Raw genomic sequence first — 113299 nt, 5'->3', positions numbered from 1 at the left:
CTGTCCAAGCGCACCCAGATCATGTACCGGATGCGTCAGCTGCTGATCGAGGCGACCGGCGAGATCGCCGAGGTGATCTCCCGCGAGCACGGCAAGACCGTGGCCGACGCCAAGGGCGAGATCGCCCGCGGCCAGGAGACCCTCGAGTTCGCCACCTCGATCACGCAGGACCTCAAGGGCGGCTTCTCCGAGAACGTCTCCACGGGCGTGGACGGCTACACGTTCCGCCAGCCGCTGGGTGTCGTCGCGGGCATCACGCCCTTCAACTTCCCCGCGATGGTCCCCTTCTGGATGCACCCGATCGCGATCGCGACCGGCAACGCCTTCATCCTCAAGCCCTCGGAGCGCGACCCCTCCGCCTCGAACATCGTCGCCCGCCTCTACCAGGAGGCCGGTCTGCCCGACGGGGTGTTCCAGGTCGTCCACGGCGGCAAGGACACGGTCGACGCGCTGTGCACCCACGAGGACATCGCCGCGGTCTCCTTCGTCGGCTCGACCCCGATCGCCCAGCACGTGCACGCGACCGCCTCGGCCGCCGGCAAGCGCGTGCAGGCCCTGGGCGGGGCGAACAACCACGCCGTCGTGATGCCGGACGCGAACGTCGAGTTCGCCGCCTCGCAGGTCGCCTCGGGAGCGTTCGGCTCCGCGGGCGAGCGCTGCATGGCGGTCCCGGTCGCGGTCACCGTGGGCGACATCCACGAGCAGTTCCTCGAGGCGATCGCCGCCGAGGCCGAGAAACTGACCGTCGGCCCCGGCTCCGATCCGGCCACCGACATGCCCCCGGTGATCACGAAGGACGCCCGCGAGCGCGTGATCCGCATGGCCGACGAGGCCGAGCAGGCCGGCGGACGGCTCGTGGTGGACGGCCGCGGACTGGTCGTCGACGGCTACGAGAACGGCAACTTCGTGGGCCCGACGGTGGTCACCGACCTGCCCGCCGACCACCCGACGTACACCGAGGAGGTCTTCGGACCGCTGCTGGTGGTCATGCACGTGAACAACTTCGACGAGGCCGTCGAGCTCGTGAACTCCTCGCGCTTCGGCAACGGCACCGCGATCTTCACCGGGTCGGGCCACTACGCCCGTCGCTACCAGGAGGAGATCGAGGTGGGGATGGTCGGCATCAACGTCCCGATCCCGACCCCCGTGGGCTACTACTCCTTCGGCGGCTGGAAGGACTCGCTGTTCGGCGAGCACCATGCGCACGGGCCCGAGGGCCTCGAGTTCTACACGAAGCAGAAGGCCGTGACCTCGCGCTGGCCCCACCAGGAGGAGCACCTCGAGGCCTCGATGAGCTTCCCGACGCACGACTGAGCGCCGACATCCATCCGTCACCCATCGAAGGAGATGCACCGTGACCGACCCTGCCGTGGGCGCCCCTGCCCGCACCGACCTCTCGCGCAATCCCGAGGCCCCGTTCGACAACCTCACCATCGGGGTGTGCCCCGATCAGTGGGGCGTGTGGTTCCCCGAGGACGAGAAGCAGATCCCCTGGCGCACGGCGCTGGCCGAGATGGCGCAGGCCGGGTTCTCGGTCACGGAGACCGGCCCCTGGGGCTACTTCCCGAAGGACGCCACGGATCTGCGTCATGTGATGGACGAGCACGGGTTCCGGGTGGTGGCGGGGACCGGCTGGGGCATCCTGCACAAGGAGGAGGCCTGGGCCGAGACCGAGCGGACCTTCCGCGCGATCGCCGAGACCCATGCCGCCGTCGGCGCCGAGTACATGGTGCATCTGCCGCCCCTGTACCGCGATGACAAGACGTGGGAGTTCACCGATGACCGTCAGCTGACGGGTGAGGCCTGGCGGCTGTACGTCGAGAACGCCAACCGACTGGGCCGGCTCCTGAAGGAGGACTACGGGCTGACGATGGTGCTGCACCCCCACGGGGACAGCCATATCGAGACCCCCGAGGAGATCGCCCGTGTGTTCGAGGCGACCGACCCGGAGCTCGTCTCCTTCTGCCTGGACACCGGGCACGTGGTCTACGGCGGCGGGGACCCGCTGACGATGATCGAGGAGTACCCCGAGCGCATCGGGTACGTGCACATCAAGGCCTTCGACGCCGACATCACCCGCGAGGCCCACGAGAAGGACTGGCCCTTCGGACAGGCCGTCGCGAAGGGCGCCTCGGTGCGACCGCCGGCCGGGCTGCCCGACATGAAGGACCTGGTCGCGAAGCTGGCGACGCTGGATCGGGAGCTCTACGTGATCTGCGAGCAGGACCTGTACCCGTGCGATCCCTCGCTGCCGCTGCCCAATGCCGTGAAGACCCGCGAGTTCCTGGCCGAGTGCGGCCTGGGCGTGAAGTGAGCGAACCCCTCCCCTGATCGAGCGAAGGAGCATCCGATGGTGAAGGTCCTGCTGGACCCGAGCATGTACCACCCGCAGCTGACGGTCGCGCAGGAGGTGCACAAGTCCGCCGAGCTCGGCTTCCGCTACATCGAGCTCTCCCCGCGCGCCGACTTCCACGAGTGGCACCACTACCCCAAGGTCGACCGCCACCAGATCGCCGAGGTGAAGCAGGCGATGCGCGAGACCGGGACGAGGATCTGGACGTTCAACCCGGTCTTCGACTGGTCCAGCCCCGACGAGGAGGAGCGTCAGGCGCAGGTGCGCAACTGGCGGCGTCTGCTCGAGATCGCCGACGCCCTCGAGGTGCCGATGATCGCGGCCGAGCTCTCGGGAGACCCGAACCGGTCGCGCCGCAGCGAGGCGCAGTTCTACCGCTCCATCGAGGAGCTGATCCCCGACTTCGAACGCTACGGGATCGAGTGCACCGTCGAGGCGCACCCCTACGACTTCGCCGAGACCAACGAGCGGGCCGTGCAGATCGTGCGCGGCGTCGACCGCGACTGGTTCAACTACGAGTTCTGCTTCCCCCACTCCTTCCACCTCGCCGGAGGATCCCCCGGCAGGCCCGGCGCGGACCTCCGTTCGATGCTCGACTACGCGGGCGACCGGCTGAAGCACCTGCACATGGCCGACGTCTTCGACCACACCGCGAACGTCGGCAACCGCTACATCGTGAACCCGCCCGGGATCGACGCCCGCGTGCACCAGCACAACGAGATCGGCAACGGCGAGATCGACTGGGACGACGCCTTCGCCGCGCTGCGCGAGCGCGAGTACGACGGCCCCGTCTCGGTGTGCGTCTTCGGATGGGAGGAGGACGCCGACGCGATCAACCGCAGGATGCGCGAACGGATCCTCTCCGAGCTCGGAGGCGAGTGAGCATGGCCGCCCTGCGCGAGGTGGGCGTCGGCGTGGTCGGCCTGGGCTGGATGGGTCGCCTGCACTGCTCGTCCTACCAGCGGATTCCCGCCCGGTTCCCCGAGCTCGGTCTGCGGCCGCGGCTCCGGGTGGTCGCGGACCCGAGCGCGGCGGCACAGGGGGCCGCGCTCGAGCAGTTCGAGGCCCAGCGCGCGGTCGACGACGCGGCCGCCGTCTTCTCCGACCCGTCGGTCGCGGCGGTCTCGATCTGCTCGCCGAACTTCCTGCACCGCGGCCTCGCCCTCGCCGCCGCCGAGGCCGGCAAACCCTTCTGGATCGAGAAGCCGATGGGGGTCGACGCCGCCCAGAGCCGGGAGATCCATGACGCGGCACGCGCGGCGGGCGTGGCCACGGCGGTCGGGTTCAACTATCGGCATGCGCCCGCGGTCGAGCACATCCGGGCGCTCGTCCGGGAGGGCCGGCTGGGACGGATCACGAACGTGCGGTGCCGGATGGACGCCGACTACGCCGCCTCTCCCGACGGACCGCTGACCTGGCGCTACGACCGCGAGCGGGCGGGCGCAGGCGTGATCGCCGACCTGCTCTCCCACGGCTCGGACCTGGTCCAGTACGTCACCGGGCAGGCGATCACCGAGGTCAGCGCCACCACCGACGTGCTCATCCGCGATCGGCCGATCCCCACCTCGACCGGCGTCGGCCACGGCAGCGTCGAGGTGGGTGACGAGCGCGGACCCGTCGGCAACGAGGACTGGGTGGCCGCCCTCGCGACGCTCGACGGCGGTGCCCACGCGACGCTCGAATCCTCCCGGGTCGCCCGCGGACACCGCAGCGACTATGTGCTCGAGGTGTTCGGCACCGAGGGATCCGCCCGCTGGACCTTCACCCGCATGAACGAGTTCGAGGTGATGATCGGCGACGGCGGCCTCGAGCACGGCTACACGACGGTCTTCGCAGGCGCAGGCCACGGCGACTACGGACGCTTCCAGCCGGGTCCCGGCATCCCGATGAGCTTCGACGACCTCAAGGCCATCGAGTGCGCGCAGTTCCTCGCGGGGGTCGTCGGTGACGCCGGCGACGGGGGTCTCGGTGACGGAGTCACGGGCGACGGGGCCGGCGGTCTCGGCGTCGGGGCCGGCGCGCTCGTGGCCCCGACGACGGCCGACGGTCTGGCGGCGGCCGAGATCACCGACGCGATCGTGCGATCGGCGGCCTCACGCTCCTGGGTCGAGGTCCCGCAGGTCGACGGGACGACACGGGCGATGTGAACGAGCCCGGCTCGGGCCGCGCCAGGCCGGCGCGGGCCGCGAGACTCCCGGGCAGTCAGGCCACCATCTGCGCGAGGTGGGCGAGGATCTCGTCCTCGTCCTCGAGCGCTCCCGCCGGAGGCCACGAGGCGACGGCGGCACGGTACATCGCCTCGCTCTCCGCGATCGTCGGCTCCGGCTCCGGCTCGAGGCCGTACCCGACTCGCTCCTCGCGCTCCGCTCCACCCGGCTCTGCTGACGACTCCCTCTGCAGCTCCTCGAGCCGCCGCAGGATCGTGGCGGGGTCGGCGGTCGGCACGGTGCACTGGAGCTCGTCGGGCAGCGAGGGGACTCCGTCATCGCGCTCCGACCTGGCTGCCGCCGAGGCGAGCACTGCCTCCTGCTCTTCCCTTTCCTGGTCCTGTCGCTGCGTGCGTGAACCGGTCAGGGGAAGCCCCGTGAGCGACCGGGGCGAGACCGTCGCGGTCCGGCCGAGCCGGGTCGTCCAGGTCACCGCGTGGCGGCCGTCGGCCGTGGGCGTGTGCTCGACCCGACCGAGCACCTCCTTGGTGAGGTTGCAGTGCGCACAGAGACCCTGTCCGTTCTCGGCGCTGGTCGCACCGCCCTCGGAGACGGGACGGATGTGGTCGAGATGCCGGATGGGCGCATCACAGTACGGCGCCGCGCATCGCTGGTCGCGCAGTCGGATGAGCCGCGCGAGCCCCGGCGGGAAGGCGCGCGAGCGCGATTCGACGGCCACGAGCTCGCCCGCCGTGGGATGCGTGTAGAGGCGTCGCAGGTGATGGATGGTCTCTGTGGCGACGGGATCCGGCAGATCCGGCGAGGCCGGCGGATCCGCCGGGGCCGGAGGGGTCGGCGGGGCCGTGGACGTCGGCGGTGGCAGCTGCGGGTCGCTCGTGGGATCGGCGCCCTGTGGAGGAGCGACCAGGCGCGGGCGCGGACGTTCCTGTTCGGAGTGGGCTGCGCCAGCACTGTGACCAGCGAGTTCGCGAGCGACCTGAGCGGCGAGCCGCAGTTCTCTCTGCTCGGCCGTCTCATCGACGGCGTCGGTGTCGACCTCGCCGTTCCCGGCGCGCCCGCGCGCTCCCAGAGGAGCTTCGGAACCCGTCGGCCGGCGCTCAGGTCGAGGGCTCTGCACCCGATCCCGGATCTGACTCGCCTCGATGACCCCGTAGCCCTCGAGGTGGGCGGGCTCGCCGTGCTCCGGGGCGAGCAGACTGCGCTCGGAGACCACGACGCCGATGTCGAGATGCACGGGGTCCATCGTCTCGTCGCGTCCCAGCAGGGTGTCGGCGAACAGGTCGGCCATGATCTGGGCGTGCGTGCGCCGGTCCCCCTGGGCGCGCAGGGACTCGGCCTGCAGGGACAGCTTGCGACGGATCGCGGCGGCATCGAGCCCGGAGAGATGCGCGCTCACGGTGCCCATGCCGTGAGCGCCCGGCGTCACGCTCACACTGCGCTCGCGGACGGCCTCCCGGTGGCGGTCCGGCGCTCCCTCGGGTTCGAGGCACTGCGCGATCGCGCTGATCTCCTGGCTCCATCGGCCGGTGCTGATGCCCTCGAGATCCGGGAGATGCGTCTCGATGACCTCGTCGACCGCCGGGCGCAGCTCCGGGGAGACCGGGCCGCTGCCGCGACCGATCGCGTAGGCGGCATCGACCGCAAGACGTCCGTCGGCCAGAGCACCGAAGACGCGAGGCATCTCGCGCACCAGTCGCTCCCCCGAGCGCAGGCGTCGTGATGCGGTGGCAGGTGAGATGCGGGAGGCCATCCGGATCTCCCCCGCCGTGCGCCGGCCCTGCTCCTTGAGGGGGACCCGGGCCTCGGCATCCTCCGCGCGAATCCGCTCGTCGAGCGCCGTCATGGTGCGCATCTCGAGGGCGGCGAGGGCGGAGGTGAGCCGGTCGATCCCGGAGAGCACCCGCGAGAGCTCCTGCGCGTCGAGTCCGTTCTCCGCGCCGGTGAAGGTCGCATCCTGCACGGTCGCGGTCTCGCCGATCACCCGCGCGGTCTCGACGAGGTCGATCGCCGTGGGCGCTTCCTCGATCCCCGCGACCGGTGGGGTGGCGAGGATCTGCCCACCGGGGACCACACGCATCGACACCGCGCCGACCGACGGCGCACCCGCGCGACGGGCCGTGCTGCTGCCCGTCGTCGGCTCGGCGCCGGGGCCGATGCGGTGTCCATCGTGATCCATGGAGCCATGCTCCTCGGGGGGTCCGACAAACGAAGCCGTCGGAGTGGACAGCACAGGTGTGAACTGCGTCACGCTTTCGGCGAGGCGGTCCCCGCAGCACGATCGACGGGGCCTCCCCGCCCGACAGCGGCGCGTCAGGCCTGCTCAGCCCGGTATCACGCCAGATCAGCCGGATCGACCAGGAACCCCTCGAGGTCGGTCACGTACCCGCCGACGGTCTCGGCGAGCACGCCGGCGATCCGTCCGATGCGCCGGTAGATCTCCGCCCACCGCTCTGCGGTCGCGGCGTCGGGCAGATCGGTCTCGTTCTCGGCCTCGTCGAGCGGGAGATGCACGATCGCGTAATCCACTGCGTCCTCGAGCCAGGGCAGCGCCCCGAGGGCGGTGGGCGCGCCCGTGGGGCCCACGCGCACGTGGATCTCCTCCTCGGGCTCGTCCTCGTCGGCGTCGATCAGCACGGACCCGGCCCCCGAGGTCCGGATCCCCGCCCCCGTCTCGGGCACACCGAGCGGGATGCGCACCACGAAGCTCGTGGTCTCCGCGCCGGCCGGCGGACGGACCAGCTGCGCGTCTGCCTCGACAGCGTGCAGCAGCTCGAGCAGATCCTCGGGGTCGAGCGCGTGCGGGCTGGTCACCGTGAGATCGCGGACGTGACAGGGATGCGGCTCGAGCCGATGGTGGGAGTCGGTGACCACGGCCCCCTCCAGGCGCCGCGCGAGCGACCAGATCAGGTCGAGCATCGCGTGCTCCTGGCCGTACGGCATGCCCTCGGCGAAGGCACGGCCGTACCCATGGGAATCGGGGCGCCCGGATGCCGGCTCGGTGTCACGGATCCGCGGCGTGCGAAGCGTCCAGCGAGCCGGCCGACGAGCGTCCTCCTCCAGCACGGCACCGTCACCGAGGTCGATGACGCCGTCGGCGATCTCGGCGCGGGGGATCACGTTGCGGACCATCATCAGCACCGACTCCGCGGGCGTGCCGTGGGGCAGCTGGAGTCGGTGCGAGGCGATCTCCTCGGAGGTCGCCTGCTCAGCGACCATCGGTCGCCTCACGCTCCACGGGGATCAGGGTGCGGTGGAAGTTCAGGTGGGAGCGGGAAGCGGTGGGCCCGCGCTGGCCGCTGTAGCGATTGAGGTTGCCCTCGCTGCCGTAGGGGCTCTGCGCCGCGGAGGACAGGCGGAAGAAGCACAGCTGGCCGATCTTCATGCCCGGCCACAGCGCGACGGGGAGGGTCGCCATGTTCGAGAGCTCGAGGGTGATGTGCCCGGTGAACCCGGGGTCGATGAAGCCCGCGGTGGAGTGGGTGAGCAGGCCCAGTCGCCCCAGCGAGCTCTTGCCCTCGAGGCGCGCGGCGACGTCCTCCGGCAGGGTGACCTGCTCGTACGTGGAGGCGAGCACGAACTCCCCCGGGTGCAGCATGTACGGCTCCTCGGGGTCGACCGCGACCTCGCGAGTGAGTCCCGACTGCTCGACCGCGGGGTCGATCATCGCGTACTTGTGATTGTCGAAGAGCCGGAAGAACCGGTCGATGCGCACGTCCACGGAGGCCGGCTGCACCATCTCGGGGTCGAACGGGTCCAGGCGGACGCGACCGCCGTCGATCTCGGCTCGGATGTCGTTGTCGCTCAGCAGCACGGGGCCAGCCTATCGGGAGCCCGGGCGCGGGCGGCACCGGTCCCACCGGCAGTCCCCCGGCGGATCCCACGCCGCCCGGCCACCGATTCCGCCGCGCACGCGTGACGTGCGCGGCAGCGGTCCGCGGGCGTTTTCGCATGGGCGCCCATCGCACGCTATGCTGGACCCCGTTCGCCTCGCCGATGGCATGTTCCAGCAGGTCGAGACGGATACGCGGGTGTAGTTCAATGGTAGAACTTCAGCTTCCCAAGCTGACAGCGCGGGTTCGATTCCCGTCACCCGCTCCGCGCGCCGAAGCGGCACGACAGAAGCTCCCCGGACGATCGTCCGGGGAGCTTCTTGCTGTCCGGCTTCCAGCTCCAGGATCCCGGGTCACCGGCTCCGGCTCCGGCTCCGGCCTCGACACCGACACCGACACCGACACCGACACCGACACCGACCATGGTCAGAGCCGAGCCCCGACACCCCCGACCGCCTGCCGCACGACCGTGTCGAGGAAACCCTCGTCCAGCGGCTCGCGCGAGAACCATCGGCGATAGAAGAGCGGCCCCAGGATCGAGGCGGCGACCACGGTCGACTCCGGCTCCGCGTCGAGCTCGCCACGTGCGATCGCACGCTCGAGCATGACCGTCACCGGCGCCGCGTGCCGGCGCTGGATCTCCGCGTGCAGCGCCGCGAACTCGCTGCTGCGCTCGGCCGCATCGACGATCGAGGGGAGCACCGAGGCCCACTCCGCCTCCTGGAGCATCCCGGCGATGTCCCCCGCGAAGGCCCGGAGGTCCTGCCCGAGGGTCCCGGTGTCCGGCACGTCGTACTCGGCGTCGAGACGCGCGCAGGCATCCAGGACGAGACTCTCCCGCGTGGGCCAGTGACGGTAGATCGTCGTCTTGGCGACGCCGGATCGGCGCGAGACCGCGTCGACGGTGAACCCACCCACTCCCCCGTCGACCAGGAGTTCCGCGGCCGCGTCGAGGATGACGGCTCGCGACCGGCGGGAGCGGGCCGACAGCCCGTCACCCTGCTCCCCCGCCCCGCTCGCCGTCTCGCTCGTTGCGTTGGCGTGACCCACCCTCGGCTCCTCGCTCATGCGTCGACGCCCCTTCCGGCATCTGCCCGACCCTTGACGTATCGCTACGCTACAGTAGCGTAGCGTTCTACCGCACCGGGCCGACGCAGATCACCTCGCCACGGATCGTCACCTCCTTGGTCGTCACGCCATTGGTCGTCACGCCACTGCTCGTCACGTCGCCCGGCCCCAGACCGTTCCGCTCCGAGGAGAAGCTCATGGAGTTCGCATCCGTCCGCCTCATCACCGACGACCTGGACCGCATGGTCACGTTCTACGAGCAGGTGACGGGCGTTCCCGCCTCCCGGCCCGCGCCGGTCTTCGCCGAGTTCGTGACGCCGCTGGCCACCCTCGCGATCGGGCACACGCAGACTCTCGCCCTGTTCGGGGAGGACGTCGCCCAGGCCGCCTCCAATCGCACGGCGATCCTCGAGCTGCGCGTCCAGGACGTCGACGCGGAGGTCGCGCGGCTACGCCCGCACGTCGGGTCCTGGGTCCAGGAGCCGACCGACATGCCGTGGGGGAACCGCTCCGCGCTGCTGCGCGATCCGGACGGCAATCTCGTGAACCTGTTCTCCCCCGTCACCGAGGATGCCCGGCAGCGGTTCGCCGCCCGGCCGACGTCCATCCCGTCGGACCAGGACGCGAACCCGTCCGGCCGGTGAACAGCCGCCGAGGCAGGAACCGATCGCGGCGAAGGGGACCGTTCTGGAGTGAGCACGGATCAGCCGTGACCGCGCGTCAGCTCCCCCCGTGGTGCGCACGCTCCTCGAGCTGCACCAGCAGCGCTCCCGCATAGGCGTCCTCGGCGCGGCCGGCGCGGATCTCCCGCGGCTCCTCGGGTCCGGCGAGGGAGACCACGTGGACCTCACGCCCGGACTCGGAGCGCTCACGACGCAGGCCGACGAAGGTCTCGCCGAGAGCATCGCGCAGCTGGTCCTCCCGGGGGATCCAGACCGCCTCGCCCTCCTCGATCGAGTCGAGCGCCCACTCGGTGGTGCCGTTGAACTTCAGGAGGGGCTCGCCCCGGCGGCCGCGCCCCGGCTCGACCACCATCGAGGAGAGCAGGAAGGTCTGCTCGCGCAGATCGGGCACGTCGATCGCGAAGCGGTCGCCCTCGGCAGGGTCCCATGACAGGCCGAAGTCCCGGAGGCGGCGGGCGATGTCCACGTCGATCACGCCGGTGAGTCTAGTCCGCCCGGAGCGAAGTTCACGCTCACGGGCGGAATCGAGCTGACACGGTGCAAGAATATGTCCATGCCCAAGATCATCGGAGGCTCCCTGGAGGAGCATCGCGAGCGGACGCGCGAGAAGATCTTCGCCGCTCTCGGCGAGCTCATGGCGACGGATCCCTTCGAGGACATCACCTTCTCCCGGATCGCCGAGGAGGCCCAGGTCGGGCGCACGGCGATGTACAACCACTTCCCCGACAAGGACACGCTCCTGGTCGAGTACACGATGCACGAGACCAGCGACTACCTCGATCAGCTGCAGGAGGGCATCCGCGGCGCCTCCACGCCGATCGAGGCGATCGAGCTGTACGTGCGCACGCAGCTGGGGCTGAGCTCGTCCTTCCACCTCTCCAGCACCCGCGGCCGCGTGAACCTGGATCCCGAGATCGCCCGCCGCATGCGCGAGCACGTGGTCCTGATCGAGCGCGTGCTCAGCTCGATCCTCGAGGAGGGCATCGCCACGGGAGATTTCGCCGCCGATCTCGACATCGAGGCGACGCTGCGCATCATCAACGCGATGCTGATCGGCCGGGACCTGCCCAAGGGCACCGACGAGACGGAACTCGTGCGCTTCATCCAGCGCGCGGTCGGCGCGAAGGTCTGACGGCCGCCGGGCGACGGGACGATCAGCGCTTCTTCTTCTTTTTCCCGCGCCCGCCCTTGCCGGAGCCCGCACCGCTCTTCGAGCCGCGGGACTGCGCCGATCCGCTGCCGGCCGTCGTCCGGTCCGAGCCCTTCTGCCGACGGGATCGCGGCGAGGCGGCGACGGACTCGTCGTCCTCGTCGTCCCAGTCCATGAGCAGGGGGTCGGTCCCGTCGTCGTCCTCGTCCTCGTCGGCCCGGGCGAACAGGGGCTTCGAGGTCTCCCCCAGCTCGTCCTCGAGGTCCGTCTGGGCGGCGGTGATCGCGTACACCCAGCTGGCTCCGATGGCGAGCAGGGCGATCAGGGCGACGCCCCAGCGCAGGAACTCGTTGGTCCCGTCGATCATCGCGTTGACCATCGAGGCCACCGAGAGCACGCCGACCAGGGTGCCCACGAGCGCGGCCATCGAGACGAAGCTGCCGAGCGCGTTGCGCAGCGCGCCCACCAGCACCGTGGTGCCCAGCGCGCCCGAGTGACCCCAGGAGCCGGGCCCGCCGTAGCGGCCGGACTCGATGACCCGCACCGAGGCGGTGCCCAGGCCCGCCGAGATCGTGGACCAGACGGCGGCACCGAGCGCGAACAGCACGAGGCCGCCGACGTACGCCGGCAGGGCCGACGGGCCGAAGGCGAAGCCGGCGACGACGGGCATCAGGGCGGAGATCGCGACCGGCGCGAGGGCGGCCCGGCGCGAGGTCGTCCCGAGGTCCACGAAGTCGACGCTCTCGCGCTGATCGAGGATCGCGGTGCGGGTCTCGACCACCGAGGCGACGCCCAGGCGGCGCAGGCCGTGCAGGAGGGTGGAGGCGATCAGCACGAGGGTGATCAGGGCGAGCGCGATGCCGCCCAGCACGGCCGTCGAGTCGGGGGTGAGGGCGTGCAGGGCACGGTCCTCCCACACGGTCTTGGCGCGGTCCGCGCCGGCGACCGCGCCGACGATCGTGGAGAGGAACGGCAGCGCGGCCAGCGCGCTGGCGACCTGGATGCCGACGGCGGTCTCGGCGCCGCCGGTGCGGCTGGCGGCGCGCCACGGCTCGGCGGTCCCCGGACGGTCCGCGAAGGCACCGGAGGTGTGCAGCGCGGAGCTCGCGGCGATCACCACGAGGCCGCCCACGCCCGCGAAGGCGACGAGCGAGAGCGCGAGGCTGGTGACGCCGGCGGCGAGCACGGTCACCACCGCGAGCACGAGCCCGCCGAGGGCGAGGATGCCGGAGGTCGCGAGGGCGGCGCTGCCCAGCACGGTGACGGCCCCGAGGGCGCCGCCCGTGCGGCTGCTGCGGGCGGCGCGCAGGGCGGTGGCCTCGTGCGGGTTCAGCACCCGCGAGACGATCAGCTGCGCCGCGAGCGTGATGATCGCGCCGCTCGCGATCGCGAGGGCCGCGAGCACCTGCGGGTGGGTCTTGTACAGCGTGAGCGTGTTCAGGAACGTCGTGGCGTACTGCGACTCGTCGGTCGAGGAGATCCACTGCGACATGTCGCCGATCGCCGACTCGATCTGCCCCACGATCTCCGAGCGCGCGACGGGCTTGTCCGATCCGGTGATGGCCTTGTCGGTGAACTGCCCCAGCCCGACGGAGTCGAAGCGCAGGCCCTTGTAGGCCGAGGGCAGCCAGAGGGCGACGCCCGCGACCATCCCGCCGACGCTCAGCAGGGCGGGCACGAGCTGGCCGGCCCGCAGGGCCGTGCGCTCGCGGCCCGCGCGGCCGAGGTGCGGGAACACGGCGACGGCGAGCGCCACGGCGATGGCGACGGCGAGACCCAGCACGGTCACGCCGATCCCCTGGGCGCCGAAGACGGGCACCGACACGCGCACGCTCGCCGCGGTCAGGGCCGCGGTGAGCGCGACCAGCGTCGCGCTGCGGGCGGGCCCGCGGCGCAGCACCTGGGCGAGGCGCAGGTGGGGGCCGCCGGGGTTGGTCTCGTCCTCGGCGTGGATCTCGTTCTCGTCGGAGCCGACGAGCATGGTGGCGGCGTGCCCGGTGGTGTGGGCGAGGGAGGCGATCGCGTGCAGGGCGAGCGCGAAGACCGCGGCACCCGCGGCGTAGGCGATCAGCGGGGAGGCCGCCGCCTGGTGCATGAAGTACAGGGCCAGCGCGATCGGGAGGGCGGCGATGCCCAGCGAGGAGGCGACGAACAGGCCGCCGAAGCGGGAGATCGCCCGGGGGCGGTCGCTCGGGGCGATGCCGAAGGCGCTCATCATCATGCCGCTCGCACGCCAGGCGGCGAGGGGTCCCGCCATCAGGCCGACGAGGAAGAAGCCCAGGCGCAGGACGCGCACGTCGGTCGAGCCGGGCACCAGCAGGAGCAGCAGCGCCGCGGGGACGCCGACCCAGGTGGCGACGACCGTGGCGCTGGTGACGAGGGAGCCCAGACGGCTGCCCAGGTGGCGGTCGATCGCCGGGTCCCCGGTGTCCGAGTCCTCCTCGGTCAGCAGGTCCGGGTCGTCCTCGTCGGCGGGAGCGATGTCCTCGTCGGCGTCGTCGGGATCCTCGTCCGCGCCGACTGCGCGCGCAGCGACGCCGTCCTCGTCCTCTGCCTCGTCCGTGTCCTCACGGCTCTCGGCACGGCGCCGCGCGATCGCCGCGCCGTGGTGGGCCAGGCGGGGCGGTATCAGCGCCCCGAGCACGATCGCGGCGACGGCGAGCACGCCGAGAACGATCAGCAGCACGGCGATGTCGTCCCCGAGGGCGAAATCGGTGATGAACTCCACGGATTCTCCTGCCAGGTGGGAAGCGCGCCCCGGAGGGGCCGCGGGTCGTCGGCCGACCGAGGGAGCCCGGTCCTCCGCGGCCGGCTGCTCGGCGGGGAGCCGCCGACCGCGGGACCGAGGCTACGCGATCCGCCTGTGCGGACTCAGCCCAGCAGCGAGAGGTCCAGGACGTCGGGGGCGCCGTCCACGACGCGGATCGGGACGCCCCAGTCCTGCTGGTGCATGTGGCAGGCCGGGAACTCCACGCTCGGGTCGGCGTCGCACGAGGCCGCCCGCGCGTTCACGTGCAGCACCCCGTCGGAGTAGGCGGGGTCCAGCACGACGGTGCGCTCGAGCGCCGTCGAGGTGCCCGAGCCGGAGGTGAGCATCGAGGTGGGCGTCGTGGAGATCGAGACCTGCGTCGAGGGGCCGAGCGAGTCGTCGAGCTTGTGCCCGGGCGGCGGGGTGAACAGCACCCGCACGGTGAGCGTGCCCGGGCCGACCTCGGTGACCGGGCGGGAGGTCCGCTGAGCGCCCTCGTCGAGCACGCGCTCCGCGGCCTTCGCCACCGGGACCCAGGTCAGGCGGTGGGCGCCGGACTCCACGACGATCAGCTGGCCGATCCCGTCGATCGGCGCCCCGACCACCGCGTCCGAGGGCTCGGCGAGATCGAGGGCGACGGTGACGACGCTGCCCTGGCCGTCGGCCCCGGCGGGGTCGATCAGCCGGACCGCACCGTTGTAGGTGTCGCAGACGGCGAGGCGGTCGTCGGGCAGGACGGTCACGCCCAGCGGGTGCTGCAGGCGGGCGTGGTCGGCGCTGCCGTCGACGTGGCCGAAGTCGAACAGTCCCTTGCCGACGACGGTGCGCACGGTCAGGCGCTGGGGGTCCAGCAGACGGATCGCGGAGGACTCGGAGTCGGCGACGGCGAGGGTGCCGTCGTTCATCTCGTCGATCCCGGAGGGCTGCGCCCACCAGGAGGAGACGAGCGGGCCGTCGACGAGGCCCTCCTGGGTGGTGCCGGCGAGGACGGCGAGGGAGCCGGTGCGCGGGTCGAAGGTCCAGATCTGGTGGATGCCGGCCATGGTGATCACGGCCCGGTCCAGCACGTGGGACCAGGTCAGGTCCCACGGCGTGGAGAGCGCGAAGTCGAGCGGATCGCCCTCGCCGGTCGGCAGCGGCTGCCCCTGCATCCACTGCTCGCCGTTGCCCGCGACGGTGCCGACCACGGAGGTGGTGCGCGAGCGCAGCAGGCGGCTGCGGCCCAGCTCCACCGAGCGCAGGCGGTGTCCGGCGCTGTCGGCCACCAGGAGCTCGTAACCGACCTCGTCGGCGACCTCCGGCGGCAGTGTGAGGACGCCGTTGGGCTCGGCGAAGCGGGCCTGCTCGCCCTCGCCGTCGGCATGACCGCGACGGCCCTCGCCGACGACCTCGTCGACCGTGGAGCCGTCGGGCTCGAAGACGACCAGGCGGTGCTGACCGGCGTCGGAGACGACCAGGCGGCCGTCGTCCACGGTGGTGACCTTGGAGGGGTAGCGCAGGGTCTGGGGGACGCGGTCGGCGACCACCGCGGGAGCGGGGCCGCGGCGCAGGGAGCCGTCGGCCTCGGCCTCGGCGGTGAGCTGGGCGGCCAGCGCGTCGATGGTGTCCGCGTGGCCCTCGCCGGAGAGGTTCGCGGCGATCCGACCATGGGTGTCCAGGACGATCAGGGTGGGCCAGGCGCGGGCTCCGTACTCGCTCCAGGTGGACAGCTCGGGGTCGTCGAGCACCGGGTGGGTGACCTCGTAGCGCTCGATGTTCGCCGCGAGCGCGTCGGGGTCCTTCTCGAACTCGAACTTCGGCGAGTGCACACCGATGACGACGAGCTCCTCGGACCACTTCTCCTCGATGGGACGCAGTTCGTCGAGCACGTGCAGGCAGTTCACGCAGCAGAAGGCCCAGAAGTCCAGGACGACGACCTTGCCACGCAGGTCCTCGAGGTCCAGCTCGACGCCGCCGGTGTTCAGCCAGCCGCGCCCGCGCAGGGGGCTGCCGTGGACGCGGACGTCACGGGCGCCTCCCGCGCTGTGCCCCGTCGCCACCTCGGGGTTCTCCCCCGTGGGCGGGGTGACGGGGGTGGCCGGGGTGATGGGTCCGGTGTTCAGCCAGCCGCCGTCGAGGACCGAGGAACCGCCTGTCGCTGCGGCACCACCGTTCGTGGCGGCGTCGCCGGTGTCTGCGGCGCTGCCGGCGGGGGCTGCGGCGTCGGCGCCGGAGCCCGCGGTCTGCGCGTCGGTGGGGTCGCCTGGTGAAGTCATGGGCGCCAGTCAACACCGTGCCGCGGCGGCCGTGCCAGTCCCGCGCCGTGGCCCGACGGGTCGGTCACACCGGGATCGGCACCACCTGGGGCGCCGCGGCCGCCCCGTGACCGAGCCGACGCGGGCGTGTGTCCGCGTGTGACGAGGCCCCGAGCTCCTCGCCGACGCGAGGGGGCCGATGCCTCACCAGGTCGCGGTCCGCTCCCTCACCAGGTCGCGGTCCGGACCTTCACCAGGTCTCGATCCAGCTCAGCAGGCGGGGGTCTGCCAGCGTGGTCAGCGACAGGTCGGCGGGCGGCGCCTCACCGGCCTGGGGGATCGTGATCAGACGCAGGCCGGCCGCGCGCGCCGCGCTCGCTCCCGTGTGCGAGTCCTCGAAGGCGAGGGCCTGGGCCGGCTCGGCGCCGAGCGCACGGGCGCCCGCCTCGTACATGTCCGGGAAGGGCTTGCCGCGCTCGACGGTGTCGGTGGACTCGAGGGCCTCGAAGAAGTCACGCAGCCCGGCCCGGCGCAGCTTGTCCTCGAGCATCTCGTGCCAGGAGTTCGAGGCGCACGCGATCGGGACCCGCGCGCTGGTGGCGGCGAGGACCTCGCGCACCCCCGGCAGCACCTCGAGGTCGCCGGCGACGTCGGCCCGGAAGCGCTCGCGGGTTACCTCGAGGACCTCCTCGTAGGGGGCGCCGGCGAGATCGGCGATGACCTTCGAGGCGTCCTGGACGGTCAGGCCCAGCGGAAGGGCGTCCTCGGCGGCCGCCGGATCCACGCCGTAGCGGGCGAGGACCGCGGGCTGGGTGCGGTGGCTCCAGGCGGCCTCGGTGTCCAGGAGCATGCCGTCGCAGTCGAAGACGACGGCGCGCGGGGTCCAGGCACCGAAGACCTCCTCGAAGATCTCGGGGGCGGCAGCGGTGGCGGAGGTGGTCATCGGGTCGTCTCCCAGGTGCGGATCCAGGTGTGCAGGTCGGGGTCCTCGAGGCTGGCCAGGGTGCGGTCGGCGACCGGTTCCTGGCCGGGGATCGAGGGGACGGCGATCAGGGTCAGGCCTGCGGCCCGGGCGGCCCGTGCACCGGTCTCGGAGTCCTCGAAGGCGAGGGTCTCGGCCGGGTCGGCGCCGAGGCGGGCGGCTGCCTCGGCGTAGATGTCCGGGGCGGGCTTGCCCTCGGCGACGTCGTCCACGCTCACGCTGGTGGTGACCACGTCGGCGATCCCGAGGCCCTCGATCGCGTCGTCCAGGAGGTCGCGCGGGGAGTTCGAGGCGATCGCGACGGGGACCCGGGAGGCGATCGCGCGGACTGTCTCCACGGCGCCGGGAAGGACGCCCACCGCATCGCTCAGGGCCTCACGGTGGATCTCCATCAGCTCGTCGGCGGCGACCAGCGGGTCCTGTCCCGTGTGGGCGGAGAGCGCCCGCACGACGGTCTCGATGCTCCGCCCCGTCAGCGCGCGACGCTCCGCCTCGTCGATCGTGGCGTCGTGGACGGCGAGGTAGCGGGCCTGGGTGGCGAGCCACTCGGACTCGGTGTCCACGAGCAGTCCGTCGCAGTCGAACACCACCGCGCGCGGACTCCAGCGCGGGGGCCAGTCCTCGAGAGGGCCTGCCGCGGTGGCGGATGCTGCGTCGCTGGGATGATCGGTGGCCGGGTTCACGGCCCCAGCGTCTCACGGAGGGGGCGCCGACGGCGACGGGTGCGGGGCGGCGTGAGACCCCCGGCACCCGTCGTGACCTGGGGAGGAACGGGATGTTCACCTCGCGGTGGGCCCGTCGTTCACCCGTCGGTCAGGTACCCGTCGATCAGCCCCCGTCGACCTGCACCCCTCAGACGTCCGCGATCGCCGCGAACCCCTTGTCGAGATCGGCGAGGATGTCGTCGATGTGCTCGAGCCCCACCGAGAGGCGCACGAAGCCGGGCTCGACGCCCGCGGCGCGCTGCTCGTCGGCCTCGAGCTGGGAGTGGGTGGTCGAGGCCGGGTGGATCACCAGGCTGCGCACGTCGCCGATGTTGGCCACGTGCGAGTGCAGCTCGAGGGCGTCGACGAAGGCGACCCCGGCGTCGTGGCCGCCCTCCAGGACGAAGCCCAGCACCGAGCCCGCGCCGCGGGGCAGGTATTTCTGGGCGCGGTCGTAGTACGGGGACTCGGGTCGGCCCGCGTAGGCCACCGAGGAGACGCCGGTCTTCGTGGCCAGGTGGTCGGCGACCTTGCCGGCGTTCTCGACATGCCGCTCGATGCGCAGCGGGAGCGTCTCCAGTCCCTGCGCGATGAGGAAGGCGCTGTGCGGGGAGAGCGCGGGGCCGAGGTCGCGCAGCAGGGCCACGCGGGCTCGGATCGCATACGGCGGCAGGTCGGGCGCGAGCGAGGTGTAGACGAGCCCGTGGTACGCGGGGTCGGGCTCGTTCAGCAGCGGGAAGCGCTCCGGCTCCGCCGCGAAGTCGAAGGAGCCGCCGTCGACGATCACGCCGGCGATCGCGGTGCCGTGCCCGCCCAGGAACTTCGTCGCCGAGTGCACGACGATGTCGGCCCCGTGCTCGAGCGGACGCAGCAGGTAGGGCGTGGCGACGGTGTTGTCGACGATCAGCGGGACACCGGCCTCGTGGGCGACGGCCGAGACCTCCTCGACGCGCAGGATGTCCTGGCGGGGGTTCGGGATGGTCTCGGCGAAGAAGGCCTTCGTGTTCGGGCGCACCGCGGCGCGCCAGGAGTCGAGGTCGTCGGGGTCCTCCACGAAGACGGTCTCGATGCCGAGCTTGCTGAGCGTGTTCTTCAGCAGCGAGTACGCGCCGCCGTACAGGCTCGGGGAGGCGACGATGCTGTCGCCGGCCTGGGCGAGGTTCAGGATCGCGAGCGTGATCGCGCTCTGACCGGAGGCGACCAGCAGGCCGGCCACTCCCCCTTCGAGCGCGGCGATCCGGTTCTCGACCGCCTCCTGGGTGGGGTTCGTCAGCCGCGTGTAGATCGGGCCGAGCTCGGCGAGGCCGAAGCGGTCGGCCGCCGTCTTCGCGCTCGGGAAGACGAAGCTCGTGGTCTGGTAGATCGGCAGGGCGCGGGCACCGGTTTCGGAGTCGGGGGTCTGCCCGGCGTGGATCGCGAGGGTCTCGAAGTGCGGGGCGGAGGCGCCGATGGTCGTCGCAGTGGTCTCGGTGGGCGTCTGGGCGGCGTCGTTCTCGGACATGGGGACACCGTCGGCGAGGGGTGCGCGGGAGCGCAAGGATCCGGGGCGAACGTGAACGGGTGTGACGGGGACGGGTGGGCAGGGATGGGTGTGGCAGGAACGCGCACGGCGGGCCACAGAAAAGTCCGTTGCCCGACGACCGCTGCCCTGGAAGCATCCGGGCATGCTCACCGACCTCGAACGGGACCTGGTGCGGCTCACCGCCGAGCACGCCCGTGCCCACCACCACGACCCCGACCACACCGTCGCGGGCGGGCTCCTCACGGTTTCCGGGCGCGTCGTGCTGGGGATGAACACGTTCCACTTCCTCGGAGGCCCCTGCGGCGAGATCGCGGCGCTCTCGAACCATGCGGCGAGCGCGGCCGACGACCCGATCGTCGCCTCGGCCGCGGTCTACGGGCCGACGGGGGACGTGATGGCGCCGTGTGGGAAGTGCCGTCAGGTGCTCCACGACGTCGACCCGGAGATCCGGTTCGTGGTGCGCGACGCCTCCGGGCTCATCACCCGCAGCGCTCGCGAGCTGCTGCCCTTCTCCTACGACAGCACCCACCACGACCGGCCGCAGCGCATCGGCCTGTGGGAGGGGTACGAACCGCTGATCCGTTCGGGGGCGAAGCGCCAGACGATCCGCATCGACGACCCCTTCCATCCCGGGCCCGCGGAGATCGTGGTCGAGAAGCAGGGCGGTGACGAGGTGATGCTGCCCGCGACGGTGACGACCGTACGGACGACGACCCGGGGCAAGCTCACCGAGCGGGATGCCGTGCTCGACGGATTCGCTGATCTCACCGCTCTGCACGAGGCGCTCGAGCGTCACTACCCGGGCGTGCGGGACGTCGATCCGGTGGACGTGGTCAGCTTCGAGGTGGAGAGACCTGACGTCGAGCGGTGACCTCCTCTCCGACGGGACCCGCTCCCGTCACTCCGGCCGCCCGCCGAGCTCGAGCGTCCGCCCCGTCCACCGCCTGCGCAGCCAGCGATCGTGCGAGGCGATCACGACGGTCCCCTCCCAGTCCTGGACGGCGCGCTCGAGGCGGGTGGCGAGGTCGAGGCTGAGGTGGTTCGTCGGCTCGTCGAGCAGCAGCAGCGAGGGTGGCGCGGCGAGGAGCCCCGCCAGGGCCGCACGACGCTGCTGACCGCGGGAGAGCTCACCGAGCGGACGGTCCAGGTCGCGCGGGTGGACGAGGCCCATCAGATCGGGGACGTGCTCGTCCTCGGGTGTCCCGCCGAGCAGGCGACGCACCGTGGTGTCCTCGTCGATCTCCTCGTCCTGGGCGAGCAGTCCGCGATCGCGGACCACGGAGATGCTCCCGGCATCGGGCTCGAGCAACCCCGCCAGCACCGCGAGGAGCGTCGACTTCCCCGAGCCGTTCGGTCCGGTGATCAGCAGCTTCTCCCCTGCCGAGACGCTCAAAGAGGTCGCGGTGAGCCGCCCGGCCACGGCGGCGCCGGCCGCGCTCAGCAGCACCTCGCCCTGGGTCCTGCGCCGTGTCGAGGTGGGGACGCCGGTGAAGTGGAGCTCCGCCGGCGGCCTGCGGATCTGGCTCGACTCGAGCTCCTCGAGACGACGCTCGGCGTCACGCACCCGGCGGGAGACCACGGCCGCGTTGCGGTCGGCGTAGAACTTCTTCGAGGCGCGTGCCTCGGTGCGCGGGCCGCGGCCCTCGTGCCCCACGCTGTGCTCGTCCCGGACCTTCGCCCGCAGCCGGTCCAGCTCCTCCTGCTCGTCGCGGAACCGGCGCTCCCAGCGCTCGCGGGCGTCGAGCCGTGCGAGCAGGTAGTCGGTGAAGGTGCCGGTGTAGGCGGTGAGTCCGCCCTGCTCCTCGCCGAGCGGCGTGGGAGCGGGATCGAGGTCGAGCTGGGCGCGGGTGGCCTCGTCCAGGAAGGCGCGGTCGTGGCTCGCGACCAGCACCGGACCGGGATGCTCGGAGAGCAGCCGGGCCAGGAACTCGGCCCCCGCGTCATCGAGGTGGTTCGTCGGCTCGTCGAGGAGCAGCGTCGTCGGCCGCGTGATGAGGAGGTGCGCGAGGGCGAGGCGTCCCCGCTGCCCGCCGGAGATCTGCGCGAGCAGCCGTTCGTGGGGCACGCCCGTCAGGCCGAGCCCGGCGAGGATCTCAGCGGCGCGGGTCTCGGCGTTCCAGACGTCGGCGAGGGTCGCCCGGGACAGCAGGGCGTCGTACCGGGCGGCGGCGCGCTGGGAGTCGTCGACCGCGAGCTCGGCGCCCGCCTCGGTGAGCGCCTCCTCGAGACGACGGGAATGGGCGAGCGCCTCTTCGAGGACGTCGGCGATCGTGGTGGTCGCCGGATCGTGCGGGAGCTCCTGGCGCAGCAGGCCGACGGGGCCGGGCACGGCGATCTCCCCGGTGTCGGCCTCGAGATCGCCGGCGAGGATGCGCAGGAGGGTCGACTTCCCCGAGCCGTTCTCCCCCAGCAGGCCCGTCGGAGTTCCCGCGGGAACGGTCAGGGAGATGTCGGTCAGCACCCGGCGGGCGCCGAAGCCGTGGGAGATGCCGTCCGCCCGCAGGTGCAGGGCCGACGGCGAGGCGGCGGGGGCGGACGCGATCCCGGGATCCGAGGCGGCGGGGACCTGCGCGGGTGAGTTCGAGGTGGGCATGGATCGGCTCCAGATGTCGCAGGGACGGGGTCGGGGTGCCGATCAGATGCTCATGCGCGACACCGTACCGGGGCCCGGGCGAGCGAGGACAGGGAATATTCGGACCGGGTACCCGCAGGGCCTGCCTCCCGTGCCGGGAGCGGTCGAGGATGGTGGTGGACCGAACCGGCTACCGCAGGAGGACCACATGCACACGAGGACACTGGGACACGGGCTCGAGCAGGGGCTCGAGGTCTCCGCGATCGGGCTGGGAGCGATGGGGATGTCGCAGTCCTACGGCCCCAACCCCGGGGACCGCGAGGAGATGATCGACGTGCTGCGCTACGCCGTCGACCACGGCGTCACCTTCATCGACACCGCGGAGGTCTACGGCCCCTACGACAACGAGCGCCTGGTGGGCGAGGCGATCGCGCCCGTCCGCGACCAGGTCGTCCTGGCCACGAAGTTCGGGTGGGACATCGTGGACGGCGCCATGCGGGGCACGAACTCGCGGCCCGAGCAGATCCGCCGGGTCGCCGAGGAGTCGCTGCAGCGGCTGCGCACCGATCGGATCGACCTGTTCTACCAGCACCGGGTCGACCCCGACGTGCCGATCGAGGAGGTCGCGGGAACCGTGGGCGAGCTGATCTCCGAGGGGAAGGTCGGCCACTTCGGGCTCTCCGAGGCCGGGGCCGCCACCATCCGCCGGGCCCATGCCGTGCAGCCGGTGACGGCGGTGCAGAGCGAGTACTCGCTGTGGACCCGCGATCCCGAGCCCGAGGTGCTGCCCACGTGCGCCGAGCTCGGCATCGGCTTCGTGCCCTTCAGCCCGCTGGGCAAGGGCTTCTTCACCGGGACCGTCCGGCCCGGGCAGGGCTTCGGCGACGGCGAGATCCGCGGCCGGGTCCCCCGCTTCGAGGCCGAGAACCTCGAGCGCAACCAGGCGCTCCTGGACGCGGTCGCGGATCTGGCCGAGCAGCGCGAGGCGAGCACCGGGCAGGTGGCGCTGGCGTGGCTCCTCGCCCAGTCCCCGGCCATCGTCCCGATCCCGGGCACCCGCCGGCGCGAGCGGATCGACGAGAACGCCGGGGCGACCGAGGTGCGGCTCTCGGCCGACGACGTCGCGCAGCTCGACGCCCTGGCCGCGCGGGTCGGCGTCGCCGGTGACCGCTACGACGAGAACGGGATGCGCATGGTCGGGCTCTAAGGCCCCGCTCCGAGTCCCCGTTCCGGGGCCCGCCCCGAGGCCCTGCTCAGTGCACGCGGCGGTCGTCGACCGCGGCCCGGGTGCGGGCGAGAGCGTCACGGCCCAGGTCGGGGACCCGGGTCGCGACGGCCACGAAGATGCAGTCCACGACCGTGAGCTGGGCGATCCTCGAGGCGGTCGCCCCGGAGCGCAGCTCGGACTCGACGGCGGCGGTCAGCAGCACGTCGTCGGCCGTGTGGGCGAGCGGCGATCCGGCGGCGCCGGTCACCGCGACCACCCGGGCGCCGCCCTCGTGCGCGATGCGGGCGGCGTCCAGGGCCTCGGCCGTGCGCCCCGAGTGGGAGAAGGCGATCAGCACGTCCCCCGCCTCGAGGAGGGCGACGGCCGGGAGTCCGTTGTGGGCCTCGATGTGGACGGCGGCGGGAAGGCCCAGCCTCGTGAGCTTCTGCTGCTCGTCGGTCGCGGGCAGCGCCGAGGCGCCCACGCCGAAGAGGATGATGCGGCGGGCCGGGGCGACGGCGTCCGCGACCCGCGTCAGCGCATCGAGGTCGAGGCCGCGCACCGTGTCGTGGACGGCTCGGGAGTCGGCCGCCGCGATCTTCCCCGTCATGGTCCCGATGTCGTCGGAGGGGTCGATGTCGCCCTCGGCCCCGGGTTCCTGGACCGACGTGGCAGCCGCCACCGCCTCCTCGTGGAGACGGAAGCGCAGATCGCGATAGCCGCGGAAGCCCAGCTGGCGGGCGAAGCGGACCACGCTCGCCTCCGAGCACCCGGCCTCCTGCGCGAGGTCGCCGATGGTCATCGAGGCCACACCGGCAGGGTCGCTGAGGATCAGGTCGGCGATGCGCGCGAGGGCCGGCTTCAGGTCGCCCCGGAGACTGCGCAGCCTGAGCAGGAGCGGCGGGGTGGTCATCAGGACTCCGTCGGGTTTCTCATCGGGGCTCCTTCGTCGTCAGGCTCGCGACCGCGCTGCGGATCCCTGCCGGATCGCCCCGCCTGCCCGAGTCCTTCCCGAAGCGTACTGCCGCAGCCTGCGCATCCTGGACATCCGCGCCGGCCAGCAGCGCGACCAGGGCGACACGCACGCTGCCCCCGGCGTCGTCGAGCACCGCGGCGGCGTGCTCGGGCGAGGCGCCGCTGGCCTGGACGAGCATCCGGACGCTGCGGGCCACGAGCTTCTTGTTGGTGGGTCGCATGTCGATCATGAGGTTCTGGAAGGTCGTGCCCAGGCGCACCATGGTGGCCGTCGACATCGCGTTCAGCACCAGCTTCTGCGCGGTCGCGGCCTTCATGCGCGTGGACCCGGTGACGACCTCCGGGCCGACCTCCACGAGCACCGCGACATCGGCGAGCGCCGCGAGGGGCGCCAGGGGGTTCGCCGCGACCAGACCCGTCGGCAGACCCCGTGCCCGGGCTGCCTCGAGGGCCCCGCGCACGTAGGGGGTGCGTCCGCTCGCGGCGAGCCCGATCACCACGTCGCCGGCCTCGCACTCGTCCTCGACGAGGGCTGCCCCCGCCGACGCGTCGTCCTCCGCGCCCTCGACCGCGTGCATCACCGCTTCGGCCCCACCCGCGATGTGGGCGGTCACCATGTCCTCGGTGGCGCTGTAGGTGGGGACCAGCTCGACCGCGTCGAGCACCCCGAGCCGCCCGGAGGTCCCCGCGCCGACGTAGTGCACCGTGCACCCCGAGGCGATCGCCGCCACGCACAGCTCGACGAGCTGCGCGATCGGCCCCGCCACCGCCTGCACCGCGGCCGCCACCCCGGCGTCCTCTGCGAGGATCGTGTCCACGAGGGCAGGGGCGTCCAGGGTGTCGAGGTCGAGGGTGCGCGGATTGCGCTCCTCGGTGGGCGAGGCGAGCGCGATCAGGTCCTGCCAGCGTTCGCCGTGCTCGGTCTGCTCGGTCATCTCTCACCTTTCTCGGGGGGTCGGTGGGCGGGGTGGACGGGTGCGGGCGGCGTGGACGCGTGATCCCGCAGGCGCAGGCGTCGGGGCGGCTGCCGCGCCGCGGGGTCCGAGGAGGTCTCGAGCCCGGTGCAGGGCAGCGGCGGCGTCAGCGACCCCAGCACCGCGGCGTCGCTCGCGCCCGTGACGGTGTGGCCGCCCGGCCCCGGGGGCAGTGCCGGGATGCCGTGGGCGGAGAGGTATCCCAGGAGCGCCATCAGCAGCGCCTCCTTGCCGTCTCCGCTGATGCCGAGTTCCTCGCTCCCCCGCAGCGGGATCGGGGCGAGCATCTCCGCGAGGCGCGTGCGCAGCACGGGGTTGCGCATGCCGCCGCCGGAGCCGAACACCTGCGGGGCGCCGGAGGCGCGCACGAGCTCGGCGACGGTGCGGGCGGTCAGCTCGGTCAGGGTCGCCAGCAGGTCCGGCAGGGACAGGTCGGCGGCCCGTGGGGAGCACCGCAGGACGTAGTCGGAGTCGAAGTGCTCGCGGCCGGTCGAGCGCGGCAGCGGGAGGGAGAAGAAGGGGTCGGCGAGCAGGTCCGTGAGCACGTCCTCGTCGACGGTGCCGGAGGCGGCGAGGCGTCCGTCCGTGTCGCAGTGCCGGGCGCCGCCGGTCGCCGCCCGGACCGCGGCATCCAGGAGGGCGTTGGCGGGGCCGACGTCCCCCGCCCGGACGACGGGACGTGCGCGCTGCCCGGGACCGGTGCCGGGGCCGCTGCCTGCGGCATCCGGGGCCGGCGGCTCCACGATCGTCAGGTTCGCGATGCCGCCCAGGTTCAGCAGCGCACCGCCCCGCTCCCCCAGCAGCAGCACGTCGAGGACCGGCGCCAGCGGCGCCCCCTGTCCCCCGCGGGCGAGATCGGCGCTGCGCAGGTCGTACAGCACGCTGGTCCCGGTCATCGCGGCGATTCGGGAGGCGTCGCCGACCTGCAGGGTGCCGCGGGCGCGTCCGTCCTCCTCCACCCAGTGGTGCAGGGTCTGCCCGTGGGAGACCACGAGGTCCACGCCTCCGTGGTCCTCCAGCACGCTGCGCGCGACGACGCCCAGGTGCTCGCCGATCTGCGCGTGCAGACGGTTCCAGGTCCCCACACCCGTGGTCGCCGGCGGCAGCACGTCCAGGATCTCCTCCCGCAGCGCGGGCGGCCAGGGATGCTCTCCGACCTCGAGGACGCGCCCCTCCAGCAGGCCCGGGTCCTCGCTCGAGCGCGCGAGATCGACGAGCACGGTGTCGATCGCGTCGGCCGAGGTGCCCGACATCATGCCCAGGATCCTCACCGGCTCTCACGCCCCTCTGCCAGCAGCAGCTCCACGGCGGCGCGCATCATGGTCAGCGAGCCGCCGAGGGTGCGCACGAGGGCACGGTGGTCCGGGGCGGCGTCCGGCACCCCGGTGTGGACGACGATCGCGTCGGGCCGCGCCTGCAGCACCTCGCGCAGCCGCGCGGACTCCTCGGCGTCCGCTCGGGGCAGCCGGGTGAGGACGAGGACCTCGGAGCCCGTCGTGAGATCGCCCGGGTAGTGGGCCCACTCCGCGTCGATCCCGCGCTCGCGCAGCGCGGTGAGCAGGTGCGGTGACCGCGACCCGGAGGCGTGATCGGCGCGGATCCGCGCATCGACCAGCACCACGGGACCGCCGCCGAGGGCCGAGTGCTGGGCGCTGACCGCGCGTCGGGCGGCGGCGGCACCGAGCTCGTCCAGGGCGCGGATCGCGGTGATGACGTCGCGGCGCGGTTCGACGCCGCGACGCATGCGCAGGGCGTGGATCGAGGCGCGCGTGTGCGCGGCGCGAGCGGCGACGTCCTCGCGCCGCAGGCGGCCCGATGCCAGGGCGCCGACGATCGCGTCGTGCGCCTCTCGGAGCAACTGCTCGGCGTCCCGGCGCAGCGAGGTGCCCAGGCACAGCAGGTGCGCTCCCGCCTCGACGGCCCGCACGACGGCTTCCGGGAAGCCCGGGCCGGTGGAGACGGCGGCCATGTCCAGGGCGTCGGTGATCACCAGGCCGTGGAAGCCGCCGCCGGCGACCTCGTCGAGCAGACGGGTCGACCAGGCCGAGAGCGTCGCCGGCCCCTCCCCCAGGGCGGGGACCAGGATGTGCGCGGTCATCACGGCGTCCAGCCAGGGGGCGATGTGGAAGGGAGCGAGATGCTCGCGGCGCATCTCGTCCGGATCGAGGTCGATGCGCGGCAGCGCGGTGTGGGAGTCCACGGAGGTGGCGCCGTGGCCGGGGAAGTGCTTGGCGGTGACACCCAGGCCCGCGGCGTGCAGACCGCTCGCGAAGGCGCGGCCGTGGCGGGCGACGAGGTCGGGGTCGTCCCCGTAGGAACGGGTGCCGATCACGGGGTTCGCCGGATCGGTGGAGACGTCGAGCACCGGGGCGAGGGCGAGGTCCATGTCGCACGCCGCCATCAGATCGCCGAGCGCCTCGCCCGCGCGGGCGGTGAGCGAGGTGTCGTCGATCGTGCCGAGGGCCCAGGCGCTGGGCAGGGAGGAGCCGGTGTCGGCCTGGAGGCGGGTGACGTCCCCGCCCTCCTCGTCGATCGCGACCAGCACCTGGTCCGCCCGCTCGTGGATGGAGCCGGCGAGTCCCGCGGCCGTCCGCGCATCGGGGGTGTTGTAGCCGAAGAGGATGATCGAGCCGAGCCCGGCGTCCAGGGCCTCGTCGGCCCACTCGGGAAGGGTGGTCCCCTCGATCGGGGCCATCAGCAGGGCGAGGACGTCGCGGTCCCACCCGTATCGTCCGTCCCGTCCGTCGCGTCCGTCGGCGGCGCTCATCCCTTGACCGCCCCCTGGGTGAGACCGCTCGCGAGGCGCCCCTGGACGAGCACGAAGAAGATCACGACCGGCACCGCGATGATCGTCGAGGCCGCCATCACGGCGCCCCAGTTCGCGGTGTTCTGCGTGAAGAAGGTGCGCAGCCCGACGCCGACGGTGTACTTCGAGCCCTCCTGCATGAAGGTGAGCGCGAAGATGAACTCGTCCCAGGCGGTGATGAAGCTGAACACGCTGGTGGCGACAAGGCCCGGGGTGACCAGGGGCAGCAGCACCGAGAAGAACATCCGCGACCAGTTCGCCCCGTCGACGTAAGCGGCCTCCTCGAGCTCCTTCGGCACGGCCTGGACGAAGCCCCGCAGGTTCCAGATCGCGAAGGGCAGCGAGAAGGCGAGGTAGACGACCACGAGCCCCGCGAGCGAGTTCAGCAGATGCAGGTTGCGGGCCTGCAGGAACAGCGGGATCACGAGCGCCTCGAGCGGGACCATCTGCACCAGCAGCACGAGGATCAGCACCTGGGTGCGCAGGCGGAAGCGGAAGCGGGCCACCGCGACCGAGGCGAGCAGGGCGACGGCAGCGGAGATCAGCACCGTCGCGAGCGCGACGACCGCCGAGTTCTTCAGGTAGTGCACGAAGCCCGCGTCGAAGAGCACGAAGCGGAAGTGCTCGAGGGTGAAGCCGTGGGGAAGGAGGCTCGCGCCGCGGCCGAGCGGGTTGGGGTCCACGGCGGTGGAGAGCATCCAGTAGAAGGGGAACAGGGAGACCCCCAGGATCAGCACGACCCCGAGGAACTTGCCGACCCGCACGGCGGTGCGGCGCGGCGAGCGACGGGCGGACGCGGCGGTTCTCACAGCTCGTCCTCCTTCATCAGGGTGCGCATGTAGACCACGGAGATCACCAGCAGGAGCACGGTCAGCAGCACGGCGATGGCCGAGCCCATCCCGTACAGGCCCTGGGCGAAGGACTCCGAGTAGGACCACACCCCGAGGTTCATGACCGAGCGGTTGGTGCCGTCCCCGCCGGGCATCAGGTAGATCTGCGTGAACACCTTGAAGTCCCAGATGGTCGACAGGATGATGCACACCGCGAGGATCGGGCGGATGCCGGGGACGGTGACGCTGCGGAAGCGGGTGACGGCGCCCGCACCGTCCAGGGCCGCGGCCTCGTAGAGCTCCCTCGGCACGGTGCCCAGGCCTGCGAGGACGGTGACCGCGATGAACGGGAAGCCGTGGTAGACCACGTTGGCGGTCGCGATCGCGTAGAAGGCCCAGCGGTCGTCGAACCAGTTCCAGGAACCGGCCTCCATGATCCCGAGCGCGTCGAGGGTGTTCGCGACCAGGCCGTTCAGCGGGTCGAACAGCCAGACGAACACGTAGGTCCCGGTGATGGCGGGGACCGCCCAGGCGACCATGATCGCGGCGGTGCAGATGCTGCGCCAGGCACGGCCCAGGGTGTTCAGGAACAGCGCCACGACGATCCCGACCAGCATCGTCAGCACGACGCACACGACGGCGAAGCCGACCGTGTTGGGCAGCACCGTGGACCACAGGAAGTCGCTGGTGAGGACCTTCGTGAAGTTCTCGAGGCCGACGTAGTTGGAGTCGCCGCGGATCAGGTTGCGCAGCCGGTAGTCCTGCAGCGAGAGCATCACGACGCGCACGAGCGGCCACAGCAGCAGGACGGCCAGCAGGATCAGGGCCGGAGCGAGCAGGACCCAGGGTGCGGCGCCGCGGGTGAGGCGGCGCCGCACCGGGACCCGTCGGCGCGCCGGGGCCGTCGCCGGGGGCGAGGGAGCCTCGGTGCCGACGGTCATCCCTTGAAGATCTCGTCCATCTCGGAGGCGGCGGAGTCCGCGGCCTTCTGCGGATCGGTGCCCTTGAGGACATCGCTGAACAGGGTCGAGAGCGTCTTCTTGCCCTCGATCTGACCCCAGGCCGGGGTGACGGGGACGGTGGTGCCGCCCTCGGTCATCTGCTGGGCGAAGACCTTGGTCAGCTCGTCGCCGTCCTTCACCACGGCGTCGAGCGCCTTCTGCTCGCCGGGGAAGTAGTTGGTCTCCTTGGCCCAGCGGGTCGCGAGATCGCCGGTGGACATGAGCTTGATGAGCTCGAAGGCGAGCTCGGGCTCCTCGGTCTCGGTGAAGCGGCACAGCAGGGAGCCGCCCAGGAAGGAGGGTGCCACCTCCTTGTCCTTCGCGGGGATCGTGAAGGCGACCAAGCGATCGAACAGCTCCTCGTCGTCGACCTTGATGGTCGCGGGCACCCAGGAGCCGGTGATGAACATGGCGACCTTGCCCTGCTGGAACGCGGCGAGGGAATCGGTCTCCAGCCAGCTCGAGGCCGCGGCCGTCGAGGCGTCGTGCTTCAGGGCGAGGTCGGTGTACCAGCGGATCCCCTCGACGGACTCCGGGGTGTCGATCGTGGCCTTCCACGTCCCGCCGGACTCCTTCGCGATGTCGCCGCCCGCGCCCCACACGAAGGGCATGCCCGCGAAGATCGAGCTGCCCGCGATGGGGAAGGGGATGATGTCGGGGTTCTTGGACTTGATGGTCTCGATCATCTCGAGCAGGTCGTCCCAGCTGCCGGGCTGCTCGGTGACGCCCGCGTCCTCGAGGATCTTCCTGTCCGCGAGGATCGAACGCACGCCCGCGTACCAGGGCATGCCGTAGAGCTCGTCGTCCAGGGTGCCGGCGTCGACCAGGCCCTGCACGAGGCCGTCACCGATGCCCGCCTCGTCGACGTCCTTCGTCAGCGGGTCGATGCCGCCGGCGTCGGCGAACTCGGGCACCCAGGTGGTGCCGACCTCGGCGACGTCCGGGGAGGTGCCGCCGCTCATCGAGGTCACGAACTTGTCGTGCGCGCCGTCCCAGGGCTGGACCTCGACCTTCAGCGTCGCACCGGTGCGGTCCTCGAAGGCCTTGGTGAGCGCGTCGACGTACTCGTCCGTCTTCGCATTGGTGCCCTGCATGATCCACAGGGTGATGGTCTTGTCGCCGTTCGCGTCCTTGTCCGTGGGGTCGCTCGAGCCGGAACCGCCCGAGCAGGCGGCCAGCCCCAGGGCGGCGGAGCCGGCGGCACCCGCGGAGAGAACACCTCGTCGTGAGATCATGGGGACTCCTCACAGCAGTCGGATCGGCACGTGCCCGGGCGGCACTTCGGAGATCGTCTCGTCCTTGAGCGATGACACCGTCGGGCACGCGCGAGGACTCGCACGAGAACCGACCAAAACTGAGAAAACTTCCCTCACCGATACTCTTTGCTAAAGTTACCACGATCGAGGAGGTGTCCGTGCACTCTGCACCCGACCGTGACGACACCGTGACGTCACCCGTGATCCTGGCTGCCGACGTGGGCGGGACGCGGAGCAGATTCCTGGTCGCGCCGCTCGATCCGCAGGCCCCTCCCCTGATGGACTCGCCCGTGCTCGGGCCCGGTGCGAACCTGCGCTCGAGCGGCCCCGGCGCGCTGCAGTCCCTCGCGGGACCCGCCCGCGAGGCGCTCGCGACCGCGGGCGTGACGGGGGACCAGGTCCGTGCCGCCGTGCTGGGGATCGCCGGCAACGGCGCCGCCCGCCGCCAGGAGATCTCGCACGCGGTGGCGGAGACCCTCGCACCGCTCGGGATCACCCCGGACGCCCTGCACGCGACCGATGACCACCTCACCGCCTTCCTCAGCGCGGACGTGGGCGAGGACGGCCTGCTGCTGCTCGCGGGCACCGGCTCGGTGAGCGTGCGCTTCGAGCACCGCCGCCCGGTGCAGCGATGCGACGGCATGGGGTGGCTGCTGGGCGACGTGGGCTCGGCCGTCTGGCTGGGTCGCGCGGTGCTGCAGGCCGTCGCGGCCGACATCGACGGACGCGGTCCCCGCACGCGGCTGACCGAGTCCTTGGGCGACGTGCTGGGGCTCGACCTGCGCGACGGTCTCGTCCCCCGCTCGGCCACCGGAGATCCCCGGCAGGACCTGGTCGCCGCGATCGACGGCCTCTCCCCCGCCGAGTTGGGACGGTTCGCGCCCCTGCCCGGCTCGCTCTGCGAGGACGCGCCCGACGAGGTCGCCCGCGAGATCCTCGATCACGCCGGACGCCACTTCTCGCGCACGGTGCAGCGCCTGGACCCCGAGGCCGGGCTCCCGGTGGTGCTGGCCGGCGGCGTCCTGTCCACGAGAGGGCCGATCCACGACGACCTCGTCAGCTGGCTCGAGACCGCCGGGCGCACCGTGGTCCCCGTCGACGACGGGCTGGATGGAGCCGTACGGCTCGCCCGCGAGCGATCCCCACGGTGATCACCGTTCTGTGAGGTCGCGCGGATAGGATGGCCGCGCTCCAGTTCCGACCCGGAAGGCTCCTCGCGATGTCCCACGCCTCCGTCACGCCGCACACCTCCTCGGACGCGGCCGACGTGCTCGACGCCCCCACCCGCGAGAAGGTGCTGGTCGTGGGCGCCGGCCCCGCCGGCCTCGCCGCGGCCGCCGCGCTCAAGGCCCTGCGCGTCCCCTTCGACCTCGTCGACGGCAACAAAGACGTCGGCGGGATCTGGAACGAGGAGCGCGAGGACTCCCCGGTGTGGCCCGCGATGGAGATGGTCTCCTCGACCCGCTTCACGCAGTACGAGGACATGATCCAGCCGGTCTCCTTCCCGCCCTTCCTGCGGCCCGGGCAGATGGCGAAGTACCTGCGTGCCTACGCGGCACGCTACGAGCTCACCGACCACTTCCTGCCGAAGGTCTCGGTGCGCACCGCGACCCCCTTCGACGAGGAGGGCGTGTGGCAGGTGGAGCTGTCGAACGGAAAGGTCGCGGTCTACTCGGCCCTGGTCGCCGCGCACGGCATCTCCGGGCGCCCGCACCTGCCCCGCTGGGCCTCCGAGGTCCCCGACGAGGTCCGCACCCTGCACGCCGCGCAGTGGACGGGCAGCGACGGCCTCGAGGGCAAGCGGGTGCTGATCGTCGGCTCCGGTCAGTCCGCCGCCGACATCGCGGTCGACGCCGCACGGCGCGCCCTCGAGGTGCGCTGGTCGGTGCGCACGGGCCACTGGGTGGTGCCGCGATCGATCGGCGGTCGCCCCGGCGATGTCGCCGCCTCCCACGAGCCGTCCCTGCTGGGACCGCTCAACGAGAAGATCGCCGAGCAGGCCGTCCGGCGCACCATCGGCGATCCGCAGTCGCTGGGTCTGCCGCGTCCGTCGGCCTCCCTCCTCGAGGACGCCGTGATCATCTCCGACGAGCTGGCGCCGCGGATCCGCGACGGCCGGGTCACGCCGACCGGCGACGTCGAGTCGATCGCTGCGGACGCCACCGTGTCCTTCTCCGCGGGCGCCGAGTACACGCCCGACGTGATCGTGTTCGCGACCGGCTACGAGCAGGCCTCCGAGTACCTGCCCGAGGACGTGGTGCCCCGCACCGCCGACGGCGAGCTCGACCTGTTCCTGGGCACGTTCCCCCGAGGTCGCGACAACCTGGTGCTGCTGGGTCAGCAGCGCGTGAACGGCGGTGTGCTGCCGCTGCTCGTCGAGCAGGCCGACGTCGCCGCCTACGCCCTGCACGCGATGCGCAGCGGCTCCGCGCAGGCCGAGGAGTTCCGCAGGATCCGCGAGCGCGGTGACTCCGAGGTCCCCGCGCACGAGGCGCGCGAGGAGTCCGGTGTGCGCGGGAAGCTGGAGTCGCTGCTGCCCGGGCGCCGCGAGGACCAGCGCTCCGACGCCGGGGCGGCCGCTGCCTCCCGCTCGACCGGGGCGTCCGCTGCATCTCGCTCGGCCGGGGCGTCCCGCGACGAGGGCCTGGTCCCGTTCGTCGACCGGGATCGACTGCTGGGCCGTCTGCGTTTCGTGCGCGGGCTGTTCGCCTGACCCGGGGACCGCAGTTCAGGCCCGTCGCGGGGCGCGTCCCGTCCGTGACCGAGCGACCAGGGCTGCCAGGGCGAGGGCCGCGAGGATGACGAGGAACCATCCGCCCGTCTGCTGATCGGCGAGAGCGTCCGCGCGCCAGCTGCGGCCCGTCGCCCCGAAGCGGTCGGGCACGAGCAGCACGTGTCCGAGCGCGAGCCCCAGCCCGCTCGCTGCGAGACCCGCGACCGGCAGTGCGGCGAGGACGGCGCGAAGGATCCGGGGCACGGTCCGCAGCACTCCCCGGTCCAGGCTCCACCAGGTGAGGGCTCCGGCCAGCGCGGGGAGCAGGAGCAGCAGCTCGTGTCCGGGGATCGAGGCGAGGCCCGGTCGCAGCAGCCACGGCGTGGCGTGCACGAGCACCACCGCACCGGTCGGCCCGAGGGCGAGCACGGGAGCGAGCCAGGGGTCGCGGGCGAGCAGACCCTGCAGTCTCCTCGGTGCCGGGACCGCGCTCGCCAGCAGCGGACCGACGAGGACCAGCAGCAGTCCCTGCTGGATCAGGTGTGCGGAGCTCAGCACCGGCGCGTAGACCCCGAGGGGGCCGCAGGAGATCCAGGCCAGCAGGAGCAGACCGGCGGCGGCGCGGAGCCTCCTCCCCCGGGGTCCTTCGCGCAGCACCCCCACGAGCAATGCCCCGAGGAGCAGGATCCCCGCGAGCACCAGTGCGTCGGGGCGCCAGGCGGTGAGCAGCGCGAGAGGTCCCGGGGCGGGCGGCAGATCGCGGCCGGTCAGCACCGTCGCGGGACTCGTCCCACGGGTATCGGGACCGGTCGGTGCCCCAGCGGTGGCATCGAGCGCGGCGGCCAGCACGAGGGCGAGCAGCAGCAGGGGGAGGACCACCCGGGGTATCCATGATCCTGCGTCGCCGGCCCTGTCCGCGGCGGCGGTGCGCGCACGGCGAGCGCTCATGATGACCAGCGCGCCGAGCGCCAGCACGACCGCGCTCTCGCCGAGGGCGAGGACATCGCGCCCGCTCTCCCCCGGTGCGCCGAGCTCCGAACGGTGCAGGATCAGCAGCCACGCCCCGCTGCCCGCCACCAGGATCCAGGCCACGAGGGGCCGGGTCGCCGGCGGGAGACTGCTCGGCGAGGCCATGCGGCGTGCAGCACGGCGCGCCTCGCCCCGCAGTGCGGCGCCGACCGCGAGCAGCCCAGCCCACGTCGAGAGCGCGAGGACGTGCACGAGCGCGGGCAGGACCGCGTCGATGTGCGGGTATCCGGCACCGTGGCTCCCGAGCACACCGACCGCGATCCCGATCGCGGCGAGCCCCGCGCAGATCCACGCCACGGCGCGGCCCTCCAGGGCGACGGCCAGCATCACGACGAGCGCGGCGCTCCCGGCCCCGATCAGCGGTGCGGGCCCGGGCCCGGCGAGCAGATCCGCGGCGAGCACCAGCACCCATGCCCCGCCGCAGACGGCGAGGGCGCCGCGGGCCCGGTGCACCGGCCCGCTCCCGGCGAGCAGGGCCGCACCGAGGGTGCCGGCGCCCTCGAGCACGGCGAGGAGGTGGAGGGCGGCGGCGAGCACGGGGAGGTCGAGCGGAGCGCTCACGCGCCACCCGTCGCGCCGGTGCCCTGGGTGACCAGCACTCCCACCCAGAGCGCACCCATCCCCACGGCGACCGTGACCAGCAGGTACCCGACGGCCAGCACCGGGGTGCCGCGCCGGGCCAGCTGGACCACGTCCCGCGCGGCACCGGCGAGCGTGGACATGCCACCGCAGAGCCCGGCGCCCAGCAGCAGGAAGAGGTAGCGCAGCGACCCCGTGGGCTCGGCGCCGATGCGGGTGACGACGATGCCCAGCACGAAGCAGGCCAGGACGTTCGCGATCACCGTCGGCCAGGGGACGACCTCGACCAGGATCGAGGAGGACCCTCGCGAGGACACCAGCTTCGAGAAGCCCTCGTGGATCCCCCAGCGGGCGACGGCACCGAGCCCGCACCCCACCCCGACGGCGAGCAGCGCGAGGATCGCGAGGAGGACGGTCATCGCTCCTCCTCCGGTGTCTCGCTGGGCGTGGAGGAGGAGAGCGTGCGGTGCGGCTCGACCTCGGCGGGCGTGTCCGCGCCCATCACGCTCACCCCTCCGGTGGCGGCGACGGATCCGGTCCGCCGCGGCCGACGCCGCACGGTGCGGCGGTGGATCAGGGAGGCGAGGCCGATGCCCAGGACGACGCCGAACACGGCGCCGAACGCGGTGATCGCCCCGTACATGAAGGCGAGCGCCGGGAAGCCCGCGCCGATCATGGCCGATCCCTCGAGGACCAGCCCGGAGTAGATGGTGAACCCCTCGAGCAGCCCGATCCCCAGCAGCGGACGCATCCAGCGCGGAAGATCGGGGCGCTTCTCCAGCAGGCCCGTGAGGAGTCCGAGGCCCACGCAGCCCAGCACGTTGACCAGCAGGGTCCCGCGCGGCAGCTCGATCAGCGTGGGCGTGGAGATGGTGGGCATGGCCAGCGTGATCAGCTCCCGCAGGACCCCTCCCACGGCGCCGCCCGCGGCGATCAGCAGGGCGGTGCGCTGCCAGGACAGCGCCGGCAGGGCGGGTCCCGAGCTGAGGGTCTCGGTGTCCTCCTCCTCGGCACTGAGGCTGAGGGCCTCCATCTCGACGGTCCGCATGCGCGGATCGTCGCGGCGGCGCGGAGCGGGAGGCGGGGTCACCGCACCAGCGTACCGAGCCGGAGCGGCTCGGTACGACCGGCCGACGCGCAGGCCGAGGTGCAGGCCGACGCGCAGGTCGTGGGCGGGGTCGCACCGCCGGGGCGGCTCAGCCCCACACGAGTCCCAGCTGCGGCTGCTCGAGGACGGCGGAGATGTCGCGCAGCAGCTCCGATCCCAGCGCGCCGTCGATCAGGCGGTGGTCGAAGCTCAGGGCGAGCTGGGTGACCTCCCGGACCTCGATGCTCCCGTCGACCGCCCAGGGCTTCTGCTTGACCGCGCCCATGCCCAGGATCACGGACTCCCCCGGGTTCAGGATCGGGGTGCCCGAGTCGATGCCGAACACGCCGAAGTTCGTCACCGTGATGGTGCCGTTGCGGGTGGCCGACAGCGGGGTGGAGCCGGAGCGGGCCGTCTTGGCGAGGTCGTTGATGCCCTCGGCGAGCTCCTTGAGGGTGAGCAGGTGCGCATCCTTGATGTTGGGCACGATCAGCCCGCGCGGGGTGGCGGCGGCGATGCCGAGGTTCACGAAGTGCTTGTAGACGATCTCCTGGGCGTCCTCGTTCCACGAGGCGTTGACCTCGGGATTGCGACGGATCGCGACCAGGAGCGCCTTGGCGACGATCGCGAGCGGGGAGATCCGCACGTCGGCCCACTCGCGGGAGGCGCGCAGGGTGCGCACGAGGTCCATGGTCGCGGTCATGTCGACCTCGTTGAACACGGTCACGTGCGGCGCGGTGAAGGCGCTGGAGACCATGGCCTCGGCGGTGCGCTTGCGCACCGAGCGGATCGGCACCCGCGTAGTGCGGTCATCGCTCGTGACCCCGGAGAAGGACTGCTGGTCCATCGGCTGCGAGGTCGCGGACTTCATCGCCCCGTGCAGGGAGGCGGGGGCCTGCGGGGACTCGTCGGGGAAGTAGTCGCCGTCGGCCGGGGCGGGCTCGTCGCCGATCGCCCGCTGCTGCGCGGCCAGCACGTCCTCACGGGTGACGGTGCCGCCGGGGCCGGTCGCGAACACGTCGGCGAGCGCGATGCCCAGGTCCCGCGCGAGCTTGCGCACGGGCGGCTTGGCGAGGATGCGGTCGATCGGCACCTGCTGGTCCTGGTCCTCACCGTCCTGGGCGGCGACGCGGCGGCGCCGGCGCGACGCACCCGAGCGCGTGCCGTAGCCCACCAGGTTCTTGGGCTGCTCCTCCTCCGCGGCGCTCTCGGTGGCCTCCTGCGCCTGCGTGCCGGGCTCCTCGGCCGACGGGTCGGCCGCCGGTGCGGCGTCCTCCTCGGCGCCGGAGTCGGCGGGGGGCGCTGCCTGCTCCTGCGCGCTCGTGCTGTCCTGCGCGCCCGTCCCCTCCCCGGCGGTGGCCTGCTGCCGGGCAGCGGCGGCTTGGTCGGACCCTGCGCCGTCGCCGCCGTCGGGGTCGGTGTCGACCTCGATCAGCGGGGCGCCGACGACGACCTCGTCGCCCACGGAGACCAGCACGCGCGTCACCCGGCCGGCGATGTGGCTGGGCAGCTCGACGGCGGACTTGGCGGTCTCCACCTCGATCACGGGGTCGTTGATGGCGACGGTGTCACCCACGCCCACCTTGATGTCGAGGATCTCGGCCTCGGTCAGCCCCTCCCCGGGGTCGGTGAGGGTGATCATGACGAGGGTGCTCATCGGAGGGTCCTTCCGTGGGGCAGGCGGGGATCAGTATGCGAGGGAGCGGTCCACGGCGTCGAGCACGCGGTCCACGTCGGGCAGGTAGGACTCCTCCATCCGCGCCGGCGGGTAGGGGGTGTGGTAGCCGCCCACGCGCAGCACCGGGGCCTCGAGGTGGAAGAAGCACTCCTGGCTGATGCGCGCGGCGATCTCACCGCTGATGGACCCGAAGACGGGCGCCTCGTGGACGATCACCAGACGGCCGGTGCGGCGCACGGACTCGGCGACGGTGGCCGTGTCCAGCGGGGAGATCGAGCGGGCGTCGATCACCTCGAGGTCCAGTCCGTCCTCGCTCGCGGCCTCGGCGGACTCCCGGGCGAGCGAGACCGAGGGGCCCCACGCGAGCAGGGTCGCATCGGTGCCGGGGCGCACCACCTGCGCGGTGTGCATGTCGATCTCGGGCCGGGTCTCCGTCTCCACGTCGCCCTTGACCCAGTACTGCTTCTTGGGCTCGAAGATGATCACCGGGTCGTCGGACTCGATGGCCCCGCGGGTCATCCAGTAGGCGTCCTGGGCGTTCGAGGGGGTGACGATCCGCAGCCCGGCGGTGTGGGCGAACAGCGCCTCGGGGCTCTCGGAGTGGTGCTCGACCGCCCCGATGCCGCCGCCGTAGGGGATGCGGATGACCATCGGCATGCGTACCGAGCCGCGGGTGCGGTAGTGCATCTTGGCCAGCTGGGTCGTGATCTGGTTGTAGGCCGGGAAGACGAAGCCGTCGAACTGGATCTCGGCGACGGGCCGGTAGCCGCGGAAGCACAGTCCGATGCCGGAGCCGATGATGCCGGCCTCGCCCAGCGGGGTATCGACCACGCGCTGGGTGCCGAACTCCTTCATCAGGCCGTCGGTGACGCGGAAGACGCCGCCCAGGGCGCCGATGTCCTCGCCCATCAGCATGACCTTCTCGTCCATCCGCATCGCGTCGCGCAGGCCTGCGGTGATCGCCTTGGCGATCGGGAGCTTCACGGCGGCCATCAGCGCTCCTCCCCCGTGGTGGTCTCGTCCTCGAACTGGGCGCGGAACTGCACGAACTCCTCGCGCTCCGCCTCCACCAGCGGGTGGGGATCGGCGTAGACGTTGCGGAACATCTCGATCGGATCGGGGTCGGCCATCGCGTGGATCTGGTGGTGCAGCGCCATCGCGAGGTCGTGCCCCTCCTCGTCGCAGCGGGTCACGAAGGCCTCGTCGATCTCGTCCTGCGCCTCGAGGTAGGTGCGCAGACGGTCGATCGGGTCCTTGGCCGCCCACTCCTCCTCCTCGGTGCTGTGGCGGTAGCGGGTGGGGTCGTCGCTCGTGGTGTGCGCGGCCATCCGGTAGGTGAGCGCCTCGATGTAGCGGGGCCCCTCGCCACGGCGGGCGGCGTCCAGGGCGAGGCGGACCGCCCCGTAGACCGCGAGCACGTCGTTGCCGTCGATGCGGACGCTGGGGATGCCCCAGCCGCGGGAGCGCTGCGCCAGCGGCACCCGCGACTGCACGCTGGTGGGCACGGAGATCGCCCACTGGTTGTTCTGGGTGAAGAAGACGCAGGGCGCCTGGAAGGAGGCGGCGAAGGTGAAGCCCTCGCTGACCTCGCCCTCCGAGGAGCTGCCGTCGCCGAACAGGGCGAGCACGGCGGTGTCGGACTCGTCGTCGCCGGTGCCCACCAGCCCGTCGCGCTGCAGGCCCATCGCGTAGCCGACGGCCTGCGGCGCCTGCGCGCCGAGAACGAGCATGTACGGGTGGGTGCGCAGCTCGTAGGGGTCGTAGCTGCCGTGGGCGATGCCGCGCCAGACGTCCAGCAGACGCCAGGGCTCGATGCCGCGCGCCCAGGCGATGCCGTGCTCGCGGTAGGTGGGCACGAGGTAGTCCTGGGTGCGGGCGGCGTGGCCGGCCCCGATCTGGGCGCCCTCCTGCCCCAGCGCGCTCGCCCACAGGCCCAGCTGACCCTGACGCTGCAGGGAGGTGGCCTCGAGGTCCGCCGCACGGATCATCACCATGTCGCGGTAGTACCGGCGCAGGTCCTCGCCCGTCAGGTGCGCGACGGCAGCGTCGAGCTCCTCGTGCGGGGTGCGGGTGCCGTCGGGCGCGATGAGCCGAACGAGCGGCTCGTCCTCGGCGTTCTGGGGAATCGTTGTGCGGAAGACGCTCACGGGAGCGAGCGTAACCTACGGATCCGTAAGTTCCAATCGGTGGCACTGCGCGACCGGTCACCCGGGCCCGTCGCCCGCCCACGCCGCGCGAGGGCGCTTGTTGTACTCTCGGCGATCGATCCCGCTGCAACGGCGGGCTGGGTGGACCCGGCCCCCCTTCGATCCCGGCACCCCCACCCGAGGAATCCATGACCAGCGCCACCCCCACCCCAGAGCGCGCGCCGACGCACGGCGACCCGGAGCTGCAGCGGAAGCTGGCCCCGCGCCACTTGAACATGATCGCCATCGGCGGCGCGATCGGCACCGGCCTCTTCGTGGCCTCCGGCGCGACGATCAGCGGCGCAGGCCCGGGCGGGGCGCTGGTGGCGTACGCCGCGGTCGGCTTCATGGTCTACCTGCTCATGCAGAGCCTGGGCGAGATGGCGACGTACCTGCCGGTCGCCGACTCGTTCGAGACCTACGGGACCCGGTTCGTCTCCCCCTCGTTCGGCTTCGCGCAAGGCTGGAACTACTGGTACAACTGGGCCGTCACCGTGGCCGCCGAGCTGGTGGCCGCCGCGCTCGTCATGGGGTACTGGTTCCCCGACGTGCCCTCGTGGATCTGGTCGCTCGGGTTCCTGGCGCTGCTCTTCCTGCTGAACGCGGTGTCGGTCAAGGCGTTCGGCGAGAGCGAGTTCTGGTTCGCCTCGATCAAGGTGATCGCGGTCCTGGCGTTCCTGGTCGTGGGCGTGCTGATGATCATCGGCATCCTCGGCGGCGACTCACCGGGCCTCTCGAACTGGACCCGCGGGCAGGCCCCCTTCGTCGACGGCTGGACGGGCCTGCTGTCGATCTTCATGATCGCCGGCTTCTCGTTCCAGGGCACCGAGATGGTCGGCGTCGCGGCCGGCGAGGCGCAGGACCCGGAGCGCACGATCCCGCGGGCGATCCGCTCGATCTTCTACCGCATCATGCTGTTCTACATCGGGGCGATCACGATCATCGGCTTCCTGCTCCCGTACGCGGACCCGCGGCTGCTGAGCGCCGACGAGTCGCACATCGCGGTGGCCCCGTTCACGCTGATCTTCGACAAGGCCGGGATCCTGGCCGCGGCCACCATCATGAACGCGGTCATCCTCACCGCCATCCTGTCGGCCGGGAACTCGGGGATGTACGTGTCGAGCCGGATGATGTTCGCGCTCGCCAAGTCCGGCAAGGCGCCACGGTTCTTCGCGGGCACGACACGGCGCGGCATCCCGCTCGCGGCGGTCGGGGCGACCACGACGATCGGCGCCCTGTGCTTCCTCACCTCGCTGATCGGCAGCGGCGGCGCCTACACCTGGTTGGTCAACGCCTCGGGCCTGGCCGGCTTCATCACCTGGCTCGGGATCGCGTGGAGCCACTACAACTTCCGGCGCGCCTTCCTCGCACAGGGTCACGACCTCTCGGAGCTGCCGTTCCGCGCCCGCTGGTTCCCGCTGGGCCCGCTGGTGGCCGTCGTGATGTGCGCGGTCGTCATCATCGGTCAGAACTACGAGTCGTGGCTGACCGGGTCCCCGGACATCAGGGGCATCCTCACGGCATACATCGGCCTGCCGTTCTTCCTGGCGCTGTGGTGGGGCCACAAGCTCATCGCGCGCCCCGAGCGCACCCCGCTCGAGCGGGCCGATCTCACCCGCCCGCACCGCGGCCCCGCGACGGAGTCACTCCCGACCGACGCGTGACGGCGACGGCACGACGCGTGACCCCGGCGCCGCAGCCGAGCGGCACCTCGCTCGGGTCCGCCCTCAGTCCCAGGTCACCGGGTGCTTCTCGTCGGCGAGGTCGACGGAGGGTGTCCCCATGCCACCGCCGAAGAGCAGCTCGCAGGTGCCGGACTGCCCGCCCTTGGTGCACGTCACCTTGGTGTCCACGGTGCCGACGCTGGTGCCCGTGACGTAGGTGGGCTCCTCGGAGTCGGGCGTCGCCTCCATCTTGTCGATCGTGCGCTGGGTCGTGTCCGGGAGGCTCCGCTCCACGGTGTCCTCGGTGATCTTCCAGCCGTCGGTCGAGGCGTCGCTCAGATCGCCCATGCCGCACCCGGCCTTGAGGGTCTTCTGCTTCAGGCACGTGTCGACGGAGGACTGCACGGCTGTGCGGAACTCCTTCTGGCCGTCGTCGTTGAGTTCCGGCTCGGGCCACTCGACGTCGGAATCCGCGGAGGCGAAGGTGAACGTCTCGGCACCGTCGAGGTCGAAGTACTCGTTGCTGATGCCTGCCTCGTAGGCGCCGGGGAGCAGCACGACCGAGGTGTCGGCCTCGACCTCCGCCCCGTTCAGGGTCGGCTTCAGCCCCTCGAACGACGTCGGCACCCTGGTGTCGTAGTCGACCCCGGTGGTCTGCTCGTAGGTGCCGTCGTCGTCGTAGTCGTTCGCGCTGATCTTCGCGGACGCCTGCTCGTCGCCGACGGTGTACTCCACCGTCACCTCGCCCTCCATCGTCGTCATCGTCGGGGTGCCGACGGAGACGTTCTTGACGGGCGCCTTCTCGAGGGCCTTCGCGTAGTACTCCTCGTCCAGGGCCACGGCTCCGTTGGTGCCCTGCTGCGAGACGAGCTCGAGCGCGGGCTTCGGGTCGCCGGCCGCCAGGGCGTCCATGTAGTCCTGGGCGATCGCGGTCACCTGCTCCTCGGGGGACGCGTTCTTGCGGCCACCTCCCTCACCGCCCCGTCCCAGGCCGACGGCGATCGCGATCACGACGACGAGCACGATCACGAGGAAGAAGGCGATGGCGGCGATCACCAGGCCGATGATCAGGCCCGTGCGGTTCTTCCGCGGCGGCTGGTTCCCTCCGCCCGGCCCTCCGAAGGCGTCGGGTCCGCCGAAGGCGCCCGCACCCTGCGCGCCCTGCGCACCCGGGTACTGCTGGCGCCAGGGACCGTGCTCCCCCTGCCCGTCCTGGCGCGGCCGGCCGTTCTGCGGGCCCTCGGGCATCGTTCCGGTCATCATCGTCCCCCTCCGCCGCGTCCGGTATCCGCGGCACGTTCCGCCCGAGTCTAGGCTGAGGGCGTGACCCATCGCGCACAGCGTCCCGCGACCAGGAGCGTGCGCCTCGCGCAGTCGGACTCCGTCGCCCGGATCCGACCCGACGGATACAGCGAGCACGGCTTCGCGCTCGACGTCGGAGGCATCGAGCAGTCGCACGTGGATCTCGAGGACCCGACGGTGATCCGCCACGAGTACCTGCGGCGCATCGCGCACGTGGTCGACACCGGCGCCGCGCCCGGGACGCCCGTGCGGGTGCTGCACCTGGGGGCGGGCGCGCTCACCCTGGCCCGCTACGTGCAGGCGACCCGGCCGGGCTCGCCCCAGGTCGTGGTCGAGATCGAGCGGGAGCTGCCCGACCTCGTGATCTCCGCACTCCCGCTCCCGCCCGGGACGGACCTCGAGGTCCGCATCGGGGATGCCGCCGAGCAGCTCGCGCAGCCGGGGACCGAGCTGGCCGCCCTGTTCGACGTGATCGTCGTCGACGTGTTCAGCGGGCAGAGCACCCCGGAGCACCTGACGCGCGAACTCTTCTTCGCCGACGTGCTGGACCGGCTGGACACGCACGGCGTGATGGCCGTGAACGTGGGCGACGACGCGGGCCTGCGCTTCTTCGCCGCGCAGGCGAGGGCTCTCGACGCCGCCACCGAGGAGGCGGGCCTCGCGGGCGCGTGGGCCCTGGCCGACGAGCACGTGGTGGGCTCTCTCGAGGCGGGGAACCTGGTGCTCGCCGCGGGGCCCGGCCTGGAGCGCTCACGGGGCGCGGATCCCGAGAGCCTGCGGGAGCGCTGGCTCTCGGGCGGTCCGCATCCGGCCACCGTGCTGGACCCGGCCGAGACCATCCGGCTCATCGACGGCATCGACGGATGAGCGGCCGGGCGGCGGACCGGGCGCCCGACCTCACTCCCCCGTCGCGTCCTCCTGGGCGGTGCGCCATTCCTGCGCGATCGCGAGCAGCAGGTCGTCGGCCTCCCGGGTCGCCACGGTCACCCGCACGCCGTCGGTGCCGTAGGCGCGGACCACGAGTCCGCGGGCATCGGCGAAGGCCGTGAACTCGGCGCTGCGCTCCCCGAGCGGGAAGTACACGAAGTTGCCCTGGGAATCGGGCAGGTCCCAGCCCTGGGCGGCGAGCACCTGCAGCATCCGCGCACGCTCGCCGCGGATCCACGCGGCGCGGTGGTCGAGCTCGGCGGCGGCATCGGGATCGAAGGTCGACAGCGCTGCGGCCTGCGCGATCGAGCTCGCACCGAAGGGGACGGTGACCTGGCCGAGAGCGGCCGCGAGGCGGGAATGGGCGACGGCGTAGCCGATCCGCAGGCCGGCGATGCCCTGCATCTTGGAGAAGGTGCGCAGCAGCACCACGTTGCCGTGCTGGGCGAAGAGGCGGGCGGTGTCGGCCACCTGCACAGGGTCGACGAACTCGCGGTACGCCTCGTCGAGGGCGACCACCACGTGCTCGGGCACGCGCTCGAGGAAGGCCTCGATCTGCGCGGTGGTGAGCGCGGGCCCCGTGGGGTTGTTCGGCGTGCACAGGATGATCAGCCGCGTGCGGTCGGTGATCGCGGCAGCCATGGCAGGAAGATCGTGCTCGTGGTCCGCGGTGAGCGGGACCTGGACGTCGACGCCGCCGTGGGAGCGCACCAGGATCGGGTACGCCTCGAAGGAGCGCCAGGCGTAGATCACCTCGTCGCCCTGGTCCACGAGGGCACGCACGAGGTCGCCGGAGACCGCGACCGAGCCCGTGGACAGGGCGATGTTCTCGGGGCCGATCCGCAGGTGGCGAGTGGTGTGGTGCTCCGCGATCGCGGAGCGCAGCTCGGCGGCGCCCATGTCCGGGTAGAGGTTCGCGTGCTCGGTCGCGCGGGCGACGGCCTCGAGGACCTGCGGGAGCGGCTCGAAGGGCGACTCGTTGGAGGAGACCTTGTACCGGCGGATGCCGTCCTCCGGCGCCGGCCTCCCGGGCACGTAGGCGGGCAGGGACTCAAGGGCCGCGCGCAGCCGGATGTTCTCGGCGGGGGCCTGGGGGCGGGTCTCGGGCGGGGTCTCTAGCATGAGCCCAGGCTATGGCCGATAACCGGCCTCGCGCTGGGAACCACGAGATGTGAGCGCGAGCCGAGGGAGTCGGGCTACCCCCATGTCCCCTCCCCACCCTCTGTGATGGACTTGCCGGCATGTTCAGGTTCCTCGGGCATCTCATCATCGTGGCCGTCGCCCTCTGGCTCACCTCGCTGCTGCTGCCGGGCATGCACCTGGGAGGCGGCGAGGGAACGCTCGTCGGCCAGGTGCTCACCGTCGTGGGCGTCGCGCTGATCTTCGCGATCGTCGACGCGATCGTGAAGCCGATCCTCTCGTTCCTCGCCCTCCCGCTGACCTGCCTCACGCTGGGCTTGTTCATGCTGGTCATCAATGCGGTGCTGCTGCTGCTGACCTCGTGGGTCGCGGGATGGTTCGGCCTGCCCCTGGCCTTCGACGGCTTCTGGTGGGCCCTGCTGGCGGGCGTGATCGTCGGCGTCCTCTCCTCGGTCTTCGAAGCGATCCTCGGCGCCGACGGGGGCCGTGACCGGGCGGACGCCTGAGCACGCCGCTCCGGGGCGACGTCGTCGTCACGGACCGGTGCGCCGGGTCGTCATGCCCTCTGGAACAATGGCCCTCATGCCGCAGAGCTTCGCCGACCTGACGCCCCCGATCGCCCTCACCCCGCTGGACGGTCGCTACCGCGACCAGGTCGCCCCGCTGGTCGAGCACCTCTCCGAGGCCGCGCTGAACCGCGCCCGGCTGATCGTGGAGACCGAGTGGGTCATCCACCTGCTGGACGGTGCGGCGATCCCGGGGCTGCGCACCCTCACCGACGACGAGCGCGCCCTGCTGCGCGCGATCCCCGAGGACTTCGGCGCCGAGGGGATCGCCGAGCACAAGGAGATCGAGCGCGAGACGGTGCACGACGTCAAGGCCGTCGAGTACTACATCAAGCGCCGCCTGGCGGGCACGTCCCTCGAGTCGCTCGCCGAGATCGTGCACATCTACTGCACGAGCGAGGACGTCAACAACCTCGCCTACGCGCTCATGATCAAGGGCGCCGTGCACGAGGTGTGGCTGCCCGCCTTCGAAGGGGTCATCGAGCAGATCGCCCGGCTGGCACGGGAGAACGCCGAGGTGCCGATGCTCTCGCGCACCCACGGCCAGCCCGCCACGCCGACCACGCTCGGCAAGGAGCTCGCGGTCTTCGCCCACCGCCTCCAGCGCCAGGCGCGACGCATCCCCGCCAACCAGGTCCTGGGCAAGATCAACGGGGCGACCGGTACCTACGCCGCCCACGCGGTCTCGGCGCCCGACACCGACTGGGAGCAGGTCTCCCGCAGCTTCGTCGAGCACCTGGGCCTGACCTGGAACCCGCTGACCACGCAGATCGAGTCCCACGACTGGCAGGCCGAGATCTACGCGGACATGGCGCGCGCCGGCCGCATCCTGCACAACGTCGCGACCGACGTGTGGACCTACATCTCGCTCGGCTACTTCCGCCAGCGCCTCTCCGCGCAGGGCGGGACCGGCTCCTCGACGATGCCCCACAAGGTCAACCCGATCCGCTTCGAGAACGCCGAGGCGAACCTCGAGATCTCCGGCGCGCTGCTCGACGTGCTCTCCCAGACCCTGGTCACCTCGCGCCTGCAGCGCGACCTCACCGACTCCACCACCCAGCGCAACGTCGCCCCCGCGATCGGGCACTCGCTGCTGGCGATCCAGAACGTCGCCAAGGGCCTCGCGGGCCTGGACGTGGACGCCGCGGCGATGGCGGCCGACCTCGAGGGCAACTGGGAGGTGCTGGGCGAGGCGGTCCAGTCGGTCATGCGCACCCTGGGCGTGCAGGGGCACGAGGGTCTGGACAACCCCTACGAGCGCCTCAAGGAGCTCACCCGCGGGCACCGCGTGGACGGCGAGGGCATGCGCGCCTTCATCGAGGACCTGGGCCTGCCCGAGGCCGAGCGGGACCGTCTGCTCGCCCTCTCCCCCGCGTCCTACGTCGGCTACGCACCGCGCCTGGTGGCTCACCTGGAGGACTGACCGGGTCCTCCGTCCTCCCGGGTGCACACCAGCACGACGAGGGCGATCGCCACGATCCACGGCAGGTAGGCGGCGTAGCGGAACGGCATGGCCGTGGGGACGGCCGCCATCAGCGTGCCCCAGAGCAGGAGGGCCGGGGTCGCGATCGCCACGAATTCCCCGCGCCGGCGGTACCAGTACGCGAGCCCGATCAGCACCAGGGCCCACATCCAGGTGCCGGTGCCGGGGGTGAGGTCCAGCGCGGCCACGGAGATCCGCTCCTGCCACCCGCCGACCGCGCTGCCGAGGAGCGGCTGCTTCGTCACCCCCTGCGCGGCGAGGTCCCCGATGATCTCCTCGCGGTCGGCGGGGTAGTTCGAGATCGGCTCGAGGAAGAAGGACTGCGAGGTGCGGCCGACGGGGACGGTGTCGACCTGCCACAGCTGCGCGGTCTGATCGCGGTATCCCGCCATCATCGGCCCCGGGCACGCCCGCAGGGTGCCGGCGACCGCCCCCAGGAACGCGCCGCGGGAGCGCTCGAGCTCGTCCTCGGAGAAGGACGCGGAGTCCTTCACGGGATCCACGCTCTCGGGCCGGAAGACGTCCCGCCATTGCTGCGCGGGCATGATCCGCTCGAACGTGCGGGCGTCGTCGGCCGGTATGCAGCCCGGGTCGTCCACCAGCGTGCTGCCCACCATCTGCAGCGGCACGCCCAGGCTCTCCACGCTCTTGGGCGGCCCCGCCGTCCAGCGCACGATCTGCTGCGGGACGAGCGCGACCACCACGACCGCCGCGACGCAGACCAGCGCCCGTCGTCGCGCCCGTGCTGCCAGGACCACCAGCAGCACGCCGACGAGGACGACGATCACGAGCGCATTGTTCCGGGTGAGGGCGAAGCCGAGCAGGGTCAGCACCGTCGCGGCCAGGAAGCGTCGCTCGTGCAGGCAGCGGCCTCGGGTGCGGACGACGGTGAGCAGCACGGGCACGAGCAGGACGGCGAAGGCGGTGAAGAGCGAGTCCTTCACCAGGGCGAACGTGTAGTTCGCGGTGATCGGGAGGTACCCGAGCACCACGGCGAGGACGACCAGGGCGATCCGCGGTGCTCCCATCCGTGAGAGCACCCGGAGCGTCCATGCGACGGCCAGGGTGAACAGGGCGATCTGGAGGAGCGCGAACAGCACGATCCCCGGCAGCATGCTCCCGGTGACGAGCCGCAGGCCCTGCACGACGCCGCTCACGGCCAGGTCGTAGACGATCGGGTGCTGCCGCGCCGCGCCGAAGGGGTTGCGGATGATCGAGTAGGTGTCGTTCATCGACGCCAGCGGCCCCACGCTCGCCCACATCAGCAGCCAGCCCACCACGGCGATGCCCGTGATCAGCAGGCATGTCCGCCAGGACGCCGGTGCCGCCGAGCGGGCGCCGGGCCTCGCCCGCTCGCTCCGTGCCGTGACGGCGCCCCGGGCGTCCGCGCCGCTGAGCAGCACCCACATCAGGACGGCGGCGACCAGCGCCACGATCGCATGACGCCCGATCCCGTCTCCGCGCCACATCTGCTGGGCCACCGGGGCGGTGAGCGCGTCGACCGCGCCGACGGCGAGGGCGGGCAGGAGGGCGAACAGCACCTTGCGGGTGCTCGCGCGTGCAAGGTGGGTGATCACGCCCCGGCGCTGCCGAACCGGGCGAAGATGACGCGGTAGCTCACGAAGTTGCACACGGCGGCGCAGCCGACGGCGATCACCTTCGCACCGACCTCCACGGCGCCCTCCGGCGCGTCGGGGAACAGGGCGCCGCAGGCGTGCACCACGCCGGTGATGATCAGCGTCTGGATCACCAGGGCGGTCACCAGGGTCACGACGACGAAGGGGACGAAGGCCCCGACGCCGGACCCCTGGGAGCGGAAGACGAAGGCCCGGTTCAGCAGGAAGCTCACGCAGATGGTGATGAGCGTCCCGACGATGTGCGCGAGGATCGGGTGCCAGTGCAGGAGCAGTGCCCCGCAGGAATACAGGCCGAGGTCCAGCGCGCTCATGGCGCCCCCGGTGACCAGGAAGCGCGCGATCACGCCACGCGCTGCCAGCAGGCGCTCACCGATCACCGAGGCTCCGCTCCGGCTGCGGCTGCGGCTGCGGCTGCGGCACCGGCGTCGTCCCGCGCACGGCCCGGGCGTCCAGCGAGCGCGGGGGGCCCGATGCCTCCGCGATGCCCGGTGTGCTCACCGGCGCCAGGCCGAGGTACGCGAGCCGCGCGGCCTCGTGCCGGTTCCTGGTGGTACCGGTGAGGATCACCCCGGCGGTCGCCATCAGGCACGCGATCACCATCAGGCTCGCCGCGAGGAAGGCGGTCGGGAACCGCTGCACCAGCCCGGTCTGCATGTACTCCGAGATCACCGGGATCCCGCAGGCCAGACCGGCCACGAGCGCGATCAGGGCGCCGGTCCCCCAGAAGATGAGCGGCTTCTCCATGGCGAAGAGCTTGCCGATGGTCAGGATGATCCGGCGGCCGTCGGTGAAGGTGCTGAGCTTCGACTCGCTGCCGTCGGGCCGTTCCCCGAAGCCGACGGGCTTCTCGATCTGCGGGACGCGGGTGGCGAGGGAGTGGACGGTCAGCTCGGTCTCGATCTCGAAGCGCTGCGAGAGCGCCGGGAACGACTTCACGAAGCGGCGGGAGAAGACCCGGAACCCCGAGAGCATGTCCGTGACGGGCTCGCCGAAGAGCATCGAGACCACACGGTTGAAGAAGCGGTTCCCCCAGGCGTGGCCGGTGCGGTAGGCGGAGCGCTGCGGGTCGTCGACCCGGCAGCCGAGCACGTGGTCGTAGGGCCCCTCCAGCAGGGCGTCCACCATGGCGGGGGCGGAGGCGACGTCGTAGGTGTCGTCGCCGTCGATGAGGACGTAGATGTCGGCGTCGACGTCGGCGAAGGCGCGGCGCACCACGTTCCCCTTGCCCTGGAGGGTCTCGGTGCGCACGACGGCGCCGGCCTCGCGGGCGCGCTCGCGGGTGGCGTCCCGGGAGTTGTTGTCGTACACGTACACCGTGATGCCCTCGAAGGTGCTGCGGAGGTCGCTCACGACCTTGCCCACGGTGGCTTCCTCGTTGTAGCAGGGGACGATGGCGGCGATATCGGGCCGGGACCTGCGTGGAGTGCTCGTCACGCGGCGAGAGTACCAACGGGGACGACCGGGCGACGGTTCCCCTGAACCGCCGGTGAACCTAGAGTGAACCCAGGCGCAAGGATGCGCCGGACGGTCCGGCCGTCCCGGGCCGCCCCCTCGCTCCCCGCTCGGGGAGGTGACGCGAGAGGTGATGGGGATGACCACGTACGTCCACCCGTTCCGTGAGGGCTCCAAGGACCAGAAGGACCTGCTCGGCGGCAAGGGCGCGAACCTCGCCGAGATGACCCGCCTGGGTCTGCCCGTACCACCCGGCTTCACGATCACCACGGACGCCTGCCGGTACGTCATGCACCACGGGCAGAACCCGCCCGACCTCGCCGACGAGGTCGCCGCAGCCCTCGAGGACGTCGAGGGACAGATCGACCGTCGCTTCGGCGATCCCGAGGACCCGCTGCTGGTGTCCGTGCGCTCGGGCGCCGCCATCTCGATGCCCGGGATGATGGAGACGGTGCTGAACGTGGGCCTGAACGACGAGACCGTGCAGGGCCTGGCCGCGCAGTCCGGCTCCGAGCGCTTCGCCCAGGACTCCTACCGGCGCCTGCTGCAGATGTACGGCGCGACGGTGCTCGGCATCGCCGCGAGCACCTTCGAGGAGGCCCTCGAGGCGGTGCGGGAGGACCGCGGAGCGGCCGACGACGCGGGACTGGACGTCGAGGCCCTGCGGGAGCTCGTCGGCAGCTTCCAGGACATCATCGAGCGCGAGACCGGGACACCGTTCCCGCAGGATCCCCATGAGCAGCTGCGCGGCTCGATCAGCGCGGTCTTCGAGTCCTGGAACGCGCCGCGCGCGATCGTCTACCGCAACGCCGAGCACATCGACCACGAGCTCGGCACCGCCGTGAACGTGGTGGCGATGGTGTTCGGCAACCTCGACGAGCGCTCCGCGACGGGCGTCGCCTTCACGCGGGACCCCTCGACCGGGGAGCACGGCGTCTACGGGGACTTCCTGGTGGGCGCGCAGGGTGAGGACGTGGTCGCCGGGATCCGCAACACCCGTTCCCTCGAGGAGCTCGAGGAGGTGCTGCCCGAGGCCTACGCCGAGCTGCTGCGCATCATGGACGTGCTCGAGGAGGAGTACCGCGACCTGTGCGACATCGAGTTCACGATCGAGTCCGGGAAGCTGTGGATGCTGCAGACGCGCGTGGGCAAGCGCACGGCCGCGGCGGCCTTCCTGATCGCCGCGGCCCTGATCGACGAGGGCGCGATCGACGAGCACGAGGCGCTCACGCGGGTCAGCGGCGCCCAGCTCACGCGCCTGATGTTCCCGCGCTTCGCGGGTGGTGAGCGCACCGCGGTCGCCCGCGGCATGGGCGCCTCCCCCGGCGCGGCCGTCGGCGAGGTCGTCTTCGACTCCGAGACCGTCATCGCCCACGAGCAGGAGGGACGCAGGAGCCTGCTGGTGCGGCGCGAGACCAACCCCGACGACCTGGGCGGCATGCTCGCGGCCGAGGGCGTGCTGACCTCCCGAGGCGGCAAGACCTCCCACGCCGCCGTGGTCGCGCGCGGGCTCGGCAAGACCTGCGTGTGCGGCGCGGAGTCCCTGGACGTCGACCCGAAGGCCCGGGAGGTCCGGCTCGACGGCGAGGTCGTGGCCCGGGAGGGCGACGTGCTCTCGATCGACGGCACCACCGGCGAGGTGTTCGCGGGCGAGGTGCCCGTCGAGCCCAGCGAGGTCGCCCAGTACCTCGAGGGGGAGCTCCCGGCCGACGACCCGTCGGCCACGGCCCTGGTGCGGGCGGTCGACCGCCTGATGGGCGTGGCCGATCAGGTGCGACGGATGCAGGTGCGGGCGAACGCCGACACCGCGGACGACGCCGGGCGGGCCCGCACGATGGGCGCGGAGGGCATCGGGCTCGCCCGTACCGAGCACATGTTCCTCGGGGAGCGGCGGGCGCAGGTCGAGAAGCTGATCCTCGCCGGTGACCCCGCCGAGCGCGAGGAGGCCCTCGCCGAGCTGCTGCCGGCCCAGCGGGACGACTTCGCGGGCCTGATGCGGGCGATGGGCGAGCTGCCGCTGACGATCCGCCTGCTGGACCCGCCGCTGCACGAGTTCCTGCCCGACCTCACCGATCTCTCGGTGCGCATCGCCCGGGCGGAGGGGGCCGGGCGCAGCATCCCCACCCACGAACGCAAGGTGCTCGCGGCGGTGGAACGCCTGCACGAGCAGAACCCGATGCTGGGCCTGCGCGGGGTGCGTCTGGGGCTGACCATCCCGGGCCTGTTCGGCATGCAGGTGCGCGCGATCCTCGAGGCGGAGCTCGCGGTGCGGGCCGAGGGCGTCTCCCCGCACGTCGAGATCATGATCCCGCTGGTCGGCTCGGTGCGCGAGCTGCGCGCGATCCGCCGCGAGATCGACGAGATCACCGAGGACGTCGCCGCCGGCACGACGGAGGACCTCACCACCCGCATCGGCACCATGATCGAGCTGCCGCGCGCCGCGCTGCGGGCCGGGGAGATCGCCGAGGCCGCCGAGTTCTTCAGCTTCGGCACCAACGACCTCACGCAGACCACCTGGGGCTTCTCCCGCGACGACGTCGAGGCCGGCTTCTTCTTCACCTACAAGGAGCGCGGCATCCTCTCGGACAGCCCCTTCGAGTCCCTCGACCAGTTCGGGGTGGGCGAGCTGGTGAGGATCGCCGCCGAGCGGGGACGCGCCACGAACCCGGAGCTCACGCTCGGGGTGTGCGGGGAGCACGGCGGGGACCCCGCCTCGATCCACTTCTTCCACTCCCTGGGCCTGGACTACGTCTCCTGCTCGCCGTTCCGGGTGCCCGTCGCCCGGCTCGAGGCCGGGAGGGCGAGCCTGCTGGAGGAGGAGTTCACGCCGCAGCCGTGAGGCGATCGTGAGGATCGCGGCGATCGCGGGGATGGCCCGCGGTGCCGCGCAGCGGGCTCAGCCCAGGCGGGGGCGCACGGAGATCACGTCCATGCTCGCCTCCGCCGTCGCGCGCACGGCCAGCGCCACCGCCGAGGCGACCGAGGCCGGATCGAGGTACTTCTCGATCTCGTAGTCACCCTCCTCGAGGGCGCGCAGCTCGTGCTGCATGTCGGTGTCGACGCGACCGGCGTGCACGGAGCTCACGCGCACCCCATGGGGACGCTCCTCGAGACGCAGGGCGTCGGTGAAGGCGCGCAGCGCGAACTTCGAGGCGCAGTAGGCGCCACGGGCGCCGATGGAGTTGAAGCCGCTGCCGGAGTTCAGGGCGACCACGGTGCCGCGCGCCTGCCGCAGGGCGGGCAGCAGCAGACGGGTCAGCTCGACGACCGCGGTCACGTTGACCTCCATCGAGCGGTTCCACTCGGCGACGTCCATCTCCTCGGTGGTGCCGCCCACCAGCACGCCGGCGCTGTGGACGACGCCCGCGAGACCGTCGGGCAGGTCGAGAGCGGCGACCGCCCGGCCGACGGCCGGGTAGTCGGTGACGTCGACGGCGAAGGGCTCGGCCTCGGGGTAGGTGGCGGCGAGCTCGGCGAGCGCCGCGGCGTCGCGCCCGCCCAGGATCAGGCGGTGGTCGGCGGCGAGCTCGTCGGCGACGGCGCGGCCGATGCCGCGGGAGGCGCCGGTGATCAGGACTGCGGGGCGGGAGGAACGAGGGGTGCTCATGACCGCCATTCTCGCAGGCCCGCGGTCGGGGGCGGGAGCGTCACGCGGCCGGGGGCGACAGCGTCACGCGGTCCGGTGCGGGAACCTCACGCGGTCAGGCGCGGAGCCGGGCCCGCGCGGTCTCCGTCGGCCCGTCGACCTCCGTGAGGCCCGCGTCGATCACCCGCACGGCCTCGCCGGGCTCGGCCCAGTCGGACTCCGCGGGCACGCTCGCGCGCACCGCGAAGCCGTCGGCCCGCCAGGCCTCCCGCGCCGCCTCGTCCATCTGCTCGTACAGCAGCTGGGCGGCGTGCCCGGCCTGCGCGGCCGTCTTCCCGCTCGAGAGCTCGGCGAGCGGTGTGATCTCGACGTCGACTCGTGCGCCGTCGGCCGAGGAGCCTTTCTCGCGGGGGAACTCGGTACCGCCCACCTGCAGCTTCCCCAGAGCCTTGGGCAACGGCGAGAGCGGACCGGGGACGAAGGCGCGCACGCGGGCGCTGCCGTGGGCGACGGTCACCCCGGGCAGTTCCTGCACGGCCTCCCAGCGGGCGCCGTCGGCGCGGCGCACGACCTTGCGGATCCAGCCCTCGCGCCAGTGGCGGACCTCCGCGGCCCACTCCCCCGTCCGCGCCCGCTCGTCGTCCAGCAGCTGCACGACCGCCTGCGCCGCGGCCTCGACGACGTCGACGTGCGCGGAGGGATCGGCTCTCACCCTCTCCACCACGAGCTGCATCGCCCAGGGGTTCTCGTGGTCGGGCCGGTCCGGTCGCTGCGCGGTGTCGTTCACCCCGGTGACAACGGGACGACGGGCGCGCGCATTCCCGCGGGCGCTCCCCACGGCCGCCCCCGCCTACCGTGCGCACGGGCATCCCCCGCGAGGGCTCCCGGCGGGCAGTGGCACGATGACCGCGTGGACCAGAGCGCCAGCACCCCCGCCGGGGACCCCAGCGGCCGCCCCGGCGTCGACCTGCCCCGGTGGTTCCTGATCGCCGAGATCGTGGTGGTGCTCGCCCTGTCGCTCGGGCGCTCCGCCGTCGACGCGGTCGTGGACCTCCTGCGCGCGCTCGCGAAGGGGCCCCTCGGCTCCCAGCAGGCCACGCTGAACTCCTCGCAGGACTCCGACCCCTGGTTCGACCTCCTCCAGCAGCTGATCGGCATCGCCTTCACCCTCGTCCCGGTCGTCCTCGTCGTCCTGCTGCTCACGGTCAGCGCGGGGACGCTCTCCCGTGCCCTGGGCAGCCTCGGGCTGGACGGCACGCGCCGACTCCGGGATCTCGTGCACGGTCTGCTGCTCGCCGCCTGCATCGGCCTGCCGGGACTCGCCCTCTACTACGCGGGCAGGGCGCTCGGGGCGACGCTCGAGGTGATCCCGGCGGCGCTGGACGCGCACTGGTGGACGGTGCCGGTGCTGATCCTGCAGGCGGTCAAGAACGCCGTGGTCGAGGAGGTGATCGTGGTGGGCTACCTGACCCGTCGGCTCGAGGCACTGGGCGTCGGCGCCGCGGGAGTCCTCGCGATCACCGCTGTGCTGCGCGCCAGCTATCACCTCTACCAGGGCATCGGCCCGGGCCTGGCGAACATGGTGATGGGCCTCGTGTTCACGCAGTACTTCCGCCGCACGGGGCGCGTGCTGCCGCTGGTCCTCGCCCACACTCTCCTCGACGTCGTCGCCTTCGTCGGCTATGCGCTGCTGAAGAGCGTGCTGCCCCTGTGAGGGCCGGGCGGTGCGAGCATCGGGCGCTGCGACCACCGGGCGTTGAACGAGGAGGCGGGACGGACCCGGAGGGGTGCGCTCCCCCACCGACCCGCTAGCCTGGGGATATGGCTCAGAGCTTCCCGCCGCACACGTCCCTCGAGCAGCGCTCCAACAACTGGGGCGGCAACCATCGCTTCACCCCCGCGCTCGTGGTCCAACCGGAGGACGAGCAGGAGGTCCTCGCGGCCGTCCGCTGGGCGGAGCAGCGCCATCTCCCGGTGCGCACCATGGGCGCCGGGCACTCCTTCTCACCGCTGATCCCCACCGGCGGGGTGCTGCTGAAGCTCGGCGCGATGACGGGGCTGACGGGCGTGGACACCGCCACCAACCGGGTCCGCGTGCAGGCGGCCACCTCGATCGGTGAGCTCGCCGAGGCCCTCTGGGAGAAGGGGCTCTCGCTGCCCGTGCAGGGCGATCACGACGTGCAGACCATCGCCGGGGCGCTCGCCACCGGCACCCACGGCTCCGGTGTCACGGCGCCGACGATGAGCGAGGCCCTCACCTGGCTGCGTCTGGTCTCCGGCAGCGGGGAGATCGTGGAGATCGGCGAGGACGAGCTGGAGCACCTGCGCGCCGCCCGGGTGTCCCTGGGCGCGCTGGGCGTGGTCCTCGAGGTCGAACTGCAGGCCGTCCCCGCCTTCCACCTGCGCGAGAGCCGTGAACTGGTCGACCTCGACCCGGCCTCGGCCGATCTCGCCGCACTCGGGGCCGGCGCCCGTCACGTCCAGGTGCACTGGTTCCCGACCGACGCCTCCCCCGCTCTGCTGCAGCTGCCCGTCGAGGAGGGGACGAGCGCGGCGGGTCGCGCTCTGGTGCGCCGTCTCGACCCGGCCGAGGAGGGTGAGGAGGGCACCGCCCCCGCCCATCAGGTGTTCACGGGACGCTCCACCAAGCCCTTCCACGAGATGGAGCTCGCGTTCCCCTCCGAGCGGGCCGACGAGGCCTTCGCCGCGCTGACCGCGGCGAACCGTGAGCAGTTCGCGGACATGGAGTACCCGATGGAGCTGCGCTGGGTCGCGGCCGACGACTCCCCGCTCTCGATCGCCCAGGGCGGCGACCGCGTGAGCATCGCGCTGACGGCGAAGACCAGCAGCGACTACTGGCCGTTCCTGATCGCGGCCGACGCGATCGGTCAGGACCTGGGGGCACGCGCCCACCTGGGCAAGCTCCACCTGATGACCCGCGAGCGCCTCGCCGAGGCCCACCCGCGGCTCGGGTCCTTCACCTCGCTGCGCGCGGAGCTGGATCCCGAGGGGCTCTTCCTGAACGACCACCTGCGCTCACTGCTCGGCTGAGCGGCCGGGCTCGGCTGAGCGGCCGGACTCGGCGGGGCAGGCGGGTCGGCCCGGGGAGGCGGCTGAGTCCGCCTCGGAGCACGCGGCGCGTGTCAGAGCACGTAGGGCTCGGCCTCGCCCTCGCTGACCATCGGCAGGCTGGACTCGTACCAGATGTCCATGCCGCCGGCGACGTTCACGGCCTCGAAGCCGTTCTGGTTCAGCCACTGGGTGACCTGGGCGCTGCGCCCTCCGCTGCGGCAGACGATGAAGAGCTCGTCGTCGGTGTCCGGGAGGGCGTCGAGATGCTCCATGAAGGAGCTGGCGGGCACGTGCTGGGCCTGCGGGGCGTGCCCGGCATCCCATTCGTCCTGCTCACGCACGTCGATCAGGTGCGCACCCTCGGGGAGCTCGGTGGGGGCCACGGATTCGATGTCCATGCCCCCAGCCTACGAGCGTGCACCTGGGCGTGGGCGGGCGCCGTGACCACCGGAACCCTCCGGGCCTCAGGCGCCGGCGCGGGCGACCCGGCCGACCAGGGGCGCGCTCGCGGCGACGCTGAGGGCCACCAGACCCAGCGCCCCGACCGCGGCCAGGAGATAGCTCAGCACCGCCTCCAGGACGAAGCCTCCCGAGATCACCGGCGCGACGAGACCCGCGGCGCTCACCCCCGCGATCATCCCGGCCAGGGCGAGCGGGATCCCGATCTCCGCGATGCGGGCCCGCTGCAAGGCAACCACCGGAGCACCCGCCACGTGCTGGGACCGGTAGACGCGGCCCTGATCGAGCACCCGCGCGGTCTGGGTGACCCCGGTGGAGACCGCGGCGAGCACCGCGGCGATCCCCAGGGTGAGCAGGCCCCCGGTGTCCAGGGCGGTGGCCAGCGCCCTGCCGGCGGCATCGTCTCCCTGCTCCCCCAGCATGCCGGTCAGGGTCAGGAAGCCGGCGACCACCAGGGCGAACGTGACTCCCGAGACCGAGCGCCAGCCGGCACGGGGATCGGCCGCGAGGCGCCGCGCGCCCACCAGCAGTGCAGGCGTCGGTGCCAGCGCCGCGAGGATCCGGGCGATCACCCAGACCACGAACGGTCCGACGATGTTCACACTGCCGATCACCAGCGCCATCAGCACCGCGGACACGGCGATCATCACGACCATGCCGTTCTCCACCCCTCCGACGAGCATCGGCAGGAACTGGAGGGCGCCGATGAAGGCGAGGATCAGGCCGGCCCAGACGACCAGCCGCACCACGGACATCCGCACGATCCGTGATTCCCGGGCGACGCCCAGCGGCGAGATCACCACACCGGCCAGGGCGATCGCCGCCGAGATCCCCGCCAGCAGCGTGGTGGCGAACAGCAGCAGCGGGTACCCCCACAGTGGCATCACGAGCTCGCCGATGGTGAAGCGGTCCATCCCGAAGTCGAGCAGGGTCAGGGCGGGCGTGACGGCGAGATGCAGGACGATCCCGAGGACCGACCCCAGCATCGCCTGGACCAGGACGTCGGCCACGGCGAGGGCTCCGACCTGAGCCGACGTGCCTCCGACCAGGCGCACGGCGGCGAGGTCCTTCTCGCGCCGGGCGAGGCTGAGCTTCGCCGCGGCGCTGCCCAGCCCCATCGCACTGGGCACCAGCAGCACGGTCGCGACGATCGCGCAGATCACCAGGAAGCTGAGGTTCGAGGCCTCGGGTGTGGGTGGGCCGTCGGCCCCGGACCCGGTGCCGACCGTGGCCGCTCGGGACAGGAACGCTCCCAGGCCGCCCAGCACGGTCGCGAGGATCCCCGTGGACGCGGTGAAGCCGATGATCGGCAGCGCCGTGGCGATGCCGCCGTGCCGGCGCAGGACCAGGGGCGCGGCGGCGAGGACGCTCATCGCCGACCTCCGCCCACGGCGCCCTGCTGCGAGTCCGGGTGGACCTGATGCGAGTCCGGGCGGACCTGCTGCGTGGGAGCGGCTCCCTGCGCAGGATCGCGCTGGAACTGGCGGGCGATGCGTCCGTCGCGCATGGCGATCGTGCGCTCGCAGGTCGAGGCGACCGAGGGGTCGTGCGTGACCATCACCAGGGCCGCCCCGGCATCGCGGCAGGCGTCGGCGAGGACGGCGAGCACGCTGTGGCCGGTGGCCTGGTCCAGCGCCCCCGTGGGCTCGTCGGCGAAGACCACGGAGGGGCGCCCGCCCAGCGCCCGGGCGATGGCGACGCGCTGGGCCTGACCGCCCGACAGCTGGCCCGGGCGCCGGTCGTGCAGGCCCTGCAGGCCCAGCCGGTCCAGCCACGACGCGGCCTCGGCACTCGCGGAGCGCCGTGGAGCACCGCCGAGCATCCGCGGGAGGATCGCGTTCTCCAGAGCGGTCAGCTCGGGGAGCAGCCGGCCGTCCTGGAACACGAACCCGAAGGCGGTGCGGCGCAGACGGGTGCGGCGCGACTCCGAGAGCGCGCTGAGGTCGCTGCCGGCGTGGAGGACACTCCCTGAGGTGGGCCGGAGGATGCCCGCCAGCACGTGCAGCAGGGTGGTCTTGCCGCAGCCCGAGGGCCCCATCACGGCGAGGGACTCGGCGGGCGCCACGTCGAGATCGACGCCGTCCAGGGCCAGGGTGGTCGCGGAGCGGTCACCGTAGGCGTGCTGCAGGCCGCGGGCCGCGAGGACCGGGGCGGGGCCGGCGGTCGGTGGCCGCAGCGGAGGGTGTGCGGGACTGTTCTGTGCTGTCATGCCCCTACAGTGAGGCGCCCACCCGCACGGGCACATCGGCCCCGGGAGCGAACCCGAGGCGCCGGTCTCAGCCCGTGGTCCGACCCCGCGGCTCAGCCGAAGCGACCGGAGATGTAGTCCTCGGTCTGCTTCTCGGTGGGGTTGGTGAACATCTTCTCGGTCTCGTCGATCTCGATGAGGTGGCCGGGCTTGCCGGTGCCCGAGATCGTGAAGAAGCCGGTGCGGTCCGAGACGCGCGAGGCCTGCTGCATGTTGTGGGTGACGATCACGATGGTGAAGTCCTGCTTCATCTCGTGGATGAGGTCCTCGATGGCGAGCGTCGAGATCGGGTCCAGGGCCGAGCAGGGCTCGTCCATCAGGATCACCTCGGGCTTCACGGCGATCGCGCGGGCGATGCACAGTCGCTGCTGCTGCCCTCCCGACAGACCCATCCCCGGCTTGTCCAGGCGGTCCTTGACCTCCTCCCAGAGGTTCGCCCCGCGCAGCGAGGACTCCACGAGCTCGTCGGCCGAGGAGCGGGAGAGGCGCTTATTGTTGAGCTTGACCCCGGCGAGCACGTTGTCCCTGATGGACATGGTCGGGAACGGGTTCGGCTTCTGGAAGACCATCCCCACGCGACGACGCACGTTCACGGGGTCGACGCCGGGCGCGTAGATGTCCTGTCCCTCGATCTCGACCTTCCCCTGGGCGTAGGCGCCGGGGATGACCTCGTGCATGCGGTTGAGGGTGCGCAGGAACGTCGACTTCCCGCAGCCCGAGGGGCCGATCAGGGCCGTGACGGAGCGGGGCTGGAGGGTGACCGTCACGTCCTCCACGGCGAGGAAGTCGCCGTAGAAGATGTTGAGGTCCTCCACGTTGATGGCCTGGGCCATGGGTGTCCTTTCGAGGCGGGGCCGGTCGGCTGCCGGGCCGGCGTCCGGGAGGCGCCGGGGCCGACGACTCAGCGGCCGAGCTTGGGGGCGAAGAAACGGCTGACGAGCCGGGCGGCGATGTTCAGGATCATCACGATGAGGATCAGGGTGAGGGCGGCGGCCCAGGCGCGGTCGTAGTTGATCGTCGTCGAGCACGCGTACTGCATCTGCGTGATCGGGTTGGTCACGGTCTCGGAGTTGCACACCGCGTTGCCCGAACGGTACTGGCTGTTGATGAAGGTCGGCAGGGTCTGCATGCGCCCGTCGAACAGGTGGGAGTTCATCAGCGGCAGGGCCCCGACGGTCAGCAGCAGTGGTGCGGTCTCGCCGATCACGCGGGCCACCGCCAGGGTCACGCCCGTGGTGAGACCGGCGATCGAGGTGCGCAGCACGACCTTGACGATGGTCAGCCATTTGGGCACGCCCAGACCGAAGGCGGCCTCGCGCAGCTCCATGGGCACCAGGCGCAGCATCTCCTCGCTCGAGCGCACGACGGTGGGGATCATCAGCACGCTGAGGGCGACCGAGCCCATCAGACCGATCCGGATCCCGGGGTCGCCGGTGAGGGTGATGAACAGTGCCAGGCCGAACAGGCCCGCGACGATCGAGGGGATGCCGGTCATCACGTCCACCAGGAAGGTGATGCCGCGTCCCAGCACCCGCAGCGGCCCGGAGGTCGCGTACTCGACGAGGAAGATCGAGGTGAGCAGGCCGATGGGCACCGAGATGATGCTCGCGCCCAGGGTGACCAGCAGGGTGCCGACGATCGCGTGGGAGATGCCGCCGGAGGCCATGCCTCCCACCACCCCGGCCATGTCGTGGGTGAAGAAGTACCCGGGGTAGGGGTTCAGGAGCTTGTCCAGTCCCCTCGCGACGACCTCCCAGAGCAGGGAGACCAGGGGGATCATCGCGACCGCGAAGGCGCCGAGGACGAGCAGGGTGACCAGGCGGTCGGCGGCCCAGCGTCGGCCCTCGCGGGCTCGGGCGTAGGAGTACCCGACGACCAGGTGCAGCACGTACCCCAGGACGACGAGCGCGCCGATCGAGAAGGAGTCCAGCAGGACCAGCACGACCGCGGCGAGGGCGATCGAGGCCAGGGCGGTCACCAGCAGGTGGTACCAGGGCAGGCGTCGCTCGGAGGCCCCGGAGCCGGTGAGAAGGCCCGAGGATGCGGCGCGTGCGGGAGCGGCGCTCATGGAATGTCCCTCCTCCCTGTCAGGCCCTCGCCGACCGCGCGACGATCGCGCGGGCGAGGGCGTTGATGATGAAGGTGATGATGAACAGGACGAGGCCGGTGAAGATCAGCCGTGCCATGACGTCGGGCGTGGCCTCGGCGCTCTGGGAGGCGATGTTCGCGGCGATCGTGTTGTGCTGCCCGACCTCGAGGATGTGCAGGGAGAACGAGGAGCCCGGGGAGAGCACCATCAGCACGGCCATGGTCTCGCCGAGCGCCCTGCCCAGGCCCAGCATGGAGGCGGAGACGACGCCCGCCCGGCCGAAGGGCAGCACCACGGTGCGGATGGTCTCCCAGCGGGTCGCGCCGAGCGCGAGGGCCGCCTCCTCCTGCAGGCGAGGGGTCTGCAGGAAGACCTCGCGGGAGACGGCGGTGATGATCGGCAGGATCATCACCGCGAGCACGATCGAGGCGGTCGCGAGGTTGCGCATCGGCGGCTCCGGCTCCGGGCCGGCGAACAGCGGGATCCACCCCAGGTAGGTGTTCAGCAGTTCGTAGAGCCCCTGCATCTTGGGCACCAGCCAGACGCCGCCCCACAGGCCGAACACCACGGAGGGCACCGCGGCCAGCAGGTCGATCATGAAGCCCAGCGGGGTGGCCAGACGGCGCGGGGCGAAGTGCGAGATGAACAGGGCGATGCCGATCGAGACCGGCACGGCCATCACCAGGGCGAGCACGGCCGCGAAGACCGTGCCGAACACCAGCGGAGCGGTGAACTCCCACAGCGAGACGGCGTCGGCCCCGCCGCCGAACTCTCGGCTGTCGCGGATCGCGGGCAGGGAGCGCACGGTCAGGAAGATCGCCACCAGCGCCAGGGTGAGGAAGATGATCAGTCCCGACCCGACGCTGAGGCCGGTGAAGATCATGTCGCCGGGTCGGCGCTTGGCACGGCCCCGTCGCGGGTCCTCGGAGCGCGAGGGCCCGGTGGGACCCGAGGGCGGCGCGTCGGCGGCGTCCGGGGCGCCGGGGGCCCGGGTCTGCGACGGCGAGGGCGCAGGGTCAGCGGCGGAGCTGCTCACGAGTCACCTTCCTGGGAGCTGGTCGGTCACCGTGCGGCCCGTGGGCCGCCGCGGTGACGCTGCTGCGCCGCACGGGGAGGAGTCCGCCGTGCGGCGCAACGATGCGCGATGTCTGCTGGTGCGGGTCAGCCCTTGGCCTTGATCTTCTCGATCGAGGCGGTCGCGTCCTGGGAGAGCTTGTCGCTCAGGGGTGCGTTGCCCGCGACCTCACCGGCGGCCTTCTGACCCTGGGACGAGACCACGTACGAGGCGTAGGACTTCACGAGGTCCGCGGTCTCCTTGTCCTCGTAGGTATCGCACAGGGCCATGTAGGAGACCAGCACGAGCGGGTAGGTCGAGGGGTCGTCCAGGGTGCGATCGAGCTCGATGACCACGTCGCCCTTCTCGCGGCCCTTCACGCGCGGCGAGTCCTCGACGGCCTTGGACGCGGCCTCGGGCGAGTACTCGACGTACTCGTCGCCCACCTTGATCTTGGCGATGCCCAGGTTGCCGGCCTTCGAGGCGTCGGCGTACCCGATGGTGCCGTCACCCCCCTCGACCACGGAGACGAGCCCGGAGGTGCCGTCGCCGGACTGCCCGCCCTTGACCGGCCAGTCCTCGACCTCGCCGTGCTTCCATGCCTTCGGCGCGGTCTTCTCGAGGTACTGCGTGAAGTTCTCGGTGGTGCCCGAGGAGTCCGAGCGGTGGACGGGCGTGATCTTGGTGGACGGGAGCTTGACGTCCGGGTTGTCCTCGGCGATCGCCGGGTCGTTCCACGTGGTGATGTCACCGGCGAAGATCCCCGCGATGGTCTCGGGCGAGAGCTGCAGGTCGTCGACGCCCTTGAGGTTGAACACGACGGCGATCGGCGAGATGTAGACCGGGACGTCGAAGGCCTTGCCACCCTGGCATGCCTCAGAGGACTGCTTGATCTCGTCCTCGGTCAGGGCGGCGTCGGTGCCGGCGAACTGCACGCCGGAGTTCAGGAACTGCTCGCGTCCCGCGCCCGAGCCGACGGAGTCGTAGGTGACGCTGGCCTCGGGGTTGGTGGCGGTGAAGCCCTGGGTCCAGGCGCTCTCGGCGGACTCGGCCGAGGAGGCGCCGGCCCCGGCGAGCTTGCCCGAGGCGTTGGCCGACGCCGCCTCGGCACCCCCGGCGTCCGAGACGGGCGTGCCGCCGTCGGAGCCGCCGCAGGCGGACAGGGCGAGGGCGGCCGTCAGACCGAGAGCGGCGAGCGGGACGAGTGTGGTCTTGCGAGCGATCACTGCGATTCCTTCCGGGGCATAGCCCACAGGGTCGAGGAACGCGCCCGGGGAGGATCGCGCGGGGTGCGCGGGAGGGGCGACAGCAGTGACGCTAGGGAGCGGAGGTGTCCGGTCTCCCGCCGTCATGTGAACAGCGCATGAACGCCTCGAAGACGACGATTCGGGCACGCTCGGCGAGGGTCGCCCGACGCAGGTCAGGGGGTGCGGCGCCGCAGGGAAGGGCGTGCGTCACACCTCGACATCGGGCGGTCGGCTCCGGCCGGCGGGCGCGGGGCTCGGGCCGTCGGGCGCGAGGCTCAGGCCGTCGGGCGCCCCACACTCAGGACGTCTGCGTGGCCGTCAGGCCGAGGACCACCATCAGCACGATGTACGCGATCACCGCGAGGAAGAAGAGCGTGCCCAGGATCGAGAGCACGAGTCCGGCGATCGCCAGGCCGCGCCCGGCGCGCTCCCCCCCCGAGGTGGCCTTCATGCCGATGATGGCGAAGACCAGCCCGACGGGTGCACCCGGCAGGCAGGTGGCCGTCACCCCGAGGATCCCGAGCACGAGGGAGGTGATGGCGGCGGCGGACGTGGGCGTCGGCACGCCGGACCACGTCGGGTACGAGGGAGGGGGCACGAGGGCGCCGGGGGCGGCCGTGCCCGCGTCGTGCCGGGCACCGTACGGGTCCGCCGCCCCGTACGAGGCCCCGGATCCGTAGCGGTCGGCGGATCCGAACGTGTTCGCGGACCCGTACCGGTCCGACGAGGCGTACGGGTCCGATGCCCCGTAGGGATCCGAGGAGCGGTAGTGCTCCGGTGCGCCGTAGGGATCGGCGGAGCCGTAGGGGCCCGTCGATCCGTACGGGTCCGTGGAGCCGTACGGATCCGTGGAGCCGTGGGGGTCCGTCGGACCCGGGGCGCTGAAGGAGCCGTAGCCGCCCTGGTCGCTCATCGTTGCCCTTCCTCGTGGGTGTGTCGGTCAGTCGATCCGCGGCTGATGACGCTCGACGGCCACGATGCGACCGCCCGCGGCGGCGTGGACGACGAGGGCCTCGCCGGCGGCGAGATACGGGTTCTCCCGCGGCAGCTCGAGCCCTGCCTCCCGGGTGGCGAACTCGCGCACGGTCCCGATCACCGTGGGCAGGACGGGTCGATGCGTGCACAGGACGGTCGGCCGCGCCTCGCGCAGCACGCGCTCGACGATCGCCGCGGTGCGCGAGGGCTCGGAGGTGTGACCCGCCTCGGTGAGCGGTTCCTTGGTCGAGATGTCGAGGCCCGACCGCTTGGCGAAGGGCTGCACGGTCGCCCGGCAGCGCTTCCAGGGACTGGAGACCACGGACTCGGGGGCGAAGGCGTCCAGCATCGGCGGCAGGGCCTTGGCCTGCTTCTTCCCCTTGGAGTTCAAGGGCCGGGACTTCTCACCGTCTCGCCACTTCGAGCGGGAGACCGCTGCAGCGTGCCGCTGGATGATGATCGGGCTGGTCAGCGCGGCCTCCTCCTCGAGCTGATCGGTGAGGGCCCGAAGGGTCACCCGGTCGCTCTGCCGGGTCAGCAGCTGCGCGGCCTCGTCGAGCTCCACCCAGCGGGTCTCGTCGATCTCCTTGGGGTTCTTCGGTCCGGGACCGATCCGCGAGCGCACCGCAGCCGTCCAGTACTGGACGATCTTCGAGCGCCCGTCGGGCAGCAGGTACACCGAGGCCGGCAGCGGCCGATGCAGACGCACCCGGTATCCGGTCTCCTCCCCGACCTCGCGCACCGCGGCGGCGGGGAAGGACTCACGGGCCTCGAGCTTGCCCTTGGGGATCGACCAGTCGCCGTAGCGGGGCCGGTGGACCAGCATCACCTGGACGACGCCGTGCTTCTCGCGCCAGATCAGTGCGCCGGCGGCGAGGACAGCCGGCTGCGCCCCGGGCGCTCCCATCGTGCTCATGCGGCGGTGCAGAACTGCAGGTCGCGGCCGGAGATCACGAAACCGAGGTGCTCGTACAGGGCGAGCGCGGAGGCGTTGTCGCCCTCGACGTAGAGCGTGACCTCGCGGGCACCACGTGCCTGCAGGGAGCCCAGCGCCGTGGTGAGCAGCGCGCCGGCGATCCCCTGTCCTGCCGCACTCGGATCGGTGCCCACCGCATAGACCTCGTCCTGGGTGTCACCGCCTTCGGACGCGTCGGTGTCGGCCGCGGTGTCCCCGTCGGAGGACCCGCTCCGCTCACGCTTGATCCACACGAAGCCCACCAGGTCGCCCTCGCGCCGGGCCACGTGGAAGTCCTCCGCGTCGAACCAGGGTTCGGCCATGCGGGCCTCGAGATCCGCGCGGGTGAGGCGGCCCTGCTCGGGGTGGTCGGCGAACGCTCGGGCATTGACCCGGACCCAGGCGTCCGCGTCCCGCTCGGGGTCGAAGGTCGAGAGCTCGATGCGCTCGTCCCGCGGCTCGCGCACGGGCACGGCGGGGGCGCCCTCACCGAGCGGGCGGCTCATCGTGAGCAGCTCGCGCACCGCCTCGAGACCGTGCGCGCGCAGGAAGCGGACCGAGTCCTCGAGGGCGCCGTGGGCCCAGACCCCGGCGTCCGGCCGCCGGGAGAGCGCCTCGGCGAGCAGCTCCGCCCCGAGCCCGCGCCTGCGCCGGTCGGGGTCGACGGTTCCCTGCGTGGTGCCGTCGGTCAGGACGGAGACGTACCCGAGCACCCGTGCGGACGCCCGGGAGTTCTCGCCGTCCTCGGTGAGCAGCAGGTGGAGGGCCCCCTCGGAGGACTCCCCGTGCAGGGCGAAACGGGCGGCCTCGTCGAGAGCCGCGGCGCCGTCGTGGGCGCGCGAACGCTCCAGGAGGAGGTCGACCGCCGGGATGAGCTCGGGTGGCAGCTCGTCCGTCACGATCATGCGAGGGTGTCCTTACGGTGCAGGGCAGGGCTCCGCTGTCGGCGGCTCGTAGACTGCCACTGTAGCGCTCCCCTGCCTCGCGCCGGGACGCCTGTTCGCGCCCCCGCATCCCGGCGGTCGCACGCAGCCGCGTCACGACGCTCCGGCCCCGGAGCGGCTCGGCGGCCGTCGCCGCGACCCGACACGAAACAACCCGACCCGACCCGCCCCATGGACGCTGCCGCGTCCCGACCACGACCATCGAGGAGAGCAGATGACCGCAGCGGAGCGCGCCCCCCTGGGAGCCGTCCTGGCGGTGCTGCTGACCTTGGTGACCATCACGGGTCCCGCCTCGGTCCCGCTGATGGCCGGGCTGATGTGCGTGATCTCGGCGCTCGTGGGCCTCGGGTGGGCGGACCTGCTCGAGCTGCCCAGCCCGCTGGGATCGCGGATCGTCGTGGTGGGCACCGGTGCGGCCGCCGCCCTGCTGAGCATCCTCACCGTGCGCGGCGAGGAGCCTCTGTGGAGCGTCGTCGTCGCCTGCGCGGTGGGCATCTTCGCCGCCTTCGTCCACCAGATGACCCGGCGCGAACGCAGTGAGCTGTCCGCCTCGCTGACCGGGACGATCGGCGGCGTGATGCTCACCGGCATCTCGGCGACCTGGGTGGTGGCCCAGGCCGCGGCGACCACTCCCGCACAGATCGGGCTGCTCGCCGCCTCCGGGGCGGGGCTCGCCGTGACGCTGCTGGTGACCGCGATCGGTCTTCCGCGACTGCCGCGCCTGCTGCTCGCTGTCCTGCTCGGCGCCGGCGCCACCACCCTCGTGCTGCACACGGTCTCCGGCATCGGTGTACCGGTCGCCGCCCTGATCGGGATCGTCCTGGCGATCGGGGCGAGCGGGGTCCACCTGCTCCTGGGCTCGGTGCTCGCGGCCCGCGAGCCGAACCCGTCCCTCGCGGTCGCCGGGGCACCGGTCGCGACCATCGGGGTGGTGGCACTGCTCACCCTGCGGCTGCTGGGATGAGCCGCCGACCCGCGGCCCGCACCGGGCACCGTGCCCGGTAGGGTGGCCCCATGAGCATTCTGTCCCTCGTGTACACGGCCCTCGTCGGCGTCGTCGGCCTCGGCACCGCCGGATTCGCGGTGCTCGTCGTCTCCCGCCTGTTCGCCCGCTGAGTCCATGCCCATCGTCCTGGATCCCTCGCTGCCCCGGAGCCTCTACCCGCTCGCGTGGCTCGTCGGCTCCTGGAGCGGCGACGGCGCCGCGCAGGTCCCCGACGAGAACCAGGAGACCATCGGCCGGCGCATCGAGCAGACCCTCGTGTGCTCCCCCGCGGACGACGGCACCCTCTCCTGGGTGATGTCGACCGACCTCGTCGACGCCCCGGCCCCGCTGCCGCCGACGAGCGCCTTCGTCGACGCGGAGAAGGCGGCGCCCGTCGCCGACGGCAGCGGGGAGCGCAGCCTGCTGGTCCGTGAGAAGGGTTCCTGGCGGGTCGGCGACCCGCTCCCCGGTCAGGACCTCGAGGCCGCCGAGAACGCCAAGCCCGGGGATCCCGCCGGCGTGCTCAGCTACGCCGTCGAGTTCGTGCTGCAGCGCGAGGACGGTGAGGAGGTCTGGGCCGGCGAGGTCCGCGGCCCCCGCATCCAGCTCGGGCTGCGCACCTCCCCGACCGCGCGGACCGCCGACGGCTCGATCGCCGCGACCCGCATGTTCGGCCTGGTCGGCGGGCGACTGATGTGGCTGTGGGAGCGCGCCGGGGACGTCGCCAGCCCCGAGGCGCTCTCCCCCTACCTCTCCGTCGAGCTCGACCGTGGCTGAGCGGCGCCCCCTGCTCGAAGGCGGCGGGGCCGTCCTCGGCGAGGGGCCCGATCACGCGGTCGCGGCGCACTACGGCGCCCCGCTACGCGAGCAGCGCGGGCTGCTGGCCCGCCGCGCCGTCGTCGACCTGGGCCAGATGGAGGTCCTCGAGCTGAGCGGACCGGACGCCCGGTCCTGGCTGACCACCGTCTCCTCGCAGGTGTTCACCGACCTCCCGGTGGGCACCTCCCGCTCCGTCGCCGTGCTGAGCCCCCAGGGACGCGTCGAGCACCTGGCCGCGGCCACCGTCACCGGTGAGCAGTCGCTGCTGCTGATCCTCGATCCGGGCGCGCGGGCCGGATGGCGCCGCTACCTCGAGATGATGCGCTTCGCCGCCCGCGTCGACCTGACCGACCGCGACGACCTGCGGGTCCTGGGCGGTCTCGCTCCCGCCACGGACATCCTGGGCCCCGCGGGTCTCGAGCTGGCCGAGCCCGTGGCCACCTGGATCGACCCCCATCCCGAGGTCGCCTCCGGCCACGTCGCCTACGGACCCGATCCCGACGACGCGACCGACTGGGTGCTGACCGTGCTCGACGCGGCGTCCCTCGAGTCCCTTCCGTGGCACGCCGAGCACCTCGCCGGCATGCTCGCCGCCGAGGCCCTGCGGGTCGCCTCCCACCGGGCCCGGCAGATCACCGAGGTCGACGAGCGCACGATCCCCCACGAGCTCGATCTGCTGCGCACCGCCGTGCACACGGCCAAGGGCTGCTACCGCGGCCAGGAGACGGTCGCGAAGGTGATGAACCTGGGCCAGCCCCCGCGGCGCCTGGTGATGCTGCACCTGGACGGCTCGCAGAACGTCCCCGCCCAGGCCGGTGACGAGGTGCGACTGGGCGGCCCCGAGGGCAAGCTCGTCGGCCGGGTGACCACACCCGCCGTGCACGTGGATCTGGGACCGATCGCCCTGGCCGTCATCAAGCGGGCGACCCCGCTGGACGCCGAGCTGTTCGTCGGCGCCCGCCTGGGCGGACCCGAGCAGGGGGCCGACCCGGCCGACGCCGATCCCACGGACGAGGACGCCGAGGAGGTCGAGCGCGTCTGGCTCGATGCCGCACAGGAGCCCGTCGTGACCGATCGCGACCACGGCGAACGACCCCGCACCGCCCGCCTCTGAGCCGGCTCGCCCCTGTGCCACCGCGGTCGACCTGACACAATGGGCCCATGGGCATGAGCGCGCAGGGCGACCGGAGCACCTGGTCGCAGCAGCGTGCCGCCGTGCTGGCAGCGAAGGAGCAGGCACTCGCCCAGGCCCGTCGTGAGGAGCACGAGAAGGCCACCGCGATCCTGCGGGAATACGTGGACCGCTTCGAGGCCGCCGGCATCGCCCCACGACCGCTCCGCGCTCTCCCCTACAAGGGCTCCGGCAGCATCCGCACCGCTCTGCACGGCTGGTACCTCAAGCACGACCGCACCATCGCCGTGGACGTCGAGGGGCGCTACTACGTGCTGCGCGCGGACGGCGGCCTCCTCACCCGACTGCGCGGGGCCGACGTCGACCCGGTCGACGCCCCGCTGGTCGTGGGACGCGGCGGGCGCGACGGGGAGACGTTCGACCTGACCGAACTGCTCGAGATGCGACTGAAGGATCCGGTGGCCCCATGAACCCTCGCGACAGCACCGAGCCCGCGTCCACCACCACCGGCGTGATGACGGCGGTGAAGCCGCCGCTCGTCGAACGCGTGCGCACGGCGGTCACCGGGCACCTCGGCGCGGGGCTCGACCGCGATCGCAAGGGACTGGGCAGCATCGCCCGCGCCGGCGTCGCGACCTGTGTCGCCTACCTGATCGCCCATTTCATCTGGGGGCACCCGTTCCCGTTCTTCGCGGCGATCGCGGCCTTCGTGATCATCGGGGTCTCCAGCACCGAGAAGAAGGTCCGCAAGGTCCTCGAGATGGCCGCCGGCGTCATGTGCGGTGTGCTGCTGGGAGAGCTCGCCCGCGCGACCATCGGCTCGGGCTTCTGGCAGATCGCCGTCGTGGTGGTGACGGCGGGACTGCTGGCGCGTCTGATCGACTCCGGGATCGTGTTCACGATGCAGATGTCGATCCAGTCGCTGCTGGTCACGGTGATGCCGTTGACGCCCTCGATGAGTCCGGGCACCCGCATCGTCGACGCCCTGACCGGCGTGGTGGTCGCCATCGTCGTCCACCTGCTCACCTCCGGTGATCCCCGCCGGGCCCAGAAGCAGGCCGCGCACTCGCTGTACCGGGCCCTGGAGGACGCGCTGACGCAGATGTCGCTGGCCGCGCGCAGCGGGGACGTGCGGGTCGCCACCGCCGCCCTCTCCCAGATCCGCACCTCGTCCCAGGAGCTCGTGGACGAGTGGAAGGTCGCCAACAACGCGGCGGAGGAGATCTCCACCTACTCCCCCACCCATCTGCGCCATGCCGGCGACGTCGAGCGCCTTCGGCACCTCCTGGTCGGCTCCGACCGCGCCGTGCGCAACGTGCGCGTGATCGCGCGGCGCGAGGTCGAGTTCCTCGACGTCGTCAAGGGCCGCAGCAACCACAGCCGCCTCGCCGACGCCTTCCTGGCCGCGAACGACGCCGCCCGGGCGCTGCGTCGCGCGATCGATTCCGGCGCCGACTTCACCGAGGCCCGGCGTGCCCTGCGGATGTTCTGCTCCTACCTCACGCCCGACACGCTGCTGCGCAGCGACAACGGCGAGCGTCTGGGCCGTGTGGACCACTTCGAGGGCGTGGCGCTGGTGATCCAGCTGCGCTCCCTCGCGATCGACCTGCTCGAGGCGACCGGTCTCGAGCACAAGGACGCCCAGCGCTTCCTGCCCAGCCTGCTGATCGCGGCCGACGGCGACACCATCGGCCCGCGGCCGCTGACCCGGGAGATGTCGGCCGTGGAGCCTCCGGCGACCACGGAGGCGCTCGAGCTGCTGATCACCGACCGCTCCGACCCGGGACGCCGTCGGCCCTGAGCGGGCGCGCTCGGCCCCGGGCGGGCCGGATCACCCCGGGCGGGCGCGCCCGGCCCTGGGCGAACGCGTCCGGGATCCGTGCGGATCTCCCCGCTATCCTGGCCGCATGGTCGGACTCATCCAGGCGTGGATCTTCGCCGTGCTCGCCGTCGTCCTGTTCGCCGTCGAGGTCTTCGCGCTGATCAACGCGCTGCGCTTCCGGCCCGATGCCTACGTCGCGGCGGGCCGCCGCACCAAGCTGTTCTGGGGGCTGCTCACCGGGCTCTCGGTGCTGCTGGGCTTCCTCGCGCTCCCCTATCCCGTCGGCGGCGGCTCCTCGATGCTGCTGATGATCATCGGCATCGTCATCGCCGGCGTCTTCCTGGCCGACGTCTACCCCGCCCTGCGGCAGGTGATGGGCCGCTCCCGGCGCAACCGTCGCAAGCGGCGTCGCTGAGGAACGGACCGCCGAGGCAGCGGCACCGCTGCCCCTCCCCCTGCACGGACGAGGGCCCCGCCCCGAGGATCGTGATCCTCGGAGCGGGGCCCTCGTACGGAGCGAGCGGCGGATCAGCTCTCGTGGCTGCCGGCGCTGCGCAGGTTCTCGCTGGCCTCGACGATGCGAGCGGCCATGCCGGCCTCGGCCTTCTTGCCCCAGGCGCGGGGGTCGTAGGCCTTCTTGTTGCCCACCTCGTTGTCGACCTTGAGGACACCGTCGTAGTTGTCGAACATGTGCCCGGCCGCGGGACGCGTGAAGGCGTACTGCGTGTCGGTGTCGATGTTCATCTTGATGACGCCGTTGTCCACGGCCTCCTGGATCTCCTCCAGGGTGGAGCCCGAACCGCCGTGCATGACGAGGTCGAAGGGCTGGTCGGTGCCGTACTCCTTGCCGACCGCGTCCTGGATGTCCTTGAGGACCGACGGGCGCAGCTTCACGTTGCCCGGCTTGTAGACGCCGTGGACGTTGCCGAAGGTGAGCGCGGTGAGGTAGCGGCCGTTCTCGCCCAGGCCGAGCTTCTTCGCGGTCTTCAGGCCGTCCTCGGGGGTGGAGAAGAGCTTGTCGTTGGAGACGTCGGCCTGGACGCCGTCCTCCTCGCCGCCGACGACGCCGATCTCGATCTCGAGGATCTTCTTGGCCTCGGCGGACTTGGCGAGCAGACGCTCGGCGATCTCGAGGTTCTCGTCGACCGGCACGGCGGAGCCGTCCCACATGTGCGACTGGAACAGCGGGTCCAGTCCCTTCTTCACGCGGTTCTCGAGGTCCCACTCGATCAGGGGCTCGACCCAGGTGGGCAGGACCTCCTTCGCGCAGTGGTCGGTGTGCAGGGCGATGTTCACCGGGTAGTTGTCCGCCACGGCGTGCACGAACTGCGCGAGCGCGATCGAGCCGGCGACACGGTCCTTGACCGTCGAGCCGGACAGGTACTCCGCACCGCCGAAGGACACCTGGATGATGCCGTCCGAGTTCGCCTCGGTGAAGCCCTGGAGCGCGGCGATCGCCGTCTGCGAGCTCGAGACGTTCACGGCCGGGTAGGCGAACGAGCCCTTCTTGGCACGATCGATCATCTCGGCGTACTTGTCAGGGGATGCGATGGGCATGTGTGCTCCTCACGCGGGTGTCAGCATCGGTACGCGCGCGCGACCGCGCGCCGTGCTGTCGATTCTCTCACGGCTGCCCGGCGGGGCGACCCGGCACCCGCTCCCGTGGACACCCTGCTCATGACGCGTCGCCGGGCGCCCCACCGGGAACGGTGTGCTGACGCATCCAGGTGTGCATGGCGATCGCCGCGGCCGCCGCGACGTTCAGCGACCGCGTCGAGCCGAGCTGGGTGATCTCCAGGACCTCGTCGCACGCGGCGAGCAGCTCGGGGCTGATCCCCGGGCCCTCCTGGCCGAACACGAGCACCGCGCGCTCGGGCAGACGGGCGCTCTCCAGCGGCAGCGCCCCGGGGACGATGTCGATCGCGATCAGGGGGCGCCCCTCGGCCCGCGCCCAGTCCGCGAGGTGGGGGACGTCCGGATGGTGGATCTCGTGCTGGTACCGATCGGTGACCATGGCGCCGCGTCGGTTCCAGCGCCGACGACCGACGATGTGGAAGGCGCCGACGGCGAAGGCGTTCGCGGTGCGCACGATCGACCCGATGTTCGCGTCGTGCTCGAGGTTCTCGATGGCGATGTGGAGACCGGTGCGGTGGGCGTCGAGATCGGCGACGATCGCCTCGCGCCGCCAGTAGCGGTAGCGGTCCACGACGTTGCGCCGGTCGCCGTTCTCCAGGAGCGCGGGATCCAGGCGGGGGTCGTCCGGCCACGGCCGCGGATGCGGACCGACGCCGACGCTGCGCTCGGGATCGTCCTGCTGCTCGGTCACCGCGCCTCGTCCGGTCCCTCGGGATCGTGCTCGCCCGCCGCGACGTCCGGGTCGGGCAGCCCGGCCGCTCGACGCCGGCGCTCGCGACGCACCAGGCGGACCAGCCAGACCACGATCAGCACGATGATCACGAGGTACACGATGTTCGAGATCACCTCGGTGTAGGGCTCGATGACGTGCCAGTTCGATCCCAGCGCGAACCCGAAGGTGATGAACAGGGCGTTCCAGATCGCGCTGCCGGCGAGGGTGAGCACGGTGAAGCGCCAGAAGGGCATCGCGAACAGGCCGGCCGGGATCGAGATCAGGGACCGCACCCCGGGCACCATGCGCCCCAGGAAGATGCTCACCGAGCCGTGGCGGTCCATCCACTCCACCGCCCGATCGAAGTCCTGGACGTGGACCATCGGCAGCCGCACGATCAGGGCCCGGAGTCGCTCGGGACCCAGCGCCCGCCCCACCCCGTACAGCAGCCAGGCACCCACCACGGATCCCAGCAGCGAGAAGGCCAGCATCTCGACGAAGCTGTGCCCCTCCGACGCCGCGGCGACCCCCGCGAGCGGGAGGATCACCTCGGAGGGGATGGGTGGGAAGACGTTCTCGAGGAAGATCAGCAGCGCCACGCCGGGCCCGCCCAGCGAGTCCATCGTGGAGACCGCCCAGTCGACGACGTTCATCGGGACACCGCCTCGATCCGTGAGCCGGACGAGGGGTCACGCCCCGGAGCGGGCTCCGGGGGCGCTCCCCCGGGCTCCGGGGAGCGCGCCCGGCGGGCGCCGGGCGCGGGGGCTGGGGCGGGGGTCATGGCTGGCCTCTCGGTCGAAGGATCCGCGGGGTCGGTCATCCACAGGGGTCCCGGTCGCTTCCGGATGGTCGCGGCCGGAGCCGGTACCGGCATCGTAGAGACCTCGCCGAACCATTCCCTGGCATCTCCCTGACCTTCTACTGTGTGGCTCATGACCTTCAACCCGAACGCCGACATCAGCTCCGGCAACGTCTCGCGCGGCGGAGGCGGCGGTGGGCGCGGCCTCGTGCTGGGCGGCGGCGGGGGCGGCTGCCTGGTGCTGGTGGTCGTGGTCGTCTACGCCCTCCTGGGCGGCAACCCGCTGGACCTGCTGCGGGGCGGTGACGAGGGCACCCGGGTCGAGCAGGGCACCTCCTCGGGGGAGGCGACCGAGTGCCGCACCGGGGCGGACGCCAACTCCTCGGACGACTGCCTGGTCCAGGCCACGGTGGAATCGGCCGACTCCACGTGGACCGCCCTCGCGTCCGACCTGGACATGACGTTCCAGGAGCCGCAGGCGCTCCTGTTCTCGGGGCGGACGAACACGGGCTGCGGCGCGGCCTCGAGCGACGTCGGCCCGTTCTACTGCCCCGCCGATTCCACGATCTACGTCGACACCAGCTTCTACTCGGAGCTCAGCTCGACCTACGGCGCCTCCGACGGGAACTTCGCCAAGGAGTACGTGGTCGCCCACGAGTACGGCCACCACATCCAGAACCTGCAGGGCACGATGGATCGCATCGACCGCTCGCAGACCGGCCCCGACAGCGACGGGGGTGCGCCTGGAGCTGCAGGCCGACTGCTACGCGGGCGTGTGGGCGCATCACGCCGCCGGTTCGAAGGACTCGAAGGGACAGTCGTTCCTGCAGCCCCTCGGCGAGAAGGACATCGCCGACGGTCTCTCCGCGGCGAGCGCGGTGGGTGACGACCACATCCAGGGCGATGTCTCCGGCGGGCAGGTGAACCCCGAGAGCTGGACCCACGGCTCCTCGGCCTCACGTCAGAAGTGGTTCACGACCGGCTACGAGTCCGGGGACCCCGGTGCCTGCGACACGTTCTCGACCTCGGACCTGTGAGCCCGGGCCGCTCCGGCGCTCAGACCGACAGCTCGTCGACCGAGTAGGCGTGCAGGTAGCGATACCCGGCGGCCTCGATCTTCTCGCGGGCGCCGGTCCCCCGGTCCATGATCACGGCGACGGCGCGGATCCGCGCTCCCGCCTCCTCGATGGCCTCGCAGGCGGTGAGCACGCTGCCACCGGTCGTGGAGGTGTCCTCGACGGCGATCACGTCACGCCCCGCGATGTCCGGCCCTTCGATGCGTCGCTGCAGACCGTGGGCCTTGTTGGCCTTGCGCACCACGAAGGCGTCCAGCTGCGGGGGACGCACGGCGCCCTCCTCGGCGGCCCAGTCGGCCCACGGGTGGGCACCCGCGGCCGCGCCGTCGTGCGCCGCCGTGTGCAGGACGGCGCTCGCGACGGGATCGGCACCGAGCGTCAGACCGCCCACGGCGCTGACGGCGTCGGCCCCGGCGAGCAGTCCCTCCTGGCTCAGCAGGTCCAGCATGACGCGGCCGACCAGCGGTGCGGCCTCGTGGTGCAGGGTGACGCGGCGCAGGTCGACGTAGTAGTCGGCCTCCTTGCCGGAGGAGAGCGTCACCTTCCCCCGCACGACGGCGATCTCGTCGATGAGCTGGAGGAGGCGGGCGCGCGCGTCGGAGGTCGAGTTCTCAGCCATGCGACCAGGGTAGACGGCTCACTGGTCCTCGCGCTGCCACGGCGCGTGGAGCTTGCGGCGGGAAGCGCGGCGGCGCGAGCGGCGCAGGGCCCGCTGCCCGAGCTCGGCCTCCCAGCTGGCCGAGGTCAGCTTCCGCACCAGACGCCGCGGGGCCAGGCGCGAGACCTCGCCGGCGGCCCGGTACTTCACCGAGGGGATCGAGAGCACGTGCCCCTTGGCGGCGTCGCGCAGTGCCTGCTCGACGACGAACGGCGCCTTCAGCCACGTCACCCGCGGCAGGCCCTCGACGTTGATGGCGGCGCGCTGATGGAACTCGGTGGCGACGAAGCCGGGCAGCAGGGCGGTCGCCGTGACGCCCGTGCCCCGGAGCTCCGTGGCCAGGGACTCGGTGAACACGGTGACCCAGCTCTTGGAGGCGGCGTAGGGCCCCGCGGCGGTGTACCCGGCCAGGGAGCTGACGTTGATGATGGCTCCGCAGCGCCGTTGCACCATCACCCGGGCCGCCGCGTGGGAGAGCACGAGCACGGCTCGGATCAGGGTGTCCATCTGCTTCTCGTGGTCCGCGACGCCGACTTCGAGGAATCGGCCGCGCAGCCCGTAGCCGGCGTTGTTGACCAGCAGTGAGATCGGTGCCACCGGGTCCGTCAGCTTCGTGGCGACGTGGTCGAGGTCCTCGCGCACCGAGAGGTCCGCCCTGAGGACCTCGATGTCGACGTCGTGGACGTGCCGGATCTGCTCGGCCACCGCCCGCAGACGTCGCTCGTCGCGGGAGACCAGCACCAGGTCGTGCCCGGTCCCGGCGAGCTGCCAGGCGAACTCGAGGCCGAGTCCCGCCGTGGAGCCGGTGACCAGTGCGCGTGCCATGGTCAGATGGTAATCCGCGGGACGGCTCAGGGGCGCGATCCCAGGTAGGCCAGTGCCGCCACGACCTGTGCGCGGGTCATGACCTCGAGGGTCGGGTGCAGCTCGGGCACGAAGCCGCTCTGGTGGTTGGCGGGGACGTCCTGTGCGACGGTGCCGTTCTCGACCGCCGCGCGATAGGTCCCGGGGTCCGTGCCGCCGACGATCCAGTACACGTAGGGCGCCCCGAAGGCGTCGGGGATGTTCGAGAAGTCCTCGCTCGCGGTCTGCCGCGGCGGGGTGACGACCTGGCCGTCCTCGAAGGCCTCCTCGAAGGCGCCGCGGATGCGTTCGGCCTGCTCCGCGTCGTTGTCGGTGAGCGGGTACTGGTCGTAGTACTCGAACTCGGGCTGCCGGGGGCAGCCGGCGGCCTCGCACTCGGCGCGCACGATGCGCTCGAGGGAGCCGATCACGTGGTCGCGCACGTCGGTGTCGTAGTGGCGCAGATTGACGCGCAGCTCCGCCGTGGAGGGGATGATGTTCGACTTCGTGCCCGCGACCAGCGAGCCGACCGTGAGGACGGAGAAGGTGCCGGGCTGGATCTCGCGGGACACGATCTGCTGGAGGCGCACGACGATGTCGGCGGCGAGCACGACGGGATCCACCGCGTTGTGCGGCATCGACCCGTGGGCGCCGCGACCGTGCAGGGTGATGTGCACCGAGTCGCCCTGGGAGAGGATCGGCCCGCCGAGCACCCCCAGCTGCCCGGCGATCCCCGGCATCACGTGCTGGCCGAGTGCCACGTCGGGCCTCGGCACGGCGTCGGCGAGTCCGTCGCGCAGCATCGACCGGGCGCCGTCGGCGGCCTCCTCCCCGGGCTGGAACAGGGCGATGTAGGTGCCGCTCCAGGCCTGCTTCGCCTCGACGAGGGCGCGCACGGCTCCCAGCAGCGCGGAGAAATGGAAATCGTGGCCGCACGCGTGCATGACGCCGTCGGCCTGCGAGCGGTAGTCGGCCACCGGGTCCTCGGTCACCGGCAGGGCGTCGATGTCCGCCCGCGCCAGGACCACGGGGCCCTCCCCGTTCTCGATCACGCTGACCACACCCGTGCCGCCGAAGCGGCGGGATGCCAGACCCAGGCCCTCGAGCTCCTTCTCGATGCGGGAGGCGGTCTGCTCCTCCTGCATGCTCAGCTCGGGATGGCGGTGGGACTCCTTGTAGAAGTCCTCCTGCCACGACCACAGGTTCTCCAGGCTCGTCTCCACTGTCGCGTCCATGCCTCCACTGTGCGCCTCCGCGGAGCGGATTGCACGACGCCCCGGAGGTCGGTCCCCTCGGCCCCGGTCCCGCACGGCACGACACTTCGGTGCACGCATAGACTGCCGGGCATGCGCATCGCGACCTGGAACATCAACTCGCTGCGAGCCCGGACGGACCGCCTGCTGGCGCTCCTGGAGCGCCACGAGATCGACGTGATCGCCCTGCAGGAGATCAAGGCGAAGCCCGAGCAGCTGGACCTCTCAGGCCTCGAGGCGGCCGGCTACGAGGTCGCGGCGCACGGCCTGAACCAGTGGAACGGCGTCGCGATCGCCTCCCGGATCGGGCTGAGCGACGTGCACACCCAGCTGCCCGACGTGCCGACATGGCCCGAGGAGGAGGACGGTGTCGTCGAGGCCCGCGCGCTGGGCGCCCTGGTGGGCGGGGCCGAGGGGACCTCGCCCGGGCTGCGCCTGTGGTCGCTGTACATCCCCAACGGCCGCGAGATCGACCATCCGCACTACGGTTACAAGCTGCGCTGGCTCGAGGCGCTGCGCGCGGAGGGCGCCCGTGAGCTGGCCGCCGACGCCCAGGCGCCGGTACTGCTGACCGGCGACTTCAACGTCGCGCCGGAGGACGAGGACGTGTGGTCGATGGAGTTCTTCGAGGGGAAGACCCACGTCACCGAGCCCGAGCGCGCGGCCTTCCGTGCCGTGGTCGACGAGGGCTACGCCGACCTGGTGCGCCCCGACCACCCGGGGCCCCAGGTCTACACCTACTGGGACTACCAGCAGCTGCGCTTCCCCAAGAAGGAGGGCATGCGCATCGACTTCGCCCTCGGCTCGCCCGCGGTGCAGAACGCCTATCGCGCCTCCTTCATCGATCGTGAGGAGCGCAAGGGCAAGGGCGCCTCCGACCATGCGCCCGTGGTGGTCGACCTGGAGTTCTGAGCGCCCGGCCCCGCCGCCCCGCTCCGGCGACCCCGGTCCTCCACAACCGGGGCTTGTCCCCCATCGGGGGTCCGGGGCTGACGGCGCGCCGCGGGCGCCCGACCCTGGGGGCATGACCAGCCTCCTGGATCGCCGCGCTCCCCGCTCCCCCGTCCGCTTCCCCGTCGACGTCCCGCCCGCGGATGCCGTCTCCCGCGCCCCTGCGAGGGGGCGGTGCTGCGGCCGGCGGCGGCTGCAGGCCTCTCGGCCCCGCCGCCGCGGGTGCCGCTGATCGCCTGGCACGACGCCCCCCATCCGGCTCCCTCGGATGCGGCCGACGGCGAGGAGCGGACCACGGGTGACACCGGGCGCCCTCTGCGGGCCCTCGTCGAGGACCACGTCGCCGCGGCAGGAGCGCTGCTGTGCGACGCCGGGCAGCTCGATGCCGAGGACCGCCAGAGCTGCCTGCTGCACCTGTGGACGCCGGCCGCCCTGCTCGGCGCCACGGTCTCGCGCTCCGCCCGATCCCGCCCCCTGGTGGTCACCGACAAGGCGGTCTCCGAGCCCGTGTGGCGCAGCGCCCTCGAGCACGAGGCAGCCGGCGTCGTGCGTCTGCCCGAGGAATCCGCGCGCCTGCTGGCGCTGCTCGGGACGGCGCTGCGACCGCGCGAGCGGGCCCAGGTCATCGGGGTGGTTGGAGGCTGCGGTGGGGCGGGGGCCTCGAGCTTCGCGGCACGGCTGGCCGGGGCAGCGGCCCGCAGCGGGATGGACAGCGTGCTCATCGACGCCGATCCCCTCGGCGGGGCCTGGACGCGCTGGTCGAGGCCCCCGAGCTGCAGGGGGCCTGCTGGGAGGATCTCGCCGGGATCGATGCGGCCGACGGCGACGCCCTGGTCGACGGGCTCCCCGAGGTCGACGACGTGCACCTGCTGGTGGCCCGGGAGGAGCCCGCACCGAGCGGTGTGCAGCTGGACCATGTGCTGGCGGCGCTCGACACCCTCACCGCCCAGGTGGTGGTGGACCTCGCGCCCGATCTGGTGGGCACCGCCGTGCCGCACCTGGACCGGCTGTTCGTGGTGGTCCCGGCCAGCGATCACGCCCTGCGCGCCGCCTCCCGGCGCGTCGCCGCGTGGCACCTGCCGACCGGGACCGACGAGGCCGTGCTGCGCGGTCGCGGGCCGGTCGGTCCGGCCGATGTGCGCGAGGTCCTGCACGTCCCGGTCGCGGGGCGCTTCAAGGACTCCTCGCGCGCCCTCGTCCCGCTGCTGGACGTGCGACGGGGCGGGGCCGATGCCCTCTCCCGTCGCATCGTCGAGGCCTGGGAGCAGGAGCGATGAGCGCCCCGGCCGCGGCTGTCGAGGGCATCGTCGAGCGGGTGCGGGAGGATCTCGCCGCCGACCCCGGCCCGGTGGACGTCGCCCGGGTCTCCCGCGCCCTGCGCTCGGAGGGCCGGGTGCTGGGGGCCGCTGCGATGCTCGAGGTGACGGCACGGGTGCGGGATCACGTCGCCGGGCTCGGCCCACTGCAGGGGCTGCTCGGCGCCGACGTCACCGATGTGCTGGTCAACGGTGACGGGACCATCTGGGTCGACGACCCGGAGGGGCTGCATCGCAGCGAGGTGCGGATCGATCCGCGCGAGGCGCGGGAGCTCGCGGTGCGACTGGCGACCCTGGGAGGGCGCCGCCTCGACGACGCGGCGCCCTGTGCCGACGCGCGCCTGCCCGGAGGGATCCGTTTCCACGGCGTGCTGCCGCCGCTGTCGACCGGCGGCGCACTGATCTCGCTGCGCCTGCCCGCCCGGCGAGCCCTCTCGCTCGCGGACCTCGAGGCCGCGGGCGCCCTCCCGGGCCCCGCACCGGCGATCCTGCGTGCCCTCGTCACGGCCCGGGCCGCCTTCGTGGTCACCGGCGGCACGGGCAGCGGGAAGACCACGCTGCTCGGGGCGCTGCTTTCCCTCACCGACGCGCAGGAACGGATCGTCGTGATCGAGGACGCCCAGGAGCTGCGCATCGATCATCCGCACGTCGTCCACCTGCAGTCCCGCCATGCCAACAGCGAGGGCAGCGGCGGCGTGGGCCTGATCGACCTGGTGCGGCAGAGCCTGCGGATGAGGCCGGACCGCGTGGTGCTCGGCGAGTGCCGCGGCGGCGAGGTGCGTGAGCTGCTGCAGGCCCTGAACACCGGACATGAGGGCGGGTGCGGGACCCTGCACGCGAACACGGCGCTGGACGTTCCCGCCCGTCTCGAGGCACTCGGGGCCCTCGGAGGGCTGGACCGACAAGCGCTCGCGGCCCAGGCGGCGAGCGCCCTGGAGGTGATCGTGCACCTCGGGCGACCCGGCGGGCGGCGCCGTGTCGTCGAGGTCGCCGTCCTCGAGCGCGGGGCCGACGGCGGACTGCGAGCGGTCTCGGCCCTCGACCTCCGTGACGAGGAGCCCGCTGCCGGGCCGGGGTGGGAACGCCTGGCCGTGCGCCTCCATCTGGATCCAGGGATCCTCGAGGGCGCCGTCGGAGGTCCCGCACGGGCGCGTGGACGCCACGCCGCCGGGGCGGGCGCACGATGACACTCGTCCCCGCACTGCTCGTCATCCCTCTGGCCCTGCTCGTCGCCTGGGGCCGAGGGCCGGCGAGGACCCTTCCGCCGGGCACCACCGCGCTCCTCGTCCGGCCGCGTTCGCGTGCCAGCACCCTCGACGTCGCGCGGATGGTCGAACGCCTCGCCGTCGTGTTCTCGAGCGGGTCCCCGATCCGCCAGGCCTGGCGGATCGTCGGCGAGTCGCTGCCGCCCGGCGATCTCTCGGACCTCGCCCAGCGGGTGAGCGCGGGAGCCGACCCGCGACGAGCGGGCCGCCGTTCTCTCGCCCATTCCGCGGAGATCCGCTCCCTGGGCGCCGCACTGGAGGTCTGCGAGCGCAGTGGTGCCCCGATGGCCGCTCTGCTCGACGGCCTGGCCGGCGCTCTCCGGGGGCTGCACGATGCCGCGGCCGCGCGTCGCAGCGCCTTCGCCGGTCCCCGCGCGACCGGCAGGATCCTGCTGGGTCTGCCGCTCGCGGGAGTGGCGCTCGGTGCACTGCTGGGCGCTGATCCCCTGCGCACGCTCGTCGGGACCGGCGCGGGGAGGGTCCTCCTGGTCACGGGCGGTGCGCTGACGCTGGGCGGCTGGTGGTGGATGCGTTCGCTGATGCGGACCGCGGAAGGCCGGGTGAGCACCGCGGTGGACCCCTCGGTGCTGCTGGATCTGGTCGCCGGCGCCATGACCTCCGGGCTGCCGCTCGCCGGGGCCTGCGAGGTGGTCGCCCACGCGCTCTCCGAGGACCGGGATTCCCACGGCGCGGCCCGCGATCTCGACCGCTTCGCACAGTCCCTCGCCTCCGGTGTGCCCGCCACTCTCGCGGCCGCCCACCTGGATCCCTCGCTCGCGGTGCTCGGCCAGTCCGCGCTGCTGGCCGAACGCTCGGGCGCGGACCTCACACGGGTGCTCTCCGGAGCGGCACAGGACGCGCGGCGTGATCGGGCGCGCGAGGCCGAGGCCGCCGCGGCACGTCTCGCGGTGCGTCTGGTGCTGCCCACCGGGACCACCCTCCTGCCCGCGTTCGTGCTGCTGGGCATCATCCCCACCGTCGCCTCGCTGCTGGGCGGCTCCCTCGGCGTCCAGACCTGGATCCCCGCCGGGACCTGACCACGCCCGGCACCCCTCGACCACCGGGCATCCCCGGTCCGCGTCGCCGGCCGGCGACGCTCCATCCGCTCGCGTCCGCGGGCACCCCACGAAGGAGACACCATGACCGACACGACCACGACCCCTCACGCCCTCGGGCCCACGCGCCGCACCCTCGGGGCGGCACTGCGGGACGAGACCGGGGCGTCCACCGCGGAGTACGCCATCACGGTGCTCGCCGCCTGCGGCTTCGCCGCCGTGCTGGTGGTGCTGCTGAAGTCCGGCGAGGTGCGGGACCTGCTGATGAACATCATCACCAGCGCGCTCTCGCTGGGTCAGTGACCGACCGCTCCCCCGCTGTGGACGGAGCGTCCCGACCGGCCCCTTCCCGGGTCGATCGGGGCGCCCCGCGCCCGGGCCGACGCACGTCCCCACGGGGCGCCCGCCGAGGACTGCCCTGCCCGGGACTGTCCTGCACGCGGGGATCCGTCACGGCGGAGGCGGCCGTCGTGCTGCCGGTGATCGTCGCGATGGTGCTGGTGATCCTGGTGGCGGGGATCGGGATCGGCACCGAGGTGGGTCTGCAGTCCGCCGCGCGAGGCGCCGCACGGGAGATGGCCCGAGGGCAGAGCGAAGGGGAGGCCACCCGGACCGCGCAGCGGATCGCGGGTGAGGACGCGCAGGTGAGCTTCCACAGCGACGGAGCATGGGTGGAGGTCACGGTCACGCGCGCCCCGCAGGTGGACTCGGGCCCGCTCGCGGGCGGCCACTGGCAGCTCACGGGCAGCGCCTCGGCTCGCCGCGAGCCGCACCTGGTGGGGGACGACGCCGGCGGGCAGTCGCCATGAGGCGAGGGCGAGGGCTTCGTCGATCATTCGGCGAGGAGGGGTCCGCGCCGGCCAGCGTGCTGGCCTACACCGGAGCCATGACCGCGGTCCTCGCGGCGGTGATCCTGATCGGTCAGGGACTGCTCGCCTCCTCGCGTGCGGACACCGCCGCGGACCTGGGGGCGCTCGCCGGGGCGGACTCCCTCGCGGTCGGCGGGTCGTCGCCGTGCCAGGTCGCCGCGGAGGCCGTCTCCCGCAACCGGGCCCGGATGACCTCGTGCCGCATCGAGGGCGAGGACGCGATCGTCGAGGTGAGCACCCCTGCGGGGATCCTGCCGGATCAGACCTCGCGGGCCCGCGGCGGCCCGGCGCCCTCGAGCAGTCCGAGCACGGCGAGCGCCCCCGACTTCGACAGCGGCTCGTTGCCGTTGCCGCACTTCGGGGAGACCACGCAGGCGGGGCAGCCCGCCTCGCAGTCGCACTCGCCGATCATGTCGGCCGTGGCCCGGATCCAGGCGCCGGCGTCCTCCGCGCCGCGCTGGGCGAACCCGGCGCCGCCGGGCGCGCCGTCGTACACGAAGATCGTCGGCTCGCCGGTGTCCTCGTGACGGGCGGTAGACACCCCACCGATGTCCCAGCGATCGCACGTGGCCAGCAACGGCAGCATCGAGATCGCGGCGTGCTCGGCCGCGTGCAGCGCGCCGGGCAGGAGCTCGCCGGGGATGTCCTCACGCTCGGTGAGCTCCTCCGGCAGGACGAACCACACCGCCCGCGTGGTCAGCGTGCGCGGCGGGAGATCCAGCGGATGCTGGCCGAGGACCGCCTGGGTGTAGACGTCGCGCACCTGGTACCCGGTCACCTGGTCGGTCACGTCCACGGTCCCGAAGCACAGGCGCACCCCGTCCTTCCACTCCTCCTCGCGCTCGGTGGCGCGGATGCGGATCGTCGAGGTGGACTGCGGGTGCGTGGAATGCAGGGGATCCTCGCGGTGCACGAGCGCGACCGCCCGCTCGACGTCCAGGTGGTCGACCACGAAGGTCCTTCCCTGGTGCAGGTAGACCGCGCCGTCGTGGACCTGGGTGTGGGCGCTGCCCGCGTCGACAGTGCCCAGCAGGGCGCCGCTGGACCCCTCCACGATCCGCACCGGCTCTCCTCCGCTGCCGCGCAGGTCCGTGAGGGCGTGAGCGCTCTCGGTCATCGTCCAGTACCAGCCCGTCGGCCGGCGTCGCAGCACGCCGCGAGCCACGAGGGTGTCCAGGAGCTCGTGGGCGCTGGGCCCGAAGATCTCCTCCTCCCCGTCGCGCAGCGGCAGCTCGGCCGCCGCGGCGCACAGGTGCGGCGTCATCACATAGGGGTTGTGGGGGTCGAACACGGCCGCCTCGACCTCCTGCCCGAAGACCGAGCGGGGGTGGTGGACGACGTAGGTGTCCAAGGGGTCCTCACGGGCGATGAACAGGGCGAGCGCATCACCCTCCTGGCTGCGGCCTGCCCGTCCGGCCTGCTGCCACAGGGAGGCCCGGGTCCCCGGCCAGCCGGCGATCAGCACCGCGTCCAGCCCCGAGATGTCGATGCCCAGCTCGAGCGCGTTCGTCGAGGCCAGAGCCCGCAGCTTGCCGCTGCGCAGGGCGTCCTCGAGGTCGCGACGCTCCTGGGCGAGGTAGCCGCCGCGATAGGCCGCGATGCGTCCGGCCCGGTCGGCGAGCGCGCCGTCCATGGTCTGCTCGGCCTCCTGGCCGAGCAGACGCTGGGCACCCGTGGAGACCAGCTCCGCCCCGCGTCGCGAGCGCGCGAAGACGAGGGTCTGGACGTCGCGGTGCACGAGATCGGCGAGCAGGGCGCCCGCCTCGCTGGTGGCCGAGCGCCGCAGCGGCTCCTCGCTGCGACCGCTCGCAGCGTCCTCGGGATGATCGCCCGCGGACTCCGCCCGGGGGCTGCTCGCCGGCTCGGCGGCGACGCCGCCCTCCCGGGGAGCACGGCCGTCGACCACGGACTTCGTGCCGGGCTCCCACAGGCCGAAGGTGACGCCGCCGCGCGGGGAGCCGTCCTCGGTGACGGCGGTGACGTCCTGGCCGACCAGGCGTGAGGCCGAGAGCTCCGGATTCGCGGTGGTCGCCGAGGCGAGGACGAAGGTCGGCGAGCTGCGGTAGGCCGCCGCGACCCGTCGCAGTCGCCGCATCACCATCGACACGTGGCTGCCGAAGACTCCGCGGTAGCTGTGGCACTCGTCGACGATCACGTACCGCAGGGCGCGGAAGAACCCGGCCCACTGCTCGTGCCCGGGCAGGATCCCGAAGTGCAGCATGTCGGGGTTGGTGAGCACGAAGCTCCCGTGGCGGCGGATCCACCGGCGCTGCTCGGTGGGGGTGTCGCCGTCGTAGACAGCGACCCGGGCCGCGCGCAGACCCGCTCCGTCGGCCAGGCCCGTGATGTTCGTCAGCTGGTCGGCGGCCAGCGCCTTGGTGGGAGCGAGATACAGCGCCGTCGCCCGGGGCGCGGTCGCATCGAGCTCCCGCGCGCCGATCGCGCTCAGCGAGGGCAGCAGGTAGGCCAGCGACTTCCCGGAGGCCGTCGCCGTCGAGAGCACGACGTGCGACCCGTCGTGCGCGAGCCTGGCCGCCTGCTCCTGATGGGTCCAGGGCGCCGTGATGCCGCCGGCGGCGAGGTGCTCGATCAGCCGGGGATCCGTCCACTCCGGGAAGGCCCCGGTGCGGCCCGGCCTCGCAGGCACGTGCTCGACGTGGGTGAGGCAGGTGCGTCGCTGCAGGGGAGCGCTGAGTTCCCGCAGCAGCTCGTCGGCACGGCCTGTGCGCACCCGCTCTCCTCTCCCCCGGTCCTGTCGCCGGGCGGCGTCCAGGGGACGTCCCGCTGACGTCCGGGCGGCTGGGGCACAATCGTAGCCATGCCCTCGGACACCGCTCCCGCGTCGCTCGCTCCCGCGCCCCCGCACACGGACGAGGCCCTGCTCAGCGCTCTGCGCAGCGATCTGGAGTCCGCTCCGTATACGACCGACGCGGTCGGCGAGCTGCTGGGCGAGCTCGCGAGCGAGGCGCTCTCGCGCGAGAACCCGATCCCGGCGCGCCGGGTGCTCGCCGGGGACGACGGCCCCACGGCGACCCTGCTCTCGCTGTTCACCCTCGGCGCCGTGCTCCCCCGTGAGCAGGTCTCGCGCGCACTGCCCTCACTCGGCATCGACGGAGCGATCGACCTCGGGCTGCTCGCCGCCGTCGACGCCGACGCCACGACCATGCGTGCGTGCCTGGACCTCTCGACCTACACCGCTTCCGACGACGCCGGCGAGGTGCGCTGGTGGATCGCCTCCGACCTCTCCGAGCTGGCGACCGGGCAGCCGCTCGTCCCCGATCATGTGCTCGGTGTGGGCGGTGCCTCCCTGACGCTCGCGCGGATCACGCCGCGGGAGGCCGTCGGGCGCGTCCTGGACGTGGGCTGCGGGGGCGGGATCCAGGCGATGCACGCCTCCCGCCATGCCCGTGAGGTGGTCGCCACCGACCTCTCCGAACGCGCGTTGGCCTTCGCGGCCTTCAACGCGGCGCTGAACGGGATCGACCTGGACCTGCGCCAGGGCTCCCTGCTCGAGCCGGTCGCCGGCGAGGTCTTCGACCTGGTGGTGAGCAACCCGCCCTTCGTGATCACGCCGCGCGGCGACGGGTTCGCGACCTGGACCTATCGCGACGGAGGTCGCGCCGGTGACGTGCTGACCGCCGAGCTGCTCGCGGCCCTGCCCGAGCACGTGGCACCGGGAGGTCGCGCCGTCATGCTCTCGAACTGGGAGATCGCCGAGGGTCCCGACCCCGACTGGCAGGCGCATCCGCAGGCCTGGCTCGCACCTGTCCGCGAAGCGGGCCTCGATGCCTGGGTGATCCAGAGGGAGAGCGAGGACTGCGCGCAGTACGCCGAGACCTGGGCGCGCGACGGCGGTGTCACCGTGCGCGACGCCGCCTGGGACACCCTCCAGGAGGCCTGGCTGGACGACTTCGCCGCCCGCGGGACCGCCGCGATCGGCTTCGGCTACATCCTCCTGCACCGCCCGGAGTCCGCACGCCCCGAGGACGCCGAGGTGATCTGCGAGGACGCCAGGGGACGCGGCAGCGGCACCCTCGGCGAGCACCTGGGGGCGAGCCTCGTGGCGATCGACCGCCTCGCGCGCCTGAGCGACCAGGAGCTGCTGGACTCGCGGCCGGTGCGCGCAGAGGACCTCGTCGAGCGCCGCTTCCTCACCCCCGGCGAGTACGACCCGATGCTCATCGAGCTCGTGCAGGGCGCCGGCTTCGCCCGTGTCCAGCGCGCGGACCAGCTGACGGCCGGCGTGGTCGGCGCGCTGGAGGGGACGCTGACGCTCGGCCAGATCATCGGTGCCGTCTGCGCTCTCACCGACGAGGACGAGCCGTCGGCCCGCGAACGACTGCTCCCGACAATGCGCGAGCTGATCCGCACCGGGATGGTGACGCTGTGAACACCGAGTTCGAGACGCCCCGAGAGCCCCGAGACCCCCGGGACCCCATGGACCACTGGGAGCCCCGGGGACCCCAGGAGCCCGACGGCGTCCGGGGCCCCCGAGAGCCCGACGACCCGCGCCACCACGAGCAGCGGTCCGAGCACCGGGCGCCCGACGCGGAGGACGACCGCGGCTCCACGCGGCTGGATCCCGAGGTCGGGCCGGGTGCGCTCCCGCCCACGCACCGCCGACGCGGCCTGATCCCGCGGCTGCTGGTGGGCCTGCTGGGCGCGATCGCCTGCACGGCCCTCGCGGTGATGCTGGCCCGCGCCGCCGTCGGCTCCGCCCGCGGGCAGCGTCTGGACCAGCTCATCCTCTCGGCCGCCCAGAACGACACCAGCCCGATCGCCGATGCCGTCTTCCCCGTGCTGAACACGGTGACGGTCCCCGTGGTGCTGATCCTGCTCGCCCTCGCCGCGATCTTCGCCCTCGCGCGTCGTCGACCGTCCCTGCTGCTGCAGATCCTGGTGATCGTCGCCGGGGCGAACATCACGGTGCAGGTGGTCAAGGACGTCGTCGTCACCCGTACGGCGCTGGCCAAGGACATCGACGTCACGCCGAACTCCTTCCCCTCCGGCCACACGGCGCTGGCGATCTCCGTCGCCCTCGCCCTGATCCTGGTGTGCCCGGCCCGGATCCGCGGGCTGGTCACCGTGCTGGGCACGGCGTGGGTGGCGGCCGCCGGGGTCGGCACCATCGCCGGTGGCTGGCACCGTCCCAGCGACGTCCTGGGCGCCCTGCTCGTCACCGGGGCCTGGACCTTCCTGCTGCTCGCGATCGATGCGGTGTTCGCGCTGATCCGCACCCCGCGCACGGCCGAGGGCCTCGCCGATCCCCGGGACGTGGGCTCCGGGCACGGGGTCGCGGGCACGCTCGCCGTGCTCGGGGCGATCGCGATCGCCGGCGGGATGGTGGTGCTGGCCACCGTCCCCACCCCGCTCGACCTCACCGACACCGGCCACCAGGCGCGCTCCTACCTCGCCACGGTGCTCGTGATCCCCGGCTGCGTCGGCATCCTCACCGCCGCCGCGCTCGGGCTCCGTGTCCCGGACCAGCGCCGCCGGCCCCTCCGCGAGGTGGCCTGAGGCCGCAGCGTCCACCACCCGCCGAGACGCCCGCCCCTCGCTCGTGTGAGCCGGGACGAGAGTCCCCGTGCACGTTCCGACGGAGCGTGTACGGTGAGCACGCCGGAGCCACCCAGGCCCCGCCCATGGATCCCCGACTGCGAACCGGGGTCCACCAGAACCCCCGGAAGGACGGTACAAGTGCCCGGCTCGCGCCATCTCGTGATCGTGGAGTCCCCTGCCAAGGCACGGACGATCGCCCGGTACCTCGGGGACGACTACGTCGTCGAGGCGTCCGTCGGACATATCCGTGACATCCCCGTGCCCCGGGATCTGCCCACGGACATGAAGAAGGGGCCCTACGGCAAGTTCGGGGTGGATGTCGAGAACGGCTTCGACCCCTACTACGTGGTCAGCCCGGACAAGAAGAAGACCGTCGCCGAGCTGAAGAAGCAGCTGAAGGATGCCGACACCCTCTACCTCGCGACCGATGAGGACCGTGAGGGCGAGGCGATCGCCTGGCACCTGCTGGAGACGCTCAAGCCCAAGAAGTCCCTCCCGGTGCACCGGATGGTCTTCCACGAGATCACGCGCGACGCGATCCAGGCGGCGCTGACGAACACCCGCGAGATCGACGACCATCTGGTCGATGCGCAGGAGACCCGGCGCATCCTGGACCGTCTGGTCGGCTTCGAGCTCTCCCCCGTGCTGTGGCGCAAGATCCGCCCCTCCCTCTCCGCCGGCCGCGTGCAGTCCGTGGCCACCCGCCTGGTCGTCGAGCGCGAACGCGAGCGGATGGCCTTCGTGCCCTCGGACTACTGGGACGTCACCGGCACCTTCTCGGGCGAGGACGCGGCATTCACCGCTCGCATCTCCACGGTCGACGGCTCGCGGGTCGCGACCGGATCGGACTTCGCCGACGACGGCACGCTGAAGAAGAAGGCCGCCTCGGCCACCGTGCTCACCGAGGAGTCCGCGACCGCTCTGGTCACGGCCCTGGAGGGCGCGAAGGCACGGGTCGCGAGCCTCGAGTCCAAGCCCTACACGCGGCGCCCCGCCGCCCCGTTCACGACCTCCTCCCTGCAGCAGGAGGCCTCGCGCAAGCTGCGCCTGGGCGCCCGTCAGACCATGCGCGTGGCCCAGGGTCTGTACGAGAACGGCTACATCACCTACATGCGTACGGACTCGGTCGCGCTCTCGAGCGAGGCGATCAGCGCCTCGCGTGCGCAGGCCGCCGAGCTCTACGGCTCGCAGTACGTGCCCGACAAGCCCCGGCACTACCAGACCAAGTCGCAGAACGCCCAGGAGGCGCACGAGGCGATCCGCCCCGCGGGCGACCGCTTCCGCACCCCCGCCCAGGTCGCGGGCCAGCTCTCGGGCGACGACTTCCGCCTCTACGAGCTGATCTGGAAGCGCACCGTCGCCTCGCAGATGGCCGACGCCAAGGGCACCACGAGCTCGGTCGAGCTCGCCCTCGAGCAGGGCGGTCGCGCCGCGACCTTCCGCGCCTCGGGCACCGTGATCACCTTCCGCGGCTTCATGGCCGCCTACGAGGAGGGCCGGGACGCCTCCCGCTACGGCGACCAGGACGAGAACGACAAGCGTCTGCCGCAGATGAGCGAGGGCGACGAGCTCGACGTCCAGGAGCTCGTGCCCGACGGCCACACCACCACCCCGCCGCCCCGGTACACCGAGGCCTCGCTGGTGCGCGCGCTCGAGGAGCGCGGCATCGGTCGCCCCTCGACCTATGCCTCCACGGTCACCACCATCCAGGACCGCGGCTACGTGCTGCGGCGCGGCAGCGCGCTGGTGCCCTCGTGGACCGCGTTCGCGGTCGTCAAGCTGCTCGAGGAGCACTTCGGGCCGTTCATCGACTACGACTTCACCGCCCAGATGGAGGAGCAGCTCGACCGCATGGCCCGCGGCGACATCGGGCGCAGCGAGTACCTGCAGGACTTCTACACCTCCGACGGCACCGACGGGCCGATCGGCCTGAAGCCCATGGTCGAGCAGCAGGGCGACATCGACGCCCGCCAGATCAACTCGATCCCGATCGGCGAGGGCATCACCCTGCGCGTGGGCCGCTACGGCGCCTACGTGGAGCGGGCCCATCCCGATGCGGAGGCCGGTTCGACGAGCTCGGGCGAGAGCGAGACCCCGCCGCAGCGTGCGAGCCTGCCCGACGACCTCGCGCCCGACGAGCTCACCGTCGAGCGGGCACGGGAGCTGCTGGAGCGGCAGAAGGACGACGGCCGCGTGCTGGGTCAGGATCCCGCGACCGGTCACGACGTCATCGTCAAGGACGGCCGCTACGGCCCGTACGTCACCGAGGTCCTCCCCGAGGACCCGGAGGACAAGACCCCGAAGTCCAAGCGACCGAAGCCGCGCACCGCGTCCCTGCTGCAGTCCATGGACCTGGCCACCGTCGGGATCGAGGACGCCCTCAAACTGCTCTCGCTGCCCCGCGTGGTCGGTACCGACGAGGAGGGCACCGAGATCACCGCCCAGAACGGGCGCTACGGTCCCTACCTCAAGAAGGGCACCGACTCGCGCTCCCTGGAGACCGAGGAGCAGATCTTCTCGATCACCCTCGACGAGGCGAAGGCCATCTACGCGCAGCCCAAGCAGCGCGGCCGCGCGGCCGCGAAGCCGCCGCTCAAGGAGCTGGGCACCGACCCCACGAGCGAGAAGCCGATCGTGGTCAAGGACGGCCGCTTCGGTGCCTACATCACCGACGGCACCACCAACGTGACGCTGCGACGGGACGACTCGCTCGAGGCCCTCACCCACGAGGTCGCCGTCGAGCGTCTCGCGGAGAAGCGCGCCAAGGGCCCGGCGAAGAAGGGTGGGCGCAGCACCACCCGCAAGAGCAGCTCGACCTCGAAGAAGTCCACGACGTCGAAGAAGTCCACCTCGACGAAGAAGAGCTGACCGGGACCGCGAGGTCACGACCTCGCAACGAAACCGATCAATCCCCCGTGTCCGGTGTGTCCCTGCTCACCCGGAAGGCCTAGGGTGGCGACATCACGGTGAGGCCGTGGCGCGCACCGCGTCCCCTCGCCGTGATCGATCGTCCGCCCCCGTCAGCGTCGCCGGGGGCGGACCCCTCAGAGCCCACCCCCGGCAGTCGCTGCTTCGCGAATCTCCTCAGCGGACCTACTTCACGGACCCGGCCGCCAGCCCGCCGATGATCCGTCGCTGGAAGATCAGCACGAGGATGATCAGCGGCACCGTCACGATCACCCCGGCGGCCATCTTGGTGCCGTACGGGGTGTCGAACTGCGAGGAGCCGGTGAACTTCGAGATCGCCACGTTCGCGGTCTGCATCGCGGGCTGGTTCACCATCGTCAGGGCGATCAGGAACTCGTTCCACGCCGCGATGAAGGTGATGATCGCCGTGGTGAACACACCCGGGGTGGCCAGCGGCAGGATGATCCGCCAGAACGCCCCGAAGCGCGTGGTGCCGTCCACCATCGCCGCCTGCTCGAGCTCGACGGGCAGCTGCCGGAAGAAGGCGTTGAGGTTCCACACCGCCAGCGGCAGCGCGAAGGACATCGTGGGCAGGATCATCGCCTGATAGCTGTTGATCCAGTTGACCGGCCACCACTCGAAGCCGCCGCTGAACAGCTTCAGCAGCGGGACCACGAGCGTGATGACGGGGAACATCGAGGTGGCGACGATCATGAACATCACCAGCACCTTGCCGAAGAAGTCCAGCCGGGCCAGCGCGTAGGCGCCGAACGTCCCCAGCAGGAGCACCAGCAGCGTCGTGCCTCCGGCGACCACGAGGGAGTTGATCAGCGCCCGCCCGAAGTGGTTGTCCGGGTCGAACACGGCCACGTAGTTCTGGACGCTGATCGGGTTGGGGATCAGCTCGGTGGAGCGGCCCTCGCTGGGTAGGCGCAGGGAGGAGACGGCCATCCAGTAGAACGGCAGCAGGCAGTAGACGAGGATGAAGGCCATGCCGATCGCGATCACGATCGAGCCGGCGCGTCCTTTCTTGATCTTCTTGGGCGAGAGCACCTCGCCCGTGCGCGAGCGGATCTGCGTGCCGGCGGCTGCGCTGCTCATGCCATGCTCCCCTCGGTGGTGGTGCGCAGTCTGCGAGCGGCCCGCGCGGACCGCCCTCCACGCTTGGCGGGCTTGTTCTGCGCGCCGATGACGTCGGCCCCGAGCACCCGGATGAACACGAAGGCGACCAGGCAGATGTAGGCGAACAGGATCATCGAGTAGGCCGAGGCGAGCCCGTAGTTGGTCTTGCTCGCCGCATCGGAGGCCAGCATCGAGAGCGTCTGCCCCGACTCGAGCCTGCCCAGCAGGACGTAGGGAAGGTCGAACATGCGCATCGCGTCGAGCAGACGGAAGAGCACGGCGACCACGAGCACGGGCCGCACCAGCGGGAGCGTGATCTTCCAGAACGTGCTCCAGCGGTTCGCCCCGTCCATGGTCGCCGCCTCGTAGACCTGGTCGTCGATCGTCTGCAGACCGGCGAGGGTGAGCAGGCCGATGTACGGCGCGGTCTTCCAGATGTCGGCCACCAGCACGGCGGCCTTCGCCTGCCATCCCTCGGTGGTCCACAGCACCTGGTAGTGGATGACCCGGTTGAAGATGCCGTTGGCGTCGAAGATCAGCTGCCACATGAGCGCCGAGACCACGGTCGGGATCGCCCAGGGCACCAGGATCGAGGCCCGCACGATGCCGGTCGATCGCATCGCCCGCGCCATGATCAGGGCCATCGAGACGCCCAGCACGGTCTCGATGCTCACGCCCACCACGGTGAACAGCGTCGTGTTCCAGAAGGCGTTCCAGAACCCGGCACCGGCACCCGCACCGCTGAACGCGTCGGCGTAGTTCTGCAGGCCGACGAAGCTGTCGCCCTGCTTGATGATCCCTGTCGCGGGGTCGATGTCACCGCCGGACTGGGTCAGCGACTGCCAGGCGGAGAGCACGAGCGGGAAGCCGACCACGAGTGCGAGCAGCACCAGGGTCGGCAGCAGCAGGAGGTAGGCCATGCGGCCCTCGCCCGCCGTGACCCGGCGGGAATGCTGTGCGGCCACCACTCACCCCTTGGTCAGGTCGGTCAGCTGCTTCTGCAGGTCGCTCATCGCCGCCTTGGCGTCGGTGTCACCCGAGAGGCATCCGTAGGCCGCTTCCTGGATGGCCTGGGTGACCTCGCCGTACTTGACGACCTGCGGACGCACCGCGCCCTTGTCGATCGAGTCCTTGAGCGTGGCCAGGAACGGGTACTTCTTCTTCAGATCGGCGTCCTCGAAGACGGCCTTCGACGCGGTCGGGTTGCTGGTCTGCTCGAACCAGGCCTTCTGCTGCTCGGGCGCGCCCATGAACGCGATGAAGTCCAGAGCGGTCCCCATGTTCTTCGCGAACGCACTGATCGCGTAGTTCAGTCCGCCGACCGTCGAGGTGCCTTCGCCGGTGACGGCGGGGACCAGGGACACGAGGACCTTGCCGTTGACCTTCGAGGAGCCGTCGTCGGCCTCGAACTTCTCGTAGACGTAGGGCCAGTTCTGCAGGAAGACGAGCTTGCCGTCCTGGAACGCCTGGCGCGACTCCTCCTCCTTGTAGGTCAGCGCCTCCTGGGGGATGTACTTCTTGTCGAAGCCGTCGCGCAGGACCTGCAGTCCCTCCACGGCCTCCTTGCTGTCGGCATGGGGCTTGCCGTCCTTGTCGAACAGCTCGCCTCCGGCGGACTTCACGACACCGGAGATCTGGCAGGTCAGGCCCTCGTACTTGGAGAACTGGCCGCCGAAGCCGTTCATCCCCTCGTTCGAGCCCTGCACCTTCTCGATGATCTGGTACATCTCGTCGTAGGTGGCGGGCGGTTCGCTCACCCCGGCGTCCTCCAGCAGGTCCTTGCGCGAGAACAGCAGCTGGCCGTTGGTCGCGAACGGCATCGCGTAGAGCTTGCCGAAGTAGGTGGCGGTCTCGACGGTCGCCGGGATCATGGCGTCGATCGGCAGCTTGTCCTTCGGCAGCTCGACGACCCACTGGTTGGCCGCGAACTCCGCGGTCCACACGACGTCCAGGCCCAGCACGGAGTAGGCGTCGGACTTCGCCTGCGCATTGTTGATGAACTGGCTGCGCTGGTCGTCGGCGCTCTCGGGCAGCTCGACCAGGGTCACCTTCTCGTCCTCGTGGTCCTTGTTCCAGCGCTCGAGGAACTCCTTGAGCACGCCGCTGGTGTCCTTGCCGGTGGCGAACGTGATCGGGCCTCGCTCGTCGAAGTTCGCCGTGGCGCCGCCTCCGCCGCCGGAGGACGAGGAGTCGTCGGACCCTCCGCAGGCTGCGAGACCCAACGCCGACGCGCCGAGCCCGCCCGCCGCGAGCAGCGAACGGCGAGGGAGGGAATGGGTGCTTGTGCTCATGCTGGGACTCCTTCGTTCCACGACCACATCGAGACCTGCGGGGCCGGCCGATCGCCGCCCACCTGCAGCGACCTCCGTCGGTCGCCGCAGGAGGCGAGAGTAACCCCGGGCTCGCGTGTGCAGTGGGTCTCAGCCGACATTCGGGGCATTTCGCAATCTATCCGTGACCTGCACGGTCGGTAACCGCTCGCCCGTCCCCCGGTGCGGCCGACCGCTGCGAATCACCGCGGCCGGTCGGCCGTGCGGCGTCCACGTCCCGGAGCGTTCGTCGGCCGTGCCCGATAGATTGGTGTCATGACCCCGAGCCCCGATCCGGACCTGCCGGCCACGACGGTCCCGGACCCGATGCAGGCACCCGCCGTGCGCTGGGCCGTGGTCTCGCCGGGGCACATCGCCACCCAGTTCACCGAGACCGTCCACCGTGCCACCGCCTCGCGGGTGGTGGCCGTGACCTCGCGCTCGGCCGAGCGCGCCCAGGAGTTCGCGACCACCCACGGCGTGGACGCGGCGTACGACTCGCTGCCGCGGATGCTCGCGACCGGGGGCTTCGACGCGGTGTACATCGCCTCTCCCCACACCTCCCACCACGAGATGGCTCGCGCGGTGCTCGAGGCGGGGTTCCCGGTGCTGCTCGAGAAGGCCTTCACGATGGACGCCGCCCAGGCCCGCGACCTCGTCGAGCTCGCGCGAGAGCGCGGCCTGTTCCTGATGGAGGCCATGTGGTCGCGGTTCCTGCCCCGCTTCGACATCGTGCGCCAGGTCCTCATGGCCGGGACCATCGGGGAGATCGTGTCGCTGCGCGCGAGCCACGGCCAGCACTTCCCCTTCGACCCCTCGCATCGCCTGCACGCCCCGGAGCTGGGCGGCGGCGCCCTGTTGGACCTGGGGATCTACCCGCTCAGCTTCGCCCAGATGGTGCTGGGCGACCTGCAGGAGGTCACCGCGAGCGGCACCCTCACACCTGCCGGCGTCGACGAGACCGTGCACGTCCTGGCGTCCTCCTCCGCGCATCCCCGGGCGCGCGCCTCGCTGGAGACCACGCTCGCCGCTCGGGGTGCCAACGATGCGACGATCCTGGGGACGCTCGGCCGCATCCACCTGCCGGACATGTTCCTCGCTCCCGGTGAGGTGATCGTCGAGCTGCACGACGGAGGGCGCGCCGTCGCCGCCGATCCGGTCGTGCCCGACGACGGCCTCGCCTACGAAGCCGCCGAGGCGGCACGCCGGATCGCAGCCGGCGACACACAATCACCACTCATGACCTGGGAGGACACCCTGTCCGTGATGACCGCCGTCGATGCGGTGCGCACCCAGGTCACCCCGCAGGGGGACGACGACCGCCAGGAGGCACCCCGCCCATGACCGCCACGTCGATCGGCATGCGCACCCTGCTCGTGCCCAGTCCCCGTCCGCCGCGGCGCGGCATCTTCATCTCCTTCGAGGGAGGCGAGGCCGCCGGCAAGACCACCCAGATCGGTCTGCTGCGCGAGCACCTGCTCACCGAGCGCGAGGTCTCCGAGGATCTCGTGCTCACCACGCGCGAGCCCGGGGGCACGGAGCTGGGCACCTCGATCCGCGGTCTTCTGCTGCACGGCGGCGACGTCACCCCCCGTGCGGAGGCCCTGATGTACGCGGCCGATCGCGCCCACCACATCGAGACCGTGGTGCGACCGCACCTGGCGCGGGGCGGCCTCGTGCTCGCCGACCGCTACCTCGACTCCTCCATCGCCTATCAGGGCGTGGGACGCGACCTCAAGCAGGACCAGATCGCCGCCCTGAACCTCTGGGCGACCGACGGGCTGCTGCCTCATCGCACGATCCTGCTGGACCTGCCGCCCGATGCGCTCTCGGACAGGCGCGAGGCCCATTCCCTGGACCGACTGGAGCGCGAGGGCCGGGAGTTCCACGACGCCGTGCGCACCGAGTTCCTCGACCTCGCGCAGGCCGAGCCGGAGCGCTTCGTGATCGTGGACGCCTCGCGCACTCCGCAGGAGGTCCATCAGGACGTGCTCGCCGCCATCGGCGAGGACCTCGCGCAGCTGGACCCGACCTTCGAGCCCGACTCCACCCATCCGGGGGCCGACGAGCGATGAGCACGGTCGACGAGGTGGACGCAGCGGGGGCGGCAGAAACGGCGGGGACGGCGGGCACCGTCTGGCAGGACGTCGTCGGCCAGGAGGCCGCCGTCGCCCAGTTCCGTCGAGCAGCCTCCCCGGAGGGGTCCCTCGCGCAGGCCTGGCTGATCACCGGCCCGCCCGGATCCGGGCGCTCCACCGCGGCACGCGCCTTCGCCGCGACCCTGGAGTGCGAGAGGGGGACGGGATGCGGTCGCTGCCACGCCTGTCGCACGGTGCTCTCCGGCACCCATCCGGACGTCACGGCCGTGGCGACCGACAAGCTCTCGATCTCCAAGGACGAGGTGCGCTCGCTGGTGATGACCGCGCAGCGCTCCCCCGCCACCGGCGCCCAACGGGTGATCATCATCGAGGACGCCGACCGCATGAGCGCCGGCACCTTCAACGTGCTGCTGAAGTCGATCGAGGAGCCGCCTCCGCACACGGTCTGGATGCTGTGCGCACCCTCGGCGGAGGATCTCGCCTCGACCATCCGCTCCCGCTGCCGCGTGGTCTCGCTCGCCATCCCGCGGCCCGAGCAGGTCGCCGAGCTGCTGGTGCGCCGCGATGGCGCGGATCCCGCGCTGGCCGACCGCGCCGCGCGCGCCGCCCAGGGCCACATCGGTCTCGCGCTGCGGTACGCGACCCGGCCCGGGGAGCTCGAGGCGCGCGAGGAATCGGCACGCACGCTGCTGGGGCTGCGCAGCAGCGGGCAGGCCGTGCTCGCCGCCGGATCACTGGTGGAGCGTGCGAACGCCGAGGCGGCCGCGTCCGCGGACGACGACGCCGCAGCGCGGAAGGAAGCCTTCCTGCGCTCTGCCGGCATCGAGGACGGCAAGATCCCGCCGTCGCTGCGTGGTCAGATGCGCCAGCTCGAGGAGGATGCGAAGCGTCGTCGCACCCGACTCGTGCGCGACGTCCTGGACCGCTATCTCCTGGATGCCCACTCGGTGCTGCGCGACGTGCTGGTGGTGCAGCTGGGCACGGAGGCGGACCTGGTGAACCCCGGTGTGCGCGAGGAGATCATGCACGCCGCCCAGGGCGGCGACCCGCAGGTCACCCTCGCCCTGCTGGACGCCGTCCAGCAGGCGCGCGCACGGATCGCGGGCAACGTCCCGCCGCTGCTGGCGACCGAGGCGCTGCTGGCCAGGATCGCCGTGCGCTCCGGCTGAACAGGCGGCGTCAGCTCCCCGCCGGCGCCTCGTCCTGCTGGGTGGCGTCGTCCTGCTGGGTGGCGTCGTCCTGCTGCCCGGTGCCCTCCGGAGCGGCGTCCGAGGCGTCCTCCGGGGCTGCGGTGCCGGCCGCGTCGGCGCCGCCGGCATCGTCCGCCCCGCTCGCCGCCGTGCCGGAGGCCGAACGGTCCAGGTCGACCGTGAACTCGTCCACGACCACGCCCTCGCCGGTCTCGGCCTGCGGGCGGGGGTCCTCCTTGCCGGTCTCCGAGTGCGAGCCGCAGCCGTACTCCATGTGGACCACGTGACCGTCGGCCACGGACCACTCGTTCGTGCACACCCCGAACTCGGTGCGCAGCGATCCGTTCAACAGGGTGAGGAACCCGCAGGAGGAGCAGGTCGCCGTGACGGTGCCGCGCCGACGCCGGGTCGAGGTCTGGCGGGGCCCGAACTCGCCGTGGGCCCAGCGCTCGGCGGCCTCCTCGCGTCCCTCCGGCGAGAGCACGCGCGGGCGCCCCAGTCCCAGCTCCCACTGGGCGACGCGGTCGGCCTCCTCGTCGTCGGTCTGCTCGTAGCCCGGCTCGAGGCGCTCGTCGGTCTCCTCGAAGGGCAGCAGGTCCTCGGAGCCCACGTCCGAGGGCTTCAGGCGCTCGGACCAGGGCTCCCAGTCGGGCGCCAGCAGCGCCCCGTCACCCGGGAGCAGCACGGTCTCGCAGACGGTCGCCTGCTTGGCGCGGGGCGCACGGGCGAGGACCACGTTCCACGACCAGCCGCGATAATCCGGCATCTCGCACGCGAAGATGTGCGTGACCAGGCGCTCCCCGCTGGCCTCGACGCCCAGGTGCTCCCCGACCTGCCCGGGTCCGGTGACCTCGATCAGGGCGTCACGGGCGAGGTCGACGGCCGCGGCGCTGACGGCGTCGAGCTTGGGCCGGGCGCTGCGGGTGCGGGGGCGGCGCGTCGACGCTGCGGGGCGTGCGGCGGCCTTCTCCTCCGGAGCGGCGGTCGAGCCGCTCTCGGGCGTGGTGCTGGGATCGGTATCGGCAGTCATCGGCATGCGGTGGGTGTCCTCAGGCCTCGAAGTTGTCGGCGACGGCGCGCAGGACGGTCGCGATCTTGTGGGAGTGCCCGGCGTCCGGGTAGCGCCCCTTGCGCAGTCCGTTCCCGGCATCGTCCAGCAGACGGATCACGTCCTCGACCATGGTCGCCATGTCATCCGGCTTGGGCCGGCGTGCCCGGCTGACCGACGGGGCGGCCTCGAGCAGGCGCAGCGAGAGCGCCTGCGGGCCGCGGCGGCCGTCGGCGACGTCGAACTCGACACGGGTGCCGGGGCGCAGGGTCTCGGCTCCCTCGGGCAGCGTCGAGGCGTGCACGTACACGCTCTCGCCGGACTCGTCGTCCCGCACGAAGCCGAAGCCCTTCTCGGCGTCGTAGAACTTGACCTTGCCACGAGGCACGCGGATCCCTGTCCTTCACGGAGTCGTCTGGTGTCGGCCGAACGGTGTCGACCATCTGGTGATGCTGGCCCGCGCGTCCGCCTCTCGGGCACACGCGCGACGCTCAAGTCTACCGCGCGCGCAAGCACGATCGCCTCGGCTTTTCGGCCTCCGTGAGCGGGGACGCATCGGGACACCGGGCCGGGGCCCGGGGCCCGGCCCGGGGACCGGAGTCCGATCAGCGCGGGAGATCCTCGCGCCGTCGGGCGAGCGGGATCTCGATGCGGGGCCATCCTCTCCGGCCCGCAGCTCCCTGCTCCGCACCCTGCTCAGTCCGTCCCCCGGTGCCCGGAGGAACGGCACCGACAGCGCCCGCCGCCTCGCCCTCCAGGCCGAGCAACCCGAGCGCCCCCTCGAGGAGCATCGCGGTGAAACCCCAGACGAACCGGTCGTCACTGAGGGAGAACACGGGACCCACGTCCCGGCCGTCATACCTGCCGGCGAAGCGACACCGGCGGTCGGTCAGCGAGTCCTCACCGATCAGGGGCAGGCGGACGACCCGTTCGACCTCCAGCGGATCGCGGGCCTCGAGCGCCGGATGATGCGGCGCCCAGGCGGCGACGGGGTGGACGACCTGGCCGCGCCACGGCATCGGGATGGGGGCGAACTCCCCGAGCACCCGCACCTCCTCGGGGTCCAGGCCGGTCTCCTCCTGCGCCTCTCTCAGCGCGGTCGCCCGGACGTCGGCGTCCTCCGGCTCGACGCCGCCGCCCGGCAGCGCGAACTGGCCGGGCTGGGAGCGCATGCGGTGCCCCCGCTCCTCCACGACGACCTGCGCCTGGTCGATCTCCTCCCCCGTGACCAGGAGCAGGACGGCACTGCGGCGGGTCAGGGGTCTGGCGGGCCCCGGGCTGCGCGGGGCGGCGAGCGGCACCGATCCGGAACGGGCCTGCTCTGCGAAGGAGCGGAGGAACCCGGGGACGTCCTCGGTGCCCGGTGTGGGCGAGATCGTGCTGGCCACGCATTCCTCCTCCCGGGCCGTCGGACTGCGACCCCGTCGTTCTGCTCCGGCCCCGGTGTCGCCCGAGGGGGCCGCCGCGCCCGAGGGGCCGCTGCGCCCCTCGTGCGCCCCCGGGTGCGGGCCCGCGGCGCGGACGGGTAGCCTGTCATCCTCGTGACCACGTACGTTGCGGCATGCGACGCACGGAACGTGATAGCAAGCACGCATTCGCGCGCCGTATCGGTCACAATGGTCCCCAAGAAGACGGTCCCGGCCCCGACGGGATCACCGAGATCAGGAGGTTCCGTGGACGAGAACATCGTACGTTCATCCCCGCTCTTCGCGGCGCTCGACGACGACGGCAAGCAGGCCGTGCTCGCATCGATGTCGCAGGAGGACTACCACCGCGGTGCGGTGATCTTCCGTGAGGGCGACCAGGGCGACCGCCTGTTCATCATCGGCGCCGGCAAGGTGAAGGTCGGACACGCCTCCGGCGACGGCCGCGAGAACCTGCTGGCCGTCCTCGGCCCGGGTGAGACCCTCGGTGAGCTCTCGCTGTTCGACCCCGCGCCGCGCAACGCCACGGCCACCGCGGTCGCCGAGTCCACCCTGTACTCGCTGACCCAGCAGGATCTCTACCGGGTGCTCTCGCAGCGTCCCGAGGTGGCGCGCCACCTGCTGGCCTCGCTCGCCCGACGCCTGCGCAAGACCAACGAGTCGCTGGCCGACCTCGTCTTCGCCGACGTGCCCGGCCGCGTCGCCAAGAACCTGCTCGACCTGGCCCAGCGCTTCGGTCGTCAGACCGACGACGGCGTGATGGTCTCCCACGGCCTCACGCAGGAGGAGCTCGCCCAGCTCGTGGGCGCCTCCCGCGAGACCGTCAACAAGGCGCTCGCGGACTTCGCCTCCCGGAGCTGGATCCGGCTCGAGGCCCGCGCGGTGCTGCTGATCGACGTCGAGCGCCTGCGCCGCCGCGCCCGCTGACTCCTGACCTCGCTCGACTCCGAGGATCCCGGATCGATGAACAGGGCCGGGTCGCCGCTGATGCGGTGACCCGGCCCTGTCGTGTCGTCCGACGGGGAAGGCTCTGGGGAGAAGGCTCTGCGGCGAAGGCCCTGCGGAGAACGCTCGGGGCAGACGGCTCCGGACGCAGCCGGACGCGTGTGCTCGGCGCTCAGCGCTCAGCGCGCCCCGTTCTCAGCGGGTGCGGGAGATGTGGTCCAGGACCGCCCGCAGGGAGTCCTCGGCCGCTCCGCGCAGGCCGGGGTCCAGCGCCTCCCCGTACACGGCCCGCAGCAGTCGGTCCATGCTCAGCGCACCGGCCGCCCGGGCCTGCCGCACCTGATCGATGCGCTCCTCGCGGTGGGCGATCATCGACTCGATCGCCTCGAGCGCCTCGAGCGGGCTCTCGGCGACGGACCCGTGACCCGGGTGCAGCGAGGAGATCCGGCCGTCGGTCGCCAGCGCCCGCATCACCGCGAGGGACTGCAGGTGCTCGGTGAGACTGCCGTCCGGCGGGGAGATGACCGTCGAGGAGCCGTCCCCCAGCAGGGTGTCCCCGGTGAGCATGCGGCCGCCCTCGACGAGCAGGCCGACGGAATCGGCGGTGTGCCCCGGCAGGTGGATCACGTGGCCGACGATCCCGTTCTCGCTGATGAGCTCGGAAGGAGGGGTCTGCGCCCCCGCCACCGCGCGAGGATCGGCCGCCCACAGCCGCACCTCGCAGCCGGTGCGGTTCTGCAGCTGTCGGCGCAGCGTCCCGGCGCCCGCGGTGTGATCGTCGTGGCGGTGGGTGACCAGCACGCCCATCGGCCGCGGGCCACAGGCGCGGATCACGGCCGTCAGGTGCGGGACGTCGAGCGGCCCGGGATCCACGACCCAGCTCTGCTCGCCGTCACGCAGCACGTACGTGTTGGTGCCCTGCAGGGTCATCGGGCCGGGGTTGTCGGCCCGGATCAGCTCGAGCTCGACACCCGGTGCCGCCGGATCGCGCTGGAAGGAGTCCTCCTCCATCAGGAGTCCTCCTCGCTCAGGAGTCCGTGAGCGGACGCTTCATGTAGGCGACCAGGTTCTCGGGGTTCGGCCCCGGCACGACCTGGACGAGCTCCCACCCGTCGGATCCGTAGTTGTCCAGGATCTGCTTGGTGGCATGGATGATCAGCGGCACGGTGAGGTACTCGAAGCGCGTCATGGAACTCATGGCGCGAGCCTACCGGGATCGGGTCCGCCGTCGGGACCCGGTCCTCGGCGTCGGGAGCGTGCTCGAGCGTTCGGATCGTCGGCCGGGTCCGCGCTGCGGTCAGTCGCCGGAGGCGCGGGCGGCGGTGCGGTCCAGCACGGCGTACCAGTCCTGGATGCCCGGATGCTGGCGCAGCAGCCTGCGGCGCTCACGCTCGGTCATCCCGCCCCAGACGCCGAACTCGATGCGGTTGTCCAGCGCATCGGCCAGACACTCCATCCGCACCGGGCACCCCTGGCACGCGGTCTTGATCTTCTGCTGGTCGGCGCCTTGGACGAAAAAACCGTCCGGATCCAGCTGAGTGCATGCCCCCCGGGCCGCCCAGCTGCGATCATCCGTGCCGCGGATCCTACTGATCGTCACGAATGTCCCCTCTTCTCGAATCCACATCGATCCGTTCTGGTGCGTCAGCGTATCGAGATCCTCACCACAGCGCCAATCCCCCGTGAACGAGTGGGTACGAATCCCGTTAAACGAGTGGGGACGAACGGCTTTGGCGGCCCGTACCGTCGGAGCTTTCCGGGACCCGTGCGGAGGATCGCCGGCGCAGGACTCCGCATCGATGGCCGGGGCCACGGATCCGCTGGCTCGAGCCGAGGCGCTCAGCTCGCCGGTCTTGCAGCCCCGCAGCACCGCAGCCCCGGACCATCCGCCCCGCAGGTGGGCCTGCGCGGGACGAATAGCGCATCATCTGCAATATCTCGCAGATGATGCGCTATTCGTCCCGTCGCGGCCCGTGCCCGGGTTACGGCACCGGGTTACGGGCAAGGGCCACCGCCCCGTCCCCCTCCGGCCTCCTTCCGACGGACGTCACGCACTGCGCGCGGGACGCGCCCGTCGGCCTCGTGGCTCCCGACCCCCGAGCGCCGTACTGTGTCCTCATGGTTGCCCCTGACTCCGCCCCTCGTGGATCTGCCGGCCCCGCCTCGGTGCCTGGTGCCCTGCTGCGCGTCTTCTCGCTGCTGCTGGGCATGCTCGCCGTGGCCGGCATCGCCGGGGTGCTGCTGGCGGCGTTCTTCCTCCCGGCGGTCTCGATGACGTCGGCCGTCGCCAAGGACGGCGCGGACCTGTTCGACTCCCTGCCCTCGGAGCTGGAGACGCAGCCGCTGAACGAGGCGAGCCGGATCGAGGCCTCCGACGGTTCCCTGCTCGCGACGTTCTACAGCGAGAACCGGATCATGGTGCCGCTGGACGAGATCTCGCCGAACGTCCAGCACGCCGTCGTCGACATCGAGGACCACCGCTTCTACGACCACGGCGGCATGGACTTCCAGGGCACCGTCCGCGCCCTCGCGAACAACGCCGCGTCCGGCGCCACCCAGGGCGGATCCACGCTCACCCAGCAGTACGTCAAGAACGCCCTGCTGATGGACGCCGAGCAGAAGCACGACAAGAAGGCGGTGGCGGAGGCGACCGAGCAGAGCTACGGCCGCAAGCTGCGCGAGGCCAAGCTCGCGATCTCCCTCGAGAAACGCTGGAGCAAGGACGAGGTCCTCAACGCCTACCTCAACGTCGCCCAGTTCGGGCCTTCCCAGTACGGGGTGCAGACGGGCGCCCAGCACTACTTCTCCAAGGACGCCAAGGACCTCAACCCCGGTGAGGCGGCGCTGCTGGCCGGCATCACGAACAGCCCCAACGGCAACGACCCCAAGACGAACCCGAAGCAGGCCGAGAAGCGGCGCAACGAAGTGCTCTCGGCGATGCTGCGCTACGACCACATCTCGCAGAAGGACTACGACACGTACTCCCAGCAGTCCATCGACGACATGCTGGACGTCAAGAACATCCAGGCCGGCTGCGGCGACGCGGGCTCCAACGGCTTCTTCTGCGACTACGTGACCCGGACCCTGCTGAACGACCCCTCCTTCGGCAAGACCTACGAGGACCGCCAGAAGCTGCTGTACGGCGGCGGGCTCACGATCAAGACCACGCTGGATCCGAAGCTCCAGAAGGACGCCCAGAAGATCGTGGACCGCAAGGTCCCGCAGGACGACCCGAGCGGATTCGGGCACTCGATCGTCACCGTCGAGCCGGGCACGGGCAAGGTGCTGGTGATGGCCGAGAACCGCACCTTCGACCCGCACGCCGGCGCCGAGGGCGGCAAGACCTCCCTGAACTACAACGTCCCGCAGGCGCTCGGCGGGTCGAGCGGCTTCCCCGTGGGCTCGACGTTCAAGCCTTACGTGCTCACCGACTGGCTCGAGCACGGCAAGTCGATCTACGACAAGGTCGGCACCGCCCGCAAGAAGATGAGGACCTTCCCGGCGCAGTGCCTGAGCAAGGGCCGCTGGTTCGAGACCCAGGGCTACAACCCCGACAACGCGGTCTCCGTGCCGCTGTCGGCCCAGGAGACCGTGCTGAACGCGACGAAGTTCTCGGTCAACACCGCATACGCCAACATGGCCCGCGAACTGGACCTGTGCGACATCGCCGAGCAGGCCCGCTCCCTGGGCGCGATCCCCGCGACCTACAGCCCCTACGAGAAGTCCACGTCGGACATGCCGATCGAGGAGATGTACAAGACCGAGCTGGCCCCCTCCGTGGTCGTCCTCGGGGAGCTGCGCATCTCCGCTCTCGACCAGGCGGCGGCGTACGCGACGTACGCGGCCGAGGGCACCTACTGCAAGCCCACCGGCATCGACGAGGTCATCGACCGCGACGGCAAGAAGATGAAGGACGTCGGCGCCGGGCAGTGCGAGCAGAAGATCTCCAAGTCCACGGCCGACAAGGTCTCCTGGGTGCTCAAGCAGGACCTCAAGGATCCTCGAGCGACCGGCAAGGGCAAGGTGATCCCCGGGCACGACGCTGGCGGGAAGACCGGCACCTCCGGCTCGCAGTACCACACCTGGTACGTGGGCTTCACGCGGCAGATGAGCACCGCCGTCTGGTTCGGCAACCCCACCCGCAACGTGCGGCCCGCCGGCTTCAAGGTCGACGGCGAGATGCTCAAGCGCGGCGAGGTCTGGGGCAACACGGTCTCCCTGCCCACGTGGCAGGAGTTCATGATCGACGCGCACAAGAAGAAGAACCTGCCGAACGAGAAGTTCCCGAAGCAGCCCAAGGGCGCGCCCAAGGAGACCGATCCGGGCAAGGGTGGCGGCGGCCGCGTGAACACCGGCGGCTCCAACGCCGGGACGAACGACACCGGCGGCGCTGAGGGTGGCCAGCAGGGCGGCGGCCAGGGCGGCCAGCAGGGCCAGGGTGGCCAGCAGGGCCAGCAGGGCCAGGACCAGCAGGACACGGGCGACTGAGGATGACCCGCGCCCGCACAGCAGCGATCGCGGTGGCGGGGGGCGGGGTGCTCGCTGCCGCCGCGGCGCACGTCTGGTCCCGTCACATCGAGATCGACCGGTTCACCGTTCGCGAGCACGAGCTGCGGATCCTCCGGCCGGGCGCCCGCCCGGTGCGGATCCTGCACATCAGCGACGCCCACCTGGTGCCGGATCAGCAGCGCAAGCTGAGCTTCCTGCGCCATCTCGAGACGCTCAAGCCGCACCTGGTGATCGACACCGGCGACAACATCGCCTCGGCGGCGTCGATCCCGGTGCTGGCCGACGCGATCGACCCCCTGCTGCGCCGGCCCGGCGCCTTTGTCATGGGGTCGAACGACATGTACGCCCCGCACCCGAAGAACCCGCTGCGCTATTTCCTGTCCGACCCGCGCCCCCAGGGATTCACCGGTCCCGACCGCGAGCCCGACCTCCCCGTCGGCGCGCTGCGGTCCGCCCTCTCCGCCCACGGCTGGGTGGACCTCACGAACACTCGCGGGAGTCTCGCGCTGACGGGCCTGCAGGTGGACCTGGTGGGGGTCGACGACCCCCACCTGGAGCGCGACGAGTTCCCGGCCCGGGCGGCGTCCACTCGGGAAGGAGTCGCTTCGGGTGGAGCCGCTTCGGGTGAGGTCGCTGCGGATGAGGTCTCACCGAGCGGGACCGCGACGGATGAGGTCGCTACGGAGGGGGCCGCTCCGGGCTCGCTGCGGATCGGGGTCGCGCACGCCCCGTACCAGCGCGTGCTCGATGCGTTCGTGGAGGACGGCGTCGACCTGATCTTCGCCGGGCACACGCACGGTGGACAGCTCCGGGTGCCCGGCTTCGGCGCCCTGGTCACGAACTGCGACCTGCCCCGTCGGCAGGCGCGCGGCCTCTCGACCTGGCGAGGTGTACCTCTGAACGTGAGCGGAGGGCTCGGCGCGAGCCCGTACTCGAACTTCCGCTTCGCGAACCCTCCGGAGGCGACGTTGCTCACGTTGCGCTCTCGCCTGCCCTGACAGGTCGCGACCACTCGCGCGGGCTTGGTATCGTTTCCCGTCGGAGAACGGCACACGGCATCGCCTCGGCGAACCACCGCGGACCGCTCACCGACCCAGACCTCGGGGTGTGGCGCAGCTTGGTAGCGCGCCTCGTTCGGGACGAGGAGGTCGCAGGTTCAAATCCTGTCACCCCGACCAGCGTCATGAAGGGCCCCTGCTTCGGCAGGGGCCCTTCGCGTGTTCGGCGGTGGCGGGCGGTCGGGCCGCGAGGACCGTCTGCGTCTGCGTCGGCGTCGGTGTCGGCGTCGGCGTCGGCCAGCGGATCAACTGGCCGCGGGCGTCGCGCCGTGGACGGCGAGCCGTCGGACCGCGACCCTCGAACCGTCGGGCAGTGGGCCTCAAGCCGTCGGGCCATGGATGTTTGTGGCCGCGGATGGACATATAGCGCACGCCCTGCCATATATGGCACAGCGTGCGCTATGAGTCCCTCGCAGGCCCGCGACCGCTCCGCGCCAACACCCGGCCCCCCCCTGCCGCCCCCGCCCCTGCCCCGCCCCTGCCCGACCCGACCCGACCCGCCCCTACCCTGACCCGACCTGGCGCCGCTTCCCCCGCATTCCCGCCGCCCGGGAAAACCGAAGAAAACGGTCTAACCACCCCGCGAGAAACCCTGAATCACAACGGTGTGATTACCACACGAAAATCGGACATCGTGTCTTCGACACGGCGGAAATGGCTGGAATACTTAAAATCTTGGCAAAGGGATCAGATAGTGGCCGTAAAGGCCCTACGTAAGTACAGAAGGCGTCCGCCTAGAGTGACCACGGTGCCTCTCCCCAGGTACCGGTCGAGAAGTCGCTCCCGCCACCGTTCTCGACCCACTTCCTCACTTCCCTGGGTGGCGGGCGCAGCGAACCCCTAGGGTGTCGCTTCCCGTGGGCGGGACACTGTGCGGCGACAGAGAAAGCGACTGCAACCTATGTTCCGCACCAGCACCCGGCGCACGCATCGTGCTGCGGGTCCAGCCGTGATCGACTACCGGGGTCTGACGACCCCCGTCGGTCGCACCGTCGGCGGCATGGCCGTCGTCGGCGCCGTGACGGCAACGGCCTCCCTGCAGGCCATGGGCTCCGCTGATGCCGCGACCGCTCCGGCACCTGCCCACCCCTCGACGACTGCTCCGTCGGCCCCCGTCGCGGGTTCCGCCGTCGCCGCAGCCAAGTCGACGCCCGCCCCCGCCGCCTACAAGAACGTCAAGCTGCGCTTCGGCGCACGCGGTTCGGCCGTCTCGTCGCTCCAGAAGAGCCTCAACGCCAAGGGTGCGCGGCTCGCCACGGACGGCGTCTTCGGTTCCAAGACCCTCAGCGCCGTGAAGTCGTTCCAGCGCAGCGCTGGGATCCACGTGGACGGCGTCGTCGGCCCGTCCACCTGGGGCAAGCTCGGGTCGTCCTCGGGCTCCGGCTCCTCCTCGTCCAGCCACCCGAAGCTGCGCAGCGGCTCGAGCGGCTCGGCGGTCAAGACCCTGCAGCGCTCCCTGAACGAGCACGGTGCAGGCATCTCGGTCGACGGCGTCTTCGGGTCCCGGACCCTGAGCTCCGTCAAGGCCTTCCAGCGCGCAGCCGGCATCTCCGCCGACGGCGTGGTCGGCACGAACACGTGGGCGAAGCTCTCGTCCTCGAGCGCGAACATCGGCGGTTCGGGAGGCGGCTCCTCGAGCGGCTCCTTCAACGGCCAGGGCATCATCAACACCGCCCGCAGCGTGAAGGGGTCCCCCTACAAGTGGGGGGGGTTCGAGCCCGTCGACCGGTTTCGACTGCTCGGGCCTGGTCAAGTACGCCTACAACGCCCACGGCATCACGGTGCCGCGGACAGCTAAGCAGCTGACCTTCGGCGGCCGGATCATCTCCCAGTCGCAGGCGAAGCCCGGCGACCTGGTGGCGTTCACCGGCAACGACTACGGACACATCGGCATCTATGTGGGTAACAACCAGATCATCGATGCCTCTGGTTCGCAGCAGAGGGTCGTGGAGCGCACCATCTGGAGCGCCCCCCACGTCTTCGTGACCTACCGCTGATCCCCTGATCCGCGTGAGGTCCTAGAGACCACGTCATGCCTGCTCGGTGCTGTGAGCACCAACGGGAAGGAGCAGGACGGCGTGTGAGGAGCCCGGTCGGTCCGCCGGCCGGGCTCCTCTGTGTCCGGGCTCGTCCATGTCCGGCGTCCTTCGTGGCCGGGCTCCTCTGTGTCCGGGGGCCGGACGTCGAGCGGCGAAGACCCCGGCATGCCCTCGCACCTGTGACAGACTTGCCATGCACGCCGTCCAGGTCAGAGAGGATCCATCCGCATGTCCGACCCGATCAGTCTGGTTCCGCTCCCCCGCTCCGTCATCTGGTCCTCGGGCACGTGGGAGACCACCGACCCCTGGGAAGGCCTCTCGGTCGGGATCTCGGAGGATCTGCCGCGCACCGAGTACGCCCTGTCGATCACCCCTTCCGGTGCGCATCTGAGCGCCGGCAGCGAGGCCGCGCTGGCCGACGGCCGCAACACCTTCAACCAGATCGTCCTCACCGCCGACGGCTCGATCCCCTGCGTCACCATCTCCGACAGCCCGGAGCACGCATGGCGCGGAGTGCACCTGGACGTCGCACGGCACTTCTTCGACGTCGAGACGCTCCACCGCTTCATCGACGCCCTCGCGCTGCACCGCCTGAACGTGCTCCACCTGCACCTGACCGATGATCAGGGCTGGCGCGTCGAGATCAAGGGATACCCGAAGCTCACGGAGTTCGGCTCGCGGCGAGAGCGCACGCTCGTCGGCCACATGAGCGGCGAGCCGGAGTCCTGGGAGTTCGACGACACCCCTCACGAGGGCTTCTACACCCAGGACGAGCTGCGCGAGCTGGTGACCTACGCCCAGAACCGCGGCGTCATGATCGTCCCGGAGATCGATCTGCCCGGGCACATGCAGGCCGCGATCGCCTCCTACCCCGAGCTGGGGAACTTCCCGAACCAGCAGATCGAGGTGCGGCAGGTCTGGGGCATCTCCGACCACGTGCTCGGCGTCTCCGACCAGGCCTTCGACTTCGTGCGCGATGTGCTCGAGCAGGTCGCCGGCATCTTCCCCGCACCCTTCTTCCACATCGGCGGCGACGAGTGCCCGCGCACGGAGTGGGAGCGCTCGAGCGACGCCCGCAACAAGATGAACGAGTGGGGCCTGACCCGCGTCTCCGAGATCCAGGGCCGCTTCACCCGGTTCGCGAGCGACGTGCTGGCCGAGCAGGGCAAGACGGTGGTCGCCTGGGACGAGGTCCTGGAGTCCCACGTGCCCGACGACGTGGTCGTCATGAACTGGCGCACGGACGACGGCCTGAAGGAGTCGCTGGACCGCGGCTTCCGCACCGTCGTCTCCACCAGCTCCCACCTGTACTTCGACTACTACCAGGGCAATCCGAAGAAGGAGCCGCTCGCGATCGGCGGGGACCTCTCCCTCAAGGACGTCTACACCGACCAGCTGCTGCCCAAGAAGCTCGACGAGGGGACCTCGGCGCTGGTCCTGGGCGTCCAGGGCCAGGTGTGGACCGAGTACATCGCCACCCCCGAGCAGCTCGGCTACATGGCCTTCCCGCGCGTCTGCGCGCTGGCCGAGCGGGCCTGGGGCTCGCCCGAGCAGTCGTTCTCGCAGTTCGAGGAGCGACTGCGCGGTCACCTCCCCCGCCTGGACGCCCTGGGCGTCTCGTACCGTCCTCTGGACTGATACGGGGCCACCATGAGCTCCTCGCACCGGGATGCGCATCCCTACGGGCGCTCGAACGTGGACGTGCGGCGCCGCGATGCGCGGCGCCGCCGTCAGCGCCGGGTCCGGATCACCCAGCTGATCGTGTTCTCCGTGGCGATGATCGGGATCGTCTGCGCGCTCGCGTATGCGCTCCGGCAGCTCACGGAGGACGGCGGCACCGCCGCCGGACCCTCCGATGCGGGCACCAGCGTCCCCCTCGGCGCGGACGGCGTGCAGTGCCCTGCGCCCGGGTCCAAGCCCGTCGCACCCGAGGACGTCAGCGTCACGGTGCTGAACGGGACCTCGCGCAGCGGGCTGGCCGCGGACGTCGCGGGCACTCTCGAGGACCGTGGATTCGACCCCGGGAAGGCCGGCAACACCAAGGCCTCCTCCGGCCCGGTGACGATCGTCTACGGACCCTCCGGATATCTCGCGGCCACGAGCGTCGCCGCAGAGTTCGACGACCCCAGCCTCCGCCTCGAGGAGGATCGGGAGGACTCGACGGTCGACGTGCTGATCGGCGACGGTTTCAAGGACCTGCGGGCGAAGTCGAAGGCCGCCGAGACACGGACGAAGGCCGCGGCCGTGCCGTCCGGGTGCTCCGGCGCCACCACGGGCGCATCGGACGGCGGCGCGGCGGGCTGAGAAGGATCGATGGAGCCCGCGAAGGGCTGATCAGTCCTTCCAGGTGCGGCGGTCGGACTCCATTCGGGAGCCGATGAACAGGCTCATCACACCCGCGAATCCGATCAGCACCACGATGGTCAGGAACACCGCGGAGGTGGAGCGGGAGCTGGGCATCAGTCCGGACAGCATCGTGTTGATGCCGGCGCTGCTGTCGGCCCGCGGACCCGAGGAGCTCGCGAGCTGCGGATCCACGTGCACGGTCACGGTCGCGCGGTAGCGGACGCCGTCGTCGTCCTCGACGGTGTAGTCGACCGGCGAGGTGCGGCCCCGGAAGCCGTCGGCGGGCACGAACGTGAGCACGCCGTCGCTGCCCACGCGGTACTCCCCCTCCCCCGGCACCACCAGATGGGTGCCCGAGTAGCGGTCGAGCTCGTCGAGGTTGGCGGCGTCCAGCGCGCTGATCCGCACCGTCGCCGGG

Annotated in this window: 101 protein-coding genes, 2 tRNA genes and 2 pseudogenes (2 of these 105 running past the window's edge); 46 read left to right on the top strand and 59 right to left on the bottom strand. The window is 72.0% G+C overall.

Annotation, left to right across the window (positions count from 1 at the left end):
- The 4 genes in view from DEO23_RS06380 to DEO23_RS06365 are tightly spaced (at most 40 nt apart) and all read left to right on the top strand, a layout consistent with a single transcriptional unit that may run on beyond the window.
- Positions 1–1314 carry the 3' portion of a CoA-acylating methylmalonate-semialdehyde dehydrogenase gene (locus tag DEO23_RS06380; protein ID WP_109275171.1) on the top strand. It extends 180 nt beyond the left edge of the window, so only the last 1314 of its 1494 coding nucleotides appear in the window; its start codon lies off the left edge, out of view; it ends in the stop codon at positions 1312–1314.
- Between the two features lie 40 nt (positions 1315–1354).
- Positions 1355–2314, top strand: a complete 960-nt coding sequence (locus DEO23_RS06375; protein WP_109275170.1) for a TIM barrel protein — start codon at positions 1355–1357, stop codon at positions 2312–2314.
- A 36-nt stretch (positions 2315–2350) separates the two neighbouring features.
- The gene (locus DEO23_RS06370; protein ID WP_109275169.1) at positions 2351–3235 is read left to right on the top strand and encodes a sugar phosphate isomerase/epimerase family protein; all 885 of its coding nucleotides are present in this window, start codon (positions 2351–2353) and stop codon (positions 3233–3235) included.
- A 2-nt stretch (positions 3236–3237) separates the two neighbouring features.
- The gene (locus DEO23_RS06365) at positions 3238–4500 is read left to right on the top strand and encodes a Gfo/Idh/MocA family protein (RefSeq protein ID WP_109275168.1); all 1263 of its coding nucleotides are present in this window, start codon (positions 3238–3240) and stop codon (positions 4498–4500) included.
- 55 nt (positions 4501–4555) lie between these two features.
- On the opposite strand, the gene DEO23_RS06360 is transcribed toward DEO23_RS06365, so the two are convergent.
- From DEO23_RS06360 to dcd, 3 genes are all read right to left on the bottom strand, one after another.
- Positions 4556–6697 carry an HNH endonuclease gene (locus DEO23_RS06360; RefSeq protein ID WP_109275167.1) on the bottom strand — a complete coding sequence of 714 codons (2142 nt, stop codon included), beginning with the start codon at positions 6695–6697 and terminating at the stop codon, positions 4556–4558.
- A 155-nt stretch (positions 6698–6852) separates the two neighbouring features.
- Complete coding sequence (locus DEO23_RS06355; RefSeq protein ID WP_109275166.1) at positions 6853–7737, bottom strand: hypothetical protein; 885 nt, start codon at positions 7735–7737, stop codon at positions 6853–6855.
- On the bottom strand, positions 7727–8332 hold the full coding sequence (dcd, locus tag DEO23_RS06350) for a dCTP deaminase (RefSeq protein WP_109275165.1): 606 nt from the start codon (positions 8330–8332) through the stop codon (positions 7727–7729). Before dcd ends, DEO23_RS06355 begins: the two co-directional genes overlap by 11 nt.
- A 213-nt stretch (positions 8333–8545) precedes the next feature.
- Here dcd and DEO23_RS06345 point away from each other — a divergent pair.
- Positions 8546–8616: transfer RNA gene (locus DEO23_RS06345), tRNA-Gly, on the top strand.
- 161 nt (positions 8617–8777) lie between these two features.
- On the opposite strand, the gene DEO23_RS06340 is transcribed toward DEO23_RS06345, so the two are convergent.
- Together DEO23_RS06340 and DEO23_RS16505 are read right to left on the bottom strand one after the other, a co-directional pair.
- Positions 8778–9419: a TetR/AcrR family transcriptional regulator gene (locus tag DEO23_RS06340; protein ID WP_109275164.1), complete on the bottom strand. Its 642-nt coding sequence runs from the start codon at positions 9417–9419 to the stop codon at positions 8778–8780.
- A 67-nt stretch (positions 9420–9486) separates the two neighbouring features.
- The gene (locus DEO23_RS16505) at positions 9487–9618 is read right to left on the bottom strand and encodes a hypothetical protein (RefSeq protein ID WP_276309442.1); all 132 of its coding nucleotides are present in this window, start codon (positions 9616–9618) and stop codon (positions 9487–9489) included.
- Between DEO23_RS16505 and DEO23_RS06335 the strand changes: the two genes are divergently transcribed.
- Positions 9617–10063, top strand: a complete 447-nt coding sequence (locus DEO23_RS06335) for a VOC family protein (protein ID WP_109275163.1) — start codon at positions 9617–9619, stop codon at positions 10061–10063. The genes DEO23_RS16505 and DEO23_RS06335 overlap by 2 nt on opposite strands.
- Before the next feature lie 76 nt (positions 10064–10139).
- On the opposite strand, the gene DEO23_RS06330 is transcribed toward DEO23_RS06335, so the two are convergent.
- Positions 10140–10577: a hypothetical protein gene (locus tag DEO23_RS06330; RefSeq protein WP_109275162.1), complete on the bottom strand. Its 438-nt coding sequence runs from the start codon at positions 10575–10577 to the stop codon at positions 10140–10142.
- Between the two features lie 78 nt (positions 10578–10655).
- On the opposite strand from DEO23_RS06330, the gene DEO23_RS06325 reads away from it, so the two are divergent.
- Positions 10656–11234, top strand: a complete 579-nt coding sequence (locus DEO23_RS06325) for a TetR/AcrR family transcriptional regulator (protein WP_109275161.1) — start codon at positions 10656–10658, stop codon at positions 11232–11234.
- Positions 11235–11256: 22 nt separating this feature from the next.
- Here the strand turns inward: DEO23_RS06325 and DEO23_RS06320 are convergent, their stop codons facing one another.
- The 5 genes from DEO23_RS06320 to DEO23_RS06300 form a co-directional block, all read right to left on the bottom strand.
- A complete protein-coding gene (locus tag DEO23_RS06320) occupies positions 11257–13980 on the bottom strand; it encodes a pyrophosphatase (RefSeq protein ID WP_109275160.1) in 2724 nt (907 codons plus the stop codon).
- A gap of 143 nt (positions 13981–14123) precedes the next feature.
- Entirely contained in the window at positions 14124–16256 is a 2133-nt protein-coding gene (locus tag DEO23_RS06315; protein WP_205678883.1) for a thioredoxin-like domain-containing protein, read from the bottom strand.
- A 229-nt stretch (positions 16257–16485) separates the two neighbouring features.
- On the bottom strand, positions 16486–17178 hold the full coding sequence (locus tag DEO23_RS06310) for an HAD family hydrolase (protein ID WP_109275159.1): 693 nt from the start codon (positions 17176–17178) through the stop codon (positions 16486–16488).
- Positions 17175–17900 carry an HAD family hydrolase gene (locus DEO23_RS06305; RefSeq protein WP_240613252.1) on the bottom strand — a complete coding sequence of 242 codons (726 nt, stop codon included), beginning with the start codon at positions 17898–17900 and terminating at the stop codon, positions 17175–17177. Before DEO23_RS06305 ends, DEO23_RS06310 begins: the two co-directional genes overlap by 4 nt.
- Before the next feature lie 169 nt (positions 17901–18069).
- Positions 18070–19422, bottom strand: a complete 1353-nt coding sequence (locus tag DEO23_RS06300) for a bifunctional o-acetylhomoserine/o-acetylserine sulfhydrylase (protein ID WP_109275158.1) — start codon at positions 19420–19422, stop codon at positions 18070–18072.
- 163 nt (positions 19423–19585) lie between these two features.
- On the opposite strand from DEO23_RS06300, the gene DEO23_RS06295 reads away from it, so the two are divergent.
- On the top strand, positions 19586–20314 hold the full coding sequence (locus tag DEO23_RS06295) for an ASCH domain-containing protein (protein ID WP_109275157.1): 729 nt from the start codon (positions 19586–19588) through the stop codon (positions 20312–20314).
- Between the two features lie 27 nt (positions 20315–20341).
- On the opposite strand, the gene DEO23_RS06290 is transcribed toward DEO23_RS06295, so the two are convergent.
- A complete protein-coding gene (locus DEO23_RS06290) occupies positions 20342–22036 on the bottom strand; it encodes an ABC-F family ATP-binding cassette domain-containing protein (RefSeq protein ID WP_109275156.1) in 1695 nt (564 codons plus the stop codon).
- Positions 22037–22223: 187 nt separating this feature from the next.
- Between DEO23_RS06290 and DEO23_RS06285 the strand changes: the two genes are divergently transcribed.
- Entirely contained in the window at positions 22224–23222 is a 999-nt protein-coding gene (locus tag DEO23_RS06285; protein ID WP_109275155.1) for an aldo/keto reductase, read from the top strand.
- Between the two features lie 46 nt (positions 23223–23268).
- Here the strand turns inward: DEO23_RS06285 and DEO23_RS06280 are convergent, their stop codons facing one another.
- Genes DEO23_RS06280 through DEO23_RS06250 form a run of 7 tightly spaced genes read right to left on the bottom strand, consistent with a single transcriptional unit; the run spans position 23269 to position 31043 of the window.
- On the bottom strand, positions 23269–24135 hold the full coding sequence (locus DEO23_RS06280; RefSeq protein ID WP_109275154.1) for a MurR/RpiR family transcriptional regulator: 867 nt from the start codon (positions 24133–24135) through the stop codon (positions 23269–23271).
- Positions 24136–24154: 19 nt separating this feature from the next.
- Positions 24155–25132, bottom strand: a complete 978-nt coding sequence (locus DEO23_RS06275) for an N-acetylmuramic acid 6-phosphate etherase (RefSeq protein WP_109275153.1) — start codon at positions 25130–25132, stop codon at positions 24155–24157.
- Positions 25129–26427 (bottom strand): anhydro-N-acetylmuramic acid kinase, encoded by a 1299-nt coding sequence (locus DEO23_RS06270; protein WP_240613251.1) that lies wholly within the window; start codon positions 26425–26427, stop codon positions 25129–25131. The genes DEO23_RS06275 and DEO23_RS06270 overlap by 4 nt, the downstream gene beginning before the upstream one ends.
- An 11-nt stretch (positions 26428–26438) precedes the next feature.
- A complete protein-coding gene (locus DEO23_RS06265; protein ID WP_109275151.1) occupies positions 26439–27938 on the bottom strand; it encodes a glycoside hydrolase family 3 N-terminal domain-containing protein in 1500 nt (499 codons plus the stop codon).
- Positions 27935–28786, bottom strand: coding sequence for a carbohydrate ABC transporter permease (locus DEO23_RS06260; RefSeq protein WP_109275150.1), 852 nt, complete (start codon positions 28784–28786; stop codon positions 27935–27937). The genes DEO23_RS06265 and DEO23_RS06260 overlap by 4 nt, the downstream gene beginning before the upstream one ends.
- Positions 28783–29748 (bottom strand): carbohydrate ABC transporter permease, encoded by a 966-nt coding sequence (locus DEO23_RS06255; RefSeq protein WP_109275149.1) that lies wholly within the window; start codon positions 29746–29748, stop codon positions 28783–28785. Before DEO23_RS06255 ends, DEO23_RS06260 begins: the two co-directional genes overlap by 4 nt.
- Positions 29745–31043 carry a sugar ABC transporter substrate-binding protein gene (locus DEO23_RS06250; RefSeq protein WP_109275148.1) on the bottom strand — a complete coding sequence of 433 codons (1299 nt, stop codon included), beginning with the start codon at positions 31041–31043 and terminating at the stop codon, positions 29745–29747. Before DEO23_RS06250 ends, DEO23_RS06255 begins: the two co-directional genes overlap by 4 nt.
- Positions 31044–31222: 179 nt before the next feature.
- Here DEO23_RS06250 and DEO23_RS06245 point away from each other — a divergent pair, with 179 nt between their 5' ends.
- Together DEO23_RS06245 and DEO23_RS06240 are read left to right on the top strand one after the other, a co-directional pair.
- Positions 31223–32215, top strand: a complete 993-nt coding sequence (locus DEO23_RS06245) for an N-acetylglucosamine kinase (protein WP_240613250.1) — start codon at positions 31223–31225, stop codon at positions 32213–32215.
- Positions 32216–32283: 68 nt separating this feature from the next.
- On the top strand, positions 32284–33777 hold the full coding sequence (locus DEO23_RS06240; RefSeq protein WP_109275617.1) for a flavin-containing monooxygenase: 1494 nt from the start codon (positions 32284–32286) through the stop codon (positions 33775–33777).
- Positions 33778–33792: 15 nt separating this feature from the next.
- Here the strand turns inward: DEO23_RS06240 and DEO23_RS06235 are convergent, their stop codons facing one another.
- The 6 genes from DEO23_RS06235 to DEO23_RS06210 form a co-directional block, all read right to left on the bottom strand.
- Positions 33793–35367 (bottom strand): cytochrome c oxidase assembly protein, encoded by a 1575-nt coding sequence (locus tag DEO23_RS06235; RefSeq protein WP_109275146.1) that lies wholly within the window; start codon positions 35365–35367, stop codon positions 33793–33795.
- On the bottom strand, positions 35364–35804 hold the full coding sequence (locus DEO23_RS06230; RefSeq protein WP_109275145.1) for a fluoride efflux transporter FluC: 441 nt from the start codon (positions 35802–35804) through the stop codon (positions 35364–35366). Before DEO23_RS06230 ends, DEO23_RS06235 begins: the two co-directional genes overlap by 4 nt.
- Positions 35801–36475 (bottom strand): fluoride efflux transporter FluC, encoded by a 675-nt coding sequence (locus DEO23_RS06225; RefSeq protein WP_240613249.1) that lies wholly within the window; start codon positions 36473–36475, stop codon positions 35801–35803. The genes DEO23_RS06230 and DEO23_RS06225 overlap by 4 nt, the downstream gene beginning before the upstream one ends.
- Before the next feature lie 106 nt (positions 36476–36581).
- Entirely contained in the window at positions 36582–38129 is a 1548-nt protein-coding gene (locus tag DEO23_RS06220) for a dihydrolipoamide acetyltransferase family protein (RefSeq protein ID WP_109275143.1), read from the bottom strand.
- A gap of 30 nt (positions 38130–38159) precedes the next feature.
- On the bottom strand, positions 38160–39143 hold the full coding sequence (locus DEO23_RS06215; protein WP_109275142.1) for an alpha-ketoacid dehydrogenase subunit beta: 984 nt from the start codon (positions 39141–39143) through the stop codon (positions 38160–38162).
- On the bottom strand, positions 39143–40297 hold the full coding sequence (locus tag DEO23_RS06210) for a thiamine pyrophosphate-dependent dehydrogenase E1 component subunit alpha (RefSeq protein ID WP_109275141.1): 1155 nt from the start codon (positions 40295–40297) through the stop codon (positions 39143–39145). Before DEO23_RS06210 ends, DEO23_RS06215 begins: the two co-directional genes overlap by 1 nt.
- Positions 40298–40485: 188 nt before the next feature.
- Between DEO23_RS06210 and DEO23_RS06205 the strand changes: the two genes are divergently transcribed.
- The gene (locus DEO23_RS06205; protein ID WP_109275140.1) at positions 40486–42000 is read left to right on the top strand and encodes an amino acid permease; all 1515 of its coding nucleotides are present in this window, start codon (positions 40486–40488) and stop codon (positions 41998–42000) included.
- A 63-nt stretch (positions 42001–42063) separates the two neighbouring features.
- On the opposite strand, the gene DEO23_RS06200 is transcribed toward DEO23_RS06205, so the two are convergent.
- A complete protein-coding gene (locus DEO23_RS06200; protein ID WP_109275139.1) occupies positions 42064–43263 on the bottom strand; it encodes a hypothetical protein in 1200 nt (399 codons plus the stop codon).
- A 60-nt stretch (positions 43264–43323) separates the two neighbouring features.
- On the opposite strand from DEO23_RS06200, the gene DEO23_RS06195 reads away from it, so the two are divergent.
- Positions 43324–44169 carry a spermidine synthase gene (locus DEO23_RS06195; protein ID WP_165831746.1) on the top strand — a complete coding sequence of 282 codons (846 nt, stop codon included), beginning with the start codon at positions 43324–43326 and terminating at the stop codon, positions 44167–44169.
- 30 nt (positions 44170–44199) lie between these two features.
- Here the strand turns inward: DEO23_RS06195 and DEO23_RS06190 are convergent, their stop codons facing one another.
- Positions 44200–45351, bottom strand: a complete 1152-nt coding sequence (locus DEO23_RS06190; protein ID WP_109275137.1) for a histidinol-phosphate transaminase — start codon at positions 45349–45351, stop codon at positions 44200–44202.
- A gap of 119 nt (positions 45352–45470) precedes the next feature.
- Here DEO23_RS06190 and DEO23_RS06185 point away from each other — a divergent pair, with 119 nt between their 5' ends.
- Both DEO23_RS06185 and purB read left to right on the top strand, forming a co-directional pair.
- Positions 45471–45875: a phage holin family protein gene (locus DEO23_RS06185; RefSeq protein ID WP_109275136.1), complete on the top strand. Its 405-nt coding sequence runs from the start codon at positions 45471–45473 to the stop codon at positions 45873–45875.
- A gap of 76 nt (positions 45876–45951) precedes the next feature.
- Positions 45952–47358: an adenylosuccinate lyase gene (purB, locus tag DEO23_RS06180; RefSeq protein WP_109275616.1), complete on the top strand. Its 1407-nt coding sequence runs from the start codon at positions 45952–45954 to the stop codon at positions 47356–47358.
- On the opposite strand, the gene DEO23_RS06175 is transcribed toward purB, so the two are convergent.
- Genes DEO23_RS06175 through DEO23_RS06165 form a run of 3 tightly spaced genes read right to left on the bottom strand, consistent with a single transcriptional unit; the run spans position 47343 to position 50489 of the window.
- On the bottom strand, positions 47343–48995 hold the full coding sequence (locus DEO23_RS06175) for a DUF6020 family protein (protein WP_109275135.1): 1653 nt from the start codon (positions 48993–48995) through the stop codon (positions 47343–47345). The two genes, purB and DEO23_RS06175, sit on opposite strands and share 16 nt — an antisense overlap.
- Positions 48992–49432: a GtrA family protein gene (locus tag DEO23_RS06170; RefSeq protein WP_109275134.1), complete on the bottom strand. Its 441-nt coding sequence runs from the start codon at positions 49430–49432 to the stop codon at positions 48992–48994. The genes DEO23_RS06175 and DEO23_RS06170 overlap by 4 nt, the downstream gene beginning before the upstream one ends.
- Positions 49422–50489, bottom strand: coding sequence for a glycosyltransferase (locus tag DEO23_RS06165; protein ID WP_109275133.1), 1068 nt, complete (start codon positions 50487–50489; stop codon positions 49422–49424). Before DEO23_RS06165 ends, DEO23_RS06170 begins: the two co-directional genes overlap by 11 nt.
- Positions 50490–50646: 157 nt before the next feature.
- Here DEO23_RS06165 and ppdK point away from each other — a divergent pair, with 157 nt between their 5' ends.
- The gene (gene ppdK, locus DEO23_RS06160; protein ID WP_109275132.1) at positions 50647–53346 is read left to right on the top strand and encodes a pyruvate, phosphate dikinase; all 2700 of its coding nucleotides are present in this window, start codon (positions 50647–50649) and stop codon (positions 53344–53346) included.
- A gap of 57 nt (positions 53347–53403) precedes the next feature.
- Here ppdK and DEO23_RS06155 read toward each other — a convergent pair whose 3' ends face one another.
- The gene (locus tag DEO23_RS06155) at positions 53404–54114 is read right to left on the bottom strand and encodes an SDR family oxidoreductase (RefSeq protein WP_165831745.1); all 711 of its coding nucleotides are present in this window, start codon (positions 54112–54114) and stop codon (positions 53404–53406) included.
- A gap of 94 nt (positions 54115–54208) precedes the next feature.
- A complete protein-coding gene (locus DEO23_RS06150) occupies positions 54209–54880 on the bottom strand; it encodes an aminoacyl-tRNA hydrolase (protein ID WP_240613248.1) in 672 nt (223 codons plus the stop codon).
- 123 nt (positions 54881–55003) lie between these two features.
- Between DEO23_RS06150 and DEO23_RS06145 the strand changes: the two genes are divergently transcribed.
- Positions 55004–55807 carry a CPBP family intramembrane glutamic endopeptidase gene (locus DEO23_RS06145; RefSeq protein WP_338067814.1) on the top strand — a complete coding sequence of 268 codons (804 nt, stop codon included), beginning with the start codon at positions 55004–55006 and terminating at the stop codon, positions 55805–55807.
- A 107-nt stretch (positions 55808–55914) separates the two neighbouring features.
- A complete protein-coding gene (locus tag DEO23_RS06140; RefSeq protein ID WP_109275130.1) occupies positions 55915–57144 on the top strand; it encodes a D-arabinono-1,4-lactone oxidase in 1230 nt (409 codons plus the stop codon).
- Positions 57145–57236: 92 nt separating this feature from the next.
- Here the strand turns inward: DEO23_RS06140 and DEO23_RS06135 are convergent, their stop codons facing one another.
- From DEO23_RS06135 to mshD, 10 genes are all read right to left on the bottom strand, one after another.
- Positions 57237–57563, bottom strand: a complete 327-nt coding sequence (locus DEO23_RS06135; protein WP_109275129.1) for a rhodanese-like domain-containing protein — start codon at positions 57561–57563, stop codon at positions 57237–57239.
- Positions 57564–57629: 66 nt separating this feature from the next.
- On the bottom strand, positions 57630–58997 hold the full coding sequence (locus DEO23_RS06130) for a permease (protein ID WP_109275128.1): 1368 nt from the start codon (positions 58995–58997) through the stop codon (positions 57630–57632).
- Complete coding sequence (locus DEO23_RS06125) at positions 58994–59833, bottom strand: ABC transporter ATP-binding protein (RefSeq protein WP_205678881.1); 840 nt, start codon at positions 59831–59833, stop codon at positions 58994–58996. The genes DEO23_RS06130 and DEO23_RS06125 overlap by 4 nt, the downstream gene beginning before the upstream one ends.
- 92 nt (positions 59834–59925) lie before the next feature.
- A complete protein-coding gene (pstB, locus tag DEO23_RS06120; protein ID WP_109275126.1) occupies positions 59926–60705 on the bottom strand; it encodes a phosphate ABC transporter ATP-binding protein PstB in 780 nt (259 codons plus the stop codon).
- A gap of 68 nt (positions 60706–60773) precedes the next feature.
- Positions 60774–61940, bottom strand: a complete 1167-nt coding sequence (gene pstA / locus DEO23_RS06115; RefSeq protein WP_109275125.1) for a phosphate ABC transporter permease PstA — start codon at positions 61938–61940, stop codon at positions 60774–60776.
- A gap of 19 nt (positions 61941–61959) precedes the next feature.
- Complete coding sequence (gene pstC, locus DEO23_RS06110; RefSeq protein ID WP_420808014.1) at positions 61960–62997, bottom strand: phosphate ABC transporter permease subunit PstC; 1038 nt, start codon at positions 62995–62997, stop codon at positions 61960–61962.
- A 125-nt stretch (positions 62998–63122) separates the two neighbouring features.
- Complete coding sequence (pstS, locus tag DEO23_RS06105) at positions 63123–64241, bottom strand: phosphate ABC transporter substrate-binding protein PstS (protein WP_109275124.1); 1119 nt, start codon at positions 64239–64241, stop codon at positions 63123–63125.
- 319 nt (positions 64242–64560) lie between these two features.
- Positions 64561–65175 carry a DUF4190 domain-containing protein gene (locus tag DEO23_RS06100; RefSeq protein ID WP_109275123.1) on the bottom strand — a complete coding sequence of 205 codons (615 nt, stop codon included), beginning with the start codon at positions 65173–65175 and terminating at the stop codon, positions 64561–64563.
- 27 nt (positions 65176–65202) lie between these two features.
- Complete coding sequence (locus DEO23_RS06095; protein WP_240613247.1) at positions 65203–66153, bottom strand: NUDIX hydrolase; 951 nt, start codon at positions 66151–66153, stop codon at positions 65203–65205.
- Positions 66150–67097, bottom strand: a complete 948-nt coding sequence (gene mshD / locus DEO23_RS06090) for a mycothiol synthase (protein ID WP_109275121.1) — start codon at positions 67095–67097, stop codon at positions 66150–66152. The genes DEO23_RS06095 and mshD overlap by 4 nt, the downstream gene beginning before the upstream one ends.
- A gap of 253 nt (positions 67098–67350) precedes the next feature.
- Here mshD and DEO23_RS06085 point away from each other — a divergent pair, with 253 nt between their 5' ends.
- The 6 genes from DEO23_RS06085 to DEO23_RS06060 all read left to right on the top strand — a co-directional run bounded on the left by DEO23_RS06085 (position 67351) and on the right by DEO23_RS06060 (position 72309).
- Positions 67351–68100, top strand: coding sequence for a hypothetical protein (locus DEO23_RS06085; RefSeq protein ID WP_109275120.1), 750 nt, complete (start codon positions 67351–67353; stop codon positions 68098–68100).
- Between the two features lie 156 nt (positions 68101–68256).
- Complete coding sequence (locus DEO23_RS06080; protein WP_109275119.1) at positions 68257–68898, top strand: heme-binding beta-barrel domain-containing protein; 642 nt, start codon at positions 68257–68259, stop codon at positions 68896–68898.
- Positions 68891–70054, top strand: a complete 1164-nt coding sequence (gene ygfZ, locus DEO23_RS06075) for a CAF17-like 4Fe-4S cluster assembly/insertion protein YgfZ (RefSeq protein WP_109275118.1) — start codon at positions 68891–68893, stop codon at positions 70052–70054. Before DEO23_RS06080 ends, ygfZ begins: the two co-directional genes overlap by 8 nt.
- Before the next feature lie 47 nt (positions 70055–70101).
- Positions 70102–70542 (top strand): hypothetical protein, encoded by a 441-nt coding sequence (locus DEO23_RS06070; RefSeq protein ID WP_240613246.1) that lies wholly within the window; start codon positions 70102–70104, stop codon positions 70540–70542.
- Complete coding sequence (locus DEO23_RS06065; protein ID WP_109275117.1) at positions 70539–71873, top strand: FUSC family protein; 1335 nt, start codon at positions 70539–70541, stop codon at positions 71871–71873. The genes DEO23_RS06070 and DEO23_RS06065 overlap by 4 nt, the downstream gene beginning before the upstream one ends.
- Positions 71874–71979: 106 nt before the next feature.
- Entirely contained in the window at positions 71980–72309 is a 330-nt protein-coding gene (locus DEO23_RS06060) for a DUF2516 family protein (protein ID WP_109275116.1), read from the top strand.
- A 113-nt stretch (positions 72310–72422) separates the two neighbouring features.
- Here DEO23_RS06060 and fbaA read toward each other — a convergent pair whose 3' ends face one another.
- From fbaA to DEO23_RS06045, 3 genes are all read right to left on the bottom strand, one after another.
- Positions 72423–73451 (bottom strand): class II fructose-bisphosphate aldolase, encoded by a 1029-nt coding sequence (gene fbaA, locus DEO23_RS06055; protein WP_109275115.1) that lies wholly within the window; start codon positions 73449–73451, stop codon positions 72423–72425.
- Positions 73452–73569: 118 nt separating this feature from the next.
- Positions 73570–74220, bottom strand: coding sequence for a TrmH family RNA methyltransferase (locus DEO23_RS06050; RefSeq protein ID WP_109275114.1), 651 nt, complete (start codon positions 74218–74220; stop codon positions 73570–73572).
- Positions 74217–74894 (bottom strand): DedA family protein, encoded by a 678-nt coding sequence (locus DEO23_RS06045; RefSeq protein WP_109275113.1) that lies wholly within the window; start codon positions 74892–74894, stop codon positions 74217–74219. The genes DEO23_RS06050 and DEO23_RS06045 overlap by 4 nt, the downstream gene beginning before the upstream one ends.
- A 279-nt stretch (positions 74895–75173) precedes the next feature.
- On the opposite strand from DEO23_RS06045, the pseudogene ypfJ reads away from it, so the two are divergent.
- Positions 75174–76077, top strand: a pseudogene (ypfJ, locus tag DEO23_RS06040) (KPN_02809 family neutral zinc metallopeptidase).
- A gap of 19 nt (positions 76078–76096) precedes the next feature.
- On the opposite strand, the gene DEO23_RS06035 reads toward ypfJ, so the two are convergent.
- Genes DEO23_RS06035 through DEO23_RS06025 form a run of 3 tightly spaced genes read right to left on the bottom strand, consistent with a single transcriptional unit; the run spans position 76097 to position 78852 of the window.
- On the bottom strand, positions 76097–76735 hold the full coding sequence (locus DEO23_RS06035; RefSeq protein WP_109275112.1) for an orotate phosphoribosyltransferase: 639 nt from the start codon (positions 76733–76735) through the stop codon (positions 76097–76099).
- An 18-nt stretch (positions 76736–76753) separates the two neighbouring features.
- Entirely contained in the window at positions 76754–77599 is an 846-nt protein-coding gene (locus DEO23_RS06030; protein ID WP_109275111.1) for an SDR family NAD(P)-dependent oxidoreductase, read from the bottom strand.
- Positions 77600–77625: 26 nt separating this feature from the next.
- Complete coding sequence (locus DEO23_RS06025; protein ID WP_109275110.1) at positions 77626–78852, bottom strand: amidohydrolase; 1227 nt, start codon at positions 78850–78852, stop codon at positions 77626–77628.
- 111 nt (positions 78853–78963) lie between these two features.
- On the opposite strand from DEO23_RS06025, the gene DEO23_RS06020 reads away from it, so the two are divergent.
- The 7 genes and pseudogenes from DEO23_RS06020 to DEO23_RS16330 all read left to right on the top strand — a co-directional run.
- On the top strand, positions 78964–79782 hold the full coding sequence (locus tag DEO23_RS06020) for an exodeoxyribonuclease III (RefSeq protein WP_109275109.1): 819 nt from the start codon (positions 78964–78966) through the stop codon (positions 79780–79782).
- Between the two features lie 899 nt (positions 79783–80681).
- Positions 80682–81098: a hypothetical protein gene (locus DEO23_RS06015; protein WP_109275108.1), complete on the top strand. Its 417-nt coding sequence runs from the start codon at positions 80682–80684 to the stop codon at positions 81096–81098.
- A complete protein-coding gene (locus tag DEO23_RS06010; protein WP_109275107.1) occupies positions 81095–82324 on the top strand; it encodes a TadA family conjugal transfer-associated ATPase in 1230 nt (409 codons plus the stop codon). Before DEO23_RS06015 ends, DEO23_RS06010 begins: the two co-directional genes overlap by 4 nt.
- Positions 82321–83439 (top strand): type II secretion system F family protein, encoded by a 1119-nt coding sequence (locus tag DEO23_RS06005; protein WP_109275106.1) that lies wholly within the window; start codon positions 82321–82323, stop codon positions 83437–83439. The genes DEO23_RS06010 and DEO23_RS06005 overlap by 4 nt, the downstream gene beginning before the upstream one ends.
- A 102-nt stretch (positions 83440–83541) precedes the next feature.
- Positions 83542–83760 (top strand): DUF4244 domain-containing protein, encoded by a 219-nt coding sequence (locus DEO23_RS06000; protein WP_109275105.1) that lies wholly within the window; start codon positions 83542–83544, stop codon positions 83758–83760.
- Positions 83761–83870: 110 nt separating this feature from the next.
- Positions 83871–84266, top strand: a complete 396-nt coding sequence (locus DEO23_RS05995; RefSeq protein ID WP_109275611.1) for a TadE family protein — start codon at positions 83871–83873, stop codon at positions 84264–84266.
- Positions 84263–84553 (top strand): annotated as a pseudogene (locus DEO23_RS16330) (Rv3654c family TadE-like protein); the annotation flags it as partial. The gene DEO23_RS05995 and the pseudogene DEO23_RS16330, both read left to right, overlap by 4 nt.
- A 32-nt stretch (positions 84554–84585) precedes the next feature.
- Here DEO23_RS16330 and DEO23_RS05985 read toward each other — a convergent pair.
- On the bottom strand, positions 84586–87057 hold the full coding sequence (locus DEO23_RS05985) for a DEAD/DEAH box helicase (protein WP_109275104.1): 2472 nt from the start codon (positions 87055–87057) through the stop codon (positions 84586–84588).
- 87 nt (positions 87058–87144) lie between these two features.
- Here DEO23_RS05985 and DEO23_RS05980 point away from each other — a divergent pair, with 87 nt between their 5' ends.
- The 3 genes from DEO23_RS05980 to topA all read left to right on the top strand — a co-directional run bounded on the left by DEO23_RS05980 (position 87145) and on the right by topA (position 92753).
- On the top strand, positions 87145–88716 hold the full coding sequence (locus tag DEO23_RS05980; RefSeq protein WP_109275103.1) for a DUF7059 domain-containing protein: 1572 nt from the start codon (positions 87145–87147) through the stop codon (positions 88714–88716).
- Complete coding sequence (locus DEO23_RS05975) at positions 88713–89843, top strand: phosphatase PAP2 family protein (protein WP_240613244.1); 1131 nt, start codon at positions 88713–88715, stop codon at positions 89841–89843. Before DEO23_RS05980 ends, DEO23_RS05975 begins: the two co-directional genes overlap by 4 nt.
- Before the next feature lie 180 nt (positions 89844–90023).
- Positions 90024–92753: a type I DNA topoisomerase gene (gene topA, locus DEO23_RS05970; protein ID WP_109275102.1), complete on the top strand. Its 2730-nt coding sequence runs from the start codon at positions 90024–90026 to the stop codon at positions 92751–92753.
- A 225-nt stretch (positions 92754–92978) separates the two neighbouring features.
- Here the strand turns inward: topA and DEO23_RS05965 are convergent, their stop codons facing one another.
- From DEO23_RS05965 to DEO23_RS05955, 3 genes are read right to left on the bottom strand one after another with little or no spacing between them, the layout of a single operon-like run.
- Complete coding sequence (locus DEO23_RS05965) at positions 92979–93893, bottom strand: carbohydrate ABC transporter permease (protein ID WP_109275101.1); 915 nt, start codon at positions 93891–93893, stop codon at positions 92979–92981.
- The gene (locus DEO23_RS05960) at positions 93890–94879 is read right to left on the bottom strand and encodes a carbohydrate ABC transporter permease (RefSeq protein WP_240613243.1); all 990 of its coding nucleotides are present in this window, start codon (positions 94877–94879) and stop codon (positions 93890–93892) included. The genes DEO23_RS05965 and DEO23_RS05960 overlap by 4 nt, the downstream gene beginning before the upstream one ends.
- Before the next feature lie 3 nt (positions 94880–94882).
- On the bottom strand, positions 94883–96205 hold the full coding sequence (locus DEO23_RS05955) for an ABC transporter substrate-binding protein (RefSeq protein ID WP_109275099.1): 1323 nt from the start codon (positions 96203–96205) through the stop codon (positions 94883–94885).
- 294 nt (positions 96206–96499) lie between these two features.
- On the opposite strand from DEO23_RS05955, the gene DEO23_RS05950 reads away from it, so the two are divergent.
- From DEO23_RS05950 to DEO23_RS05940, 3 genes are read left to right on the top strand one after another with little or no spacing between them, the layout of a single operon-like run.
- Positions 96500–97567, top strand: coding sequence for a Gfo/Idh/MocA family protein (locus tag DEO23_RS05950; RefSeq protein WP_109275098.1), 1068 nt, complete (start codon positions 96500–96502; stop codon positions 97565–97567).
- Positions 97564–98298 (top strand): dTMP kinase, encoded by a 735-nt coding sequence (tmk, locus tag DEO23_RS05945; protein ID WP_240613242.1) that lies wholly within the window; start codon positions 97564–97566, stop codon positions 98296–98298. The genes DEO23_RS05950 and tmk overlap by 4 nt, the downstream gene beginning before the upstream one ends.
- The gene (locus tag DEO23_RS05940; protein WP_109275097.1) at positions 98295–99491 is read left to right on the top strand and encodes a DNA polymerase III subunit delta'; all 1197 of its coding nucleotides are present in this window, start codon (positions 98295–98297) and stop codon (positions 99489–99491) included. Before tmk ends, DEO23_RS05940 begins: the two co-directional genes overlap by 4 nt.
- 10 nt (positions 99492–99501) lie before the next feature.
- Here the strand turns inward: DEO23_RS05940 and DEO23_RS05935 are convergent, their stop codons facing one another.
- The 3 genes from DEO23_RS05935 to DEO23_RS05925 form a co-directional block, all read right to left on the bottom strand.
- The gene (locus tag DEO23_RS05935; RefSeq protein WP_240613241.1) at positions 99502–100548 is read right to left on the bottom strand and encodes a DUF3027 domain-containing protein; all 1047 of its coding nucleotides are present in this window, start codon (positions 100546–100548) and stop codon (positions 99502–99504) included.
- Between the two features lie 13 nt (positions 100549–100561).
- Positions 100562–100948 carry a cold-shock protein gene (locus DEO23_RS05930; protein WP_109275096.1) on the bottom strand — a complete coding sequence of 129 codons (387 nt, stop codon included), beginning with the start codon at positions 100946–100948 and terminating at the stop codon, positions 100562–100564.
- 217 nt (positions 100949–101165) lie between these two features.
- A complete protein-coding gene (locus DEO23_RS05925) occupies positions 101166–101948 on the bottom strand; it encodes an NUDIX hydrolase (RefSeq protein ID WP_240613240.1) in 783 nt (260 codons plus the stop codon).
- Between the two features lie 285 nt (positions 101949–102233).
- Between DEO23_RS05925 and DEO23_RS05920 the strand changes: the two genes are divergently transcribed.
- The gene (locus tag DEO23_RS05920; protein ID WP_109275094.1) at positions 102234–102911 is read left to right on the top strand and encodes a Crp/Fnr family transcriptional regulator; all 678 of its coding nucleotides are present in this window, start codon (positions 102234–102236) and stop codon (positions 102909–102911) included.
- 213 nt (positions 102912–103124) lie between these two features.
- Here DEO23_RS05920 and DEO23_RS05915 read toward each other — a convergent pair whose 3' ends face one another.
- From DEO23_RS05915 to DEO23_RS16665, 3 genes are all read right to left on the bottom strand, one after another.
- The gene (locus tag DEO23_RS05915) at positions 103125–103940 is read right to left on the bottom strand and encodes an MBL fold metallo-hydrolase (RefSeq protein ID WP_109275093.1); all 816 of its coding nucleotides are present in this window, start codon (positions 103938–103940) and stop codon (positions 103125–103127) included.
- Positions 103941–103956: 16 nt separating this feature from the next.
- A complete protein-coding gene (locus DEO23_RS05910; RefSeq protein WP_109275092.1) occupies positions 103957–104127 on the bottom strand; it encodes a Sp36 family protein in 171 nt (56 codons plus the stop codon).
- 99 nt (positions 104128–104226) lie between these two features.
- Entirely contained in the window at positions 104227–104742 is a 516-nt protein-coding gene (locus DEO23_RS16665; RefSeq protein ID WP_476695644.1) for a WhiB family transcriptional regulator, read from the bottom strand.
- Between the two features lie 305 nt (positions 104743–105047).
- Between DEO23_RS16665 and DEO23_RS05900 the strand changes: the two genes are divergently transcribed.
- From DEO23_RS05900 to DEO23_RS05875, 7 genes are all read left to right on the top strand, one after another.
- Complete coding sequence (locus DEO23_RS05900) at positions 105048–107417, top strand: transglycosylase domain-containing protein (protein ID WP_205678879.1); 2370 nt, start codon at positions 105048–105050, stop codon at positions 107415–107417.
- 2 nt (positions 107418–107419) lie between these two features.
- Positions 107420–108436 (top strand): metallophosphoesterase, encoded by a 1017-nt coding sequence (locus DEO23_RS05895; protein WP_109275090.1) that lies wholly within the window; start codon positions 107420–107422, stop codon positions 108434–108436.
- Positions 108437–108539: 103 nt separating this feature from the next.
- A tRNA-Pro gene (locus DEO23_RS05890) sits at positions 108540–108616 on the top strand.
- A 781-nt stretch (positions 108617–109397) separates the two neighbouring features.
- Positions 109398–110294 carry a peptidoglycan-binding domain-containing protein gene (locus tag DEO23_RS05885; protein ID WP_240613239.1) on the top strand — a complete coding sequence of 299 codons (897 nt, stop codon included), beginning with the start codon at positions 109398–109400 and terminating at the stop codon, positions 110292–110294.
- Positions 110242–110493, top strand: a complete 252-nt coding sequence (locus tag DEO23_RS16325; RefSeq protein ID WP_240613310.1) for a C40 family peptidase — start codon at positions 110242–110244, stop codon at positions 110491–110493. The genes DEO23_RS05885 and DEO23_RS16325 overlap by 53 nt, the downstream gene beginning before the upstream one ends.
- A 270-nt stretch (positions 110494–110763) precedes the next feature.
- Positions 110764–112173: a beta-N-acetylhexosaminidase gene (locus tag DEO23_RS05880; RefSeq protein WP_109275089.1), complete on the top strand. Its 1410-nt coding sequence runs from the start codon at positions 110764–110766 to the stop codon at positions 112171–112173.
- A gap of 12 nt (positions 112174–112185) precedes the next feature.
- Positions 112186–112839, top strand: coding sequence for a LytR C-terminal domain-containing protein (locus DEO23_RS05875; RefSeq protein ID WP_109275088.1), 654 nt, complete (start codon positions 112186–112188; stop codon positions 112837–112839).
- Between the two features lie 30 nt (positions 112840–112869).
- Here DEO23_RS05875 and DEO23_RS05870 read toward each other — a convergent pair whose 3' ends face one another.
- On the bottom strand, positions 112870–113299 hold the 3' end of the coding sequence (locus tag DEO23_RS05870; protein WP_133249849.1) for an Ig-like domain-containing protein. Its footprint extends 1853 nt past the window's final position; only the last 430 of its 2283 coding nucleotides appear in the window; its start codon lies beyond the right edge, outside the window; it ends in the stop codon at positions 112870–112872.

Origin of the sequence: Brachybacterium endophyticum, assembly GCF_003130585.1 — a bacterium.
Lineage (GTDB): Bacteria > Actinomycetota > Actinomycetes > Actinomycetales > Dermabacteraceae > Brachybacterium > Brachybacterium endophyticum.
This window is presented reverse-complemented; position numbering and strand designations above follow the sequence as displayed.

Bases quoted from the DNA above. Each gene is read 5' to 3' on its own strand.
- DEO23_RS06370 (WP_109275169.1), top strand. From the start codon at position 2,351: ATGGTGAAGGTCCTGCTGGACCCGAGCATGTACCACCCGCAGCTGACG.
- DEO23_RS06365 (WP_109275168.1), top strand. From the start codon at position 3,238: ATGGCCGCCCTGCGCGAGGTGGGCGTCGGCGTGGTCGGCCTGGGCTGG.
- DEO23_RS06360 (WP_109275167.1), bottom strand. From the start codon at position 6,697: ATGGATCACGATGGACACCGCATCGGCCCCGGCGCCGAGCCGACGACG.
- DEO23_RS06355 (WP_109275166.1), bottom strand. From the start codon at position 7,737: ATGGTCGCTGAGCAGGCGACCTCCGAGGAGATCGCCTCGCACCGACTC.
- DEO23_RS06340 (WP_109275164.1), bottom strand. From the start codon at position 9,419: ATGAGCGAGGAGCCGAGGGTGGGTCACGCCAACGCAACGAGCGAGACG.
- DEO23_RS06335 (WP_109275163.1), top strand. From the start codon at position 9,617: ATGGAGTTCGCATCCGTCCGCCTCATCACCGACGACCTGGACCGCATG.
- DEO23_RS16505 (WP_276309442.1), bottom strand. From the start codon at position 9,618: ATGAGCTTCTCCTCGGAGCGGAACGGTCTGGGGCCGGGCGACGTGACG.
- DEO23_RS06325 (WP_109275161.1), top strand. From the start codon at position 10,656: ATGCCCAAGATCATCGGAGGCTCCCTGGAGGAGCATCGCGAGCGGACG.
- DEO23_RS06315 (WP_205678883.1), bottom strand. From the start codon at position 16,256: ATGACTTCACCAGGCGACCCCACCGACGCGCAGACCGCGGGCTCCGGC.
- DEO23_RS06310 (WP_109275159.1), bottom strand. From the start codon at position 17,178: ATGACCACCTCCGCCACCGCTGCCGCCCCCGAGATCTTCGAGGAGGTC.
- DEO23_RS06300 (WP_109275158.1), bottom strand. From the start codon at position 19,422: ATGTCCGAGAACGACGCCGCCCAGACGCCCACCGAGACCACTGCGACG.
- DEO23_RS06295 (WP_109275157.1), top strand. From the start codon at position 19,586: ATGCTCACCGACCTCGAACGGGACCTGGTGCGGCTCACCGCCGAGCAC.
- DEO23_RS06290 (WP_109275156.1), bottom strand. From the start codon at position 22,036: ATGCCCACCTCGAACTCACCCGCGCAGGTCCCCGCCGCCTCGGATCCC.
- DEO23_RS06285 (WP_109275155.1), top strand. From the start codon at position 22,224: ATGCACACGAGGACACTGGGACACGGGCTCGAGCAGGGGCTCGAGGTC.
- DEO23_RS06280 (WP_109275154.1), bottom strand. From the start codon at position 24,135: ATGACCACCCCGCCGCTCCTGCTCAGGCTGCGCAGTCTCCGGGGCGAC.
- DEO23_RS06275 (WP_109275153.1), bottom strand. From the start codon at position 25,132: ATGACCGAGCAGACCGAGCACGGCGAACGCTGGCAGGACCTGATCGCG.
- DEO23_RS06270 (WP_240613251.1), bottom strand. From the start codon at position 26,427: ATGATGTCGGGCACCTCGGCCGACGCGATCGACACCGTGCTCGTCGAT.
- DEO23_RS06265 (WP_109275151.1), bottom strand. From the start codon at position 27,938: ATGAGCGCCGCCGACGGACGCGACGGACGGGACGGACGATACGGGTGG.
- DEO23_RS06255 (WP_109275149.1), bottom strand. From the start codon at position 29,748: ATGACCGTCGGCACCGAGGCTCCCTCGCCCCCGGCGACGGCCCCGGCG.
- DEO23_RS06250 (WP_109275148.1), bottom strand. From the start codon at position 31,043: ATGATCTCACGACGAGGTGTTCTCTCCGCGGGTGCCGCCGGCTCCGCC.
- DEO23_RS06240 (WP_109275617.1), top strand. From the start codon at position 32,284: ATGTCCCACGCCTCCGTCACGCCGCACACCTCCTCGGACGCGGCCGAC.
- DEO23_RS06230 (WP_109275145.1), bottom strand. From the start codon at position 35,804: ATGACCGTCCTCCTCGCGATCCTCGCGCTGCTCGCCGTCGGGGTGGGG.
- DEO23_RS06220 (WP_109275143.1), bottom strand. From the start codon at position 38,129: ATGAGCACCCTCGTCATGATCACCCTCACCGACCCCGGGGAGGGGCTG.
- DEO23_RS06215 (WP_109275142.1), bottom strand. From the start codon at position 39,143: ATGGCCGCCGTGAAGCTCCCGATCGCCAAGGCGATCACCGCAGGCCTG.
- DEO23_RS06205 (WP_109275140.1), top strand. From the start codon at position 40,486: ATGACCAGCGCCACCCCCACCCCAGAGCGCGCGCCGACGCACGGCGAC.
- DEO23_RS06200 (WP_109275139.1), bottom strand. From the start codon at position 43,263: ATGATGACCGGAACGATGCCCGAGGGCCCGCAGAACGGCCGGCCGCGC.
- DEO23_RS06190 (WP_109275137.1), bottom strand. From the start codon at position 45,351: ATGCTAGAGACCCCGCCCGAGACCCGCCCCCAGGCCCCCGCCGAGAAC.
- DEO23_RS06185 (WP_109275136.1), top strand. From the start codon at position 45,471: ATGTTCAGGTTCCTCGGGCATCTCATCATCGTGGCCGTCGCCCTCTGG.
- purB (WP_109275616.1), top strand. From the start codon at position 45,952: ATGCCGCAGAGCTTCGCCGACCTGACGCCCCCGATCGCCCTCACCCCG.
- ppdK (WP_109275132.1), top strand. From the start codon at position 50,647: ATGACCACGTACGTCCACCCGTTCCGTGAGGGCTCCAAGGACCAGAAG.
- DEO23_RS06155 (WP_165831745.1), bottom strand. From the start codon at position 54,114: ATGAGCACCCCTCGTTCCTCCCGCCCCGCAGTCCTGATCACCGGCGCC.
- DEO23_RS06140 (WP_109275130.1), top strand. From the start codon at position 55,915: ATGGCTCAGAGCTTCCCGCCGCACACGTCCCTCGAGCAGCGCTCCAAC.
- DEO23_RS06135 (WP_109275129.1), bottom strand. From the start codon at position 57,563: ATGGACATCGAATCCGTGGCCCCCACCGAGCTCCCCGAGGGTGCGCAC.
- DEO23_RS06130 (WP_109275128.1), bottom strand. From the start codon at position 58,997: ATGAGCGTCCTCGCCGCCGCGCCCCTGGTCCTGCGCCGGCACGGCGGC.
- DEO23_RS06125 (WP_205678881.1), bottom strand. From the start codon at position 59,833: ATGACAGCACAGAACAGTCCCGCACACCCTCCGCTGCGGCCACCGACC.
- pstB (WP_109275126.1), bottom strand. From the start codon at position 60,705: ATGGCCCAGGCCATCAACGTGGAGGACCTCAACATCTTCTACGGCGAC.
- pstA (WP_109275125.1), bottom strand. From the start codon at position 61,940: ATGAGCGCCGCTCCCGCACGCGCCGCATCCTCGGGCCTTCTCACCGGC.
- DEO23_RS06100 (WP_109275123.1), bottom strand. From the start codon at position 65,175: ATGAGCGACCAGGGCGGCTACGGCTCCTTCAGCGCCCCGGGTCCGACG.
- DEO23_RS06095 (WP_240613247.1), bottom strand. From the start codon at position 66,153: ATGAGCACGATGGGAGCGCCCGGGGCGCAGCCGGCTGTCCTCGCCGCC.
- mshD (WP_109275121.1), bottom strand. From the start codon at position 67,097: ATGATCGTGACGGACGAGCTGCCACCCGAGCTCATCCCGGCGGTCGAC.
- DEO23_RS06085 (WP_109275120.1), top strand. From the start codon at position 67,351: ATGACCGCAGCGGAGCGCGCCCCCCTGGGAGCCGTCCTGGCGGTGCTG.
- DEO23_RS06080 (WP_109275119.1), top strand. From the start codon at position 68,257: ATGCCCATCGTCCTGGATCCCTCGCTGCCCCGGAGCCTCTACCCGCTC.
- DEO23_RS06070 (WP_240613246.1), top strand. From the start codon at position 70,102: ATGGGCATGAGCGCGCAGGGCGACCGGAGCACCTGGTCGCAGCAGCGT.
- DEO23_RS06065 (WP_109275117.1), top strand. From the start codon at position 70,539: ATGAACCCTCGCGACAGCACCGAGCCCGCGTCCACCACCACCGGCGTG.
- DEO23_RS06060 (WP_109275116.1), top strand. From the start codon at position 71,980: ATGGTCGGACTCATCCAGGCGTGGATCTTCGCCGTGCTCGCCGTCGTC.
- fbaA (WP_109275115.1), bottom strand. From the start codon at position 73,451: ATGCCCATCGCATCCCCTGACAAGTACGCCGAGATGATCGATCGTGCC.
- DEO23_RS06045 (WP_109275113.1), bottom strand. From the start codon at position 74,894: ATGAACGTCGTCGACTGGGCGGTCTCCACGATGGACTCGCTGGGCGGG.
- DEO23_RS06035 (WP_109275112.1), bottom strand. From the start codon at position 76,735: ATGGCTGAGAACTCGACCTCCGACGCGCGCGCCCGCCTCCTCCAGCTC.
- DEO23_RS06030 (WP_109275111.1), bottom strand. From the start codon at position 77,599: ATGGCACGCGCACTGGTCACCGGCTCCACGGCGGGACTCGGCCTCGAG.
- DEO23_RS06025 (WP_109275110.1), bottom strand. From the start codon at position 78,852: ATGGACGCGACAGTGGAGACGAGCCTGGAGAACCTGTGGTCGTGGCAG.
- DEO23_RS06020 (WP_109275109.1), top strand. From the start codon at position 78,964: ATGCGCATCGCGACCTGGAACATCAACTCGCTGCGAGCCCGGACGGAC.
- DEO23_RS06010 (WP_109275107.1), top strand. From the start codon at position 81,095: ATGAGCGCCCCGGCCGCGGCTGTCGAGGGCATCGTCGAGCGGGTGCGG.
- DEO23_RS06005 (WP_109275106.1), top strand. From the start codon at position 82,321: ATGACACTCGTCCCCGCACTGCTCGTCATCCCTCTGGCCCTGCTCGTC.
- DEO23_RS06000 (WP_109275105.1), top strand. From the start codon at position 83,542: ATGACCGACACGACCACGACCCCTCACGCCCTCGGGCCCACGCGCCGC.
- DEO23_RS05980 (WP_109275103.1), top strand. From the start codon at position 87,145: ATGCCCTCGGACACCGCTCCCGCGTCGCTCGCTCCCGCGCCCCCGCAC.
- DEO23_RS05965 (WP_109275101.1), bottom strand. From the start codon at position 93,893: ATGAGCAGCGCAGCCGCCGGCACGCAGATCCGCTCGCGCACGGGCGAG.
- DEO23_RS05955 (WP_109275099.1), bottom strand. From the start codon at position 96,205: ATGAGCACAAGCACCCATTCCCTCCCTCGCCGTTCGCTGCTCGCGGCG.
- DEO23_RS05950 (WP_109275098.1), top strand. From the start codon at position 96,500: ATGACCCCGAGCCCCGATCCGGACCTGCCGGCCACGACGGTCCCGGAC.
- tmk (WP_240613242.1), top strand. From the start codon at position 97,564: ATGACCGCCACGTCGATCGGCATGCGCACCCTGCTCGTGCCCAGTCCC.
- DEO23_RS05940 (WP_109275097.1), top strand. From the start codon at position 98,295: ATGAGCACGGTCGACGAGGTGGACGCAGCGGGGGCGGCAGAAACGGCG.
- DEO23_RS05935 (WP_240613241.1), bottom strand. From the start codon at position 100,548: ATGCCGATGACTGCCGATACCGATCCCAGCACCACGCCCGAGAGCGGC.
- DEO23_RS05915 (WP_109275093.1), bottom strand. From the start codon at position 103,940: ATGGAGGAGGACTCCTTCCAGCGCGATCCGGCGGCACCGGGTGTCGAG.
- DEO23_RS05910 (WP_109275092.1), bottom strand. From the start codon at position 104,127: ATGAGTTCCATGACGCGCTTCGAGTACCTCACCGTGCCGCTGATCATC.
- DEO23_RS05900 (WP_205678879.1), top strand. From the start codon at position 105,048: ATGGTTGCCCCTGACTCCGCCCCTCGTGGATCTGCCGGCCCCGCCTCG.
- DEO23_RS05895 (WP_109275090.1), top strand. From the start codon at position 107,420: ATGACCCGCGCCCGCACAGCAGCGATCGCGGTGGCGGGGGGCGGGGTG.
- DEO23_RS05885 (WP_240613239.1), top strand. From the start codon at position 109,398: ATGTTCCGCACCAGCACCCGGCGCACGCATCGTGCTGCGGGTCCAGCC.
- DEO23_RS05880 (WP_109275089.1), top strand. From the start codon at position 110,764: ATGTCCGACCCGATCAGTCTGGTTCCGCTCCCCCGCTCCGTCATCTGG.
- DEO23_RS05875 (WP_109275088.1), top strand. From the start codon at position 112,186: ATGAGCTCCTCGCACCGGGATGCGCATCCCTACGGGCGCTCGAACGTG.